This window comes from Enterobacter sp. AG326 (assembly GCF_004362415.1).
Classification (GTDB): Bacteria; Pseudomonadota; Gammaproteobacteria; order Enterobacterales; family Enterobacteriaceae; genus Enterobacter; species Enterobacter asburiae.
In genome coordinates, this window is sequence record NZ_SNXG01000002.1 from 1 (window position 1) to 115343 (window position 115343).

The 115343-nt window shown below is 58.5% G+C and carries 105 protein-coding genes, 1 tRNA gene and 1 pseudogene (1 of these 107 running past the window's edge); 52 read left to right on the forward strand and 55 right to left on the reverse strand.

Features of this window, described 5'->3' with window-relative positions:
• Positions 1 to 163: 163 nt before the first annotated feature.
• A complete protein-coding gene (locus tag DFO52_RS06965; RefSeq protein WP_029741040.1) occupies positions 164 to 1015 on the reverse strand; it encodes a hypothetical protein in 852 nt (283 codons plus the stop codon).
• A gap of 143 nt (positions 1016 to 1158) precedes the next feature.
• On the opposite strand from DFO52_RS06965, the gene fetA reads away from it, so the two are divergent.
• The gene (fetA, locus tag DFO52_RS06970) at positions 1159 to 1830 is read left to right on the forward strand and encodes an iron ABC transporter ATP-binding protein FetA (protein ID WP_133549869.1); all 672 of its coding nucleotides are present in this window, start codon (positions 1159 to 1161) and stop codon (positions 1828 to 1830) included.
• Complete coding sequence (gene fetB / locus DFO52_RS06975) at positions 1823 to 2605, forward strand: iron export ABC transporter permease subunit FetB (RefSeq protein ID WP_023310623.1); 783 nt, start codon at positions 1823 to 1825, stop codon at positions 2603 to 2605. Before fetA ends, fetB begins: the two co-directional genes overlap by 8 nt.
• Positions 2606 to 2654: 49 nt before the next feature.
• Here the strand turns inward: fetB and DFO52_RS06980 are convergent, their stop codons facing one another.
• Genes DFO52_RS06980 through tesA form a run of 3 tightly spaced genes read right to left on the reverse strand, consistent with a single transcriptional unit; the run spans position 2655 to position 4993 of the window.
• Positions 2655 to 3509 carry a co-chaperone YbbN gene (locus tag DFO52_RS06980; protein ID WP_029741043.1) on the reverse strand — a complete coding sequence of 285 codons (855 nt, stop codon included), beginning with the start codon at positions 3507 to 3509 and terminating at the stop codon, positions 2655 to 2657.
• A 58-nt stretch (positions 3510 to 3567) separates the two neighbouring features.
• Positions 3568 to 4338, reverse strand: coding sequence for an SDR family oxidoreductase (locus tag DFO52_RS06985; RefSeq protein ID WP_014882827.1), 771 nt, complete (start codon positions 4336 to 4338; stop codon positions 3568 to 3570).
• Between the two features lie 28 nt (positions 4339 to 4366).
• Complete coding sequence (gene tesA / locus DFO52_RS06990; RefSeq protein ID WP_133549871.1) at positions 4367 to 4993, reverse strand: multifunctional acyl-CoA thioesterase I/protease I/lysophospholipase L1; 627 nt, start codon at positions 4991 to 4993, stop codon at positions 4367 to 4369.
• Here tesA and ybbA point away from each other — a divergent pair.
• From ybbA to DFO52_RS07005, 3 genes are all read left to right on the forward strand, one after another.
• Positions 4961 to 5647: a putative ABC transporter ATP-binding protein YbbA gene (gene ybbA, locus DFO52_RS06995; protein WP_054829843.1), complete on the forward strand. Its 687-nt coding sequence runs from the start codon at positions 4961 to 4963 to the stop codon at positions 5645 to 5647. The genes tesA and ybbA overlap by 33 nt on opposite strands.
• Entirely contained in the window at positions 5644 to 8058 is a 2415-nt protein-coding gene (gene ybbP / locus DFO52_RS07000; RefSeq protein ID WP_133549873.1) for a putative ABC transporter permease subunit YbbP, read from the forward strand. Before ybbA ends, ybbP begins: the two co-directional genes overlap by 4 nt.
• Positions 8059 to 8241: 183 nt before the next feature.
• A complete protein-coding gene (locus tag DFO52_RS07005) occupies positions 8242 to 9387 on the forward strand; it encodes a porin (protein WP_133549875.1) in 1146 nt (381 codons plus the stop codon).
• Between the two features lie 125 nt (positions 9388 to 9512).
• Here DFO52_RS07005 and mnmH read toward each other — a convergent pair whose 3' ends face one another.
• From mnmH to ppiB, 7 genes are all read right to left on the reverse strand, one after another.
• On the reverse strand, positions 9513 to 10583 hold the full coding sequence (gene mnmH / locus DFO52_RS07010; RefSeq protein ID WP_133549877.1) for a tRNA 2-selenouridine(34) synthase MnmH: 1071 nt from the start codon (positions 10581 to 10583) through the stop codon (positions 9513 to 9515).
• Between the two features lie 84 nt (positions 10584 to 10667).
• Positions 10668 to 11735 carry a 5-(carboxyamino)imidazole ribonucleotide synthase gene (gene purK, locus DFO52_RS07015; RefSeq protein ID WP_059346279.1) on the reverse strand — a complete coding sequence of 356 codons (1068 nt, stop codon included), beginning with the start codon at positions 11733 to 11735 and terminating at the stop codon, positions 10668 to 10670.
• Positions 11732 to 12241 carry a 5-(carboxyamino)imidazole ribonucleotide mutase gene (purE, locus tag DFO52_RS07020; RefSeq protein ID WP_014882834.1) on the reverse strand — a complete coding sequence of 170 codons (510 nt, stop codon included), beginning with the start codon at positions 12239 to 12241 and terminating at the stop codon, positions 11732 to 11734. The genes purK and purE overlap by 4 nt, the downstream gene beginning before the upstream one ends.
• A 161-nt stretch (positions 12242 to 12402) precedes the next feature.
• Positions 12403 to 12588, reverse strand: coding sequence for a hypothetical protein (locus DFO52_RS07025; protein WP_133549879.1), 186 nt, complete (start codon positions 12586 to 12588; stop codon positions 12403 to 12405).
• Positions 12589 to 12655: 67 nt separating this feature from the next.
• Positions 12656 to 12865 carry a YdgH/BhsA/McbA-like domain containing protein gene (locus DFO52_RS07030; protein WP_023310633.1) on the reverse strand — a complete coding sequence of 70 codons (210 nt, stop codon included), beginning with the start codon at positions 12863 to 12865 and terminating at the stop codon, positions 12656 to 12658.
• A 137-nt stretch (positions 12866 to 13002) separates the two neighbouring features.
• Positions 13003 to 13725 (reverse strand): UDP-2,3-diacylglucosamine diphosphatase, encoded by a 723-nt coding sequence (gene lpxH / locus DFO52_RS07035; protein WP_133549881.1) that lies wholly within the window; start codon positions 13723 to 13725, stop codon positions 13003 to 13005.
• A 3-nt stretch (positions 13726 to 13728) separates the two neighbouring features.
• Entirely contained in the window at positions 13729 to 14223 is a 495-nt protein-coding gene (gene ppiB, locus DFO52_RS07040; RefSeq protein ID WP_010428247.1) for a peptidylprolyl isomerase B, read from the reverse strand.
• A gap of 174 nt (positions 14224 to 14397) precedes the next feature.
• Between ppiB and cysS the strand changes: the two genes are divergently transcribed.
• Positions 14398 to 15783 carry a cysteine--tRNA ligase gene (gene cysS, locus DFO52_RS07045; RefSeq protein WP_029741052.1) on the forward strand — a complete coding sequence of 462 codons (1386 nt, stop codon included), beginning with the start codon at positions 14398 to 14400 and terminating at the stop codon, positions 15781 to 15783.
• Between the two features lie 92 nt (positions 15784 to 15875).
• On the opposite strand, the gene DFO52_RS07050 is transcribed toward cysS, so the two are convergent.
• The 5 genes from DFO52_RS07050 to folD all read right to left on the reverse strand — a co-directional run bounded on the left by DFO52_RS07050 (position 15876) and on the right by folD (position 20388).
• A complete protein-coding gene (locus DFO52_RS07050; RefSeq protein ID WP_133549883.1) occupies positions 15876 to 16397 on the reverse strand; it encodes a metal-dependent hydrolase in 522 nt (173 codons plus the stop codon).
• Between the two features lie 74 nt (positions 16398 to 16471).
• Entirely contained in the window at positions 16472 to 17488 is a 1017-nt protein-coding gene (gene malI, locus DFO52_RS07055) for a Mal regulon transcriptional regulator MalI (RefSeq protein WP_133549885.1), read from the reverse strand.
• A gap of 86 nt (positions 17489 to 17574) precedes the next feature.
• Positions 17575 to 19074, reverse strand: a complete 1500-nt coding sequence (locus DFO52_RS07060) for a PTS transporter subunit EIIC (protein ID WP_133549887.1) — start codon at positions 19072 to 19074, stop codon at positions 17575 to 17577.
• A 233-nt stretch (positions 19075 to 19307) separates the two neighbouring features.
• Positions 19308 to 19520 carry a ribosome-associated protein YbcJ gene (gene ybcJ, locus DFO52_RS07065; protein ID WP_023334767.1) on the reverse strand — a complete coding sequence of 71 codons (213 nt, stop codon included), beginning with the start codon at positions 19518 to 19520 and terminating at the stop codon, positions 19308 to 19310.
• Between the two features lies 1 nt (position 19521).
• Positions 19522 to 20388 carry a bifunctional methylenetetrahydrofolate dehydrogenase/methenyltetrahydrofolate cyclohydrolase FolD gene (folD, locus tag DFO52_RS07070; protein ID WP_008499332.1) on the reverse strand — a complete coding sequence of 289 codons (867 nt, stop codon included), beginning with the start codon at positions 20386 to 20388 and terminating at the stop codon, positions 19522 to 19524.
• A 310-nt stretch (positions 20389 to 20698) separates the two neighbouring features.
• On the opposite strand from folD, the gene fimA reads away from it, so the two are divergent.
• The 6 genes from fimA (at position 20699) to sfmF (ending at position 26710) form a co-directional block, all read left to right on the forward strand.
• Complete coding sequence (gene fimA / locus DFO52_RS07075) at positions 20699 to 21262, forward strand: type 1 fimbrial major subunit FimA (RefSeq protein ID WP_023310641.1); 564 nt, start codon at positions 20699 to 20701, stop codon at positions 21260 to 21262.
• Between the two features lie 68 nt (positions 21263 to 21330).
• Positions 21331 to 21876, forward strand: a complete 546-nt coding sequence (gene fimI, locus DFO52_RS07080) for a type 1 fimbrial protein subunit FimI (RefSeq protein ID WP_023310642.1) — start codon at positions 21331 to 21333, stop codon at positions 21874 to 21876.
• A gap of 34 nt (positions 21877 to 21910) precedes the next feature.
• Positions 21911 to 22603: a type 1 fimbria chaperone FimC gene (fimC, locus tag DFO52_RS07085; protein ID WP_023310643.1), complete on the forward strand. Its 693-nt coding sequence runs from the start codon at positions 21911 to 21913 to the stop codon at positions 22601 to 22603.
• Positions 22604 to 22617: 14 nt separating this feature from the next.
• Positions 22618 to 25179 (forward strand): fimbrial biogenesis usher protein, encoded by a 2562-nt coding sequence (locus DFO52_RS07090; RefSeq protein WP_133549889.1) that lies wholly within the window; start codon positions 22618 to 22620, stop codon positions 25177 to 25179.
• On the forward strand, positions 25172 to 26179 hold the full coding sequence (gene fimH, locus DFO52_RS07095; protein WP_029741057.1) for a type 1 fimbria D-mannose specific adhesin FimH: 1008 nt from the start codon (positions 25172 to 25174) through the stop codon (positions 26177 to 26179). Before DFO52_RS07090 ends, fimH begins: the two co-directional genes overlap by 8 nt.
• Positions 26180 to 26188: 9 nt before the next feature.
• Entirely contained in the window at positions 26189 to 26710 is a 522-nt protein-coding gene (gene sfmF, locus DFO52_RS07100) for a fimbria assembly protein (protein WP_133549891.1), read from the forward strand.
• A gap of 51 nt (positions 26711 to 26761) precedes the next feature.
• Here sfmF and fimZ read toward each other — a convergent pair whose 3' ends face one another.
• From fimZ to DFO52_RS07120, 3 genes are all read right to left on the reverse strand, one after another.
• Positions 26762 to 27394, reverse strand: a complete 633-nt coding sequence (gene fimZ / locus DFO52_RS07105) for a fimbria biosynthesis transcriptional regulator FimZ (RefSeq protein WP_023310647.1) — start codon at positions 27392 to 27394, stop codon at positions 26762 to 26764.
• An 800-nt stretch (positions 27395 to 28194) separates the two neighbouring features.
• The gene (locus DFO52_RS07115) at positions 28195 to 28923 is read right to left on the reverse strand and encodes a response regulator transcription factor (protein WP_047648506.1); all 729 of its coding nucleotides are present in this window, start codon (positions 28921 to 28923) and stop codon (positions 28195 to 28197) included.
• A 24-nt stretch (positions 28924 to 28947) separates the two neighbouring features.
• Positions 28948 to 29646 carry an EAL domain-containing protein gene (locus DFO52_RS07120; protein WP_133549893.1) on the reverse strand — a complete coding sequence of 233 codons (699 nt, stop codon included), beginning with the start codon at positions 29644 to 29646 and terminating at the stop codon, positions 28948 to 28950.
• 278 nt (positions 29647 to 29924) lie between these two features.
• On the opposite strand from DFO52_RS07120, the gene DFO52_RS07125 reads away from it, so the two are divergent.
• The 8 genes and pseudogenes from DFO52_RS07125 (at position 29925) to pheP (ending at position 39222) form a co-directional block, all read left to right on the forward strand.
• Positions 29925 to 30001: transfer RNA gene (locus DFO52_RS07125), tRNA-Arg, on the forward strand.
• Positions 30002 to 30101: 100 nt separating this feature from the next.
• Positions 30102 to 30932, forward strand: coding sequence for a CPBP family intramembrane glutamic endopeptidase (locus tag DFO52_RS07130; RefSeq protein WP_133549895.1), 831 nt, complete (start codon positions 30102 to 30104; stop codon positions 30930 to 30932).
• 356 nt (positions 30933 to 31288) lie between these two features.
• A complete protein-coding gene (locus DFO52_RS07135) occupies positions 31289 to 32305 on the forward strand; it encodes an iron ABC transporter substrate-binding protein (protein WP_029741061.1) in 1017 nt (338 codons plus the stop codon).
• 24 nt (positions 32306 to 32329) lie between these two features.
• Positions 32330 to 33904, forward strand: coding sequence for an iron ABC transporter permease (locus DFO52_RS07140; protein ID WP_047648503.1), 1575 nt, complete (start codon positions 32330 to 32332; stop codon positions 33902 to 33904).
• Position 33905: 1 nt separating this feature from the next.
• A pseudogene (locus DFO52_RS07145) lies at positions 33906 to 34937 on the forward strand (ABC transporter ATP-binding protein).
• A gap of 149 nt (positions 34938 to 35086) precedes the next feature.
• A complete protein-coding gene (yahO, locus tag DFO52_RS07150; RefSeq protein WP_023310654.1) occupies positions 35087 to 35362 on the forward strand; it encodes a DUF1471 family periplasmic protein YahO in 276 nt (91 codons plus the stop codon).
• 184 nt (positions 35363 to 35546) lie between these two features.
• Entirely contained in the window at positions 35547 to 37730 is a 2184-nt protein-coding gene (locus DFO52_RS07155) for a TonB-dependent siderophore receptor (RefSeq protein WP_133549897.1), read from the forward strand.
• Between the two features lie 103 nt (positions 37731 to 37833).
• On the forward strand, positions 37834 to 39222 hold the full coding sequence (gene pheP, locus DFO52_RS07160) for a phenylalanine transporter (protein WP_029741065.1): 1389 nt from the start codon (positions 37834 to 37836) through the stop codon (positions 39220 to 39222).
• Between the two features lie 104 nt (positions 39223 to 39326).
• On the opposite strand, the gene DFO52_RS07165 is transcribed toward pheP, so the two are convergent.
• Positions 39327 to 40571, reverse strand: a complete 1245-nt coding sequence (locus DFO52_RS07165) for a mechanosensitive ion channel family protein (protein WP_047648498.1) — start codon at positions 40569 to 40571, stop codon at positions 39327 to 39329.
• A gap of 65 nt (positions 40572 to 40636) precedes the next feature.
• Positions 40637 to 42073 carry an MFS transporter gene (locus DFO52_RS07170; protein ID WP_133549899.1) on the reverse strand — a complete coding sequence of 479 codons (1437 nt, stop codon included), beginning with the start codon at positions 42071 to 42073 and terminating at the stop codon, positions 40637 to 40639.
• A gap of 107 nt (positions 42074 to 42180) precedes the next feature.
• Here DFO52_RS07170 and DFO52_RS07175 point away from each other — a divergent pair, with 107 nt between their 5' ends.
• Positions 42181 to 43053: a helix-turn-helix transcriptional regulator gene (locus DFO52_RS07175; RefSeq protein ID WP_047648495.1), complete on the forward strand. Its 873-nt coding sequence runs from the start codon at positions 42181 to 42183 to the stop codon at positions 43051 to 43053.
• A 38-nt stretch (positions 43054 to 43091) separates the two neighbouring features.
• Here DFO52_RS07175 and DFO52_RS07180 read toward each other — a convergent pair whose 3' ends face one another.
• From DFO52_RS07180 to DFO52_RS07200, 5 genes are all read right to left on the reverse strand, one after another.
• The gene (locus DFO52_RS07180) at positions 43092 to 44705 is read right to left on the reverse strand and encodes a ShlB/FhaC/HecB family hemolysin secretion/activation protein (protein WP_243737941.1); all 1614 of its coding nucleotides are present in this window, start codon (positions 44703 to 44705) and stop codon (positions 43092 to 43094) included.
• Between the two features lie 143 nt (positions 44706 to 44848).
• Positions 44849 to 47482, reverse strand: a complete 2634-nt coding sequence (locus DFO52_RS07185) for a filamentous hemagglutinin N-terminal domain-containing protein (protein ID WP_133549903.1) — start codon at positions 47480 to 47482, stop codon at positions 44849 to 44851.
• Between the two features lie 403 nt (positions 47483 to 47885).
• Positions 47886 to 48539: an oxygen-insensitive NAD(P)H nitroreductase gene (gene nfsB, locus DFO52_RS07190; RefSeq protein WP_024906901.1), complete on the reverse strand. Its 654-nt coding sequence runs from the start codon at positions 48537 to 48539 to the stop codon at positions 47886 to 47888.
• Between the two features lie 120 nt (positions 48540 to 48659).
• Positions 48660 to 49028, reverse strand: coding sequence for an MmcQ/YjbR family DNA-binding protein (locus tag DFO52_RS07195; protein ID WP_032662927.1), 369 nt, complete (start codon positions 49026 to 49028; stop codon positions 48660 to 48662).
• Positions 49018 to 49608, reverse strand: coding sequence for a TetR/AcrR family transcriptional regulator (locus tag DFO52_RS07200; RefSeq protein WP_039264021.1), 591 nt, complete (start codon positions 49606 to 49608; stop codon positions 49018 to 49020). The genes DFO52_RS07195 and DFO52_RS07200 overlap by 11 nt, the downstream gene beginning before the upstream one ends.
• A gap of 190 nt (positions 49609 to 49798) precedes the next feature.
• On the opposite strand from DFO52_RS07200, the gene DFO52_RS07205 reads away from it, so the two are divergent.
• Together DFO52_RS07205 and DFO52_RS07210 are read left to right on the forward strand one after the other, a co-directional pair.
• The gene (locus DFO52_RS07205; RefSeq protein ID WP_133549905.1) at positions 49799 to 50902 is read left to right on the forward strand and encodes an MBL fold metallo-hydrolase; all 1104 of its coding nucleotides are present in this window, start codon (positions 49799 to 49801) and stop codon (positions 50900 to 50902) included.
• Positions 50903 to 50934: 32 nt separating this feature from the next.
• Positions 50935 to 51276 (forward strand): RamA family antibiotic efflux transcriptional regulator, encoded by a 342-nt coding sequence (locus DFO52_RS07210; protein WP_133550396.1) that lies wholly within the window; start codon positions 50935 to 50937, stop codon positions 51274 to 51276.
• Between the two features lie 82 nt (positions 51277 to 51358).
• Here DFO52_RS07210 and DFO52_RS07215 read toward each other — a convergent pair whose 3' ends face one another.
• On the reverse strand, positions 51359 to 51607 hold the full coding sequence (locus DFO52_RS07215; RefSeq protein WP_121931011.1) for a DUF1158 domain-containing protein: 249 nt from the start codon (positions 51605 to 51607) through the stop codon (positions 51359 to 51361).
• Between the two features lie 478 nt (positions 51608 to 52085).
• Between DFO52_RS07215 and DFO52_RS07220 the strand changes: the two genes are divergently transcribed.
• From DFO52_RS07220 to DFO52_RS07230, 3 genes are all read left to right on the forward strand, one after another.
• Positions 52086 to 54794, forward strand: coding sequence for a cation-transporting P-type ATPase (locus DFO52_RS07220; RefSeq protein ID WP_059346291.1), 2709 nt, complete (start codon positions 52086 to 52088; stop codon positions 54792 to 54794).
• A gap of 105 nt (positions 54795 to 54899) precedes the next feature.
• A complete protein-coding gene (locus DFO52_RS07225) occupies positions 54900 to 55964 on the forward strand; it encodes an efflux RND transporter periplasmic adaptor subunit (protein ID WP_133549907.1) in 1065 nt (354 codons plus the stop codon).
• A 9-nt stretch (positions 55965 to 55973) separates the two neighbouring features.
• Positions 55974 to 59129 (forward strand): efflux RND transporter permease subunit, encoded by a 3156-nt coding sequence (locus DFO52_RS07230; RefSeq protein ID WP_133549909.1) that lies wholly within the window; start codon positions 55974 to 55976, stop codon positions 59127 to 59129.
• On the opposite strand, the gene DFO52_RS07235 is transcribed toward DFO52_RS07230, so the two are convergent.
• On the reverse strand, positions 59059 to 60180 hold the full coding sequence (locus DFO52_RS07235; RefSeq protein ID WP_029741715.1) for a YbdK family carboxylate-amine ligase: 1122 nt from the start codon (positions 60178 to 60180) through the stop codon (positions 59059 to 59061). The two genes, DFO52_RS07230 and DFO52_RS07235, sit on opposite strands and share 71 nt — an antisense overlap.
• A 105-nt stretch (positions 60181 to 60285) precedes the next feature.
• On the opposite strand from DFO52_RS07235, the gene DFO52_RS07240 reads away from it, so the two are divergent.
• The gene (locus tag DFO52_RS07240) at positions 60286 to 61176 is read left to right on the forward strand and encodes an oxidoreductase (protein WP_133549911.1); all 891 of its coding nucleotides are present in this window, start codon (positions 60286 to 60288) and stop codon (positions 61174 to 61176) included.
• Here DFO52_RS07240 and DFO52_RS07245 read toward each other — a convergent pair.
• Positions 61173 to 61967, reverse strand: a complete 795-nt coding sequence (locus tag DFO52_RS07245) for a helix-turn-helix transcriptional regulator (RefSeq protein WP_133549913.1) — start codon at positions 61965 to 61967, stop codon at positions 61173 to 61175. The genes DFO52_RS07240 and DFO52_RS07245 overlap by 4 nt on opposite strands.
• Before the next feature lie 76 nt (positions 61968 to 62043).
• Between DFO52_RS07245 and DFO52_RS07250 the strand changes: the two genes are divergently transcribed.
• The 4 genes from DFO52_RS07250 to DFO52_RS23095 all read left to right on the forward strand — a co-directional run bounded on the left by DFO52_RS07250 (position 62044) and on the right by DFO52_RS23095 (position 65590).
• A complete protein-coding gene (locus DFO52_RS07250; protein WP_133549915.1) occupies positions 62044 to 64026 on the forward strand; it encodes an FUSC family protein in 1983 nt (660 codons plus the stop codon).
• A complete protein-coding gene (locus DFO52_RS07255) occupies positions 64019 to 64234 on the forward strand; it encodes a DUF1656 domain-containing protein (protein ID WP_133549917.1) in 216 nt (71 codons plus the stop codon). Before DFO52_RS07250 ends, DFO52_RS07255 begins: the two co-directional genes overlap by 8 nt.
• Positions 64231 to 65094 carry an HlyD family secretion protein gene (locus tag DFO52_RS07260; protein ID WP_133549919.1) on the forward strand — a complete coding sequence of 288 codons (864 nt, stop codon included), beginning with the start codon at positions 64231 to 64233 and terminating at the stop codon, positions 65092 to 65094. Before DFO52_RS07255 ends, DFO52_RS07260 begins: the two co-directional genes overlap by 4 nt.
• Positions 65095 to 65206: 112 nt before the next feature.
• Positions 65207 to 65590: an Insecticidal toxin complex protein tccz gene (locus tag DFO52_RS23095; protein ID WP_166642351.1), complete on the forward strand. Its 384-nt coding sequence runs from the start codon at positions 65207 to 65209 to the stop codon at positions 65588 to 65590.
• 167 nt (positions 65591 to 65757) lie between these two features.
• Here the strand turns inward: DFO52_RS23095 and DFO52_RS07270 are convergent, their stop codons facing one another.
• Positions 65758 to 66213 carry a hypothetical protein gene (locus tag DFO52_RS07270; RefSeq protein ID WP_133549921.1) on the reverse strand — a complete coding sequence of 152 codons (456 nt, stop codon included), beginning with the start codon at positions 66211 to 66213 and terminating at the stop codon, positions 65758 to 65760.
• Between the two features lie 640 nt (positions 66214 to 66853).
• Between DFO52_RS07270 and cspA the strand changes: the two genes are divergently transcribed.
• Positions 66854 to 67066 (forward strand): RNA chaperone/antiterminator CspA, encoded by a 213-nt coding sequence (cspA, locus tag DFO52_RS07275; RefSeq protein ID WP_022647355.1) that lies wholly within the window; start codon positions 66854 to 66856, stop codon positions 67064 to 67066.
• Between the two features lie 309 nt (positions 67067 to 67375).
• Here the strand turns inward: cspA and DFO52_RS07280 are convergent, their stop codons facing one another.
• Entirely contained in the window at positions 67376 to 67966 is a 591-nt protein-coding gene (locus tag DFO52_RS07280; RefSeq protein WP_133549923.1) for a hypothetical protein, read from the reverse strand.
• A gap of 205 nt (positions 67967 to 68171) precedes the next feature.
• On the opposite strand from DFO52_RS07280, the gene DFO52_RS07285 reads away from it, so the two are divergent.
• The gene (locus DFO52_RS07285; RefSeq protein WP_166642352.1) at positions 68172 to 68990 is read left to right on the forward strand and encodes an AraC family transcriptional regulator; all 819 of its coding nucleotides are present in this window, start codon (positions 68172 to 68174) and stop codon (positions 68988 to 68990) included.
• A 75-nt stretch (positions 68991 to 69065) separates the two neighbouring features.
• On the forward strand, positions 69066 to 69428 hold the full coding sequence (locus DFO52_RS07290) for a cupin domain-containing protein (protein WP_047648474.1): 363 nt from the start codon (positions 69066 to 69068) through the stop codon (positions 69426 to 69428).
• A gap of 74 nt (positions 69429 to 69502) precedes the next feature.
• On the opposite strand, the gene DFO52_RS07295 is transcribed toward DFO52_RS07290, so the two are convergent.
• Positions 69503 to 70384 carry a LysR family transcriptional regulator gene (locus DFO52_RS07295; RefSeq protein WP_038417608.1) on the reverse strand — a complete coding sequence of 294 codons (882 nt, stop codon included), beginning with the start codon at positions 70382 to 70384 and terminating at the stop codon, positions 69503 to 69505.
• Between the two features lie 105 nt (positions 70385 to 70489).
• Between DFO52_RS07295 and budA the strand changes: the two genes are divergently transcribed.
• The 4 genes from budA (at position 70490) to DFO52_RS07315 (ending at position 74358) form a co-directional block, all read left to right on the forward strand.
• Entirely contained in the window at positions 70490 to 71269 is a 780-nt protein-coding gene (gene budA, locus DFO52_RS07300) for an acetolactate decarboxylase (RefSeq protein ID WP_023310680.1), read from the forward strand.
• 13 nt (positions 71270 to 71282) lie between these two features.
• Complete coding sequence (gene alsS, locus DFO52_RS07305) at positions 71283 to 72962, forward strand: acetolactate synthase AlsS (RefSeq protein WP_029741636.1); 1680 nt, start codon at positions 71283 to 71285, stop codon at positions 72960 to 72962.
• A 20-nt stretch (positions 72963 to 72982) separates the two neighbouring features.
• Positions 72983 to 73753 (forward strand): (S)-acetoin forming diacetyl reductase, encoded by a 771-nt coding sequence (locus DFO52_RS07310; RefSeq protein ID WP_024906954.1) that lies wholly within the window; start codon positions 72983 to 72985, stop codon positions 73751 to 73753.
• A 131-nt stretch (positions 73754 to 73884) separates the two neighbouring features.
• The gene (locus DFO52_RS07315) at positions 73885 to 74358 is read left to right on the forward strand and encodes a cold shock domain-containing protein (protein ID WP_023310683.1); all 474 of its coding nucleotides are present in this window, start codon (positions 73885 to 73887) and stop codon (positions 74356 to 74358) included.
• Between the two features lie 108 nt (positions 74359 to 74466).
• Here the strand turns inward: DFO52_RS07315 and DFO52_RS07320 are convergent, their stop codons facing one another.
• From DFO52_RS07320 to DFO52_RS07340, 5 genes are all read right to left on the reverse strand, one after another.
• On the reverse strand, positions 74467 to 75171 hold the full coding sequence (locus DFO52_RS07320; RefSeq protein WP_133549927.1) for an ABC transporter ATP-binding protein: 705 nt from the start codon (positions 75169 to 75171) through the stop codon (positions 74467 to 74469).
• Positions 75158 to 75994 (reverse strand): ABC transporter ATP-binding protein, encoded by an 837-nt coding sequence (locus DFO52_RS07325; protein ID WP_133549929.1) that lies wholly within the window; start codon positions 75992 to 75994, stop codon positions 75158 to 75160. Before DFO52_RS07325 ends, DFO52_RS07320 begins: the two co-directional genes overlap by 14 nt.
• A complete protein-coding gene (locus tag DFO52_RS07330; RefSeq protein WP_133549931.1) occupies positions 75987 to 76820 on the reverse strand; it encodes an ABC transporter permease in 834 nt (277 codons plus the stop codon). Before DFO52_RS07330 ends, DFO52_RS07325 begins: the two co-directional genes overlap by 8 nt.
• Positions 76820 to 77833 (reverse strand): ABC transporter permease, encoded by a 1014-nt coding sequence (locus DFO52_RS07335; RefSeq protein WP_133549933.1) that lies wholly within the window; start codon positions 77831 to 77833, stop codon positions 76820 to 76822. The genes DFO52_RS07330 and DFO52_RS07335 overlap by 1 nt, the downstream gene beginning before the upstream one ends.
• 65 nt (positions 77834 to 77898) lie before the next feature.
• Positions 77899 to 79467 carry an ABC transporter substrate-binding protein gene (locus tag DFO52_RS07340; RefSeq protein WP_133549935.1) on the reverse strand — a complete coding sequence of 523 codons (1569 nt, stop codon included), beginning with the start codon at positions 79465 to 79467 and terminating at the stop codon, positions 77899 to 77901.
• Between the two features lie 201 nt (positions 79468 to 79668).
• Here DFO52_RS07340 and DFO52_RS07345 point away from each other — a divergent pair, with 201 nt between their 5' ends.
• Positions 79669 to 80367 (forward strand): GNAT family protein, encoded by a 699-nt coding sequence (locus DFO52_RS07345; RefSeq protein ID WP_133549937.1) that lies wholly within the window; start codon positions 79669 to 79671, stop codon positions 80365 to 80367.
• A 33-nt stretch (positions 80368 to 80400) separates the two neighbouring features.
• Here the strand turns inward: DFO52_RS07345 and DFO52_RS07350 are convergent, their stop codons facing one another.
• The 8 genes from DFO52_RS07350 to betI all read right to left on the reverse strand — a co-directional run bounded on the left by DFO52_RS07350 (position 80401) and on the right by betI (position 88898).
• The gene (locus DFO52_RS07350; protein WP_133549939.1) at positions 80401 to 82095 is read right to left on the reverse strand and encodes a thiamine pyrophosphate-binding protein; all 1695 of its coding nucleotides are present in this window, start codon (positions 82093 to 82095) and stop codon (positions 80401 to 80403) included.
• Positions 82096 to 82128: 33 nt separating this feature from the next.
• Complete coding sequence (locus DFO52_RS07355) at positions 82129 to 82869, reverse strand: SDR family oxidoreductase (protein ID WP_047648462.1); 741 nt, start codon at positions 82867 to 82869, stop codon at positions 82129 to 82131.
• A 328-nt stretch (positions 82870 to 83197) separates the two neighbouring features.
• A complete protein-coding gene (locus tag DFO52_RS07360; protein WP_133550397.1) occupies positions 83198 to 83845 on the reverse strand; it encodes an anti-sigma factor in 648 nt (215 codons plus the stop codon).
• Positions 83842 to 84396, reverse strand: coding sequence for a sigma-70 family RNA polymerase sigma factor (locus DFO52_RS07365; protein ID WP_133549941.1), 555 nt, complete (start codon positions 84394 to 84396; stop codon positions 83842 to 83844). The genes DFO52_RS07360 and DFO52_RS07365 overlap by 4 nt, the downstream gene beginning before the upstream one ends.
• A gap of 43 nt (positions 84397 to 84439) precedes the next feature.
• The gene (locus DFO52_RS07370) at positions 84440 to 85003 is read right to left on the reverse strand and encodes a fasciclin domain-containing protein (RefSeq protein ID WP_133549943.1); all 564 of its coding nucleotides are present in this window, start codon (positions 85001 to 85003) and stop codon (positions 84440 to 84442) included.
• A 143-nt stretch (positions 85004 to 85146) separates the two neighbouring features.
• Entirely contained in the window at positions 85147 to 86811 is a 1665-nt protein-coding gene (gene betA, locus DFO52_RS07375) for a choline dehydrogenase (RefSeq protein ID WP_133549945.1), read from the reverse strand.
• A gap of 13 nt (positions 86812 to 86824) precedes the next feature.
• Positions 86825 to 88297 carry a betaine-aldehyde dehydrogenase gene (gene betB, locus DFO52_RS07380; RefSeq protein ID WP_133549947.1) on the reverse strand — a complete coding sequence of 491 codons (1473 nt, stop codon included), beginning with the start codon at positions 88295 to 88297 and terminating at the stop codon, positions 86825 to 86827.
• Between the two features lie 13 nt (positions 88298 to 88310).
• Entirely contained in the window at positions 88311 to 88898 is a 588-nt protein-coding gene (gene betI / locus DFO52_RS07385; protein WP_029741650.1) for a transcriptional regulator BetI, read from the reverse strand.
• Positions 88899 to 89026: 128 nt separating this feature from the next.
• Here betI and betT point away from each other — a divergent pair, with 128 nt between their 5' ends.
• Positions 89027 to 91060, forward strand: coding sequence for a choline BCCT transporter BetT (gene betT / locus DFO52_RS07390; protein WP_023310695.1), 2034 nt, complete (start codon positions 89027 to 89029; stop codon positions 91058 to 91060).
• 114 nt (positions 91061 to 91174) lie between these two features.
• Here the strand turns inward: betT and entD are convergent, their stop codons facing one another.
• Both entD and DFO52_RS07400 read right to left on the reverse strand, forming a co-directional pair.
• The gene (entD, locus tag DFO52_RS07395; RefSeq protein ID WP_133549949.1) at positions 91175 to 91822 is read right to left on the reverse strand and encodes an enterobactin synthase subunit EntD; all 648 of its coding nucleotides are present in this window, start codon (positions 91820 to 91822) and stop codon (positions 91175 to 91177) included.
• Positions 91823 to 91907: 85 nt separating this feature from the next.
• Positions 91908 to 94148, reverse strand: a complete 2241-nt coding sequence (locus DFO52_RS07400; RefSeq protein ID WP_133549951.1) for a TonB-dependent siderophore receptor — start codon at positions 94146 to 94148, stop codon at positions 91908 to 91910.
• A 146-nt stretch (positions 94149 to 94294) separates the two neighbouring features.
• Here DFO52_RS07400 and fes point away from each other — a divergent pair, with 146 nt between their 5' ends.
• Genes fes through entF form a run of 3 tightly spaced genes read left to right on the forward strand, consistent with a single transcriptional unit; the run spans position 94295 to position 99568 of the window.
• Positions 94295 to 95491, forward strand: coding sequence for an enterochelin esterase (gene fes / locus DFO52_RS07405; RefSeq protein WP_133549953.1), 1197 nt, complete (start codon positions 94295 to 94297; stop codon positions 95489 to 95491).
• 10 nt (positions 95492 to 95501) lie between these two features.
• Entirely contained in the window at positions 95502 to 95714 is a 213-nt protein-coding gene (locus DFO52_RS07410) for an MbtH family protein (protein ID WP_032662857.1), read from the forward strand.
• Positions 95711 to 99568, forward strand: coding sequence for an enterobactin non-ribosomal peptide synthetase EntF (gene entF / locus DFO52_RS07415; protein ID WP_133549955.1), 3858 nt, complete (start codon positions 95711 to 95713; stop codon positions 99566 to 99568). Before DFO52_RS07410 ends, entF begins: the two co-directional genes overlap by 4 nt.
• 88 nt (positions 99569 to 99656) lie before the next feature.
• Here entF and fepC read toward each other — a convergent pair whose 3' ends face one another.
• The 3 genes from fepC to fepD are packed head-to-tail and all read right to left on the reverse strand — an operon-like array spanning position 99657 to position 102447.
• A complete protein-coding gene (fepC, locus tag DFO52_RS07420) occupies positions 99657 to 100457 on the reverse strand; it encodes an iron-enterobactin ABC transporter ATP-binding protein (RefSeq protein ID WP_047648449.1) in 801 nt (266 codons plus the stop codon).
• Entirely contained in the window at positions 100454 to 101446 is a 993-nt protein-coding gene (fepG, locus tag DFO52_RS07425) for an iron-enterobactin ABC transporter permease (protein ID WP_133549957.1), read from the reverse strand. The genes fepC and fepG overlap by 4 nt, the downstream gene beginning before the upstream one ends.
• Positions 101443 to 102447 (reverse strand): Fe(3+)-siderophore ABC transporter permease, encoded by a 1005-nt coding sequence (gene fepD, locus DFO52_RS07430; protein WP_133549959.1) that lies wholly within the window; start codon positions 102445 to 102447, stop codon positions 101443 to 101445. Before fepD ends, fepG begins: the two co-directional genes overlap by 4 nt.
• A 108-nt stretch (positions 102448 to 102555) precedes the next feature.
• Between fepD and entS the strand changes: the two genes are divergently transcribed.
• The gene (gene entS / locus DFO52_RS07435; RefSeq protein WP_133549961.1) at positions 102556 to 103803 is read left to right on the forward strand and encodes an enterobactin transporter EntS; all 1248 of its coding nucleotides are present in this window, start codon (positions 102556 to 102558) and stop codon (positions 103801 to 103803) included.
• Positions 103804 to 103849: 46 nt separating this feature from the next.
• Here the strand turns inward: entS and fepB are convergent, their stop codons facing one another.
• Positions 103850 to 104809: a Fe2+-enterobactin ABC transporter substrate-binding protein gene (gene fepB / locus DFO52_RS07440; RefSeq protein WP_133549963.1), complete on the reverse strand. Its 960-nt coding sequence runs from the start codon at positions 104807 to 104809 to the stop codon at positions 103850 to 103852.
• 188 nt (positions 104810 to 104997) lie between these two features.
• On the opposite strand from fepB, the gene entC reads away from it, so the two are divergent.
• From entC to DFO52_RS07475, 7 genes are all read left to right on the forward strand, one after another.
• On the forward strand, positions 104998 to 106173 hold the full coding sequence (gene entC / locus DFO52_RS07445; protein ID WP_133549965.1) for an isochorismate synthase EntC: 1176 nt from the start codon (positions 104998 to 105000) through the stop codon (positions 106171 to 106173).
• A gap of 9 nt (positions 106174 to 106182) precedes the next feature.
• Entirely contained in the window at positions 106183 to 107793 is a 1611-nt protein-coding gene (entE, locus tag DFO52_RS07450; protein ID WP_133549967.1) for a (2,3-dihydroxybenzoyl)adenylate synthase EntE, read from the forward strand.
• A gap of 10 nt (positions 107794 to 107803) precedes the next feature.
• Complete coding sequence (locus DFO52_RS07455) at positions 107804 to 108658, forward strand: isochorismatase (RefSeq protein ID WP_029740109.1); 855 nt, start codon at positions 107804 to 107806, stop codon at positions 108656 to 108658.
• Entirely contained in the window at positions 108655 to 109410 is a 756-nt protein-coding gene (entA, locus tag DFO52_RS07460) for a 2,3-dihydro-2,3-dihydroxybenzoate dehydrogenase EntA (protein ID WP_133549969.1), read from the forward strand. The genes DFO52_RS07455 and entA overlap by 4 nt, the downstream gene beginning before the upstream one ends.
• 1 nt (position 109411) lies before the next feature.
• Positions 109412 to 109825, forward strand: a complete 414-nt coding sequence (gene entH / locus DFO52_RS07465; RefSeq protein ID WP_023310710.1) for a proofreading thioesterase EntH — start codon at positions 109412 to 109414, stop codon at positions 109823 to 109825.
• A gap of 149 nt (positions 109826 to 109974) precedes the next feature.
• Positions 109975 to 112080: a pyruvate/proton symporter CstA gene (cstA, locus tag DFO52_RS07470; RefSeq protein WP_029740112.1), complete on the forward strand. Its 2106-nt coding sequence runs from the start codon at positions 109975 to 109977 to the stop codon at positions 112078 to 112080.
• Between the two features lie 96 nt (positions 112081 to 112176).
• Positions 112177 to 112374, forward strand: a complete 198-nt coding sequence (locus DFO52_RS07475; protein ID WP_006809671.1) for a YbdD/YjiX family protein — start codon at positions 112177 to 112179, stop codon at positions 112372 to 112374.
• On the opposite strand, the gene DFO52_RS07480 is transcribed toward DFO52_RS07475, so the two are convergent.
• From DFO52_RS07480 to DFO52_RS07495, 4 genes are all read right to left on the reverse strand, one after another.
• Positions 112371 to 112775 carry a helix-turn-helix transcriptional regulator gene (locus tag DFO52_RS07480; protein ID WP_029740113.1) on the reverse strand — a complete coding sequence of 135 codons (405 nt, stop codon included), beginning with the start codon at positions 112773 to 112775 and terminating at the stop codon, positions 112371 to 112373. The two genes, DFO52_RS07475 and DFO52_RS07480, sit on opposite strands and share 4 nt — an antisense overlap.
• Complete coding sequence (locus DFO52_RS07485) at positions 112747 to 113052, reverse strand: type II toxin-antitoxin system RelE/ParE family toxin (protein WP_047648437.1); 306 nt, start codon at positions 113050 to 113052, stop codon at positions 112747 to 112749. Before DFO52_RS07485 ends, DFO52_RS07480 begins: the two co-directional genes overlap by 29 nt.
• Positions 113053 to 113235: 183 nt before the next feature.
• A complete protein-coding gene (locus DFO52_RS07490) occupies positions 113236 to 113979 on the reverse strand; it encodes a 3-oxoacyl-ACP reductase family protein (RefSeq protein ID WP_133549971.1) in 744 nt (247 codons plus the stop codon).
• A 57-nt stretch (positions 113980 to 114036) separates the two neighbouring features.
• A complete protein-coding gene (locus DFO52_RS07495; protein WP_133549973.1) occupies positions 114037 to 115125 on the reverse strand; it encodes an oxidoreductase in 1089 nt (362 codons plus the stop codon).
• A 159-nt stretch (positions 115126 to 115284) separates the two neighbouring features.
• Here DFO52_RS07495 and DFO52_RS07500 point away from each other — a divergent pair, with 159 nt between their 5' ends.
• Positions 115285 to 115343, forward strand: the 5' end (the start) of a protein-coding gene (locus DFO52_RS07500; protein WP_133549975.1) for a sugar ABC transporter ATP-binding protein. 1444 nt of this gene lie beyond the right edge of the window; 59 of the gene's 1503 nt are visible here — the first part of the coding sequence; it begins with the start codon at positions 115285 to 115287; the stop codon falls past the right edge of the window.

Here is a 115343-nt window from a genome sequence, read left to right on the forward strand (position 1 = left end):
TTAAACTCTTCAGGATAACGCTTACCGCTCATGGGCACCTCTCTTTAAGTCATCTTAAATGACTCTGAGGTGTCTGTTAAACCCGTGGCGATTCAAAGGACAGGAACAACGATAAGCATAAAAACCTCCTGTTTTGCATGCTGTGATGAGTGAAAGTGTATGTTTATTGCTCGTAAGTATAGGTAAAGTCAGAGATGAATCCATCACCCGCTTCGGCAATGGCTTTGGATAATCCCTGGTAGTACTTCTCCAGCCCCAGCGCTTCGATACGCTGGATCTGTTCGCGGATAGGGGCGCAGAACAGAACGGCATTCCCCGCTTCAACGCGCTTGTTATTAGGGGGAAGGTCGCCCGCGATGGCCTTGAACCACGTTCTGATACCCTGCTTTAAATTATGCGGCGCTTTTGTCAGGTTATCCATGCCCGTCAGAACCTGCAGGGTAGGGAACTCATCGGCCAGCACGGCGGTTTTCATGCGCGCAAAGAACTGGCTGAACAATTCAAACGATCCCAGATCGGTCACGCGCGGTTTGGTGGTTTTACCGTTCTTATTGCCGATTTTACCCGCTTTCGACGCTGCGGCCGGAACCGCATTCACCTTTTCCAGCTCCAGCCCGAATAACAAATTACAGTGCGCGCGGCGCTCTTTCAGCGGGTAGGACATCAGCACGTCAATGAATTGGGTGGCCTTTACATCCGCAAGATCGTGGTTGATAAGCCACTGGGTGCGAGAAAATTCAGCCGGAGAGACGAACCAGTCGGGTACTTCATTGAAACGTTTTGATTTTCCCTTGCCGTCAAATTCCAGGAAGTGTGTCCCGTTATCGAAGGCGAAATAGCAATTTTTGAAACTGCCGATCGTGGTGTTCACGATGAGCGCCTTCTTAACAAAATCCACCACCTCTGCACCGATGACAAAACGCGTGAGTTCCGAAGATTTGATGACTTCCATTAATGTTTCGACATCAGGAACACCAGGCTTCAGGGAAGGAAACTCATAAAAGATATGTGCCATGCTGCTTACTTCCTGTAGTGATGGTGGAGACAAATGACAAACAAAAAGTTTAACACTTGCTTTAGCGTGAGGCTATTCGCTCTGTGCGCACGAAAGGATTATGCTACAGGCGGTTATTACACGAAGCGGTTAACGGAAGCGTAATGAACGATAAAAAAGAACTATTACATCTCAGGGATATTGGATTTCGTGTTGGAGAAAACATTATTCTTCAGCACGTCGGGTTTAGCCTGTCGTCGGGCGAGTTTAAACTCATCACGGGCCCCTCAGGCTGCGGTAAAAGCACGCTGCTGAAAATTGTGGCCTCGCTCCTCAGCCCGACGGAGGGCACCCTTCTGTTTGAAGGACAGGATATCGCGTCGCTTTCCCCGGAAAGCTATCGCCAGCAGGTCTCCTACTGCGTGCAAACCCCCGCGCTTTTTGGCGATACGGTTTATGACAACCTGATTTTCCCGTGGCAAATCCGCAATAAAACGCCGGAGCCGGAAAAGTTTATCAGCGATCTGGCCCGCTTTGGCCTGGCGCAGGAGACGTTAACCAAATCTATCACCGCGCTGTCGGGCGGAGAAAAGCAGCGCGTCTCGCTGATCCGCAACCTGCAGTTTTTACCGAAGGTGCTTTTGCTGGACGAAATTACCAGCGCGCTCGATGACGCCAACAAGCGCAACGTTAACGAGATTATTCATCGCTACGCCCGGGAGCAGAATATTGCCGTGCTGTGGGTGACGCACGATGCTAATGAAATAACCCATGCGGATGACGTCATTACGCTTCAGCCGCACGGCGGGAAAATGCAGGAGGCTAACCGTGGGTGAGCATAACATTACCAATGAATCACTGGCGTTTTCGATGGTGCTGGTGCTGATTGCGATTGTGGTCAGCTACCGGGAAAAGCTGGGGCTGGAAAAAGATATTGTGTGGAGTATCTGCCGCGCGGTGGTTCAGCTCATCATCGTCGGCTATGTGCTGAAGTATATTTTCAACGTCAACCACGCGGTGCTGACGCTGCTGATGGTGCTCTTTATCTGTTTCAACGCGGCGTGGAATGCGAAAAAACGCAGTAAATACATTGATAAGGCGTTTATCTCGTCGTTTATCGCCATTACCACCGGGACGGCGCTCACGCTGGCTGTACTGGTGCTCTCCGGCTCGATTGCCTTTACGCCGATGCAGGTTATCCCCATCTCCGGCATGATTGCGGGGAACGCCATGGTGGCCGTTGGGCTGTGTTATAACAATCTCGGCCAGCGCTTCAGCAGTGAACAGCAGCAGCTACAGGAGAAATTAAGCCTGGGAGCGACGCCTAAAGTGGCCTCGGCGCGGCTGATTCGTGAGAGCATTCGTTCATCGCTGATCCCAACGGTAGATTCAGCCAAAACGGTGGGGCTGGTGAGCCTGCCGGGCATGATGTCGGGGCTGATTTTTGCCGGTATCGATCCGGTAAAAGCGATTAAGTATCAGATCATGGTGACGTTTATGCTGCTTTCCACGGCAAGCCTGTCAACCATCATTGCCTGCTACCTGACCTATCGGAAGTTCTACAACGCGCGCCACCAGCTGGTGGTGACGCAGTTAAAGAAAACGGGTTAAGCCTGTTTTGTAGGCCCGGTAAGCGTTAGCGCCACCGGGCATTTTTTTGTTAGTAGAGCAACGCGTACAGCTGACGACGATACTTCGACGCCAGCGCGTCTCCGGTGCCCAGCGCGGCCAGAATTTCCTGGAACATCTTACGCGCCTGACCGTCTGCGGCGGCCAGATCTTTTTGCAGGTGGCTAAACAGCAGCTCCAGCGCCTCTTCGTTACGCCCCACCTGGTGCAGCTGCAGCGCCAGCTGGCTTGCCAGCGCGGCATCGGCCGGGTTATCGGCGACCTGCTGCTGCAGCTGCTGAATTTCTGGGGTGTCCGCCGCCTGTTTCAGCAGCTCAATTTGTGCGACCAGCCCCTGATAGCGGGTGTCCTGATCCTGCATCGGGATAGTCTTCAGCACGGCTTCCGCGTCTTCTGAACGGTGCAGGGCGATCTGCGTTTCCGCCAGCAGCAGGCCGATCTGGCTGTTCTGATTCGACAGCTGCCACGCCTCTTTGAGCAGCGGCAGCGCCTCGTCGTATTTACCTTCCTGCATCAGCGCCATGCCTTCCTGCGCTTTCAGCTCTTCTTCGCGCGGCAGCACTTTATCCAGCAGGGCGCGAATCGCCTCTTCCGGCTGCGGCCCCTGGAAGCCATCAACGGGCTGGCCGTTCTGGAACAGATAGACGGTTGGGATGGCGCGCAGTCCAAACTGGGACGCCACCATCGGCTCGGCGTCGCAGTCCAGCTTAGCGAGAATGAACTGACCGTTGTACTGGGCAGCAAGGCTTTCCAGCACCGGCGTCAGCTGCAGGCAGTGTTGGCTGCGTTCAGACCAGAAGTAGAACAGGACCGGTTTGGTCATCGACTGTTCAAGGGTCTGTTGCAGGTTAGCTTCTGTAATATTGACGATATTCTGTACGGACATGCGGCTTTCTCTTTTGTCGGTTTGTTCTTTACATGGGGATGAGCGTCGTCGCTTCAACTCAACCGTGTAAAATTTTGTCCATCATCCGGCCCGGCAGCAGGCGTTTTAACCAGCCTACGGCGTGGGTGACCAGCGTCACCGGATAGCGCATTTTGGGATGTTCGCTCTCAAAAGCATGGCGCACTTTGGCCACAACCGCCTCTGGCCCGAGGGTAAAACGTGCGGCAATGCCGGGGTTCTCGACCGGTTTATCCGCCTGGGTCTGGTTCACGTTTTCGGTAAAGCGGGTGCGGATCGGGCCGGGCTCAATCAGGCTGACCTTAATGCCGCTGTGGCGCAGCTCCATGCGCAGGGCGTCGGACCAGGCCTCCAGCGCATATTTGCTGGCGGCGTAGGCGCCGCGGCCCGGGGTGGAAATCAGCCCCATCACTGACGATGTCATCACGATGCGCCCTTCACCGTGCGGCAGCATCGCGGGGAGCAGACGCATGGTGAGCTGATGCACGCCGAAGAAGTTGGTCGAAAACTGTTTCTCCAGCGTTTCGCGGGAGAGCGTATCCAGCGGACCATAAACGCCGTAGCCGGCATTGTTAAAGAGCCCGTAGAGACGATTGTCGGTCAGCGCGATCACTTCATCGGCGGCGCGTTCAACGCTCTCCGGCGAGTCCATATCCAGCAGCACGCCGGTAAAGCCCAGCCCGTTCATGCGTTCGACATCGTCGGGTTTGCGACAGGCCGCCAGCACCCGAAACCCCTGGCGCTTCAGTTCGAGCGCGCTTTCCAGGCCGATTCCACTGGAACATCCTGTAATTAAGACCGATTTTTGCATAACTTTACCTGTCAGGATCTCCGCTTATTCAGGAGTCATGTTTAACTAAAGGAGCCAGCCGCGTTGCCATCCAGTCGGCAATAAACGGCTGCGCATCGCGATTGGGGTGGATCCCGTCGTCTTGCATCCACTGGGGTTTGAGATAGACCTCTTCCATGAAAAATGGCAGCAGCGGAATATCAAACTCTTTGGCAAGCTTAGGGTAGATCGCGCTAAAGGCTTCATTATACCGACGACCGTAGTTGGCGGGCAGGCGAATTTGCATCAGCAGCGGCTGGGCGTTTGCCGCTTTGATATCCTGCAAAATGGTGCGCAGCGTTTGCTCGGTTTGCTGAGGCTGAAAACCGCGCAATCCATCGTTACCGCCAAGCTCCACCAGCACCCAGCGCGGCTGGTGCTGTTTGAGCAGCGCAGGCAGGCGCGACAGGCCCTGCTGCGAGGTATCACCGCTGATGCTGGCGTTGATTACCGGCGTCTTGCTCTGCCATTTGTCGTTGAGCAGAGCGGGCCAGGCCGCGCTGGCCGCCATGCGATAGCCTGCGCTGAGGCTGTCGCCGAGAACCAGTAACGTGTCCGCTGCCGCCGCGCGGAAGGTCATCAGAATCAAAAACAGGAAGGGCAAATGCCAGCGGAAAACAGTGTTGAAGTTCATCATCTTAAGAAGTCCGTCGGTCAGGGGGAACACGAGCTTTCCATCCTTACTGGAGTTGAACTCGTTGTCAAACGCGCTGAAACCATCGCGCTGATTGGCGAATCCGGCTCCGGCAAGTCCACGCTGCTGGCGATTTTGGCCGGTCTGGACGACGGCAGCAGCGGCGAGGTCCACCTTGTCGGGCACCCGCTGCACCAGCTTGATGAAGAGGCGCGGGCCGCGCTGCGCGCGCGTCACGTTGGTTTTGTTTTTCAGTCCTTTATGCTGATTCCCACCCTGAACGCGCTGGAAAACGTCGAACTCCCGGCGCTGTTGCGCGGTGAAAACAGCCGTGAAAGCCGCACGCATGCGAAGGCGCTGCTGGAACAGCTCGGTCTGGGGAAACGTCTCTACCATCTTCCCGCGCAGCTTTCCGGCGGCGAGCAGCAGCGCGTGGCGCTGGCGCGGGCGTTTAATGGCCGTCCCGAAGTCCTGTTTGCCGATGAGCCCACCGGTAACCTTGACCGTAAAACCGGCGACAAAATTGCCGACCTGCTGTTTTCGCTCAACCGCGAGCACGGCACCACGCTGATCCTCGTGACCCACGATCCTCAGCTCGCCGCCCGCTGCGACCGTCGCCTGCGTCTGGTCAACGGTATTCTTCAGGAGGAGGCATGATTACCCGCTGGTTCTGGCGCGAGTGGCGCTCGCCCTCGCTGCTGATCGTCTGGCTGGCGCTAAGCCTGGCGGTGGCCTGCGTGCTGGCGCTCGGCAGCGTCAGCGACCGCATGGAAAAAGGGCTCAGCCAGCAGAGCCGGGAGTTTATGGCGGGGGACAGGACGCTGCAAAGCTCCCGCCCGGTGCCGTCGGGCTGGATTGACGAAGCGCACAAAGAAGGGCTGAAGGTGGGGGAGCAGATAACCTTCCAGACCATGACCTTTGCGGGCGACACGCCGCAGCTCGCCAGCGTGAAGGCCGTCGATGATATCTACCCGATGTACGGCGAATTGCAGACCAGCCCGCCCGGGCTGAAGCCGAAGCCCGGCACGGTACTGCTGGCATCACGTCTGATGGCGCTTCTGAACCTGAAACCCGGCGACAGTATTGACGTCGGCGACGCCACGCTGAAAATCGCCGGGGAAGTGGTGCAGGAGCCCGACTCCGGTTTTAACCCCTTCCAGCTTGCACCACGCCTGCTGATGAACACCGCGGATGTCGCGGCAACCCATGCCGTTCAGCCGGGCAGCCGCGTCACCTGGCGCTACAAGTTTGGCGGCACGCCTGCGCAGCTTGACGCGTATGAAAAATGGCTTCTGCCGCAGCTCAAGCCGGAGCACCGCTGGTACGGGCTGGAGCAGGACGAAGGGGCGCTCGGCAAATCTCTTGAACGTTCTCAGCAGTTCCTGCTGCTTTCGGCGCTGTTAACCCTGCTGCTGGCCATTGCGGCGGTTGCCGTGGCGATGGGGCACTACTGCCGCAGCCGCTACGACCTGGTGGCGATCCTCAAAACTCTGGGGGCGGGCAGGGCGCAGCTGCGCAAGCTGATTGTCGGCCAGTGGCTGATGCTGCTGATTCTGTCCGCGCTGACCGGCGGAGTAATGGGGCTGCTGTTTGAAAAACTGCTGATGGTGATGCTTAAACCGGTGCTCCCGGCCGCCTTGCCGCCGGCCAGCCTCTGGCCGTGGCTGTGGGCGATGGGCGCAATGACGGTGATTTCGCTGCTGGTGGGGCTACGCCCCTACCGCCTGCTGCTCGCGACGCAGCCGCTGCGCGTGCTTCGCAATGACGTGGTGGCGAACGTCTGGCCGCTGAAGTTCTACCTTCCGGTGATTATTGCGGTGGCGGTGGGGCTGCTGGCGTGGCTGATGGGGGGCAGCACGCTGCTGTGGGCGGTACTGGCCGGGGCGGTTGTGCTGGCGCTGCTGTGCGGCGTGCTGGGCTGGATACTGCTCAACGTCCTGATGAGGCTGACGGTAAAATCCCTGCCCGTGCGCCTGGCTGTCAACCGCCTGCTGCATCAGCCGTGGTCAACGCTCAGCCAGCTGTCGGCGTTTTCGCTGTCATTTATGCTGCTGGCGCTGCTTTTAGTGCTGCGCGGCGATCTGCTCGATCGCTGGCAGCAGCAGCTTCCCCCGGAAAGCCCGAACTATTTCCTGATCAACATTGCCCCTGAGCAGGTCACGCCGCTGAAGGGCTTCCTGTCGGAGCATCACATTATTCCTGAGTCGTTCTATCCCATCGTTCGCGCGCGTCTGACGCAGATCAACGGGCAGCCAACGGACGGAAACAAGGACGAGTCGCTGAACCGCGAGCTGAACCTGACCTGGCAGGAGAAACGCCCTGACCACAACCCGATAACCGCCGGCACCTGGCCGCCAAAAGCGGGGGAAGTGTCGATGGAGGAGGGGCTGGCGACGCGGCTGAACGTGAAGCTCGGGGACAGCGTGACCTTTACCGGCGATACCCAGGATTTCAGCGCGAAAGTCACCAGCCTGCGTAAAGTGGACTGGGAAAGCCTGCGGCCCAACTTCTTCTTTATCTTCCCGCCGGGCGCGCTGGACGGTCAGCCGCAGAGCTGGCTGACCAGCTTCCGCTGGGAAAACGGCAACGGCATGCTGACCCAGCTCAACCGGGAGTTTCCGACGGTCAGCCTGCTGGATATTGGCGCGATCCTGAAGCAGGTGGGGCAGGTGCTGGAGCAGGTGAGCCGCGCTCTGGAGGTTATGGTGGTGCTGGTGACGATCTGCGGCGTGCTGTTGCTGCTTGCCCAGGTGCAGGTGGGCATGCGCCAGCGCCATCAGGAGCTGGTGGTCTACCGCACGCTGGGTGCCGGAAAGCGGCTGCTGCGGATGACGCTCTGGAGCGAGTTTGCGCTGCTGGGGCTGGTGGCGGGTCTGGTGGCGGCCATTGGCGCAGAGACGGCGCTGGCGGTGCTGCAGAGAAAGGTCTTCGACTTCCCGTGGGAGCCTGACTGGCGCCTCTGGGTGATCCTGCCTCTCAGCGGCGCGGTGCTGCTTTCTCTTTGCGGAGGCTGGCTCGGCACGCGGCTGTTAAAGGGGAAAGCCCTGTTCCGTCAGTTTGCAAGTTGATTTAGCACGGTGATAGTTGCGCACCGGGTTTTAATGCCGGTGCGCAGTGTTTAAATAGCACAAAGTGATAATACCCACTCATTTAGTAGCACAAAACATTAAAAACCCGACCACACAGCCCGATTATTTCCAGTTAATATTCACCCGCTAAATATTTAGCAGCGTGTCTATTAAGGAAAAATAATGACTATAAAAAAATCAGCGCTGGCGGTAACGATCGGCGCGGCAGTGGCATTGACTACCTTCGCTTCTCAGGCGGAAATCACCGTTCTTAAGCAGGATCCTCAGGCGGGTAACCCGCTGAGCCGACTGAATTTTACCGTTGGCGGCAGTATTCGTCCTCAGTTCCAGAACATGACCGGCGACGACGGTAAAAACAGCTACAAGCGTAACGGCTTTGACGGCGGCACCCGTTTCCGTTTCGCGGCTGATTACTACCTGTTTGATGACATCAGCTGGATCAGCTACTACGAGCTGGGTGTCAATATTCCTGCGCAGTTTAACTGGGATCACCACTACGCCGACGGCGCACACGACACCACGCGTCGTATGCTCTACACCGGTCTGAAGAGCGATACCTGGGGTACGCTGACCTTCGGTCAACAGAACAGCGTTTACTATGATGTGGTGGGCGCGAAAACCGATATCTGGGACTACGACATGATCGGTCAGGCTCCGGGTAACGGGATCAACGGTGATTACGACGGTTCTTACCGTTCACGCCAGATGCTGAAATATAAGAAAACCGTGGGCGATGCCGACATCTACGCATCTTACCTGTTTGAAGACAGCGAATACCTGCCGGGCAACGGCCTGCGCTACAAGCGTAAAGGCGGCGGTTCACTGGGTCTGGATTACCACCTGACTACCGATCTGACCTGGGGCGCCGCGTGGAACTACACCCGCGCGGACATGCGTAACCCGGACAACGGCGACAGCAAAACCTACGACCAGAACATTCTCGGTACCGCGCTGAGCTGGACCCCGGACAACTGGACCTTCTCCGCAGGCGGCGGCTGGTACCAGAACTTCCTGACCACCAAAAAAGTGTCTGTTAACGACTACTTCGCCGGTGATGCATGGGGTATTGAATACTTTGCGGGCTACAAGTTCCCAATCGGCCAGTACGCGGTTAAATCCATCCAGCCTTACTTCATGGGTGACCGTATTGAGTACGTGAACGGCCGTAACTACCAGCGCATCGACAACGGCGTGGGTATCAGCTTCCAGCTGGATTACGGTTTCCGCGTGGATTACGAACACGTGTTCACGTCCAGCACCGACAACCTGGGCGACATGAACCTGGTGCGTCTGCGTTACGACTTCTAAGTCGTCTTGTAGGGTGCGGCCTGATGCCCTCACCCTGACCCTCTCCCACGGGGAGAGGGAACAAACATTAAAAACGGCAACCCTGGTTGCCGTTTTGCTTTTACCTCGCCACCCGGCTTTATTTTTTAGCGATCAAGCCACTCAGCAATCTCTTCGTACGTCCCGCGATACACAATCTTCTCCGCCTTTTTCTCCAGCTGATAGCCGTACATCGGGTCGTAATAGTCCTTCAGCAGCGGCGTAAGCCAGCTGAAGTGCACGTCAGTGTTGCCAGAGCGTTGCTGTTCCAGCAGCGCGGAATCTAACAGCGCGGTGAATTCTGCATACCGCTGCAGCCCCAGACGGCGGCGAATGGCGAACAGGCCGTGATGCAGATACTCGCTGTACTCTTTCCAGCCCGCTTCCTCGCCGTAGGCAGCAGAAAAATCCGCCCACATGTGGTCGAAATACTCTTCGCGCAGGCGCTCAAGGCGGACGTCAAACGGGTCTTCGACGACAACGATAGGGGCTTCAACCATGCGGTCGCGCAGGCACTCCGGCAGGTGGTTGGAGCCAATCATCCGCCCCTCGTCTTCCAGCACCCAGCGCGCGGCGTCTTTTTTCAGGAGCTCAGCCGCAAGGTGGTTTTCAAAGCTGGCCTGGGAAAGCTGCGGCGTGAGCGTGCGGCCAAACGACGAACCGCGATGGTGCGCCAGCCCTTCCAGATCGATACCCTGCGCGTGCTGCTTCACCAGCAGGGTTTTACCGTTTCCGGTGCAGCCGCCAATAAGCACCATCGGCTTTTGTGACTGCTCGATGGTCACCTGAATTGCCGTCTGACGCAGGGCCTTATAGCCGCCGCGGATCAGCGGGTAGTCGACGCCCGCCTCTTTCAGCCAGGCCTGCGAGATATGCGAGCGCTGGCCGCCTCGCGCGCAGCAGAGAAAGCCCTCAGGATGGGTAAGGCTGGCTTCCCGCCAGGCGTTGATGCGTGCTTCACGCGTCTCGCCGCTCACCAGGCTGTGGCCGAGCGCCAGCGCGGCGTCGGGCCCCTGGCGTTTATAGCAGGTACCGACGGCGGCGCGCTCGTCGTCGTTCATTAAGGGCAGGTTGACCGCCGCAGGCATCGCGCCCTGGGCAAATTCGATCGGCGCGCGAACGTCGATTAAAGGGGTATCAGACGCGAGGATCGCGCGATAGTCCGTTCCATCGTTCATGGTTATTCCAGAAGAAAACTCAGCAGCAATGGGCGGGGATTGTACGCCGGGGAAGGGGAAGGTCAACTCCCCGGCGCAGATGTCTTACTTGAGCTTTGACTGTGCCCAGACAATGCCGCTCGCATATTCCGGCGGCAGGAGAGGGATCATTGCTTCCAGGGTGGCGCTCAGGCGGCCCGTGTCGCTGTCGTTCAGGTTCAGGTGACCGACCTTACGACCCGCGCGAACCTCTTTGTCATACCAGTGCAGATGCACGAGCGGCAGCTTCAGCCAGTCGTAGTTCAGATCGGTGCCGATCAGGTTGATCATCACCGACGGGCTGTTCACCACCGGCTGCGGCAGCGGCAGGTCGGCGATCGCGCGCAGGTGCAGCTCGAACTGGCTGATGGACGCGCCGTTTTGCGTCCAGTGGCCGCTGTTGTGCACGCGCGGCGCAAGTTCGTTGATCAGCAGACCGGACGGGGTGATAAAGCACTCCATCGCCATGACGCCCACATACCCGAGTTCGTGCATGATGGCAGAGAGCATATCTTCCGCCTGCGCCTGCTGGTCAGCATTGGCGTGCGGGAAGGCGACGCTGGTGCGCAGAATGCCGTCCTGATGCAGGTTATGCGTCAGCGGATAAAAGACGGTATGCCCGTCGTGCCCGCGCGCGCCAACCAGCGACACTTCGCCGCTGAAGTTGATGCCTTGCTCAACGATGCACTCGCCGTAGCAGTCGTCCGGCAGTTCTGCCGTTTCATCTGCACGCAGGCGCCACTGGCCGCGGCCGTCGTAACCGCCCACGCGGCGCTTCACGATTGCCAGCTCGCCCAGCATCGCGAAAACGTCATTCCACTCGCTTTTATCGGACAGGAGCTGCCATGGCGCGGTCGGCAGACCGAGCTTGTCGAACAGCTGCTTTTGCGTCAGACGGTCGGCGATGATCGGGAACACGTCGCGGTTAACGAAGGCGTTATGACGCGCCAGCTCGCGGGTCAGAGCCGTTTCCGGCCAGCGTTCGATCTCGGCGGTGATCACGCTCTGGTGGAACGGTACGGCTTCCGGTTCGGCGTCCAGCCCGACGGGCCAGACGGTAATACCCAGCGGCTCACCGGCCTGACGCAGCATGCGGCCTAGCTGGCCGTTACCGAGGACGCAAACCTGCTTCATGCCGCACCCCGCGGGTCCGGATTGTCCAGCACCTCGTCGGTCTGGGCTTTACGCCACTCCGCCAGACGCTGGTGTAATGCTTTATCGTGCGTCGCAAGAATTTGCGCCGCCAGCAGGGCGGCATTCGCAGCACCCGCTTTACCAATCGCCAGCGTGCCGACAGGAATACCGCGCGGCATCTGGACGATGGAGTAGAGGCTATCCACACCGCTTAACGCGGCGCTTTGGACCGGAACGCCCAGTACCGGCACCAGGGTTTTAGCGGCAATCATGCCTGGCAGATGTGCTGCGCCGCCCGCACCGGCAATGATCACCTCATAACCGTTCTCTTCGGCACTTTCGGCGAAGCTGAACAGTTTGTCCGGTGTACGGTGCGCGGAGACCACTTCAACGTGGTGCGGAACATTCAGGATTTCAAAGATTTCGGCGGCGAACTGCATGGTAGCCCAGTCGCTTTTGGACCCCATCACGATGGCGACACGCGCCGGATTATTGCGGGAAGACATGCGTCTTAAAACTCCTGTGGTGCGAAACACACTGCTTTCGAGGGCACAGAGAATAGCATGTTATACGGGCAAGGAAAACGGTTGCGCGGTTAAAAGGCGAGCAGTTATGGCGAGAAAGAGATAACAAAAAAGACCGCACGATGGCGGTCTTTTATGTGATGTTACTGAAGATCCCCTGCGGACAGGTTCTCGTTGTCAAACGCGCGGCTGACATCGATATGATTCACCATGCTGGTGTCGGCATTCGAGCCTGATTTTGGCACGGAGAAGCGATTCTCCGCGGCCTGTGCGCCAGTGGACATCACGACTGCCAGCAGCAGGGTACTTACGATGCTGATGTTTTTCATTCTCTGTTCCTTCCTCATCGTATTGTCGCTGTCGCACGTCTTAGCTGGCGGCACGGCAATCAGGGTTTTATTTAGTCAGTTCTGCTGTCATGTACACGCGGTTGTTGACCTTCGCGCTCGTAATTTTATAAGAGGCATTCTGCTCGGCAGCCTGCGCGGCAATTTTCGCTTCTGCGCGGTCAAGTGTAGAGGCGGTTGCGCTCACGCTTTGAGCGAAAGAACCGAAAGAAACCAGGGAAAGAGCGGCAACTGCAACGAAAGTTTTGATAGATTTCATGGTCGTATTCCTTAAGTGTTTTATCTGGGATAGGGCGTGTTGCCCTGATGTGATAAATAATAGGCCGACCACGGGCTGATTAAAATCGAAACAATTTGCCGATATTGTTCAAAAAAATAGAATGATAGTGTGAAGGGTTAGAACGGAAACGCGATCAGCTCCACGCCCTCTGGCGAGACTTTGACCATGGAGCCTTCGGTGTGCCAGGCACCCAACACCACGCGATGGGCCGGTTCGCCGTTGGCGATAAGGGAATGGACGTCAGGACGGTGCGTATGACCGTGGATCAACCACTGAACACCATGCTTTTCCATCACGCTCGCCACGGCCTGCGGGTTCACGTCCATGATGGTCATGGATTTGCTGCTGTTGGCGGCTTTACTGCCCGCGCGCATTCTGGCGGCGATGCGGTTGCGGATAAACAGCGGCAGAGCAAGAAATGCCTTTTGGATCCACGGGGTGTGGACCTTGCCGCGAAACGCCAGGTAGCCGGTATCGTCGGTGCAGAGCGTGTCGCCGTGCATGATCAGGACCTTGCGGCCATAGAGGTCCAGCACCTGCTCTTCCGGCAGCAGCGTCATGCCGCTTTCGCGGGCGTAGCGCTTGCCGATCAGAAAATCACGGTTGCCGTGAATGAAGTAGCAGGGAACGCCGAAATCCACGAGGGCGTGAATGGCGGCGGCCATTTCACGGTGCAGCGGGTTAGGGTCATCGTCGCCAATCCAGGCTTCAAACAGGTCGCCCAGGATGTACAGCGCATCGGCGCTTTTCGCTTCACCGCGTAAAAAACGCAGAAAACCGGCGGTTATCGCCGGTTCTTCTGTTTGCAGATGCAGATCCGCAATAAAGAGTGTCGCCACGAATTACTCGCTGACGGTCACGCTTGTAATCACAACGTCTTCTTTAGGAACGTCCTGGTGCATACCGCTGCGGCCAGTAGAGACGGCTTTGATCTTGTCAACCACGTCCATGCCTTCAACCACTTCTGCGAATACGCAGTAGCCCCAACCCTGCAGGCTCTCGCCGGAGAAGTTCAGGAAGTCGTTGTCAGCCACGTTGATGAAGAACTGCGCGGTGGCAGAGTGCGGAGCCTGAGTACGGGCCATTGCCAGCGTACCGCGGGTGTTTTTCAGACCGTTGTTCGCTTCGTTTTTGATCGCTTCTTTGGTCTCTTTCTGGTTCATGCCAGGTTCGAAACCGCCGCCCTGGATCATAAAGCCGTTGATCACGCGGTGGAAAATGGTGTTGTTGTAGAAACCTTCGCGGCAGTAGTCCAGGAAGTTTTTAACTGTTTCAGGCGCTTTGTCATCAAAGGTTTTGATTACGATATCGCCATGATTAGTGTGGAAAGTAACCATTTTTGCATCCTGTTCCGTTATTGTGGTACGTCGACCCGCGTTCGGGTCATCTATAGGGGCTTGTTATAGCATAACCACAGGATGCGATCACCTTGCATTGTGTGCTGCTTCGGGTTTGAATTACGGGTAGAATAGCCGGTTTTCAACCACACACGTGTTTACATGGAATCTTCGATGTTAAAAATCTTTAATACAATGACGCGCCAGAAAGAGGAATTTAAACCTATCCATGCCGGGGAAGTCGGCATGTACGTGTGTGGTATTACGGTTTACGATCTCTGTCACATTGGCCATGGCCGTACTTTTGTCGCCTTCGACGTGGTGTCACGCTACCTGCGTTTTCTGGGCTACACCCTGAAATACGTGCGTAATATCACCGACATCGACGACAAAATCATCAAGCGCGCTAATGAAAACGGCGAAAGCTTTGTTGCGCTGGTCGATCGCATGATCGTCGAGATGCACAAAGATTTCGACGCCCTGAATATTCAGCGCCCGGACAGCGAGCCGCGCGCGACCCACCATATTCACGAAATCATCGAGATCACCGAAAAGCTGATCGCTCGCGGTCATGCCTACGTTGCCGACAACGGTGACGTGATGTTCTCGGTGCCGACGGATCCAACCTACGGTTCGCTTTCCCGTCAGGATCTGGATCAGCTCCAGGCCGGCGCGCGCGTTGACGTGGTTGACGTGAAGCGTAACCCGATGGACTTCGTGCTGTGGAAAATGTCCAAAGAGGGCGAGCCAAGCTGGCCATCACCGTGGGGCGAAGGCCGCCCGGGCTGGCACATTGAATGTTCCGCGATGAACTGCAAGCAGCTGGGCAAGCACTTCGACATTCACGGCGGCGGTTCGGACCTGATGTTCCCGCACCACGAAAACGAAATCGCGCAGTCCACCTGCGCCCACGGTGGCGAGTACGTTAACTACTGGATGCACTCCGGGATGGTAATGGTTGACCGCGAGAAGATGTCTAAATCGCTGGGTAACTTCTTCACCGTGCGCGACGTGCTGAAGTATTACGACGCGGAAACCGTGCGCTACTTCCTGATGTCCGGCCACTATCGCAGCCAGCTGAACTACAGCGAAGAGAACCTGAAGCAGGCGCGCTCGGCGCTGGAGCGTCTGTACACCGCGCTGCGCGGGACCGACAGGTCTGTTCCTGCTGCAGGTGGCGAAGCGTTCGAAGCTCGCTTTGTTGAGGTGATGAACGACGACTTCAACACCCCTGAAGCGTACTCCGTGCTGTTCGACATGGCGCGCGAAGTGAACCGCCTGAAGTCAGAAGATATGGCCGCGGCGAATGCGCTGGCATCCCATCTGCGTAAGCTCTCCTCCGTGCTCGGCCTGCTGGAGCAGGATCCGGACGCGTTCCTGCAGAGCGGTGCGCAGGCGGACGACGGTGAAGTGGCGGAAATTGAAGCGTTGATTAAAGCGCGTCTGGAAGCGCGTCAGGCCAAAGACTGGGCGGCGGCAGATGCGGCGCGTAACCGTCTGACCGAGATGGGCATCATTCTGGAAGATGGCCCGCAGGGCACCACCTGGCGCCGTAAGTAAGTCCGGTGCGCGCTGATGCCCTCACCCCAGCCCTCTCCCACAGGGAGAGGGTGCAAACACTAAAAACGGCAACTTGAGTTGCCGTTTTGCTTTTACCTCCGTCTCCACCACAGCAACCCCATCAGCACGACTCCCGGCAGCCACACCCACAGCAGTTCTGAAACGATCACCTTGTGCCCGTACGGCGTGGTATAGCGCGACAGCGCAAACGGCGCGACCTTAATGACCTGCCATGGCGCAAAGAAGCGTTCATCTGACCACGGCCACAGCCAGCCGACGCCTTTCCCGCCCGTGGTAATCGAATCCAGCAGGCTGTGCGACAGCAATGACACGGTTAAAAACAGCCAGCACCGCGTCAGGCTGGCCCGGAACCATCGTCGGCCGATCAGCACGCAGAGTATCGGCACTACAAACGCGAACAGCAGGGAGTGGGTAAAGCCGCGATGGCCGAAAACATTGCCGTACGCGACGCCGAACTTGAACGCCAGCACGTCGGCATCCGGCAGCATGGCGAGGACAATCCCGGCAAACAGCAGGCGGGGAGGAATCACTTTGGTTCCGAGGCCTAAGCCCAGACAAAGCGGAACAGCGGCGTGCGTAATAACGGTAGGCATTGCGATTATCCATGGCAAATCATGGAAATATAGCAGCAATCCCGCGCCGGCAGACCCGCGTCAAATTCTTATTTTTACGCCGACTCGCGTGCGATAAGCTGCCCGGAAAGCGTAATGCGCTGGGTTTGCAGCGTCGGCTCCTTCAGCGTGCGAATAATCAGCCCGGCAGCCTGACGCCCGGTCTCTTCGCTGGCGGACGACACGTAGGTGAATGACGGCGAGGTGAGGTTAACGTGGAGCATATCTTCGAAACCGACCAGCGCGACCTGCTGTGTTAAAAACACATCTTTGCCCACCGTTCGTCCGACCTGATGAATACCGGAGATGGAGCCGATCATGGCATCCGGCGAGTGGCAGAGCAGGGCGGTGATGGTGTTGTTTTTTTCCAGCAGCTGGCGGGTGGCGAAACCCGCGGCCAGGGTGTCATCGCTGCAGGCCGGAGAGTATTCGTCCCGCCAGACCAGCCCGTTTTGCGTCATCGCGCTGCGAAAACCGAGCAGGCGCTGCTCGCGGATAAGGCAGCCTTCACGTCCGCCAATGTAGGCGATATTGCGATGGCCGCGCTCGATAAGATAACGCACCGCCAGATTTGCCGCCTGACGGTTATCGCGCATCACCAGATTGCATTTTTCATCCAGCAGCGACTGAGAGACCACCACCAGCGGCAGCGGGCAGCGGCGAATCTGTTCCGGCAGGGTGGATGTGCGGGTATCCGAGGCCAGATAGATAACCCCGGCGACGCCCTGCTGCTTAAACGACAGCAGGCAGCGCTCAAGATGGTCATGGTCGTTCAGGGGTTGGCCGAGAAAAACCATATACCCCTGTTTTTCAAGATCCTGGACGATACTCGCCATCACCTTGATGGAGAAACTGTCGCTAAAGTCACGGAGGATCAGGCCAATCAGATTGGACGTATTGGCGCGGAGGTTGGCAGCGGCAACGTTATGAACATAGCCCAGCGTATTGATGGCAGCGTTGACCTTCTCGATCGTTGCCTCTGAGATTTTCCCTTTCTGGCGCAAAACCAGCGAGACGGTTGAGACCGATACGCCCGCGTGCTTTGCGACATCAATAATGCTGACTTTCTTCAAAACCGCTCCCTGAAATTCACCGATTATCAGTCAGATACGACAATGCGTCTCCCAGACTACAGGAGACGCGTCGTTCAGGCATCTTATTATTTGCCGATCATGGTGGACATGGTCTGGGCGATAAACTGTGCTCTGGCACCGAAAATCACCTGAATACCGTTGTCGCCGACGAAGACCACGCCGCGCGCGCCGAGTCCGTTCAGGCCGTCCTTATCGACCACCTCGCTTTTTGCCACTTCCAGGCGAAGGCGGGTGATACAGGCGCCGACGGAGTCGATGTTGTGCGCCCCGCCCAGCAGGGAGATGATCTCGGTCGCGAGTTCTGAATCAGACTTATCATCCGCGTTGGCGGTCACTTCAGTGCGGCCCGGCGTTTTCACGTCGAAACGACGGATCACAAAGCGGAACGTGAAGTAATAAATCAGGCCCATTGGAATGCCGATGATAATCGCATTCAGGAAGTTGGTCTTGTAGCCGTTAAAGGACGGCAGGATCCCGAATGACAGATAGTCGATAAAGCCCGCGGAGAACGACTTGGCGATATGCGCATGCAGCAGATACATGGTCATGTAGGCCAGGCCCGCCATGATGGCGTTAAAGACGTACAGAATCGGCGCCACGAAGATAAAGGTAAACTCGACCGGTTCGGTAATCCCCGTCAGGAAGCAGGTCAGCGCCGCAGAGAACAGAATACCGGCCGCGATTTTCTTATTCTTCGTATGGGCTTCGTGATACATCGCCAGGCACGCGGCGGGCAGCGCGAACAGCATCAGCGGGAATTCGCCCTGCATGAATTTACCGGCATTCTGGTAGGTGTCGCTGCTGAAGGACTTCACACCTTCTTCCAGCATCTTGAACCAGATGGTCTGGTCGCCGTGGATCACCTGTCCTGCCTGGGTGGTGTAATCCCCGAACGAATACCAGAAGGACGGATACCAGATGTGGTGCAGGCCGAGCGGGATCAGCGCGCGCTCTACCAGACCGAAGATAAAGGTCGACGCCGCCTGATTATCGCCGTTAACCACCACGGAGAGCGCGTCGATACCGGCCTGGATATGCTGCCACACGTACGGCAGCAGCAGCCCCATCAGGAACGACAGAAACGCCGTTGCAATGGCCACGAAGCGCTTGCCGGAGAAGAAGCCCAGGAACTCCGGCAGCTGCATGGTGTGGAAGCGGTTATAGCACCAGGCCGCGAGAATACCGCAGATTAGGCCACCGAAGACGCCCATCTGCAGCGTTGGGATGCCGACCACCATGGCGTATTTCCCGCCCTGGGAGGCCATTTCCGGCGTGATGCTCAGCACGGTGCTGATGGTGATATTCGTGACAAACACCGACACCGCCGCAGAAAGCGCCGCGATGCCGGATTCTGACGCCAGACCCACGGCGGAGCCAATGGCAAACAGCATCGGCAGGTTATCAAAAATAACCCCGCCCGCGTTCATCATCAGCGGCAGATGGAACTTATCGCCGAAGGCCAGCAGCAGGCCCGCAGCGGGAAGCAGTGAAATTGGCAGCATTAAGGCGCGACCAATCATCGATAACTTAGACAGCGATTTAACAAACCCTGATATCAGACTCATGCTGATTTCCCCCGAGTAGCGCTTTTTTGGCGCTGTTATTGTAAGTAGAACGTTTTAGTAGAACGTTCTACTTATCGTGGGCAAAGAGTGAAAAACGCGCAACTGAATTTTCACGTTTCAACAGATGAAGAAGTGATTATTTGAAGTTGATCGATAAATAACCGCGATGGGTGTGAGGGGATTTTTTATCCCTCTCCCTGTGGGAGAGGGTTAGGGTGAGGGCATCAGACGGCTCAGGCCGTAACGGTTACGCTCTGTCCTTCAAAGCTCACGGTCTGACCCGCGACAATCTTGCAGCGCTTGCGCGTTTCTACCACGCCGTCGACTTTTACCAGCCCGTCGGCGATAACGATTTTCGCCTGCGCGCCGCTTTCGCTCCAGCCTTCCAGCTTAAGCAGATCGCACAGCTCAACGTGCGGGTGTTTACCTAATGAAAAAGTCGCCATCTTACGCGTCCTCTACGTCGTGATATTCTTCGCACGCCTGCAGCGTATTCTGAATCAGCGTTGCTACGGTCATCGGGCCTACGCCGCCCGGTACGGGGGTAATGTAAGACGCGCGCGCGGCGGCATCTTCGTACACCACGTCGCCGACCACTTTGCCGTTTTCCAGACGGTTAATCCCGACGTCCACGACAATCGCGCCCTCTTTGATCCACTCGCCCGGAATAAAGCCCGGCTTGCCGACCGCGACGATCAGCAGATCGGCGTTCTCGACGTGGTGACGCAGGTTTTTGGTGAAGCGGTGGGTCACGGTGGTGGTGCAGCCGGCCAGCAGCAGCTCCATGCTCATCGGGCGGCCCACGATGTTGGACGCACCGATAACCACGGCGTTCAGACCGTAGGTGTCGATGTTATAGCGCTCCAGCAGCGTCACAATGCCGCGCGGCGTACACGGGCGCAGACGCGGCGCGCGCTGGCACAGGCGGCCAACGTTGTACGGATGGAAACCATCCACGTCTTTATCCGGTGCAATACGCTCCAGCACCTTCACGTTGTCGATACCCGCCGGCAGCGGCAGCTGAACCAGAATACCGTCGATCTCTTTATCGGCATTCAGGGTGTCAATAAGTTCCAGCAGCTCTGCTTCGCTGGTGGTTTCCGGCAAATCGTAAGAGCGGGAGACGAAGCCCACCTCTTCACACGCTTTGCGCTTGCTGCCGACATAAATCTGCGATGCCGGGTTGCTGCCAACCAGCACAACGGCCAGCCCGGGGGCGCGTTTTCCGGCAGCTTTACGCGCCTTCACTTTTTCCGCGACCTCAGAGCGCACCTGCTGCGCAATCGTTTTACCGTCAATAATCTTTGCTGCCATCAGAGAGAAGATTCCGTCTGTAACGTTTGAAAGGGGGGATGGCGTGTATTTTGTCAGAAGCGAGCGTCGCTGTCAGTCACCCTTTACGCGTTTTTATCAGTGAGACGCAAAAACCCTTCTTAGGGGATGGTCAATTTCTTAGGCGGTATTAGGATGTGACCTGGCGAAATGGCAGCGTTTTGACATATTTAAAAAACGCGTCCTGAGCTACTTTGTCTCCTCCGAAATAAGCTTTCAATTAATCAATTGAACGTATTTCTTATTCCCGATTATTCGCGGGAAGGGTTATTTACATTTTAAAGGAATAGACATGAAACTCAGCAACATTGCTTCTACTGTTATTGCTACTTTGGCCCTGGTTGCAGGTGCCGCAAATGCAGCAGATCCTGCTGCGCCGGTTTCCGTTAATGGCGGTACCGTACATTTTAAAGGTGAGCTGGTTAATGCGGCTTGTTCAGTAAATACTGATTCTTCCGAGCAGACCGTTAATCTGGGCCAGTATCGTACCGCGAAATTTACCAAAGTGGGCGACACCACCTCTAATATTCCATTCAATATTGAACTGAATGATTGCGATCCGCTGGTTGCCAAAACTGCTGCTGTTGCGTTCACCGGTCAGATCGACCCAACCGACAAAACCCTGCTGGCCGTGACCTCCGGTAACAACGACAACACCGCGAAAGGCGTGGGTATTGAGATCCTCGACAGCAAATCCAGCGTTCTGACCCCAGACGGTGCGACCTTCTCTGCTGCGCAGACGCTGATCGAAGGGACCAACACCCTGAAGTTCACCGCACGTTACAAATCAACGGCTGCCACCACTGAGCCAGGCCAGGCGAACGCTGACGCCACCTTCGTAATGAAATACGAGTAATTCCTCCGCACAGGGATGTTCAGGCCTCACGGACGAGGCCCGTCATACGCAAATGCCAGGAACGAAGGATGACAAGGACTGGAACACTACTGCTGTTAACCCTTGCGATGGCTTGTCCGGCATCGGCGCATACCGTGGTGATCGAAGGTGGCAAGGTTCATCTCCGGGGTGAACTGGTGAACGGCGGCTGCGCCGTGGCGCCCGACAGCCAGAATATGCGCATCGACATGGGGCAGTACCGAACCAATTCATTTTCCGGTGTGGGCAGTTTTTCCACGGTTAACGTGCCTTTTACCGTGCGGCTGCTGGACTGCAGCGTTGATGTTTCGCGCACCGTGGGCATCCAGTTTCAGGGCGTGACGCCCGCAGAAGATCCGCAGGTCTTTCTGGCGACATCGCGGCCGGGTGAAACACCTGTCAGCAGCGGCGTGGGGCTGGCGCTCTTTGACGAACAGCAGCGTCAGATTATCCCAAACGCCACGGCCGTCAGCTGGCTGCCGATCGATACCCGCGAGCTCGCGTTCCATTTTAGCGCCCGCTATCGGGCTATTTCCGAACACCTCGAGCCAGGCAAAATTCAGTCGGATGTCTGGTTTACGTTGATTTATCCATAACACCTGCGAACTCATTATTAAAGGTACGGTTGTGATGAATACCCTAATTAAACCAGGACTTTTTTTATCGTTTATTTTGATGATGGTTTCTGCCTGCGCAAATGCTTCCGGCGGTATTGCGCTGGGGGCCACGCGCGTTATTTATCCCGCAGAGGCAAAGCAAACGTCGCTGGCGATCACCAACAGCAACAAACAGGAACGCTATTTAATTAACGCGTGGATCGAAAATGCGAGCGGGCAAAAAGAAAAAACCTTTGCTGTCACTCCGCCCCTGTTTGTCAGCGAGCCGAACAGTGAAAACACGCTGCGTATTATTTACGCCGGGCCGGCGCTGCCAGCCGATCGCGAATCGCTCTTTTACATGAACGTGAAGGCGATCCCATCGGTGAACAAAGCGAAAACGGAAAACAATAACGTGCTGCAGCTGGCGATCCTCTCACGCATCAAGCTGTTTGTGCGCCCGAACAACCTGGCGATGCAGCCGGAAGAGGCGCTTTCCCAGCTGCGGTTTGAGCGCGCGGGCAGCCATCTCAAAGTCAGCAACGCTTCCCCGTATTACATCACCCTCGTCAATCTGAAGATGGGCGGGCAGACGCTGGAAAACCTGATGGTTGCGCCGAAAAGCTCGGCACAGCAGGTGCTGCCAGCCGGTGCCAGCGGCACGCTTTCCTGGCAGAGCGTGAATGACTACGGTGCTATCACCCCGGCGCGTAGCGTTAACCTGTGAGCAGAGTCAGGGCGATGAAAAACCACCAGGGACGTTACTGCCCGGTTGCACTGGCGCTGATGGCTGCGCTCTGGCCGCAGGCTGGCTGGAGCGAAAGTTATTTCAACCCGGCCTTTTTGTCCGACGACGCCGCCAGCGTGGCGGATTTGTCGCGTTTTGAACAAGGACACCAGCAGGCACCCGGCGTTTATCGCGTGGATATCTGGCGTAACGATGAGTTTATCGGTACCCAGGACGTGCGTTTCGAGCAGGCCGAGAACACGCCGCCGGTAGCGGGCGGTTTATCGGCCTGTATTACGCGCGCGATGCTCGATCGCTTTGGCGTCAACGTCGCGGCGTTTCCCGAGCTGGCTAAGGTGCAGGGCGACACCTGCGTTCCGTTGACCACGGCCATACCCGGCAGCGAAACGGCTTTCAACTTTGCCTCACAGCGTCTGGACGTCAGCCTGCCTCAGGTGGCGTTGCAAAACAGCGCCCGGGGCTACATTCCGCCCGAACAGTGGGATGAAGGCATTCCCGCCGCGCTGGTGAACTACAGCTTCACCGGTAACCGGGGAAGCGAAGACGACAGCTATTACCTCAACCTGCAAAGCGGGTTGAACTATGGCGCCTGGCGTTTACGTAACAACGGCGCATGGCGGTACACGCAGAATAACGGGCAGCGGCACAGCGAGTGGCAGAATATTGGCACCTGGGCGCAGCGCACCGTCATCCCGCTTAAAAGCGAACTGGTGCTGGGCGACAGCAATACCGGGAATGACGTCTTCGACAGCATGGGTTTTCGCGGCGGACGGCTTTTCTCGTCTGACAGCATGTACCCGGACAGCCTGCAGGGCTACGCGCCGACCGTGCGCGGGATCGCCCGTACGCCCGCCAAAGTGGTGGTTCGCCAGAACGGATACGTTATCTATCAAAGCTACGTCCAGCCTGGCGCATTTGCCATTACCGATCTTAACCCGACCTCCTCAAGCGGTGACCTGGAAGTCACGGTCGAAGAGAAAGACGGCACCCAGCAGCGCTATATCGTGCCGTACTCCACCGTCCCGCTCCTGCAGCGCGAAGGTCGCTGGAAGTACGACCTCGTCGCGGGGGATTACCGCAGCGGGAACAGCGATCAGGACACACCGTTCTTCACCCAGGGCACCCTGGTTACCGGTCTTGCCAACGGTTACACGCTCTACGGCGGTACGCAGCTGGCGTCACGCTATACCGCGGTGGCCGTCGGGGCCGGGAAAAACCTGGGCGACTGGGGCGCGGTCTCGCTCGATATCACCCACGCCCGCAGCCAGCTCGCGGACGACAGCAAGCATGAAGGGCAGTCTCTGCGCTTCCTCTACGCGAAATCCCTTAACGGCTTCGGCACCAACTTCCAGCTGCTGGGCTATCGCTACTCCACAAAAGGGTTTTACACCCTCGACGATGTCGCCTGGCGCTCAATGGAGGGCTATCAGTATGCGGATAGCCAGAACGATAACGATGTGCCGGACGTGCAGAGCTATCACAACCTGACGTGGAATAAAAAAGGCCGCTTCCAGCTCAACGTTTCTCAGTCGCTGGGGGACTACGGCTCGGTCTATATCTCCGGCAGCGAGCAGACCTACTGGGGAACAGACGAGACGAACCTCTGGTACCAGCTGGGCTACGCGGGCGGCGTGAAGGGGATCAACTACTCCGTCTCGTGGTCGTGGAACAAATCCGTTGGGATAGACGGCACCGATCGGATCGCGTCGTTTAACGTCTCCGTGCCGTTCAGCCTCTTTACCCGTCAGGGCTATCGCCGGGACAGCGCGATTGACCGCGCCTACGCTACGGCATCCGCCAGTCGAAACAGCGATGGCGACACAAGCTGGCAAACCGGCGTCAGCGGAACGCTGTTGGAGGACCGCAACCTGAACTACAGCGTGACCCAGGGACACGCCAGCACCAACGGCTCAAGCGGAAGCGCCAGCGCCAACTGGCAGGCGACCTACGGCACGCTGGGCGTGGGCTACAACTATTCCCGCGATCAGCACGATCTCAACTGGCAGCTCTCCGGCGGGGTGGTCGGCCACGCCGACGGCGTGACCTTCAGCCAGCCGCTGGGCGACACCAACGTGCTGATCAAAGCGCCGGGGGCATCGGGCGTCAGTATTGAAAACCAGACCGGGGTGAAAACCGACTGGCGAGGCTACGCGGTCATGCCGTATGCCACCGTCTATCGCTACAACCGCGTGGCGCTGGATACCAACACCATGAGCAACAACACCGATATCGAAAACAACGTGAGCAGCGTGGTGCCGACCAAAGGCGCGCTGGTACGCGCCAGCTTTGATACCCGCATTGGCGTGCGCGCCCTGCTGACGGTGATGCGCGGCAACCAGCCGGTGCCGTTCGGCGCGGTGGTGCGTGAGACCAAAAGCGGCGTCACCAGCATGGTGGGGGATGACGGACAAATATACCTGAGTGGGCTGCCGCTGGAAGGCGAACTGCTGATCCAGTGGGGCGACGGGGCGCAGTCCCAGTGTCGCGCACCTTACAGCTTGTCTGAACAGAGCCTGCAACAGGCAATCACACTTAAGGGGATCAGCTGTGATTAAAACTCAACTCTTTGCCTTGTCGCTGCTGGCGCTACTGCCCGCGACAAACGCATTAGCGACCGTGTGCGTCAATGAAAAAGGCGTGCCGACGGAAGTGCATTACGACCTGACGGATAAATTCAACAGCTCGAATAACCAGATTGGGCAGGTCGTGACGCTCAGCGAGAAATCGCAGTGGGTAGGGGTGAATGCCGTCTGCCCTAAGGGCACGACCGGGAATACCACCAAGCGCAGCTATGTGACCGATTATCCGGTAACGGGGACCAGCGATGGCTACCAGTATCTGAAGCTTAATGACTATCTGGACGGGGCGATGAAAATTACGGACAGCTTTGCTGGCGTATTTTATCCGCCAAAAAGCTATATCCAGATGGGGAGCCATCCTAACGTCTCCAAAAACAAACCGTTTGGCGTTCAGGACTCCAGCCTGGTCTTCCGTCTTAAGGTGACCCGGCGTTTTATCAACATGGTGGTGATCCCGCGTGCCACCATGTTCCGCGTTTACGTCACCACCACCTCCTCCGATCCGCTCACCACGCCGGTCTATACCATTAGCTACAGCGGAACCATTCAGGTGCCGCAAAGCTGCGCCATCAATGCCGGTAACGTGGTGGAGTTTGATTTCGGCGACATTGGCGCCTCCTTGTTCAGCAAGGCGGGCGTGGGTAACAAGCCGGAGGGGGTCTCATCGCAAAGCAAAACCATCGCCATCAAATGCACCAACGTGGAGGCGAACGCCATGCTGACTATGCGCGTCGAGGCGGAAAAGGTCTCTGATAATGTGCTGGTATCGGATAACCCGGATGTGGGGTTCATCATTGCCAACGAGAGCGGGGCGCCGCTGACGCCCAACAACCTGACAAGCAAAATTCCGTTCCGTCTCGACGACAGCGCGCAGGCGCAGGTGGGGATCCGGGTCTGGCCGGTGAGCGTGACGGGCAATAAGCCGGCGGAAGGGCGCTTCACCTCGCGCGGGTATTTGCGCGTGGATTACGACTAAGGAGCCGATATGCGAAACGGGATCCGTTTTCTCACCGTAGCGCTCTTTGCGCTTTGCACCCAGGCTCAGGCGGACACCGCGTTGGGCGAGATTAACATTCGGCTCTACGGCAATATCGTCGATTTTACCTGCGTTGCCGAGGGCAGCGACAGTGACAAGGCCGTCCCGCTGGGCACCTGGCCCACGAAACAGCTCAGCACCACCGGAAGCCGCACGCAGCCTATGCCGTTTACGCTGAAGCTGACCGGCTGCCCGCCGGGCGCGGCGTCCATTACGTTTTCGGGTAAAGCTGATGGGAGCAATAGCGGCTTGCTGGCGCTGAATGACGCCAGTACTGCAAGCCATGTCGCCGTTGAGATCAGGGATGCGGATAAAACGCGCCTGGCGCTTCAGCAGGCCAGCCAGCCGGTCTCGGTTGACGCACAGGGAAATGCGACGCTGTCGTTTTATGCCAATTATATTGCCACTGCCGATAACCCTCAGCCCGGACGGGCTGATGCGGATGCCACATTCATGATTAATTATAATTAGCACTGACCGCACTCCCTGCAGCTCAGATAAGCTGCAGGGAGTGAATTCAGGTTATAGCAGCTCGTGAGCTTTGGCGTAATCAATTAATTCCACGATGCTTTGCACACCCAGCTTGGAATAAATATTGGATTTATGCGCGCTAATGGTCTTGTTGCTTAATAGTAGCTGTTCAGCTATTTCCTTGTTGGATAATCCATTCGCCAGATACCGTAATACCGTGACCTCGCGATTCGATAATGGCATATCTACTGCCATCCCTTTCCCGGAACCCAAATGGTTTATAAAGTTCAACGTCTCCGACGGGAAAAAGGAATAGCCCATCAGAATCATTTCTACGGCGTTGTAGATCTCACCCAAATCTTTTCGTTTACTGACGAAGCCATTTGCCCCGGCGCGAATGGCGCGACCTGCGTAAAACAACTCTGATTTAGACGAGAGGAACAGAACCTTAATGTTTTTGTTTAAGTTCCTGATTCTCTTTAGTAAAGAGAAGGCATCCGTGCCCGTGAGTTCAATGTCAAGGATCACCAGATCGATAGGGTGATTGCGGATACAGTCAAGGACTTCATGGCTATCGCCAGACTTGAGCTTGACTGCGATATTCTTATTTTTCTGTAGCAGGACTTCTATCGACATTCTGACGATAGGATGTTCGTCCATAATGATAACGGATGCCGGTTTCATTTTTAATGCCTCAGATTGTTAAAAGCGTTATACAGAGTTTGGTAAAACTCTCGAAATGCCGGAAGGATATAATGTGCAGATCCCTGTACCGTAGTATTTCCCTGGGAAGAGCGAAAGCATCCTTGTTTACGTAATGAAAAGAACTATGCCTCAGCGCGGTCATCTCATTAGGCTGGTGTTGGCAAAAAGGTTTTTCTTATTCAGATTTGATACGCATCTTATTATACAGGGTAAGTTTTTTCCGAAAACCCTGTAAATTAATATGAGGGTATTGGTTTGTATTATCTTCTGGATATGAATCGCTATTTTTTTAAAAATAGCGGAAATATCCTGTTATCCCATTTACTGCATATTTTCATCTTTATGTAATAACAAAAAATAACAGATATCGCTGTATGTTGATTAATTGTTAACAAAAATACGCCTGTTTTTAAGTTGCGAACCCGCAAAGATGAGGTTAAAAATTGCCCTCGCAGGCCGTCAGACCTTCATCCGAAAGTGCTTACGTTGACCAGGACAACGGCGTCTGATGCACAGGAGAACATGCTACCCGCTTCGCTTTTTACTCCTGGCTGTTGTCGCTAAGCTGCTTGTTTTTACATCATTATCATCTTGTTAACGCCTTCTGCATTCACTTAACGGATGGAGGAAAGTGCTGCCGTTCCGTTAATCTGTGGCATTTCACAAGGTTCACGCCCATAAATTAGGAATAGTTATAATTTCGAGTTTATTGTTAAAAATTAACATTTTTGCAACGCAAGTGGTAAGTAATTTCCTAAACCGCTTTAGGAAATAAGGGGTTAGGAGGTGAGTGAAAACGTGCAGTCTGAGAGGTTATTAAGAAGATGGAGCAATTCCTGGCGATGGCTTAGACCCAGCTTTAGGAGAATGCAGCTGAGACGATAGATAATGCGGCTATAGGGGCGATTCTGCATAAGGGCAATCTGACGCAATGTCTTGCCCCGGGAAAGCTCCTGCAGGATGGGCCATTCGTTTCGCGAGAACCAGTCTTTCTCGGTACCCAGCGGAGGTAGGGTATCCAACAGGCTGTGCTGGAGCGCAGCGGCGTTCAGCTGACGTTCGAGCACATGAAAGGGACCCGCCGCTTTGCAGAAGAGGCGGGTGTCGTAATTATCGGCCCGGACCAACAGCCAGGGCGTCAGGAACGGAGGAAACAGGCTATGCCGTCTCAACTGATCCAGTTTCTCCAGAAGGCCCGTGGATCGGCTTTCAATATCCACGACCAGACGGGCTGAAGGCCACTGGGTCTGAGCGATAAGGGCGTCGTCCAGCGTGGCGTAGTCGCAGCAGCTGCTCAGGGGAAACTGCCCGTTGAGAAAACCGGTGCGCAGGTAGTGATCCTCCGTCACCAGAAGGATAAACGGGGCGTCGGTTTTGCGGGGCTGGCTGATAGACTGGCTCAAAAATTCGAGCCGGTCGAAAAAGGGGGGAGCAAAAGGTGAGCGCGTAAATCCCAGTGCATCACTTCCTGTACGCCGCCGCCGGTAACGGCGCACTGTCATTCGCATGGTCTCCCTCCTGGAAATGGCTTTTTAATCCTCCGGCCATGTCCAGGACGGCCAGTAATATCCCTGGCCGAGGTCTGCGCCTGCCTGCAGTGCCCAGGTACGATCGCGTTCAGTCTCAATACCTTCAATAAGCACTTTCCCGGCAAGCTGAAAGCAAAGGGAAACCAGTTGCCTCAGCGCAGGGGTGTCGCGTAAACGCCAGAATGCTTCCTTATCTATTTTGATGCCGCTTAACGGGAGTCGGCAGGATAAAAACGACTGCACTGTGACGTCATCCACGTCATCAAGCCAGATTGCATGTCCCTGTCTGCTAAGTTGCCGCAAATTTTGAACGACATGCTGCTTCTCAACGAGGGGCAGCGCTAAAAAGGACGCGAGATCGACAATCTCAATATTGAGCGACACGTCTGGCAACCGGATAAGTCGCTGAAAAGAGGCTGTCTCTGTCAGGACGGTTATCGGCAGATTAATAAAAAGATTATGACCGTGCGGCGCATTTTTTAACGCGGCAAGCTGCGCTTCAAGCAGCGCTATCGACCAGTCTGCGGACCGTTCGCAAAAAAAGTCTTCGCTGTGCCGCGTGTCGGACAGAACGCTTAGTACCTCCACGCCAACCTGGCGCAAGGAGGAAAGGGCGACGATGGGCTCAAGCTTAATGCCGACGATGTCCTGCGAAATGTACTGTAACCGGGGGGGCGTATCGATCAGGTTTTGCGCTGTCACTCCATTGTCCTGTTGTCTGCCAGCCTCCAGGCGGCCGGGATACCTGACTCTAGTGTGACGAGCTGACGTTCAGGAAAACAGCAGGCGTTACTTAAATGCAACTAAGCCTTTTCGCAGCGCCAAATTTTACGGTGAAACAGGGCGAAATGTTGAGAAAATAGCCGTATTTACAATCGGCTAGCGGTAATTGCCGTGGAAAACGGAAAAGGCATTGACTCACCTGCCATTGACCGTATAATTCTTCGCGTTTCACCACCGCGAAGTACACGCATATCAGTGCGCCCTTAGCTCAGTTGGATAGAGCAACGGCCTTCTAAGCCGTAGGTCGTAGGTTCGAATCCTACAGGGCGTGCCATTTCATTTCATAGAGTACGCCTCCTTCACATCCTCTGATTTCCGTTGTGGGACATATTTGGGACATCGCCCCTAACATTTACCGGTCAAGAAGGACATTTATGTGGTATCTACTCGCAACTTCGCTTGCCGCACTTTCCCTTAATAAAAGCCTCGCTTATCTGATGCTGGGATTAACGGCATTTCTCGGCTGGAAACAGGGCATTCTTGACGCCCCGGCGCTGCTGGTTATTGCATCAATTGTTGTTGGCTGGTCTGCTGTTGAATGGCTACGTAATAAAAATAATAAATATACATATCTGGTCGAAGGCCTGTGCGTGGTCATCGCCGTTGCCCTGGTTTTGCATGTGATCCCGGGCTTCCATAACCCCAAAGTGCTGGATGCTGTCGTCGTTGGTCCGCAAAGCATACCGTTCAGTATGTACTTTAATATGGACAAGGCAGTGGTGCCTTTCTTTTTAATTACGTGCATGCCAACGTTATTCGTAGCAAAGCCCCTCTATCAAGCTGGCAAGGTCGGCTGGGGAATATTGGTTCTTGCGATACCCGCGCTGTTACTTCTGGCTGTTGCGTTGGGCGGACTTAGAATTGAGCCGCATGCGCCAGAATGGTTCGCTCAATTTGCCCTTGCGAATATTTTCTTCGTCTCTTTGGCCGAGGAAGCCTTGTTCAGAGGCTACCTGCAGCAACGCTTGTCCCGGATTATTCATCCTGTTGTCGCGCTGTTGATTGCCTCAGTCATCTTTGGGCTGATGCATTATAGCGGCGGTTTATTACTGATCATTTTTGCCAGCCTCTCCGGCATTATTTACGGCCTGGCGTGGATGTGGAGCGGTAAGCTCTGGGTTGCAACGTTATTCCATTTTGGCCTGAACTGCGTGCATTTATTGCTCTTCACCTATCCGATGTATGCCCCCCACGCTGCGATGTGATGCGTTTTTAAATAGTCGCCTAATAATTTGGCTACCTCTGAATAAACATAAAAAGCCCCAAAATATCGGGGCTTTTTTATATATGCCGGGCGCGTAAATAACAAATTTCACTTCGCGGGAGAATGAATAGAAGGCTAATGAATTTCATTGCTGGCAGACTTAAGGTTTTCTTAATATAAATATTTTCTCGGATTAAAATCTGGTTTTTTATTTTTACAAACTCCGCAATAAAGAATTTTTACACTTTAACGTTTAAACTCGATTGATACTAATTATCATTAGCGTTGTTGTATGCTTTAATCCTGTCCCACAAAGCTATGAGTCGTTAATCCCGTTGGTCTATTAAGGATATGTTCATGAATTCTCGCCTGCTGTCCTGCTTCTCGCTTGCCTTGTTGTCTTCATCACTTTTCCTTTCTACACAATCGGTTGCGGCCGATAACAACGAAGGCATCGTTGTTTATAACGCGCAGCACGAAAACCTGGTGAAGTCGTGGGTTGACGGTTTTACTAAAGAAACCGGCATTAAGGTCACTCTGCGTAATGGTGATGACAGCGAGCTGGGTAACCAGCTGGTTCAGGAAGGCAGCGCGTCACCGGCAGACGTGTTCCTGACGGAGAACTCGCCGTCAATGGTGCTGGTGGATAACGCCAACCTGTTTGCGCCGCTGGATGCAGACACCCTGAAGCAGGTACCGGCAGAATATCGTCCGGCGCACGGTCGCTGGATCGGCATCGCGGCCCGCAGCACGGTATTTGTGTATAACCCGGAAAAACTGAACGAACAGCAGCTGCCTAAATCGCTGATGGATCTGGCTAAGCCCGAGTGGAAAGGCCGCTGGGCGGCATCTCCGTCAGGCGCGGATTTCCAGGCCATCGTGAGCGCCATGCTGGCGCTGAAAGGCGAGAAGGCCACCCTGGAATGGCTCAAGGCGATGAAAGCCAATTTCGTTGCCTATAAAGGCAACAGCACCGTGATGAAAGCGGTCAATGCCGGTCAGATTGATGGCGGCGTGATTTATCACTACTACCGTTTTGTCGATCAGTCCAAAACCGGTGAAAACAGCAAAAACACCCAGCTCTACTACTTCAAACATCAGGATCCGGGCGCGTTTGTGAGCCTCTCTGGCGGCGGCGTGCTGGCATCCAGCAAGCACAAAGCGCAGGCGCAGGCCTTCATCAAATACATTACCGGTAAAGAAGGCCAGGAAAGCCTGCGTACCAACAACGCCTTTGAATATGCAGTGGGCGTGAACGCGGCCTCAAACCCGAAACTGGTCCCGCTGAAAGATCTTGATGCACCGAAAGTTGAACCTTCAACGCTTAACAGTAAAAAAGTTATCGAGCTGATGACGCAAGCCGGCCTGCTGTGATCCTGAGAGTAAAGTAAACGTCTTATGTCTGGTCTGAGTCTCGACATCGGAAAAAACAGAGTGCAGGAGCCTGCCCGCAGGCGTCCTGCACTGCCGATGGTTGCGTTAGCTGTGTTGTTTTCATTAATGGCGCTTCTGCCTTTGGGTTTTATCATTGCCATTGGCATTGAGACCGGCTGGGAAACCATTAAGGCGCTGGTGTTTCGCCCGCGTGTTGCTGAGCTGCTCAGCAACACGCTGTGGCTGACGGCTTTAGCGGTTCCTCTGTGTATCGTGACGGGCGTGGCAATCGCCTGGCTCACGGAGCGCACGCAGCTTGCCGGGCGAGGGATCTGGTCTGCACTGGCGGTCGCCCCGCTGGCGATCCCCGCGTTTGTGCAAAGCTATGCCTGGGTGAGCGTTGTCCCGTCCATGCACGGGCTCTCCGCGGGCGTGTTCCTCTCGGTTCTTGCCTACTATCCGTTTATCTATATGCCGGTTGCGGCGGTGCTGCGTCGCCTTGACCCGACGCTTGAAGATGTCGCCGCTTCGCTGGGTACGCCGCCGTGGCGGGTCTTTTTCCGCGTGGTGCTGCCCCAGCTCAAGCTGGCTATCTGCGGCGGCGCGCTGCTGGTGGCGCTGCACCTGCTGGCGGAATATGGCCTGTACGTGATGATCCGCTTTGATACCTTCACCACGGCAATTTATGACCAGTTCCAGTCTACCTTCAGCGGCCCGGCGGCGAACATGCTGGCGGGCGTGCTGGCCCTGTGCTGTCTGGCTATATTAATACTGGAAGGCGTGACGCGCGGAAAAGCACGCTACGCGCGCATTGGCGCCGGGGCCGCGCGCGAGCAGAAACGCTGGCCGCTGAAGCCTGCGGCCGCCGCGCTGGGCCAGCTGTTTTTCATCGTGCTGATCGTGCTGGCGCTGGGCGTGCCGTTAATTGTTCTGTGTCGCTGGATTTGGCTCGGCGGCGTGCAAAACTGGATGAGCGCCGATCTCTGGCATTCGCTGCGCCAGACGCTGATGCTCGGCGTGGGCGGTGCGCTTCTGACGACCGCGTGCGTGATCCCCATCGCGTGGCTGGGAATTCGCTATCCGCACCGCATCTTCCGGATGCTGGAAGGGTGCATCTATATCACCAGTTCGCTGCCGGGCATCGTCACGGCGCTGGCGCTGGTCACCGTCACCATTCATTACGCCCGTCCCATTTACCAGACGGAAATTACCCTGTTCCTGGCCTACCTGCTGATGTTTATGCCCCGCGCGCTCATCAACCTGCGGGCGGGGATTGCGCAGGCGCCGGTTGAGCTGGAAAACGTGGCGCGCAGCCTGGGCAGCACGCCCGCGAAGGCGCTCTGGAGCGTCACGATGCGGCTGGCCGCGCCGGGTGCGGCGGCAGGGGCCGCGCTGGTTTTCCTCGGCGTCAGCAACGAGTTAACCGCCACGCTGCTGCTCTCTCCGCTGGGCACGCGCACGCTCTCCACCGGATTCTGGGCGCTGACCAGTGAAATTGACTATGTTGCCGCCGCGCCTTACGCGATGCTGATGATCCTGATTTCACTCCCGCTGACCGCCATTCTCTATATGCAGTCGAAAAAAATTGCAGGGCTATGACATGCTTGAATTAACCGCCATTTCTAAATCGTTTTCTGATGTGCAGGTGCTCGACAGCTTAAACCTGAGCGTGGCGCCGGGGAGCAGGACGGCGATTGTCGGGCCGTCCGGGTCGGGGAAAACCACGCTGCTGCGTATTCTTGCCGGGTTCGAAACGCCTGACACCGGGCGCATTGTCATGCAGGGGAGAACGCTGTTCGATGAAAACAGTTTTGTTCCCGCCCACCTGCGCCGGATCGGTTTTGTGCCTCAGGAGGGCGCGCTGTTCCCGCACCTCAACGTGGCAGACAACATTGCCTGGGGGCTGGACGGCACCCGCCACGAGAAGCGCCAGCGCGTTGAGGCGCTGATGGAGATGGTTTCTCTGGACAGGCAGCTCGCAACGCACTGGCCCCACGAGATTTCCGGCGGACAGCAGCAGCGCGTGGCGCTTGCCCGTGCGCTGGCCCAGCGACCTTCACTGATGCTGCTGGATGAACCGTTCTCGGCTCTGGATACCGGCCTTCGCGCCATGACGCGTAAGGCAACGGCCGATCTGCTGGCCGAAGCGGGCGTGGCCTCGATTCTGGTCACCCACGATCAGAACGAAGCGTTGTCCTTTGCCACGCAGGTTGCCGTGATGCGCTCCGGACGCTTCACGTAGGTCGGCACGCCTTATGACGTCTACACCCGTCCGGTTGACGAAGAGACGGCGCTGTTTCTTGGCGATGCCGTGATCCTGCCTGCTCGGCTCGCTGCCGGGTATGCGGTGTGCGCGCTGGGCGAAGTGCCGACGGACAACGCGCATGCGACAGGAGAGGGCAGGGTAATGATGCGCCCTGAACAATTACGCGTGACGGCATGTGCAGCGCATGAAAGCCCGATCTCGATTCTTGATGTGGACTTCACCGGACAGCTGTCGACGCTCACCCTGGGATTAGCCGGGCAGCAGCAGCCTGTGATTCTGAAGACCGTAAGCCAGCCAGGATGGAACCCGGGCACGGCGGTACACATTGATATTGCTGGCACCGCGCGGGTATTCGAATATTCTTAATACTCGTTAGTAATTTCATGCAACGGGTTGTTATAAAAGAATTTTCCTGAACGTATGGCATTTCCTGAGATTCTCTACCATGCTCATAAAACCTCACCACAATGCGTGAGGTTTTTCGTAGTTGCTGATTAATCTCAAGGAAAAAGGTTATGAAAAAGACGACTGCTATTTTGTTGGGAACGGCGTTACTGTTTACAACCAATGCTTTTGCTGCACAGCTGCTCACTAAAAGCGAGTTCAAGAAAGTTGCATCTCAATATAAAAAAATCGGTACGGTAAACACCTCGAATGAAGTATCGGTTGATGATGCAAAAAAAGAACTGATTGAGAAAGCCGATAAGAAAGGCGCGGATGTCCTGGTGCTCACGTCAGGGAACACCAACAATAAAATTCACGGTACGGCCAATATCTACAAGAAAAAATAATAGCTTTGCAGCCACCCCCGATACGGGGTGGTTGTTCCCCTCTTTTCTCGCCAAACCTCCTCCTGAACGCGGTTACGCTTGCCAACGCATAGATAATGCGTATAGTTCTCATTTGCATTGCACCCAATACATTCTAAGGCCCGACAACGGGTCATTTTTGCGCGCACTTTAAAATGAGTTAACGATGAACAACACCATCATGCACAAGACGCTGCTGGCGCTCGCCGTTGGCGCGGCGACACATTCCGCCTTCGCGGCGGACGATCAAAAAGAGGACACCCTCGTTGTCCAGGCTGCACCAGCCAGCGATTTCAAACCCGGCGGCGACCAGCTGGTACCTGCCTTTCTTGACGGACAGGTGGCGAACGGCGGGCGCATGGGGATGCTGGGCCAGCAAAACGCCATGGACGTGCCGTTCAACATCATCAGCTACACCTTGAAGCTGGTGGAAGATCAGCAGGCGAAAACCATTGCCGATGTCGTCGCGAACGACGCGGGCGTGCAGTTCGTTCAGGGGTACGGCAACAGCGCGGAGACCTACCGCATCCGTGGCCTGAAGTTCGACGGCGACGACATGACATTTGGCGGCCTGTCCGGCGTGCTGCCGCGCCAGGTGGTGGATACCCAGATGGTTGACCGCATCGAGATCTTCAAAGGGGCCAACTCGCTGATGAACGGCGCGGCAAGCTCCGGCGTGGGCGGGATGATCAACCTTGAGCCAAAACATGCGGGCGAACTCCCGCAGGCGAAAGTCGGCGTGGATTACACCTCGGATTCCCAGTTTGGTACCACGCTGGATGCGGGCCGTCGCTACGGCGACAGCGACCAGTTCGGCGCGCGGGTGAACCTGGTCCATCGCGAAGGGGAAACCGGCATACCGAATGACCGCCGCCGCACCACTCTGCTCTCTACCGGCCTGGATTACGCGGGCGACCGCTTCCGCACCTCGCTGGATCTCGGCTATCAGAAGAAAACCTTCCACGGCAGCCCGACCAGCGTCAATATTTCCGCGGTGGACTTCGTGCCCGAGCCGCCGAAAAACGATCGCAACTTCTCGCAGAAGTGGGCCTACAGCAACATCGAAAACGAATTTGGGATGTGGCGCAGCGAGTACGACATCACCGACGGCTGGACGGCCTATACCGGTCTTGGCGCGCAGCACGCGCACGAGGAAGGCATCTACAGCGCGCCGAAGCTGGTGGATAAAAGCGGCAAGGCAACGGTCAGCCGTCTGGATACCAACCGCATCAGCGATTCCGTCAGCGGCATGGCGGGCGTTCGCGGGAACTTCACTACGGGCTTCGTCTCGCACAAGGTCAACGTTGGCTATTCGGCGATGACCAAAAACGAAAAAATCGCGTGGAAAATGTCGGCGGCGAAGGATAACCCGACCACCAACATCTATCACAATACCGGCGTCGATATGCCGGACAGCACCAACTTCAACGGCTCTGGCGGGAAGTACAGCGATCCGCTGACCAGCGGGCGCACCCGTACGCAGGGCTGGCTGCTGAGCGATACGCTGGGCGTGCTGGACGACAAGCTGCTGTTCACCGCAGGCGCGCGCCATCAGAAGGTGGTCATTCGCGGGTATAACAAAGTCACCGGTGCGGAAAACGCGGCGGACGGTTTCGACGGCAGCCGCTGGATGCCCACCTACGGCGTGGTCTACAAGCCGTGGGAGGCGATCTCCCTCTATGCTAACCACACCGAAGCGCTGCAGCCGGGCAAAACTGCGCCTAACACCGCCACCAACTACGGCCAGAGCACCGGAATCGTTCACTCTAAGCAGAACGAAGTGGGCGTGAAGGCGGACTTTGGCCGCGTGGGCGGATCGCTTGCGCTGTTCGAAATCAAAATGCCGTCGGCGATCCTCGACGACAGCGGCCACTACGGCCTTGACGCTGAACAGCGTAACCGTGGCGTGGAGCTGAACGTCTTCGGCGAGCCAATGCTGGGGATGCGTCTGAACGCCAGCGCCACCTGGCTGCAGGCCGAGCTGACCAAAACCAAAAATGGTGTGAATCAGGGCAACGATGCGATCGGTATTCCGAACTTTTACACCGTGCTGGGCGCGGAGTACGATATCAAGCCGATTGACGGCCTGACCGCCACCGCCCGCGTGAACCACTCCGGCGCGCAGTACGCTGACCTGGCAAACACCAAAAAGCTGGACAGCTACACCACGCTGGATCTGGGGATGCGCTATCGCTTCGCGGTGAACCACAATGAAAACCAGATGACGGTTCGCGCGGGCATCGACAACGTGACCAATGAAAACTACTGGGCCAGCGTGGACGACTCCGGTACCTATATTACGCAGGGCGAACCGCGCACCTTTAAGGTCTCGGTTGGCTACGCGTTTTAAGCGTTCCATCTCGTTATCCGGGGCAGGGATGCCCCAATCCCTTGCTACCTCCAGCATGAAGTGTTAAAACGTGCCCCTTCTAAAAAAGAGACAGGGGTAGGACGTGAAAGACGCGTCATCCGCTTCAGGCCATGGTAGCGCTGAAGCCTCGTCGGATCAGAATCCGACGCTGCAACGTGGTTTGCAAAATCGACATATTCAGTTAATTGCCCTTGGCGGCGCGATCGGTACCGGGCTGTTTCTCGGCATCGGCCCCGCTATTCAGATGGCTGGCCCGGCGGTTCTGCTGGGTTACGGTATCGCCGGGATTATTGCCTTCCTGATCATGCGCCAGCTTGGCGAGATGGTCGTTGAAGAGCCGGTTTCAGGCTCCTTCGCGCACTTTGCTTATAAATACTGGGGCCCGTTTGCAGGCTTCCTGTCCGGCTGGAACTACTGGGTCATGTTCGTGCTGGTGGGGATGGCGGAGCTGACCGCCGCAGGCATTTACATGCAGTACTGGCTGCCGGATGTGCCGACGTGGATCTGGGCGGCGGCCTTCTTCATCATTATTAACGCCGTTAACCTCGTCAACGTGCGCCTGTATGGCGAAACCGAGTTCTGGTTTGCGCTGATCAAGGTGCTGGCGATTATCGGGATGATCGGCTTTGGCCTGTGGCTGCTGTTCTCCGGCCACGGCGGCGAGCGCGCCACGATCGACAACCTGTGGCAGCACGGCGGCTTCCTGGCGACCGGCTGGAAAGGGCTGATTCTCTCCCTGGCAGTGATCATGTTCTCCTTCGGTGGACTCGAGCTGATTGGCATTACCGCTGCGGAAGCGCGCGACCCGCATAAAAGCATTCCAAAAGCGGTCAACCAGGTGGTGTACCGGATTCTGCTGTTCTACATCGGCTCGCTGGTGGTGCTGCTGGCGCTCTATCCGTGGGTGGAAGTGAAGTCCGACAGCAGTCCGTTCGTGATGATTTTCCACGATATGAACAGCAACCTGGTGGCCTCGGCGCTGAACTTCGTCATTCTGGTGGCGTCTCTGTCGGTCTATAACAGCGGCGTTTACTCCAACAGCCGCATGCTGTTTGGCCTCTCCGTGCAGGGCAACGCGCCGAAGTTCCTCACCCGCGTCAGCCGTCGCGGCGTGCCGGTGAATTCCTTGTTCCTTTCCGGCGCTATCACCTCGCTGGTGGTGCTGATTAACTATCTGCTGCCGAAAGAGGCCTTTGGCCTGCTGATGGCGCTGGTTGTCGCCACGCTGCTGCTGAACTGGATCATGATTTGCCTGGCGCACCTGCGCTTTCGCGCCGCGATGCGCCGCAAGGGACGCGAGACGCAGTTCAAAGCGCTGCTTTATCCGGCGGGGAACTACATCTGTATCGCGTTCCTGGGGCTGATTCTGGTGCTGATGTGCACCATGGATGAGATGCGCCTTTCGGCGATGCTGCTGCCGGTATGGGTTATCTTCCTGTTTGTGGCGTTTAAGCTTTCCCGCAAAAAGTAACGCGGTTTTCTCCCTCTCCCTGCGGGAGAGGGCCGGGGTGAGGGCACCAGACCGCACCTGCCTTCACGCCCGGTGGCGCTTCGCTTACCGGGCCTACAAACGAATTATCTGGCGATAACGCCCGCCAGGGATCGAATATCGTTCCCGGTCGGGGACTGGTGAATACGCAGCCCAAATTCATCCACCACCGCGAAAATATGGTCGAAGATGTCGGCCTGAATCTCTTCATATTCTGCCCAGACCACCGTATTGGTGAAGGCATATATTTCAATTGGCAAACCATTCGCATCAGGCGCTAGCTGGCGCACCATCAGCGTCATATCTTTGCGAATACGCGGATGGTTGCGCAGATATTCATTCAGGTAGGCGCGGAAGGTACCAATATTGGTCATCTTACGCAGGTTTAATACTGACTCCCCTTCACCGTTCTTCTGATTCCACAGGTTAATTTCCTCATGTCGCGCGGCCAGATAGGGCTTCAGCAGCTTCGCCTGAATAAGTTTTTGCTGCTCCTGCTCGTCGAGAAAATGAATGCTGGTGGTATCAATATTCAGGCTGCGCTTAATGCGTCGCCCGCCGGAGGCAGACATGCCGCTCCAGTTGATAAAGGCGTCAGAGACCAGGGCCCACGTCGGAATGGTCGTAATCGTATTATCGAAGTTGCGTACTTTCACGGTGGTCAGGCCGATGTCCGTCACCGTGCCGTTGGCACCGTATTTCGGCATCTCCAGCCAGTCGCCGAGCTTGAGCATGTCGTTGGCGGAGAGCTGAATCCCCGCCACCAGTCCGAGTATCGGGTCTTTAAACACCAGCATCAGCACGGCGGCCATGGCGCCGAGACCGCTTATCAGAATCGCCGGGGACTGGCCGATCAGCAGGGAGATAATCAATATTCCCACCAGGATGGCGCTCACCAGCTTGATGCCCTGGAAGATCCCCTTCAGCGGCAGCTGTGATGCGGTGGCCATTTTCTGCGACAGATTAAAAATCACGTCCAGCAGTGAGAAGAAGGAGAGCAGGGCATACACCATGACCCACAGCTTTGCGCATGTCGTGAGAATTTCCGCCGCTTCGCTGCCTTTTTGCAGCCACAGTACCGCCTGGACGTTGACGATTATCCCCTGAAGGGTGAAGGCCAGACGGTGAAATAATTTATTCTGGGTGATGATCTGCAGCCACAAATGGCTGCTGGCCTGCGCGCGTTTTTCGAAAGCGCGAAGCACCACTTTGTGCAGAATAAAATGAACGATGATGGCGGTAAGAAAAATAATACCAAAGATAATCACTAAAGAGGTGGTGTGATTAATTTCAATGCCTAACTCTTCAACCTGAGCAATTAATTCCTGCATAACGTCTCCTGTATTGATGCAGCCCCATAATGGCGGCTGCGGATCTATTATGCAAATTCACGGGCTTATTTGGTGGCCTGGCAGACCTTTACCATCGGCAGGCACAGGCGATGGCGGATGCGCAGCGTCGCCAGGGCAAGCACCACCATCATCGCCGTTTCCACCATCAGGAAGACGTTCACCGCCTGGGTGTAATCCCCGTGATGGTTCTGCAGCGCGTGGAGCAAAATCGCGCCAAAAATGGCCGGGCCAAGCCCCAGCGCGGCCTGCTGCAGCGTGCTGAGAATGGCGCTCGCGGCCCCCGCGTCGTCAGGCTGAATATCGCGCATCCCGATGCGGTAGAAGCTGTTCACGATCAGCGCCTGCCCGTAGCCGACCAGCCCGGTCGCGGGTGCCAGCGTCAGGGCGGTATTCTCCATTCCCCAGACGCGGAACGTGGCGATCAGCGCCAGCAGGCCGACAATCTGGATCGCCAGACCGGTCAGCAGAATGGTACTGGTGCTGTAGCGAGCAATCAGCCGCGGCGCGAACCACGCCGAAATAAAGTAAGTTACGCCCAGCGCGATAAAACTGTTTCCGGACTGCCACGGTGCCATCCCCAGACCGGTTTGCATGGTCAGCGCCATACAGAACATAAACCCGGACCAGACGCTGAAAAAGAGCATCGCAATCAGAATGCCAAAGCGAACGCTGCGAAGCTGCAGCAGGCGCGGCGGGATCAGCGGGTGGGCGTTCTCACGCTCCTTTTTGCGCGCATTCAGCGCCGTCAGCCAGCTCAGCGGAATAATCGCGAGAAGCATAACCTTCAGCGGCCACGACCAGTGCCACTGGGGGCCGAGCGCCATCGGGAACAGCAGGCAGCAAAGAATGATCGCCAGCAGCACGGTTCCGGTCCAGTCGATGCGTGACGGCGTCTCGCGACGGGTTTCGGGTACGAAATGGCGACTCAGCGCCAGCACCACCAGACAGATCGGCACGTTGATGAAGAAGGCGTTACGCCAGCCCAGCCCGGCGATATCCGCCGATACCAGCCAGCCGCCGCCCATCTGGCCGACGATAAACGCAATCCCACCGATGCCGCCAAACAGGCTGATGGCCTTAGCGTGCGCCGTACCTTTCAGCGTCACGTGCAGGGTGGCAAGAATTTGCGGCACGATCAGTGCGGCTCCCGCCCCCTGAACGATGCGCGCGGCCAGCAGCTGTTCAATGTTCCCCGCCATCCCGCAGAGCAGCGAGGCCAGGCCAAAACTCGCGACGCCCCACATGAACAGACGCCGACGGCCAAAGTTATCCCCCAGCTTGCTGCCGAGCGCGAGGCAGACGGCGAAGGCCACGCCGTAGAGGGCGACTATCAGCTCCAGCTCGGTGGCGGTGGCGTTCAGCGAATGGGTGATGGCGTCCAGCGCCACGTTGGTGATTGAGGTATCAATCATCGGCAGCATCTGGCCGGTTAGCAGCAATATCAGGCCAGCGCGGCCCGGTGAAACAACTGACGTATTCATGGTAACTCCATTGCGTCATTCATCAGATGGTCGTAGCATCAACCATCTGATAAACGGGTACCAGTTCTTGCTTATACTGGTACTGGCACTACCATGCAGGGGGATTTATGGCCTTGATGTCTGAACCCGTCGTCTCACTTCAGGATGACACCCGAAAACAGCTGGGGGCATTTTTACGCGCACGACGTGAAAGCCTCGATCCGCAGCGTCTCGGCCTGCCGCGCAGCGGTCGCCGCCGCACGCCGGGCCTGCGCCGGGAAGAGGTGGCGATGCTCGCTGATGTGGGCGTTACCTGGTATACCTGGCTGGAGCAGGGCAGGGACGTCAATCCGTCGAGCGCGGTGATGGCCGCTGTTGCAAAAGCGCTACAGTGCACCCCGACCGAGGCCCGACACCTGTTTGTGTTAGCCGGGTTGCCGCCGGGTGAAGCGCCGCAGGCGGTCTGCTGCGAGGGCATCAGCGAGGGCACGCGGCGCCTGCTGGATACGCTTATGCCTAAACCCGCCAGCATTCAGAAACCGAATTTCGACATCGTGGCGTGGAACGACAGCTTCGGGCACCTGATGGGCGTCGATTTCAATGAAATCCCGCCGGAAGACCGCAACTGTATTTACCTGTTCCTTACCCACCCGGCGTGGCGCGCGCGTCTCGGCAGACGTGACGATGTGCTGCCCATATTTGTCTCCTATTTCCGGGCTGCGATGGCCGAACACCGGGGTGACCCGCAGTGGGAGGCCAAGCTGGCGCGCTTCTTTGCGGTGTCGGAAGAGTTCAAAACCCTGTGGCACCAGCGCAACGACGTGCGCGGCGTGGAGAACCAGCTCAAGCTGTTTACCCATCCCGAGCTGGGGGATTTTACGCTGCAGCAGATGTACTGGTACTCCGCGCCGCGAAACGGGTCGCGGCTTCTGGTGTATCTGCCGGTGGATGAGGCGGGGGAACGGGCGATGGAATGGCTGGCAGAAAAAAGCCGATCGTAATACTCATCGCCCGAAAGTGTTAATTTTTCACTCTGCCCTCAGTACTGCCATTGCACCGAAAATCCAAGCGTGACGGGACTGGTATGCATCTCATCCGGTTTTGCCAGAGGCACACCCGCAAAAAGGTCATAACCCAGATGGCCTTTTACCCCACGTACGCCTGCGACCGCACCGGCAATGTGCTCCCCGCTCCAGTAATCATTTTCTGAGCCGCTGACTTCGCCATAGTCTGCGCCAATATACGGCTGCATTCCCCATACCGGCAGATTCAGATTGATATCATTACGCAGATACCAGCCTTTGTCGGCATACAATGAGGACTCTCCGTCAAAGCCGCGCACCGTCCAGCGGTTGCCGATGGTGAACTTATCGGGCTGGGTCAGCCTGTCCGGAGTGGTCTGTTGCTTGAAATGCGGCTCATAGCTGAGGGCGAACTTGCCCAGTTTGAACGGGAAAGTACCGTCTGCACTCAGCGTAATGATGCGCGCCTGCGCGTCGGCGCTGCCCACCATCTCTTCGGCATCGGCTTCTTCACCAAACCAGGGTGCGGCATGTTGATAACCGAGGCTTGCCGTAAGCTGGCCGAATGGAAGATAGGCTAAATGCTCCAGGCTAAGCTGCCAGCTGCTGGTGTCCCGGTGCTGAACCTCCACTTCCACGTCGTTAAGATCGTAGCGGGAATCACGCTTAATCCCTTTAAAGCCCAGCGTGGTTTTCTGGCTCGCGCTGCGGTAAACCACACGGTTAAGCGCGGCGGTCATTAACTTTTCATCGCTACTGTACCGGTAGTGAAAATCACCGCTATGGATAGTCTGCGTCGTTCTGTACTGGCTGGCATAAAGTTCCAGCGCCCAGTATCCCCAGGGAACGGAGTAAAACGCCGAGGTATTATCGTTACGCTTGCCGTTTTCATTTTTGAAACCACCGCCATACGCTGCATAAAACATATCGTTGAGCGAGGTGGGGTTATCCAGATATAGCGCCAGGCCCCCCTGATACCGTCCGGTGTATTTACTACCGGAATCATCAAACCAGCTGCCCAGTCGCCAGGCTTTACGCTGGTCGCGCTTGATCTCTACGCGGGTATCGCCAGGATTTTCCCCCGGCATCAGACGAATACTCGCCTGCGAACCGGGAATACGCTGCAGGTTTTCCAGCCCCTGTTCCAGACCGCGTAAATCGAGGAGATCGCCCGGCGCTTGCGGGACGTTATTCCAGCGATGAACGGGGAGCCCGCTTTGATCCTGAATAATGACATCACTGACGCGTCCAGGCAGGATTTGCAGGGTTAGCGTTCCCTTGTGCAAATTTTGCTCCGGTATTAATACGCGGGTGGTAATAAATCCGTGGGATATTAATCGATCCTGCACGGCCGTATGTATGGCTTTAATTCCCTTCACGCCGATACAGTTATTCTCAGCCTGACGAATGACATCGCGGAAGATGAGCCAGTGTGGAAGCGACTGCGTATTGTCGATTCTCACATGGCGAATGTCATAGCAAACAGACTCTTTCGGAAGAACAAGCGCGTCGCCATTAGACGTGCTTTCAGCCGTAAGCAGCGGCTTACCCTGAGGCGCGAGCTGTTCGTGTCGGGCTTGATCCTGCTGCTGTATCGTTGCTGGTTCGGCATGAAGAAGAGAGGATTGCATTAAGCATAAGGACAAAAAAAGGAAACTGAGGCCCGCTTGATAATTGTTCATTATAATTTACAACGTCCTGGAGATACTCATCGCAGAAACATAGTTAGGGAATAAAGCCTCACGAAGGTGTGAGGCTTTTTATTTAAAAAGAATTACGCTGCGGTAGCGATGACATAGCCGCCAGGGTAATAAATAATGTCCTGAACAACATAGCCGTAATAGATATCACCCGGGTGGTAAACGACGCCGTTTTCCCAAACGCCATTACCTTCAGGTGTGCCGTTTGGCTTAACTGTGGTATTTCCACTATTATCCGCCGTGGAATCCGAATCTGTGTTGGTATTGCTGTCGTCAGGGGTCGTTGCACCGTTATCCGGGGTCGTTGCACCGTTATCCGTGGTCGCAGCACCGGTCTCGTTAATAATACCCATATTATTAACGTAGCCTGTGGTGTACACGCTATCGCCGGTAATTTTACCGCTGGCTTCGTTGTTAATACCGCTAGCCGTGTTCAGCGTAATATCGCCTGCACTGGTGATGTTACCGCTGTTGGTCAGGTAATTGCTGACCAGGGTAATACCGTTATCAGCGGACAGCGTGCCGCCGTTGATGAGAGTTACGCGGTCCATCTGTGCGTTCAGTCTATTACCCGCAGTCATCGTTCCGTAGTTATACGCGGTACTCTGAGACCAGCCGTAGCTGCCCATTACGGTGAGATTAATGTCATGTGCCGCACGGATATCACCGCTGTTGTCCAGGTTGTTCATCACGAACAGCGTGGCATCAGAACCGGCGTTGATCTTGCTACCTGCATCCGTCATCAGATAAGAGGTGGTGACGTTGATGTTATGGTCGGCGCTAATCGTGCCGTGTCCCCGGTTCTCCAGGCTAGTGGTGTTCAGGTTGATATCGTTCTTGCTGACGATCGAGCCGCTGTTGGACAGGTCGGCCAGCTGAAGATCCAGCTGATTAGCGGTAATGTCGCCGCTGTTGTCGAACTGACTGCTGTTCATCTGCAGCGCCAGGCGACCGCCAGCCGCGATGGAACCGCTGTTATGCGCCGGGCCGCCATAGTTATTCCAGCCATTAGAACCGATGTTTAACATCATATCCTGACCCGCCTTAAGGGTTCCGGCGTTCTGGAACGTACCGGTCACGGTCATGTCGATGTTGCCGCCTGCCTCCATCTTACTGGCAAGGTCAGAATAGTAGGACGTGCCGTACATAAAGAGGTCTTTACCGGCTGCAATGGTGCCGGACATATTATCCAGCGCGCCATTGATTGAAACAGAGCCGTCGCTGTGGATTGAACCATTGCGGTTAGAGAGCATGTTGTTGCCGCTCACCTGAAGCTGGCTGTCAGATCCCAGAGACTGAATCACACCGTTATCGTTATTCAACATGGAGGCGTTGATCATGTTCCAGCCGTTCCCGGCGGAAATAAGACCGTTGTCGTTCGTCAGCGTGTCGACATTGACGGCCATCGCTCCGTTGGTTTCTACGCGGCCAGCGGAGTTGTTCAGGCTGGCAGCGTCAACGTTGAGGGCACCCTTAGCATCAATGCGGCCATGGGTATTATTCACGCCCTGCGCGTTGTAATTCCAGGAGGCGCGGCCGATCGTCAAATCGCCATTGCTGAGAATTTCACCGTCGCTGTTGTCCAGTGAGTCAGCGGTAATAAAGGTATTCTGGCTGCCCTGGATGGAACCGTGGCTGTTAACGGTATTTTTGCCGGAAAGATTAACCATCGCAGCTTTAATGACGCCGTTAGTGTTGTCCAGCGTGTTGTCTGCGGCAACGGAGACCATACCCTCAGAGGTAATCTGACCGTTATGGTTCAGGACATCACTACCCATCACGGTAGCTGCATTTTTACCGCTGATATGTCCCCCGTTGTTTTCGACCACACCATCAACATTGATTGACAACGTGTCGGATGCCGTCAGGTCAGCACGATCGATATGCACGCCAACGCCGGCGTCAGTACCTTCCATATAGATTTTATTCGCGTACATGGAGCCCAGCGCAGACACATCCAGCGCTACGTCCGGGGCATTGCTGCTGTCATACTTCTTCTGCACATGACCATATTTATCGATGTGGTTGTTACCCGTTACGATATTCAGTTCGTTAGCCTGAACTTTCGCATTGACCTTCACTGAGCGGGCAATAATGTCGGTGTACTGCGTAGAGCGGGTATCCATCCCTTTACCGGTGATGGTCACCTGGCCTTTACTCACATCCAGACCGGTAACATTACCCTTGTTATCGTATGTGGCTGTACCGGTGGTCAGCGTAGCGTGGTTGGTATTGATAAAGCCGCAACCGTCACAGGTGATGCCTGATGGGTTGGCGATAATCACCTGTGCGGACTGGCCTGCCACTTCGACCATGCCGTTCAGCTGGCTCGGATCGGATGAACGTACTTCGTTCAGGATCACCTTAGCGCTGCCGCCAGCCATATTAGCGTTGCCATCGATCTGGCCTGCTAATTGGGTGTTGGTTGCTGTGCCGCTGTTATTCAGGATCACGCCGTTGCTGTCGACGTTAAATTCGGAATAAACGTTATGGGAAACTCCACCTGCGCTCGCCTTGTTGATATCAACGATGGTTGCGCCACTTGCATCCGTATGAATGGCCGGTTTATCGGTATTACCTGCCACGATGGCGGCCTGAGCAGGCATGATCATGCCCAGCGCAAGCATGGTCGCAAAACAGGTCGGCGCCAGTTTAGCGTGTAATACTTTTGTATTAGACCGAGTGCTCACTGCACTTTTATTTTTCATATATCTATCCTTGTAATTCCTTGAAAAAGTGTTCCCATTTCTTTTTATGCGAAATGGAGGCATATAAAAACATGCATAATCTCGATTGCAAAAATAGACATGTAACAATTCATACAAAGTTAGCGTTAATAAATGATGTACCAGCGTGGAATAATTAATTTGGGCGCGGGGAAAATAAGGGGATATATTTTTGAGGGTTATTGATTTGGATGGTGCGAGGCTATAACTGGTTGATATCACATAGAAGAACGTAATTATTAATTATAAAATCGTATGCGAAATTTCCGATATAAGTATTTCTGTGCTGTTACAAATAATTTGCCTGCTAACGAATGCATCTATACACAACGGGAGTATACGGTAGTGAAAACAGGCACGCCGGAACCCAGCGTGCCACAAAGGATCAGCACTCAGTTACAATCGTGCTCAGCGGCAGGCGAGACTTCGGCAGCGTGGCGTTGAAATCTTCCACGCTGTGGTGCCCAACCGGTACCACCACCAGGCTGGTAAAGCCTTTCTCTTTCAGGCCAAATTCTTCGTCGAGAATGGCGGCGTCGAAACCTTCAATCGGTACCGCGTCCAGGCCCATCGCGCCCACGCCCAGCAGGAAGTTACCGACGTTCAGGTAAACCTGCTTCGCCATCCACTGGTCGTCATCTTTCAGATCCACGCGGTGCATGTCGGCGAAATAGGTGCGACCCTTATGGTTTGCGGCTTTGGCTTCCGGCGTGTTGAAACGGCCATCGGCCTCTTCCTGATCCACGACGCGCTCCAGCCAGGCGTCATCCATCGCGGTTTTCGCGCAGAACACCACCACGTGGGAAGCATCCAGCATTTTGCGTTCGTTGAACACATAGGTGCCCGCGGCGGATTTCGCCACGCGCGCTTTTCCTTCCTCGGTGCTGGCTACAATGAAGTGCCACGGCTGGGAGTTGGTGCTGGACGGGCTGTACTGCAGCAGGGTTTTGATTTTTTCCGCTTCTTCCGCGGTCAGTTTTTTGCTTGCGTCGAACGCCTTGGTAGAGTGGCGTTTCAGGGCGACAGAAATGATATCCATAACAACTCCTGGTGATGAAATTCGCCCGCTCGCGGGCGCGAAAGGAATGCAGATTACAGCGGGACGCGGAAAAAGATAAGTGCAATTCGAGCGCTTAATCTGTTCGTCTCAGACGAACAATCAGACCGGCCGGATCCACTTCTGGTCTTTTTTCGGCAGCTTATCCACCACCAGATTCCACGAATCATTTATGAGGTCGGTAACCAGTTCCGGCGTCACGTCGTCAGTGCCGTAAAGGGAAATCCAGTGCTTTTTACTCAGATGGTAACCCGGCTCTATCCCGCGATAGATCTGCTGATTTAACAGTGATTTCTCCGGGTCTGACTTCAGGCTGACGTGCGGTCGCCCGTGCGCGACCGCGACGATCATGAAAATCTTTCCGCCCACTTTAAACACATCAAACTCCGGCCCAAACGGCCAGCAGTGTTCGGTGAAGGGCAACTCAAGGGCCACGCGCATAGCGTGCTCCTGCAAGGATTTACTGTCCATCGCTCTCTTCCTGGGCCAGCCCGCGCCACATCACTTCAAAACCGAGCGCTTTAAAATCAACGGCGCGGGAAGGGTCGCGAGTGGCAAATTCCATCGTGGATTCGGCCAACGATAAGAAAAGCGCATCGCCAAACGTTTTAAATTCATCTGACATAAACACCTGACGCACCGAGCGGCGGCACAGTTCATGGAGTTCCGGAAACATCTCTTTCACCGCCTGTTCCGTTTCGGCGCTCAGCTTTTCACTGACGCCGATCTGGCGGATAGCCGCATGAGAAACGGGGTTACGAATACCCCAGTCCACGTAGCTGTTCCAGATATTGCGGGTATGTTCTTTGGGCAGCGTGATGGTGCGATCGAGGTTTGCCAGCATGGCCTGGCAGAGATCCTGCTTCAGGTGCAGATAGAGGGCATTCAGCAGATCGTCTTTAGTGGGAAAGTAGCGAAACAGGGTCCCTTCGGCGACGCCCGCGTTACGGGCGATTAACGACGTTGAGGCGGCAATACCTGACTGTGCAAATGCCACCGTTGCGGCTTCCAGTAAGGCCTGTTTTTTATCTTCACTCTTCGGACGTGCCACTAAATTTTTCCCCCTGTCAATTATAAAAAACCTGATTGAAACACGTGCTTTGACACGCTGCAACGCGGAATGTCAAAGATCGAAAACGTCTTGACGACTTTATCATCATATCTATAATGAGTGCTTACTCACTCATAATCAAGTTTACCCCGCGCAAACTATCGGATGGGGCGCGTTTTCGGGTCTGGATATGAAAAAACCTCTCTTCATCTGCGTGGTGTTAATCATGATTATTGCTTCAGCTGCGAGTTTACCGTTTGTACTGAATGCCGGATTTGGTCAGCCACCGCAGGGTGAGCAGCTCACCGAAGTGGAGGCCTCCCCCCAGTATCGCGAGGGGAAATTCCACAATACGCTGCCGACGCCGGGTTATAACGGCGACAAAAACATGCTGGTCGCGACGTGGGATTTTCTGACCAAAAAAACCGAAAACGCGCGCCCGGCCCAGCCGCTGCCGCTGGTGAAAACCGATCTTGCGAGCCTGCCGCTGGAGCAGGACACCCTGGTGTGGCTCGGTCACTCCTCGTGGTACCTGCAGCTCGCGGGCAAACGCATCCTGATTGACCCGGTGCTCAGCAACTATGCCGCGCCGTTCTCGTTTCTGAATAAAGCCTTTGCCGGGGAGTACCCGTGGCGCGCTGAAAGCATGCCGGAAATCGACCTGCTGATAATCTCGCACGATCACTACGATCATCTGGATTACGCCACCATCAGGGCGCTACTGCCGAAGGTGAAGCGCGTGGTGACGCCGCTGGGCGTGGGATCCCATCTGCGCTACTGGGGTATGAAGCCTGAGATTATTGACGAGCGCGACTGGAACCAGTCGGTACGCATCAGCGATGAACTGACGGTGCATGTTCTGCCGGCGCGCCACTTCTCCGGGCGCGGCATCAAGCGCGATCGGACCCTGTGGGGCAGCTTTATGTTCGTCACGCCAGAGCAGAAGGTTTATTACAGCGGGGACTCCGGCTACGGCCCGCACTTTCAGGCCATCGGCGAGCAGTTTGATGGCGTGGATGTCGCCATCATGGAAAACGGCCAGTACGACCAGGACTGGAAGTACATCCACATGCTGCCGGAGGAAACGGCGCAGGCCTCTGTGGATCTGAACGCGAAAGCCGTAGTGCCCGGGCATAACGGACGCTTCGTGCTGGCGAAACATACGTGGAACGATCCGCTGATCCAGCTGGCTAAAGCCAGCAAGGATAAAAACTATCGGCTACTGACACCGGCGCTGGGCGAGCCCGTCCGGGTGAATGACGCCACGCAAACCTTTCGCGCGTGGTGGGAATAATGTTTAAGCGAGAAGCAGAGGGGGACAGCAGCATGACCATTTCCGCTCAAGTCATCGACACTATCGTCGAATGGATCGACGACAATCTGCACCAGCCATTACGTATAGAAGAGATTGCCCGCCACGCGGGCTACTCGAAGTGGCACCTGCAGCGGTTGTTTATGCAGTACAAAGGGGAGAGCCTGGGGCGTTACATCCGTGAGCGCAAGCTGCTGCTGGCGGCGCGCGATCTGCGTGAATCCGACGCTCGGGTCTACGACATCTGCCTGCGTTACGGGTTTGACTCGCAGCAGACGTTTACCCGTATCTTCACCCGGACGTTCAACCAGCCACCTGGTGCGTACCGCAAGGAGAACCACACTCAGGCGCACTGAGCTGTTTTCCGCCCTGGCGGGTCTGAAAAATTGCCATCACAGGCCGGGTAAGGCGAAGTCGCCACCCGGCTTTTTTATTGGCTTACGAGGCCATTGAAAACCAGCGGCGCCAGACGAAACGCAGGACGAAGAATTCGATGGCACCCAGCAGTAAAAACCACACGCAGAAGAGAATGGTGTAAAGCTGGTTCAGATCGACCATGTGAAAGGTCTGAACCAGCTTCTGAGCCAGCACCAGACCCAGCGACGGCGCGGGTAACAGCAGGCAGGAGAGCAGGGCCAGCAATAAAATGCCGCCTGCCGTAAGCAGCGATTCTAACGGGTGTTTCATCGTAATGTTAATCGTCAGTTAAAAATGTCATTGTCCGGCATCCTGTAACGTAAAGCAATATCAGCGATTCAGACGTTATTGAATAAAACGAGGATATTATTTAGCGGATAAATAACAAAATACGACCCGGCATTTATATTAATATCGCGTTATGTAAATAAACGTCTTTATCAGGAAAATAATTTTACAAATGTATAGGTGCTATAACCAATTAACGTGGCAATAACAATGGCTGCGACAATGTATAACGCCAGGCGTCGTCCGCGATAAATACCAAACATGGTTCCCCCTCGTTTAATGTTGGTTTAGAAATATTTTGTAAAAATCAGGTCATCGAAATAGTTTTAATCAGTTTTGAATAACCGAGAAGTCATTATATTGCGTTAGATCAATTTTACCCGCAAGACTTAAAAATGAATTTATTTAAGCCAGAAAGGAATTCAGGCTTCTGTTCACCGGATATTGAAGGAAAAATACGATGACCGAAAAAAAATTGTCCCCAAACGTGCCGCCTTCCGGCGGGCTGGCATACCAGCAGACCGTAGAGCAGGTGCTTACCCACACGCAGAGCCAGGCCAGCGGTCTGGATCGTGCAGAGGCGCAGGCGCGTCTGCAAAAATCAGGTCCGAACGCGCTGCCGGAGAAAAAAGGCAAACCCGCCTGGCTGCGTTTTCTGGCCCATTTTAATGATGTGCTGATTTATGTCCTGCTGGCCGCCGCCGTATTAACGGCAATAATGGGCCACTGGGTTGATACGCTGGTTATTCTGGGCGTGGCGGTAATCAATGCCTTAATTGGCCATATTCAGGAAAGCAACGCGGAAAAATCCCTGAAGAGTATTCGCAATATGCTCTCCAGCGAGGCGCGCGTTATTCGTAACGGCACTCACGAAACGATACCCACAACTGAAATAGTCCCGGGCGATATTATTGTATTACGCGCGGGAGATCGTATTCCGGCGGATATGCGTTTAATCGAAGCGCATAATTTACGCGTGGAAGAGGCGATTCTGACCGGTGAATCCACCGTGGTGGATAAACACATTAATCCGCTGAACGGCGAACTGCCGCTGGGCGATCGCACCAATATGGTCTTTTCCGGGACGACCGTAAGCGCGGGCGGCGGCGTAGGCGTGGTCACCGCGACCGGTAAGGATACGGAGCTTGGCCACATCAACCAGATGATGGCGGGCATCGAAAAGCACCGCACGCCGCTGCTGGTGCAGATGGACAAGCTGGGTAAAGCGATCTTCGCCATTATCCTGGCGATGATGGCCGCGCTGTTCGTCTTCAGCCTGGTGTTCCGCGAGATCCCGATGGGCGAGCTGCTGCTCTCCCTGATTAGCCTGGCGGTGGCCTCCGTGCCGGAAGGCCTGCCGGCGATTATCTCCATCATCCTCTCGCTGGGCGTACAGGCGATGGCGCGCAAGCGGGCAATTATCCGCAAGCTGCCGACGGTTGAAACCCTGGGCGCGATGACCGTGGTCTGCTCGGATAAAACCGGCACCCTGACCATGAACGAGATGACGGTCAAAGCCATTATCACCGCTGACGCCTGCTACCGCGTGGACGGCAACAGCTACGAGCCGGTCGGTAACATCTACCTGGAAGGCAGCGATGAGCCGGTCCACATCCAGCCGGGCACCGTGCTGGAGCAGTACCTGCGCACCATCGACCTGTGTAACGACAGCCAGCTGATTCAGGACGAGCGAGGCCTGTGGGGAATCACCGGTGGCCCAACCGAGGGCGCGCTGAAGGTGCTGGCGGCGAAGGCCAGCCTTGAGCCGGTCATGACCACGCTGGTTAACAAGATCCCGTTCGACTCGCAGTACAAGTACATGAGCACCCACTACCAGATTGGCGGTGAGGAGCAGATCCTGATCACCGGCGCGCCGGACGTGATTTTCGCCCTGTGCGCCGAGCAGCAGACCCGCAACGGTGCGGAAGTCTTCAACCGCGCGTACTGGGAAAGCGAGATGGAGCGCTATGCGCGTCAGGGGCTGCGCATGGTGGCCGCGGCATTTAAGCCAGCGAACGGCGAGCAGGCGCTGACCCACGACGACCTGAGCAACGGCCTGATCTTCCTCGGTATCGCCGGGATGATGGATCCACCGCGTCCGGAAGCCATTGATGCGATTAACGCCTGCCAGCAGGCGGGGATCCGCGTGAAGATGATCACCGGGGATCACCCGCAGACGGCGATGAGCATTGGCCAGATGCTGGGGATCACCAACAGCGAGCAGGCGGTCACCGGCTACGAGCTGGAGAAAATGGACGACGCCGCGCTGGCGGAAGCGGCGGTGAAGTATGACATCTTCGCCCGCACCAGCCCGGAGCATAAGCTGCGCCTGGTGAAAGCGCTGCAGGACAAAGGCGAAATCGTCGGCATGACCGGTGACGGCGTGAACGATGCCCCGGCGCTGCGTCAGGCTGACGTCGGCATCGCGATGGGCATCAAGGGCACGGAAGTGACCAAAGAGGCGGCGGACATGGTCCTGACGGACGATAACTTCGCCACCATCGCCAGCGCGGTGAAAGAGGGGCGTCGCGTTTACGACAACCTGAAGAAGACGATTCTGTTCATCATGCCGACCAACCTCGCGCAGGGGCTGCTGATTGTGATTGCGCTGCTGGCGGGAAACATCATTCCGCTGACGCCGGTGCTGATCCTGTGGATGAACATGGCCACCTCCGCCACGCTCTCCTTCGGCCTGGCCTTTGAGGCCGCCGAGCGCAACATCATGCGCCGTCCGCCGCGTCAGACCGGGCAGCACGTGATGGACGCCTACGCCGTATGGCGCGTGGCCTTCGTTGGCACCATGATTGCCATCGCCGCCTTTGCGCTGGAAGCCTGGCTGGCCCCGCGCGGCCACAGCGCGGAGTTCATCCGCACCGTGCTGCTGCAGATGCTGGTCTGCGCCCAGTGGGTGTACATGATTAACTGCCGCAACACCGAAGGGTTCTCCCTGAACCGCGGCCTGCTGGCGAACAAAGGGATCTGGCTGGTGACGGGCGTGCTGTTCCTGCTCCAGGCGGCGATTATCTACCTGCCGTTGATGCAGATGCTGTTCGGCACCGAAGCCCTGCCGCTGCGCTACTGGTTTGTGACCCTGGCTGTGGCGGGCGTGATGTTCTTCGTCGTCGAAATCGAGAAGCGACTGACCCGCAGGTTCCGTAAGGCTGCATAACCTTTTGCCCTCACCCTAACCCTCTCCCACAGGGAGAGGGGACTCTGACCTCCCTCTCCCTGTGGGAGAGGGCCGGGGTGAGGGGAACACATCTGAGGTACTCCCATGAAACTCCCACTCCTGTTCGCACTTCTCGCCTGCACCCTGCAACCCGTATTCGCTGCCGCCATCCCCGTTCGCGTCGCCACCGTGGAGCAGACCGCCCACGCCGCCGAGCGCCAGATCCCGGGCCGCATCGAGGCTATCCACACCGTTGAGCTGCGCGCCCGTACGGAAGGCGCGATCGCCAAAATCCACTTCCGCGACGGGCAGTACGTGAAAAAAGGCGACCTGCTGTTCGAGCTGGACGACGCCGAGTCGCGCGCCGCCCTGCGTCTGGCGCAGGCTGAGGTGAGAAGCGCCGAAGCCACGCTGCGCCAGGCGCAGCAGCAGCTTTCCCGCTTTGAAAGCCTGGGCAGCAGCGACGCCATCAGCCGTCACGACGTGGACAACGCCCGCATGCAGCGCGACGTCGCCAGCGCGGCGCTGGAGCAGGCCAAAGCCCGGCTCGAAACCCGTAATGTCACCCTGAACTACACCCGCATCACCTCGCCGATTGACGGCCGCGTAGGGCACAGCCGGTTCCACGTCGGCAGCCTGGTCAACCCTGCCAGCGGCGTGCTGGTGGAGGTGGTGCAGCTCGACCCCATCCGCATCGCCTTTGCGCTGGAAGAGGGCGCATTTGCCACCAAAGCCGGACAGCATGCGGATATCAGCGCCATGAAGCAGGCCTGGCAGGCGTTCATTGACAGCAACGGCCAGCGCGTCAGCGGCGAGCTGACGTCCGTGGACAACCGCATCGATCCGCGCACCGCCAGCGTGATGCTGCGCGCCGAGTTTGCTAACCCGCGCCATCAGCTGCTGCCCGGCGGCAGCGTGAACGTGACGCTACGCCCGGCCAGCGAGCAGCCGGTTCTGACCCTGCCCGCCGCGGCGGTACAGCAGAACGGCGACGGGTTCTTTGCCTGGGTGGTTAACGCCGACGGCAAAGCCGAAATGCGGCCGCTGAAGGTCGCCGGACAGATCGGCCAGCAGTTCCGGATTACCTCCGGCGTGAAGCCCGGTGAGCGAGCGATTACTGACGGCGCGCAGCGCGTGCAGCCCGGCGCGGCCGTCCAGATACTGAATTAAGGAGCCATCATGCTGACGTTTTTCATCAAACGCCCGCGTTTCGCGATGGTGATTGCGCTTGTCATCACCCTGGTGGGGGCCATCGCGCTGAGGATTATCCCGGTGGAGCAGTACCCGCAGATCGCGCCGCCGGTGGTGAATGTGTCTGCCAGCTGGCCGGGCGCCAGCTCGACTGACGTGGCGGAGGCCATCGCCACGCCGCTGGAGACCCAGCTGAACGGCGTGGATCACATGCTCTATATGGAGTCCACCAGCTCGGACGAAGGCACCTACAGCCTGAACATTACCTTTGCGGCGGGCACCGATCCGGACCTCGCCGCCATCGACGTGCAAAACCGCGTGGCGCAGGCCGTGGCGCAGCTCCCGACCGAGGCGCAGCAAAACGGCGTGCAGGTGCGCAAGCGCGCCACCAACCTGATGATGGGGGTAAGTCTTTACTCACCGAACAACACCCATACGCCGCTGTTCGTCAGCAACTACGCCAGCACCCAGGTGCGCGAGGCGCTCTCTCGCCTGCCGGGCGTCGGGCAGGTGCAGATGTTTGGCGCGCGCGACTACAGCATGCGCATCTGGCTGCGTCCGGACCGCATGAACGCCCTGAACGTCACCACCGACGACGTGGCGCAGGCGCTGCGCGAGCAGAACGTGCAGGGGGCGGCAGGCCAGGTCGGCACGCCGCCGGTGTTTAACGGCCAGCAGCAGACCCTGACCATCAACGGCCTGGGGCGCTTAAGCCAGGCCGAAGACTTTGCCGACATCATCATCCGCGCGGGCGAGATGGGCCAGCTGGTGCGCCTGAAGGACGTCGCCACCATCGAGCTCGGCTCGCGCAGCTACAGCTCCGGCGCGCGGCTGAACGGGCACGACTCCGCCTACCTCGGCATCTACCCGACGCCGTCCGCCAACGCCCTGCGCGTGGCCGACGCGGTGCGTGCGGAGCTGGAGCGCCTCTCGACGCGCTTCCCGGACGACCTGGTCTACGAGGTGAAATTCGACACCACTTCCTTTGTTGCCGCCACCATTAAGGAGATCGGCGTCTCGCTGGCGCTCACCCTGCTGGCGGTGGTGGTCGTGGTGTCCCTGTTCCTGCAAAGCTGGCGCGCGACGCTGATTGTCGCGCTCGCCATTCCGGTGTCGCTGGTGGGCACCTTCGCGGTGCTCTACACGCTCGGCTACTCCGCCAACACCCTTAGCCTGTTCGCCATTATTCTGGCGCTGACCATGGTGGTGGATGACGCCATCGTGGTGGTTGAGAGCGTCGAAACGCTGATGGCGGAAGGGCAGAGCCGCACGGCGGCGACCGCGCTGGCGCTGCGCCAGATCGCCGGGCCGGTCATCGCGACGACGCTGGTGCTGCTGGCGGTGTTTGTGCCGGTAGCGCTCCTGCCGGGGATTGTCGGCGAGCTGTACCGCCAGTTTGCGGTGACGCTCTCGACGGCCGTGACGCTCTCAAGCCTGGTGGCGCTGACCCTGACGCCCGCCCTGTGCGCGATGCTGCTGCGTCCGCGCCCGGAGAAACCTGCGGCAGTCTATCGCGCCTTTAACCGTGGGATGGACGCTACGCGCGGTTTCTACACCCGCATCGTGCATGTCTTAAACCTTCGCCCGTGGCTGGCGCTGCTGGCCACCGCAGGCGCGGCGGCCGTGGTGGCGTTCAGCTTTACGTCGATGCCTAAAAGCTTCCTGCCGCAGGAGGATCAGGGCTACTTCTTTGCCAGCGTTCAGCTGCCGGAGGCGGCCTCGCTGGAGCGCACCGAAGTGGTGATGAACACGGCGCGCGAACTCATCGCTAAAAATCCTGCGGTGGAAGACGTGATTCAGGTCTCCGGATTTAACATTCTCAACGGCACCAGCGCCTCCAACGGCGGGTTTATCTCTATCATGCTCAAAGACTGGAGCGAGCGTCCGCCGCTGGATGAAGTGATGGGTACCCTGCAGCGCCAGCTGCTGGCCCTGCCGGAAGCGACCATCATGACCTTCGCGCCGCCGACGCTGCCGGGGCTGGGCAACGCCTCCGGCTTCGACCTGCGCATACAGGCGCAGGCGGGGCAGAGCCCGGCGGAGCTGGAGCGCGTGACGCGCGAGGTGCTGGCGAAAGCCAACCAGCACCCGCAGCTGAGCCGCGTGTTCACCACCTGGAGCAGCAACGTGCCGCAGCTGACGCTGACCGTTGACCGCGAGCGCGCCGCGCGCCTCGACGTGCCGGTGTCGCGCATCTTCAGCAGCCTGCAAACCGCCTTTGGCGGCACGCGCGCCGGGGATTTCAGCGTCAACAACCGCGTCTACCACGTGGTGATGCAGAACGAGATGCAGTGGCGCGAGCGCGCCGAGCAGATTAGCGAGCTGTTCGTGCGCAGCAACAGCGGCGAGCGGGTGCGCCTGAGCAACCTGGTCACCATTACGCCGAGCGTCGGCGCGCCGTTCCTGCAGCAGTACAACCAGTTCCCGTCCGTGTCGGTGAGCGGCTCGGCGGCGGCTGGGGTGAGCAGCAGCACCGCGATGGCGGCGATGGGCGAGATTCTGGCGGAAAACCTGCCAGCCGGGTACGACTATGCCTGGAGCGGCATGTCGTATCAGGAGCAGCAGACCGGCAATCAGGCGATATGGATCGTGCTGGCGGCGGTGGTGATGGCGTGGCTGTTCCTCGTAGCCCAGTACGAGAGCTGGACGCTCCCGGCGAGCGTGATGTTCTCGGTGCTGTTCGCCATCGGCGGGGCGCTGGTCTGGCTGTGGATGGCGGGCTACGCCAACGACGTGTACGTGCAGATTGGTCTGGTGCTATTGATAGCCCTTGCCGCCAAGAACGCGATCCTGATCGTGGAGTTCGCCCGCGCGCGGCGCATGGACGGAATGGCAATTGTCGATGCCGCGCGGGAAGGGGCCTCGCGCCGCTTCCGCGCGGTGATGATGACCGCCGTGTCGTTCATTATCGGCGTCCTGCCGATGATGCTGGCGACCGGGGCGGGTGCCCAGAGCCGCCGCATCATCGGCACCACGGTGTTCAGCGGCATGCTGGTGGCGACCGTGGTAGGGATCCTGTTTATCCCGGCGCTGTTCGTGCTGTTCCAGCGCCTGCGCGAGTGGGGCCATCGGCTTACGGACTCGTCGCCCACAGCTCGCAGTGCTTCTGAACCAGAGAAATCAGCGAGCCGCCGTCGGCGATAAACTCCCGCATGCGCTGCGCCTCGCTCTTGCCCTGCTTTAACAGCAGGGCAATTTCATTGATTGCGCTCGTCGCGCCGAGCTTCTCGGCCGACGGCGCAACCTGCTCCAGCAGCCAGGCGATATCTTCCGCCACGGTTTTGTGCTCGCCGGTGTGCACGTCCGTCAGGATCCCCTCCAGCCCGTAGCGACAGGCCTGAAAACGGTTAAAGCGGTACAGCAGAAAATCTTTTTCCTGATGCTTATAGGGCCGCGCGGTCAGCAGCCAGTGCGACGTCGCCTGAATAAGCCCGGCGATGTTAATGGCGTGGCCGAGCGTCAGCGGCGTATCCATCACCCGCACCTCGACGGTGCCGAAGTGCGGGCTGGGGCGGATGTCCCAGTGCAGATCCTTAATGCTGTCGATCATGCTGGTGGAACTCAGGCGGCGGAACAGCCCCTCGAACTCCTGCCAGCTGTTGACCCACGGCATCTGGCCGTTATCCGGAAACCCCGAGAAGATGTTGAGCCGCGACGAGGAGAACTTCGTGTCCGTGCCCTGCATATACGGCGAGGCGGCCGCCAGGGCGATAAAGTGCGGCACGAAGCGCGACAGGCCGTGCAGCAGGTAAATCGCGTCGTCCCCGGTCCGGCAGCCGACGTGCACGTGCTGGCCGAATACCGTCGCCTGCAAAATCAGGTAGCCAAAGCGCTCCAGCGTGACGTTATAGCGCTCGTCGTCGCACACCTCCTGCCGCTGCCACTTCTGGAACGGGTGCGTCCCGCCGCCGCAGATCTGGATATGCTGCTCCGCCGCCGCGCGCAGGATGCTCTGCTGCATCACCGAGAACTGCGCCGCCGCCTGGTCGATGTTCTGGCACACGCCGGTGGCGATTTCGAGCATGCTTTCGGTGATGTCGTGTTTGACCTCGCCGCCTTTGATGTCGTCTTTGACGGCGGCGATGAGCGCGGAGGAGTCCTGGCTCAGATCGTAGCCCGGCGGGTTAACCACCTGCAGTTCGAGTTCGATGCCGAGGGTGAAAGGTTCAGAGGACTTAAAATCAGGTAAAGGCATGGCGCACTCCGTTGTCTGTTGTGTGTTGAGTATAGACAACGGGTGTGGCGCGCTCGTCTCAGGGTGGTATAACTGATAGCAGGCTTAGCAAAAGGGGAGTGATTCATGTCTGACTATCCAACCATTGCGCTGATTGGACCGGGTGCGATTGGGACCACCATTGCCGCGGTGCTGCATGACGTTGGCCGCACGCCGCTGCTGTGCGGACGCACCGCGCACCCGGAATTGCGCCTGCGCCACGACGAGGGTGAAACGGTTGTGCCCGGCCCGGTATTGACCGATCCGGCCGTCATCACGCGCCCCGCCGATCTCGTTTTTGTGGCGGTAAAAACGACGCAAAATGCCGACAGCGCCGGATGGCTGCGGGCCCTGTGCGATGAAAACGCCGTGGTCTGCGCGCTGCAAAACGGCGTGGAGCAAAAAGCCCAGCTTGAGCCGTGGGTTAACGGCGCAGCGGTGCTGCCGTCGGTGGTGTGGTTCCCGGCCCAGCGCGAGCCGGATGCTTCCGTCTGGCTGCGGGCGAAGCCGCGCCTGACGCTGCCGGACGTGCCGCAGGCGCAGCGGGTGGTGGAGGCGCTTCGCGATACGCGCTGCGCGGTTGAGCTCTCTACAGATTTCGCCACCGTCGCCTGGCGCAAGCTGCTGCAAAACGCGGTCGCCGGGCTGATGGTGCTGGCCAACCGCCGCGCCGGGATGTTCAGGCGGGAGGATATCAGCGAGCTTTCGCTGGCCTACCTGCGCGAGGGGCTTGCCGTCGCCCGCGCCGAAGGGGCGAAGCTGGACGATGGCGTGGCGCAGGAGATCCTGGCGAACTTCCAGCGTGCACCTGAGGATCTGGGCACCTCGATCCTTGCCGACCGTCAGGCCGATCGCCCGATGGAGTGGGATATTCGCAACGGGGTTATCCAGCGCTACGGCCGCAAACACGGTATTGCGGTGCCCATCAGCGACGTGGTGGTGCCGCTGCTGGCGGCGGGGAGCGAGGGGCCGGGCTAACGGCCGCTGTTTTTCCGTTCGGCAAAGTAGTGGGCGGGCGTGCTGCCCATCGCTTTTCGGAACATGGTGATAAACGCATTCACCGATTCGTACCCGAGCGTTGCCGCCACGTTCTGGACGGGCACGCCGCTTGCCAGCTCCCGCAGGGCAATAATCAAATGCAGCTGCTGGCGCCATCGCCCGAAGCTCAGCCCGGTCTCGCGCTGCATCAGCCGGGCAAACGAGCGCTCGCTGAGGGCGAGCCGTTTCGCCCAGTCCTTAAGGGTGCTTCTGTCCTCAGGGCGGCTAACCAGCGCGTCCGCCATGGCGCGAATTTTCGGATCGGTTGAGACCGGCAGGCTCAGCTTCTGCTGCGGCATGCTGGCGAGCTCGTCCAGCGTGACACGGGTCAGCCTCGCGACGTGGCTGTCGGCGGGATAATCCACGCCTTCGCGCGTCAGACGATCGACCAGCTCCTTAATCAACGGCGAGATCGCCAGGGTGCAGCATCTCTCCGGCAGCGCCGCCGCGCCGGGCTCAATAAATAGATAGTTGAGATGCGCGTTCCAGGTCGCTTTGGCGCTGTGCGGGATCCCGCCGGGGATCCAGACGGCGCAGTCCGGCGGCACGATCCAGATATCATTCTCCGCGTAACAGCTGACCGCACCGTATCGGGCAATAATCAGCTGCCCCTTGCGGTGGGTATGCACCGGCACTTCCGCGGCGTAGTCCACGAAGTCCAGATGACGCGCCACCGCCGGGCTGGCGGTAGAGTCGGGGTCATACAGCGTAGTAGCAGGTTGAGGCTTCACGATTCTGGCAGCATTTAGGTATTTTTTGACAGAATAGAGTATTTAAGCGGGTCTGCAAGCCGGTAATAATCCCGGCATGAAAAACATCTTCTCTCATCCCGTGCGTATTCCCGCCGCGCTGCGAAACGATGCGGGCGCGCTGATCTACTCTGCAAAGAGTTTTGCCGCGGCGATGCTGGCTTATTACCTCGCGCTGTCGATCGGTCTTGAGCGTCCCTCGTGGGCCATTATTACGGTTTACATCGTGTCGCAGACCTCGGTCGGAGCATCGCTGAGCAGAAGCCTCTACCGGCTGGCCGGTACCGTGGCGGGTGCCAGCGCGACCGTTGTGATTGTGCCTGCCTTCGCGAATACGCCAGTCCTGTGCAGCGCGGTGCTGACGGGCTGGATCGTATTCTGTCTGTGGCTCTCCCTGCTGGAACGAACGCCCCGGGCTTACGCGTTTGTGCTGGCAGGCTATACCGCGAGCCTGATTGGTTTTCCCGCGGTGTCCGATCCCGGCGGGATCTTTAACGTCGCCATCGTTCGCGTGCAGGAGATCGCGATTGGGATTTTCTGCGCGGCGCTGATTCACCGCTACGTGCTGCCCGCACGCGTATCAGAGCTGTTCAACGCTAAATTATCTCAGACGTTACAGGCCGCTCGCGGGCGGGTGGCGGATACCTTAGCAGGTAAACCCGACGCGGCTTCCGGCCCCCTGCATCTGGCCCTGGCGCTGCAGTTCCTGCAGGGCATCAGCCACCATATTCCGTATGATTTTGCCCTCTCAGCCCCGGTGCGGCAGGCCAGGAAAGCGATTCACGATCGGCTGGCGCGGCTGGTCATCGTCAACTGTGAACTACACGATCGCCTGCCAGCGATCGGAAACCTGCCCGCCGACGCGCAGGCGTTGATGGAGGACGTTCAGGCCTGGCTTACCGCTGAAGGCGCGGGTGCCAGCAGCACGGCAGAGTCGCTGCGGCTCCGCTGTGCGCTTCTCATCGATTGGTTTGCCGCGCAGGCGCAGTCGTTTGACGACGCGCTGCAGGTCAGTTTTATCCGCTACCTCTCGGAGGCTATCGCGCTTCTGCAGCAGTGCGAGCGTCTTTCCGGGGCCATACTCCACGCCAAACCCGTCTTTGGGGAGATGCAAACCCGCGCGGCGAAAGGCTACGTTTTCCACCGCGATCCTCTTACCGGCGCCCGCACGGCGCTGGGGGCTTTCGCCATCATCCTGAGTGGATGCCTGGTCTGGATCTTCTCAGCGTGGCCGGACGGCGGGACGGCGGTTTCGATACTCGGCGTCTGCTGCACGCTGTTTGGCAGCTTCGACACGCCGGCACCGCACATCGTGAAATACATCATTGGCTCGTTCTGGGGCGTGCTGATAAGCCTGTTCTACAGCTTTGCGCTGCTGCCGCTGGTGAGCGATTTCCCGGTGCTGGTGGCGGTGCTTGCCCCGGCGTATCTGCTGGCCGGGTCGCTTCAGGCGCGCCCGCCCACCACGTTTATGGCAATGGGGATCACCCTGACGCTGCCCATTCTGTGCGAGCTGGGGGCGCACTACAGCGGAGACTTCGCCGTTGCGGTCAACACCGCCATCGCGCTATTTGCCGCGACCGGCTTTGCCGTCATCAGCATGAGCCTGCTGCAAACCGTGCAGGCGGATGGTGCCATCACGCGTCTGCTGAACCTCTGCCAGCGCGACATTCGCCGCAGCGTGAAGGGCACGCTGCGGGTTGATGAAACGCACTGGATCAACCTGATGATGGACCGAACCGCCCTGTTGCTGCCGCGCCTGCCGCGCAGCGAGCGCGCGCCGGAGCAGGCGCTCGATCGGCTGCTGCACGCGCTGCGTCTGGGGCTATCGGTCATGCATTTACGCCGCAGTAACACGCCGCCCGGCAGGGAGGTTGACGCGCTTTTTCATCAGATAAACACCGGGGACCGCAACGCCTTGCGCGAACGCATTGCCGCTATTATCGCGCGCCATCTGCCTGCGGCAGATGAACATACGCGCCAGTTGGTCTTCAGGCTGGTGGATCTGCACTGTGCATTACGGGGGCCAGACAATGGTTAACGATCTCAATATCGGCGGGGTTTTTATTCCGGGGCTGCTGATGGTCGCCCTCGCGGCGCTGGTCTGCACGCTGGGCCTCGTCGCGCTTTTCTCGCTCAGCAGGCTCTACCGGAGCTTGCCGTTTCGCCCGCTGATGGATGTTTCAACCTGGATTGTCACCTTTTTCCTGCTGATGCAGGGCCTGATCGCGTTGGGGTTATTGTCATGAAATCACTGCTCTCTTTACTGGCTCGCTATGCGCTGACCTTAAGCGCGGCCGTGGCGGCCACGCTTCTGGCCTTTATGATGTGGAAACACTACGCACAAACGCCGTGGACCCGCGACGGCCGCGTGCGGGCGGACGTGGTGCAGATTGCGCCGGACGTCTCCGGGCCGGTCATCAGCGTGGCCGTGCGGGACAATCAGTGGGTGAACCGGGGCGATGTGCTCTACACCATCGATCCGCGCTGGCTTAAGCTGGCGGTGGTCAGCGCGCAGGCGGACGTCGAGTCGAAACGCCATGAGATGCTGATGCGCCAGGACGCGGCCCATCGCCGCACCCTGATTAAAAACGCCATCTCGAGCGAGGATTTACAGCAAACCGGCAGCGCGGCGAACGTCGCGGCGGCCAACTATCACGGCGCGCTGGCCACGCTGGATCTGGCAGAGCTGAATCTGGCGCACGCCACCGTGCGCGCGCCGGTTTCGGGGTACGTTACGCACCTGCGGCTTCGCCCCGGAGACTACGCGACGGCGGGGGAGACAAAGGTCGCCATCGTCGATGCGCACAGCTTCTGGGTGGTAGGGTACTTTGAGGAGACCAAGCTGCGCCATATTCGCGTCGGGGATGCCGCGCAGGTTGTGCTGATGGGGTACGAGCCTGTCATCACGGGGCACGTGGAGAGCATCGGGCATGGGATTGGGGACAGCAACGACGAAACGGGCGGGCTGGGCCTGCCCGACGTCGAGCCCACCTTCAGCTGGGTGCGGCTTGCGCAGCGCGTGCCGGTGCGCATTCATATCGACAGGTTACCGGAGGGCGTTGAGCTGGTGGCGGGGCTGTCGGCGAGCGTGGCGGTGGGGGGATAGGGAGGGGGATAAAAGTGAATATGAATGTCTGTGTTGTGCCAGAAGCGGACGTTGATAACGTTGAGATATGTTAATTTATGCGGAGCAGGTCAACAAATAAAAGGAGAAGAAGATGCAAATCAAGTTTGGGGTGTTGTTACTCGTGGTGCTTGTTCCATTGACATCAACTGCAGCAAAAGGGAGTTTTGTTTTTTCGGTCGGTAATGAGAAAACTTCGTTTGACTCTGGATGTGTAAAGTCAATTGATTATGTAGAGAAGGATGAGACAGGTGCAGAGAATTTAGTATTTAGATTTTCCGATGAATGTGGCAAAAGGTTGTCGGACATGACCCGACAGAATATCGGAAAGCATATGACCATCGCCTACGATGATAATAAAATTACTTCCGCTATGATTGCCTCGCGCCTGAGTACCAGTTTCAGAATATCCACAAAAGACATACCAAGAATAATGTTAATGCAAATACTTAATGATTATGATGGTGTTCGTGATTAACCAGAAAAAAGCGGCAAATAATAATTTATTTGGCAATGTAAAAGTCATTCATAAATACAATTTCCGCTCTTCGCTCTTAACGGACATTCAACAAACAACTCTGTACTTTGAGTAAGGCCGAAATCCTGCTTCTAACCTCGAAGAATTCCGGCCTTCAGTCACCCGCCTCAGTGCGCCGTGATATACGGCTCCTTCAAAAACTCAGCCAACAGCCAGACTATATCATGCAGCAGCCCGGTGAGGTCTTTCGCTACGCTCGCAGGCAATGTCCCGCCCATCACCGCCAGCGTTAACGCTACGGCATAGTCCACCTGCAGCGTCGTCTCTTGCCAGCAGTCGGGCACGCAGGAAGCAATCTTTTCCCCCGCAATCAGTTGTTCAACCAGATGCGAAGGCAGCTCGGCATCGCAGCACTCCCGCAGCCGCTTCAGCGCAACCAGCAATCGCGTACAGAGCGTGGCAAACGTCACTGCGTCGTCAGTTTCCACCAGCACGCTTACATACGCAGTGCAGGCGTCGGCCAGCTCGAAAAGATCCGCGGAATCGGAAATTGAAGTGCTGATGAGGTGATGAACTGCGCTTTCCTCAGAGAGCGCGTAAGAAAATCCAGGGGTAGTCGCCATTTAGCATCCTCTTTGTCTAAAAAAACGTCATGTTATGCTAACGGATTCCTACGCCCGGTTACGGATGTGCCGCAACGCAGGTACTTTACGGCGGCGAAAAAGGGAAGGAAAGGGATAACCCTGAGTTACATAAGGTTGCTTGAAAGTTTGCGAGGCGGCTTCCAGAAGGGCATTGCCGGGTGGCGGCTACGCCTTACCCGGCCTGCAAAACCGTCAGCCAACCCGCGACACAACCCGTAGGCCCGCGCAAGCGCAGCGCCGCCGGGCACAGTTTGCACCGCTGTTACTCCTTATGCAGACCTTTTCATTTTGAGTAACCTTTCTACTCACGTCTGTGTCGCCAGGGAAAATGTCCCCCCGCCGAACCGATGTCTGGCACCGCGAGCAGCCATCCGGGCGTTTAAATGGTTAAAATAAATAATAATAATCATTGCGCAATAAATTTCGCTGTGTCTTAATAGCGTCATCGGTTTGGAATACAGACCTTATGAAAGCAGTTTTAGTAAAGCAGTCCTCAGTTCAGGTGTTATCCATAGATACTCCTTCTTCGTGAGCCTCCTCCTAAGTGCCAAATAAGTAACTCTCGAAATACAGGCCATCATCGCCGCGTTTAAGTGGCTCATAAATTAAGGATTTATCTATGTCTAATAAAATGACTGGTTTAGTAAAATGGTTCAACGCAGATAAAGGTTTTGGCTTTATCACCCCTGACGACGGCAGCAAAGATGTATTCGTACACTTCTCTGCTATTCAGAGCGACAACTTCAAAACGCTTGATGAAGGTCAGAAAGTTTCCTTTACCATTGAGAATGGCGCAAAAGGTCCTGCAGCTGGAAATGTTTCTCCACTGTAACCCGCGCTAAATATCAGTGTGGCGTACGATAGCGATGAAGACAATAGTCCGAGCAGTTAAGCTGTACTGATAAAAATTAACCCGCACCTGTGCGGGTTTTTTATTTTTAAAGGGTAATGGTGCCTGAGTTTTATATGGCAGCCTGCCCATATTCCCTTCAAATTAAGCCTCAAAATCCGCTTAACCGTTCGCGAGTGTCCAAAACGCCGTCAGCAGCATTTACAGCAAATGCGCCGAGTATGAGCAAAAGTGTGAAAACTCGTATAGTCATCAAAACCTCCAGTGTTCAGGGCATTTCACAGGAATCCCTCACTTCTGATTTTCAACATGCGACCTGACAGCCTCCAGCGTCCTTTTACGGATCCAGCCGCTCCCTGCCCGTATTGCCAGCCAGTAGGCCGCCATTTTGAGTTGAGTACGTTTGTCCGGACAATAGACGAAGGTCTCTGTACAGAGTTCATGTTGACCTGGCGCCAGTTCCGCTACCTGGTAGCGCAGCAACAGTTTTGCGCTGCCCAGCGCGGAGGGTGCCTGAAAAGCAATCGCGTCGGGCGCGTTTTCCAGACCGAAATCTATCCGCCAGAATTGCCCTCTTAAGCCATAGCAGAGCTCGGATGCTGAGCTTTTCAACAGAGTAAAACTGTGCAGCCCAAAGTTGCCCGTCGAGTTAGCCTGCTGATTGTGCAGAAATTTCTGCGGTAATTTCCGCAAAGACATCAGCCGCCGAATTACGGGGTCTTGCTGGACGTCAAAGCTTGCAATCAACGGCAGAATATTTTCAGGCCTGGAAGTGTGAATGACCGCTCGATGTTTCTCATGGAACTGAAACTGGGGTAAAAAAGCAGGAACATCCCGCCAGAGAGCAAGTGCTTTGCGGGTAACGAATCCGGGGTTTAGCATTTCACTTCCTTGTCATCCTTTGCACTCTGTCAGAGTAACAGATGGGATGCTGCAGACAATTACCAGGAAAACGTAGTACTTAAGCGTGCATCAATAAAACAGCAAAGTCCTGGATCCGACCCCGCGTTGCCTGCAACGACTTTCCAAACCGCACCCGATGCGTTTATGGTGTTGTTTCACCCTTGCAGGGCATCAGGTGTCATATATGTCGAAGGCAAAATCCAACAAAGACTGGGTCAGACTGGCGCAACAACCCGGGAAAATAGAGCGCATAGAGGCGTATTTCAGCGGGCATGGCTATGAACCGCATCGTCACGACACTTACGCCATAGGCCGGACCTTATCCGGGGTGCAGAGTTTTCACTATCGGGGAAGTAAACAACATAGCCTGCCGGGCGGGACAATGGTCCTGCACCCTGACGAAATACATGACGGAGAGGCGGGAACGAACGACGGATTCCAGTATCGGATGCTGTATATCGATCCGGCGCTCATTCAAAAAATCCTGGGCGGAAAGCCTTTGCCGTTTATTCCTGGCGGGATTTCATCCGATCCCCGGCTTTTTGCAGCGACCGAACCGCTGTTAAAAGCACCGGAAGAATCTTTCGATACGCTGGAAGAAGACGATGCGCTCTACGATCTCGCCCACACGCTGGCCGTCGTCGGAGGACAACGTTTTCGCCGAAACCTGGTGGATTATCAATCAGCAGAACGCGCGCGCGAATATATACACACTGAATTCATTCACAACATTAAGCTGGATACCTTATCCGCCGTCAGTGGCAGAGATCGCTGGAGCCTGAGCCGGGATTTCCGTGCGCTTTATGGAACGAGTCCTTATCGCTACGTGACCATGCGTCGACTTGAATACTGTCGACGCCTGATTCAGGCGGGCCTGTCGCTTGCTGAGGCTGCCGCTACTGCGGGGTTTTCAGATCAAAGTCACATGACTCGTCAGTTCATCAAAACGTTGGGTATGTCGCCGGGGCGCTGGCAAAAATTCATCAAAGGTCATCCTGCCTGATTTGCACGATCGTTCAAGACCGGCACTTCGGCCTTATTCTATCCTGGACGCTTCTCAACCATAGGAAGTGTCACAATGTATAGTCCTGTTAATTTAGACAATAAATTCTCTCTCTTCGACGCGCACTGGCAGCCGAAAGTCATCGCCCAGATGAATGACTATCAGTTTAAAATCGTCAAAATATCGGGTGATTTTATATGGCACGCTCACCCTGAAACCGATGAGGCATTCATCGTGGTTGAGGGCGTGTTACGTATTGATTTTCGTGACGGACATGTGCTCGTCAATCCAGGAGAAATGTACGTTGTGCCGAAAGGCGTTGAACATAAAACGTCTGCTGAATCAACGGTAAAAATGATGATGATAGAACCTTGTGGGGTCCTGAATACCGGACACGAAGGCGGGGAGCGCACCGCAGAGAACGACGTCTGGATTTGACGACGGGGGCTATGTTGCCGGGTGGCGTCTGCGCCTTACCCGGCCTACAAAAAACCAAAACCCCTATATTGCCGTCACCCCTCGCTCATCATCATCAAAAACCGCTTCACCGTTCGCGAGCGTTCAAAGCGCCGCCAGCAGAGCGCGATATCGGTATAAAGCTCCGGCGAGCTCAGCGCGTGATAGGTGACATTCGGCGGTGAAATGGCCGCCATGGATTTGGGCACCAGCGCGAACCCGCCGCCCGCGGAAACCATGCTCAGGGAGGAGGAAAGCTGCGACGACTGCAGCGCGTGCTGCACGTCAATCCCGGCCCGCTCGCAGCAGCCGTGAACCCGTTCGTACAGCCCCGGCGCGACCTCCTGCGGGAACAGCACCACCGGCGTATCCCGAAGCTGCTCTAGCGCCAGCGAATCGCACGCCGCCAGCGGATGGTCGCGATGCAGCGCCACCACCATCGGCTCCCGGTCGAGGATTTTTAACTCGAACGCCTTGCTGCTCTCGCACGGCAGGCGCACGAAGGCAATATCCAGCTCACCCTCCGCCAGCATCGTCGTCAGCGACGACATATTGGCTTCCACCTGGTGAACCTGCACCGCCATGTTCTGCACCTGAAACTGGCGAATCAGCGCGAAAATTTTGGGATGAAAAGCGTCGGAGCTGGTGATGCCAATCGACAGGTTGCCGTTCAGCCCGCGCGCGATGCCACGGGCTTTTTCCAGCGCGGCATCGCTCAGCGCCAGAATTTTGCAGGCGTCCTCGTAGAAGGCTTCTCCCGCTTCGGTCAGCTCCACGCCCCGCGTGAGGCGCCTGAACAGCGGCGTGCCCACTTCCTCTTCGAGCCGTTTGATCTGCTGACTCAGAGGAGGCTGTGAAATACCCAGCGCTTCGGCCGCCCTGGTGAAGTGTCGCTCGCGTGCAACCGCGACAAAATACCGCAGATAACGAAGTTCCATATCTAAAACGTCTCAAACCAGCATGGTTTCTATATTGGAACTCTCTGCTGAATCGGGTCAACATTTATTTAACCTTTCTAAATAAAGTTGAAGAGGACGAGCACGATGATGCATTCATCTGCCTGCGACTGTGAGGCCAGCCTGTGCGAGACCCTGCGGGGGTTTTCCGCCCAGCATCCTGACAGCGTGATCTATCAGACATCGCTAATGAGCGCCCTGCTAAGCGGCGTGTACGAAGGAGAGACCACTATCGCCGATCTGCTGGCGCACGGTGATTTTGGTTTGGGCACCTTCAACGAGCTGGATGGTGAAATGATTGCCTTCAGCAGCCAGGTGTACCAGCTGCGCGCCGACGGCAGCGCCCGGGCCGCGAAGCCGGAGCAGAAAACGCCGTTCGCGGTGATGACCTGGTTCCAGCCGCAGTACCGCAAAACCTTCGATGCACCGGTCAGCCGTCAGCAGATCCACGACGTCATCGACCAGCAGATCCCCTCCGATAACCTGTTCTGCGCGCTACGCATCGACGGCAACTTCCGCCACGCCCACACCCGCACCGTACCGCGCCAGAAGCCGCCTTACCGCGCGATGACCGACGTGCTGGACGACCAGCCGGTGTTCCGCTTTAACCAGCGCGAAGGGGTGCTGGTCGGGTTCCGCACGCCGCAGCACATGCAGGGCATTAACGTGGCCGGCTATCACGAGCATTTCATCACCGACGACCGTCAGGGCGGGGGCCATCTGCTCGACTACCAGCTGGAGAGCGGCGTGCTCACCTTCGGTGAAATTCACAAGCTGATGATTGACCTGCCCGCCGACAGCGCGTTCTTACAGGCCAACCTTCACCCCAGCAATCTTGATGCAGCGATCCGTTCCGTCGAAAACTAACAGGAGAACTACCGTGAACAGTGAGAAACAGTCACGTCAGTGGGCGCACGGCGCCGATATGGTTGTCGGCCAGCTGGAAGCGCAGGGCGTGAAGCAGGTGTTCGGGATCCCGGGGGCGAAAATCGACAAGGTCTTTGACTCCCTGCTGGACTCCTCCATTGAGATCATTCCGGTACGTCACGAGGCCAACGCGGCGTTTATGGCGGCGGCGGTAGGGCGGCTGACCGGCAAGGCCGGGGTGGCGCTGGTCACCTCCGGACCGGGCTGTTCCAACCTGATCACCGGCATCGCCACCGCCAACAGCGAAGGCGACCCGGTAGTAGCGCTGGGCGGGGCGGTGAAGCGGGCGGATAAAGCGAAGCTGGTGCACCAGAGCATGGACACCGTCGCCATGTTCAGCCCTGTTACCAAATACGCCGTGGAGGTCAGTTCGCCGGACGCGATTGCCGAGGTGGTATCGAACGCGTTTCGCGCTGCCGAGCACGGCAGGCCGGGGGGCGCATTCGTCAGCCTGCCGCAGGATATTGTCGACCAGCCCGCGACGGGGGCGATTTTACCCGCCAGCGGCCCTGCGCTGATGGGCCCCGCACCGGAATCCGCCATCAACGACGTGGCGAAGCTTATCGAAAAGGCCAAAAACCCGGTCATCTTACTCGGCCTGATGGCCAGCCAGCCCGCGAACAGCGCCGCGCTGCGCAAGCTGCTGGAGAAAAGCCGCATTCCGGTGACCAGCACCTATCAGGCCGCGGGGGCGGTAAACCAGGAGCACTTCACCCGCTTTGCCGGACGCGTCGGCCTGTTCAATAACCAGGCGGGCGACCGGCTGCTGCATCTGGCGGATCTGATTATCTGCATCGGCTACAGCCCGGTGGAGTACGAGCCGTCCATGTGGAACAGCGGCGACGCGACGCTGGTGCACATCGATGTGCTGCCCGCCTATGAAGAGCGTAACTACGTGCCGGATCTGGAGCTGGTGGGGGACATCGCCGAAACGCTGAACCTGCTCGCTAACCGCATCGACCGTAAGCTCGAGCTGAGCCAGCGGGCCTCCGAAATTCTGGTCGATCGCCAGCATCAGCGCGATCTGCTCGACCGCCGCGGCGCCTCGCTCAACCAGTTTGCCCTGCACCCGCTGCGCATCGTGCGCGCCATGCAGGACATTGTGAATAACGACGTGACGCTCACCGTCGACATGGGCAGCTTCCACATCTGGATCGCCCGCTACCTCTACAGCTTCCGGGCGCGTCAGGTGATGATCTCCAACGGTCAGCAGACCATGGGTGTCGCGCTGCCGTGGGCGATTGGCGCGTGGCTGGTGAATCCGGGCCGCAAGGTGGTATCGGTCTCCGGCGACGGCGGCTTCCTGCAGTCGAGCATGGAGCTGGAAACCGCGGTGCGCCTCAACGCCAACGTGCTGCACATCATCTGGGTGGATAACGCCTACAACATGGTGGCGATTCAGGAAGAGAAAAAATACCAGCGCCTTTCCGGCGTCGAGTTCGGCCCGGTCGATTTCAAAGCGTATGCCGACGCCTTCGGCGCGAAGGGCTTTGCCGTGGAGAGCGCCGAGGCGCTTGAGCCGACGCTGCGCGCGGCGATGGATGTGGATGGCCCGGCCGTGGTGGCCATTCCCGTCGACTACAGCGATAACCCGCTGCTGATGGGCCAGCTCCATCTCAGCCAGATTTTGTGACTCACGATAAGGACAGAGAAATGCAAAAAGTTGCTCTCGTAACAGGCTCAGGCCAGGGGATTGGTAAAGCGATCGCGCTTCGCCTGGTGAAAGACGGCTTTGCCGTCGCCATCGCCGACTATAACGTTGAGACGGCAAGAGCCGTCGCCGATGAAATCATCCGTAACGGCGGCAACGCCGTCGCCGTGAAGGTCGATGTCTCTGACCGCGAACAGGTATTTGCTGCGGTGGAGAAAGCGCGCACCGCGCTGGGCGGCTTTAACGTTATCGTGAATAACGCCGGGATTGCGCCGTCTACCCCCATCGAATCCATCACGCCGGACATTGTCGACAAGGTTTACAACATCAATGTGAAAGGGGTGATCTGGGGGATCCAGGCCGCGATTGACGCCTTCCGCAAAGAGGGGCATGGCGGCAAGATCATCAACGCCTGCTCCCAGGCGGGCCACACCGGCAACCCTGAACTGGCGGTCTACAGCTCCAGCAAGTTCGCGGTGCGCGGCTTAACCCAGACCGCGGCACGGGATCTCGCGCCGCTGGGGATCACCGTTAACGCCTACTGCCCGGGCATCGTCAAAACGCCGATGTGGGCGGAAATCGACCGTCAGGTCTCCGAGGCGGCGGGTAAACCGCTTGGCTACGGGACCGAAACCTTTGCCAAACGCATTACGCTTGGCCGTCTGTCCGAGCCGGAAGATGTGGCCGCTTGCGTCTCATACCTGGCAGGCCCGGATTCCGACTACATGACCGGCCAGTCGCTCTTAATTGATGGTGGAATGGTGTTTAATTAAATTCTAATAAGCTCTGACATGAGTTTTCCCCTGCACCCGTGCAGGGGCTTTTTTTTGTCTCCTCCGTCATTGTGCATTACACTGCGCGCTGCAAAACTTTAGTCATTACGATCTGACAGGCGGTAACAGCGATGAACGGTACAATCACAACGTGGTTTAAAGATAAAGGCTTTGGATTTATCAAAGATGAAAACGGCGACAACCGCTATTTTCATGTGATTAAGGTCGCGAACCCCGATCTGATTAAGAAAGATGCCGCGGTGACCTTTGAGCCGACCACCAACAACAAAGGCCTTTCCGCCTATGCGGTGAAGGTGATCCCCGAAAGCAAACATCTCTTTATTGCGGGCGAGCGCGTGAAGCTCTCCTCGATCAAATCCTTCGTGGTGTTTAACGAAGAAGAACCGGCTGATACCAAAATCGACAAAGAGAACGCGGTGCTGTCGGTTGGGCTGCTGATGAACAGCATCAAGCCGAAATCCGAGAAAAAGCCGGGCGAAATGCGCACGGTGAAGAAGCTGGCGATCACCACCTTCCAGAATACGACGCTGATCTTCACCGAAGATGAGATCGACATTGATGCCACGGTGAAGCTGCTGAAGTGATTTTTTGCCGGGTGGCGGCTATGCCTTACCCGGCCTACGAAAAACCATCAACGCGGCACGAAACGTAGGCCCGGTAAGCGCAGCGCCACCGGGCACCGCCGCGCGCGCTTACCCCATCCGGTGCTCGCCCCGCAACATCGCCTCGCGGTCAAACACCCTCTGAATCTCCCCGTGCGCCATAAACGCCGCCCGGTCGGACATATGCGCAATCACGTCCGCATCGTGGCTCACCAGCAGGTAGGTCATGCCGTGCTCGGCCTTCAGGCGGTTGAGCAGGTTCAAAATTTCCGCCTGCACGGACATATCCAGCGCCGAGGTGGGCTCGTCCAGCAGCAGAAGCTGCGGGCGCAGCAGCAGCGCGCGGGCAATCGCCACGCGCTGGCGCTGTCCGCCGGAAAGCTGATGCGGATAACGCTTGCCCGCGTCGGCGGAAAGCCCCACCTGCTGCAGCGCATCCGCCACCTTTTCGGCAATCTGCGTTTCGCCGTGGATGTGTAACGGCTCCGACAGGGTGCGTGAAATCGTGTGGTTCGGGTGCAGCGACGCCCACGGATCCTGAAACACCATCTGTACGTTGCGGCGAAGCTCGCCTTCAAAACGCCGCCCAGGCCGTAGCGCGTCTCCCAGGATCGAAATGCGGCCGTTCCACTCGCGCTGCAGCCCCGCCAGCACGCGCAGAATAGTTGATTTTCCGCAGCCGGATTCACCTATCAGGCTGAAGGTTTCGCCTTTCTCGATGGCAAAGCTGGCGGCGGACACCGCCGTTTTCTCCCCGAAGCTCACCAGGAGATCCTTAACCTCAACGAGCGTCATTATCGGCCTCCTTCCACGGCTGCGTGCGGTCCAGCGTCGGCAGCATCTGGCCGAAGGTGTTGGCATTTGGACGGCAGGTCCACAGGGTGCGCGTATACGGGTGCGTCGCCTGGGGCAGCCGGTTCGCCGCCATCTCATCGACCTTCTCGCCCTGGTACATCACCAGCACGCGATCGCAGTGTTCCGCCACCAGCGGCAGATCGTGGCTGATTAACAGCATCGCCATCTGGCGCTCTTCGCTCTGCTGCACCAGCAGTTCGAGGATCTGGTTGCGCAGGCGGGCGTCCAGCGCGGAGGTGGGTTCGTCGGCAATCAGCACCTGCGGGTTGTTGATCAGCGCAATGGCAATCATCACCCGCTGGCCCATGCCGCCGGAGAGTTCGCCGGGGTAGCGCGTGAGGACATGTTCGTTGAGTCCGACGGCGCGGATAATGTCGTAAATGCGCGCCAGGCGCTCGGCGCGGGGCAGGCGCTGGTGCAGGGTCAGCGCCTCATCAAGCTGAGCGGCGACGTTTTTCGCCGGATTCAGCGCGTAGCGCGGGTCCTGCAGGACCATCGCAATCCCGTTACCGCGCAGCGCCTGCCAGCGGCGGGTGCTCAGTGTCAGCAGGTCGTTGTCGAGCACGCTAAGCCGGTTCGCGCTCACGATGCCGGGTTTGCGCACCAGCCCCATCAGGGCGCGGGCGGACATCGATTTGCCCGAGCCGGATTCCCCCACCAGCGCCAGCCGCTCGTTGCCCAACGTGAAGCTCAGGCTGTTGACCACGCGCGCGGCGGGGTAGTCGATATTCAGCGCATCGACGATGACGCGTTGTTCAGTCATGCTGTGGCTCCAGTACGTCGCGCAGGCCATCGCCCAGCAGGTTAAAGGCCAGGCTGGCAAACAGAATCGCACCGCCCGGAACGGCGGCAATCCACCACTGGTCGAAAATGACCTGCATACCGTCGGCAATCATCGCGCCCCATTCGGCCATCGGCGGACGGGCGCCAAGACCGAGGAAGCCCAGCCCGGCAGCCGCCAGAATAATGCCCGCCAGATCCAGCGCCAGCCGTACAATCGCGGACGGCAGGCACAGGGGCAGAATATGCCCGACCAGCAGGCGCAGCCCGCGAATGCCCATCATTTCGGCGGCGGCGAGATAGTCGCTGTGGCGCAGACGCTGGATCTCACTCCGCGCCTGCCGCGCGTAGGCGGGCCAGGTGGTTAAGGCCAGCGCCAGCGCGCCGTTGACCAGCCCCGGGCCAAGCATCGCCACAAACGCGAAGGCGAGGATCAGGCGCGGCATCGACATCACCACGTCGGTAAAGCGCATCAGGATGCGCTCCATCCAGCCGCCGTAGTAGCCGGACAAAATCCCCACCAGCAGCCCGGCGGGCAGGGTGATTACGGTGACTAACGCCACCAGCCCGAGCGCCGGACGGGTGCCGTAAATCAGGCGTGAAAGCAGGTCGCGCCCGTAGCTGTCGGTGCCCAGCCAGTGCTGGCTGTTCGGTGCCTGCAGGCGCGCGGCGGCGTCCTGCCAGTTCGGGTCAAGCGGCGCTAGCCACGGCGCGAACAGGGCGATAGCTACCAGCAGCGCGATGGCAATCAGCCCGCAAAACGCGGCGGGGGAGCGGCGCAGGCGGCGTAAGAAAAGATAAAACGGCATCAGCGCACCCTGGGATCGGTCGCCCGCACGAGCAGGTCGGTAAGGTTATTGATCAGCACAAAGCAGACGCCAATCAGCAGCGTGCCGCCCATGACGGCGGTGGTATCTCCGGCGAACAGGGCGGTGGTGAGGTAGCGCCCGATCCCCGGCCAGGAGAAGACGGTTTCGGTCAGTACCGCGCCTTCCAGCATGCTGGTGTAGGCGAGGGCGATCACCGTCAGAAGGGTGCCGCGAATGTTCGGCAGCACGTGGCGCAGCAGGATGGCTATCTCCCCGGCGCCCTTGGCGCGGGCAAGCAGGATGTACTCTTTGTTCATTTCGCTCAGGCAGGCGGAGCGCGTCAGGCGGGTGATGCTCGCCAGCGAGTAATAGGCCAGCAGCAGCACCGGCAGCACCAGGTGGCTGAGGGCGTTGCGGAACGCCTCGCGGTCGCCGGAAAGCCAGGTATCCACCAGCGCAAAGCCGGTGCGCGGCTCGACGGTAAACTGCCAGATATCGTCCAGCCTGCCGGGACCCGCGCTCCACTGAAGCTTCGCGTAGAACAGGGCCAGCATCAGCAGGCCGAGCCAGAAAATAGGCACCGAGTTGCCGAGCAGGGTGAGGGTTCTGATGGCGAGATCGAGCGGTGAACCGGCGTAGCGGGCGCACAGCACCCCGGCAATTACGCCGAGCACGGCGCCGATGATTAAGGCCAGCGTCGCCAGCTCCAGCGTGGCGGGGAACGCGTGCAGCAGGTCCTGCAGCACCGGCTGACCGGTGGCGCTGGCCGTGCCTAAATCACCGTGGGCAAGGTTTTGCAGGTAGTGCCAGAACTGCACGGGCAGGGGGCGATCCAGCCCAAGCTGGTGGCGAACCTGATCGTAGGTTGACTGGCTGGCGTGATCGCCCACGATCTGCAGCACGCGATCGACAGGTGAAAACGCCGACAGCGCAAACGTGACGAGCAGCAGCCCGAGGAGCGTGAGCAGCAGGGTCAGCAGACCCTGGAACACGCGGGTGGAAAGATGTGGCATGGGAAAATCGTTATCCTGAAAATATGCACGGACGACCCCCTCTCCCTGTGGGAGAGGGAGAAGGGCTACTTCGTGACGCGATCGTACCAGACCATATCCGCGTTCAGCCCCTGCTGATACCCCTTCACGTTATCGCGCACCACGATCTGGGTTTTACCCTGATCGACGAACACGTACGGCGAACTCTGCTGCAGCTGCTCCTGCATCTTCTTGTACAGATCCAGACGCTTCGCCGGATCCGGCTCGGCTACCGCCGCCAGCGTGGCTTTGTTCAGCTCCGGGATTTTCCAGCCGTTCAGTCCGGCCACGGTGCTGGATTTGCCGTCGTTCCACGCAAAGGCGCTGGCGTTAGAGTGCGCGTCGAAGTAGTCCGGGATCCACAGACGGATCGCCGCCTGATGCTGCTTCGCGCGCACGCGGGCATAGACCTGGCTCCCGGCGGCAGGCAGCAGATCGATCTTCACGCCGCCCTGAGCAAAGCTCGCCTGCATCGACTGGGCGATGGTGATAAACGGCGGCTTGTTCTCCACATCCAGCGTGAAGTGCGCGTCTTTAATGCCCGCTTTGGCGAGAATGGCTTTCGCTTTTGCCGGGTCAAACTTAAACGGGTTGTCTTCCAGCGCGCCCGGCAGCCCGACCGGCAGGAAGCTCTGGTGAACAAAGTACTGGCCTTTCAGCAGGTTTTTGGTGATGCCCTCATAATCGACAAGCCAGCGCGAGGCTTCCCAGAACGCCGGGTTGTTCAGCAGCGGGTTGGCGCTGTTGCCGGTGTTAAACACCAGGTAATTTTGCTCGGCGGACGGAATGCTCAGCACCTTAACGCCCGGCTTGCCGTCCAGGGCGCTTATCTGATCTGCACCGAGATCGCGCGCCACGTCCGCATCACCCTGCTGGATCAGCAGGCGGCGCGAAGCCGGGTCGGGGACGTTTTTAATGATGATGCTTTTGAGCTTCGGCGCACCGCCGGGGGCGGAGTCGTTGGCTTCCAGCACGATAGCCTGATGCGGCTGATAGACGCGCATTTTGAACGCGCCGCTGCCAGCCGAGTGCATTTTCAGCCACGCGTTGCCGAAGTCATTATCCTTCACGTTTGCCGCGACCTGCTTTTCATCGACGATGGAGGCAATCGGCGTGGAGAGAATATTCAGCGCCACCGACGGGCTAACGTCCGCCGTCCAGTGAAGCTGGAGGGTATGGTCGTCCACTTTTTTCAGCTGTCTGGCGATGTTGCTCGCGTCCCAGCCCAGCACGTTCAGGATGAATGCCGGGGATTTGTTCAGCGTCACGGCGCGGGTGTAAGAGAAAATCACGTCTTCCGGGCGCAGCGGGTTGCCGGAGGCGAATCTGGCATCGGGCTTAAGTTTGATCGTCAGCGTTTTTGCTGCCGCGTCCGCTTCCCAGCTTTCTGCCAAAATTGGGGTGATTTTTTCCGGGTTATCGCGGTCCGGCTGTACCAGGCGCTGATACAGGCTAGGCACGGTCTGGATGCTGGAAAGCTCGTTGGCTTCGGCCGGGTCGAGGCTCACGATGTCATCAAGTCCCTGGGCAACAACCAGCGTGTTGGGCGGAGTAGCGGCGTGGACAGCGCCTGAGAGCGCAGCCAGCACCAGTAACGGCAACAGTTTTTTCGTCATAGCGATCCCTGAGAAGAATATATTGTGATTGTTTTATGCTCCGCTACGTTAGGTCGACTCTTAAATTCCGCAAAGTCGAAATTCAGCTTTGCTTATATCTTGCGGGAATATCGCATGCGCTTGGGCTATTAAAATGTGCTGCTTTTCGCCCGCTTTTTAACCTGCTATAACAAACTCCTTACCTTTCAGGGAGTCACCGCCGTGCCCGAAATCAATCAACATGGTCAAACCGTTAACGATATCGTTCCAGACTGGAGAGGCGCGCGCGTATTAACCCGCACGCCGCTGTTCGGCCAGTATTGCCGCCTGGAGCCGCTGGATGCCGATCGCCACGCGGCCGATCTCTATGAGGCCTACGCACTGGGCGACGACAGCGACTGGACGTGGCTTGCCAGCACGCAGCCAGCGAGCGTGGAAGCCACCGCGCACTGGATCGTGGCAAAGGTTATGGACGATGAGCTGGTGCCGTTTGCCGTCATTGATTTACGCACCGAACGCGCGGTGGGGCTGGTGAGCTATATGGCTAACGAGCGGCTGCTGGGGTCGGTGGAAATTGGTCACGTGACCTGGTCGCGCAAGATGAAAGGAACCCGGATGGGCACCGAAACGGTGTGGCTACTGCTGAAAAATGCGTTTGAGCACGGCTACCGGCGCGTCGAGTGGAAGTGCGATTCCATGAACATTGCGTCACGCAATGCGGCGGAGCGGCTGGGGTTTGTCTGGGAAGGACGCCTGCGCCAGAAGCTGGTGCGCAAAGGGCGCAACCGCGACAGCGATATGCTTTCTATTATTGACGGCGAGTGGCCGCAAAGAGACGCCGAGCTGCGCGCCTGGCTGGCAGCAGAGAATTTTGACGGGGAAGGGCGGCAGATTAAGCGGCTTGAGGCGTTTCGGTTATAAGTGTTTTATGTAGGGTACATCTGAAACGGTCGATCAATCTGCGGAAATGGCAATTTCAATCAAATTGGTTTTTCCGGACTGTAGCCCCTGCGTCACCGCCGTGGCGATATCCGCGGCCTGGGTCACCCGGCAGCAGCGGATACCCATCGCGGCGCCCAGCGACTGGAAATCAATTCTCGGATTAATCAGATCCATCCCGATAAAACGACCCAGCTTTGTCGAACTGTAGCCCGGCTGTCCTTTCATGAAGTTTTTCAGGATGTTGTACTCCAGGTTATTCATCACGATAAAGGTGACGGGCAGATTTTCGTGCGCCGCTGTCCAGAGCGCCTGCGGCGAGTACAGGGAGGCGCCGTCGCCAACCAGACACACAACCGGCTCGCGCCCCAGCCCCAGCGAGTGACCGACTGCTGCAGGCATTCCCCAGCCCAGACCGCCGCCGCGCATAAAGTAATAGCGCGGGTGCTGCTGGTCGGAGATAAACCGGCGAACGTGTCTGGCCGTTGCAATCGCTTCGTCGACAATCGTTATGCCAGGTGGAACAGACTTTATCACCTCGTAGGCCGCGACCATCGGCGAAATCGCCGGGCGCAGCCGCTCGGCTGACAGGCGCTCTTCCTGCAGTTGCCACTCTTTTTCACGTTCAGCGCGTGCCGCTTTGAGCAGCCGCTGATGCGTCAATTTGCTTGCTACCCGGCGTTGCTCAAGCTTCGGCAACAGTTCCTTCAGGGAGAGTTTTATATCCCCCATCACCGAGAGGCGGGTGGCGTAGGTGCGTCCCAGCTCGTTCATATCCGCCGAGAGCTGATACACCGCGCAGGTTTCCGGAATGGCCTCGCCCTCGCTATACAAAATGGTAATCAGGCTTCTGCCGCCGATGATAAACACCGCATCGTAGGCATTAACGACGCTGGCGATTTCATTTGCGGTGGTGGGCATATTGCCGCGCCAGAGCGCGTGCTGCGTGGGGAAGGGCAAATTCAACGGCCAGGAGGAGCCGTAAACGTGGGCACCGAGCGCTTCCGCAAGCTGGACAATCTCCTGCGTCGAGCCGCTGGAGTGAACTTCATCCCCCGCCACAATCATGATCCTGCCGGGCGTAACCTGGCTCAACTCTTCGGCCAGTTCGTCCAGCGAGCCCGCCACGGTGTGGTAGTTCACTTTAGAGGCCGTTTGTATCCCGGCGTCGCTCAGCTCTTCCATCACGTTCATTGGCAGGGATAGCAGCACCGGACCCGCGGGAGGGTAGCTGGCGGCGTGAAAGGCGCGGCGCACAAGAACCGGGAGCTGATCGGCGCTGGTGACCTCCTGCGCCCATTTCACCACCGGCGATCCAATGGAGACAATGTCATCGTACAGGAGCGGGTCGCGCACGTAGTGCCGCGTGTCCTGCTGCCCGACGGTGACAACCAGCGGCGTTTTCATGATCCGCGAATTAATGAGATTCCCCATGCCGTGCCCAAGACCGCTGGCGGTATGCAAATTGATAAAACCGGTCTTGCCGGAGGCTTTCGCGTAGCCGTCTGCAATGGCGACCACGCTGCTCTCCTGGAGTGCCAGAATATAATGAATATTTTCATGGCGAAGAAGTGCATCAATGAGCGGAAGTTCGGTGGTACCGGGGTTGCCAAAAATATATTCCACACCTTCACTCTCCAGCACTTCAAGGAGAATATCAGCACCCGATCGCATATTTAAATCTGATATGGACGTTAATGATTTAATCATAATGACACCTCATTCAGCGTTATTTAACTCATGCTAAAATTCTTCCTGCGTAGGACGGACAATTATTTCATTTACATCAACGTCGCCAGGCTGTTCGATAGCAAATAAGACGGCTCTGGCAATCGACTCTGCCGGAATAGCCTGCTTATAAAATTCATGCAGGAACTGTTTGCTCGGGGCATCAGAGCTGCCAAACTGCAGTTCGCTTTCAACGGCGCCGGGGGAAATAAGGGTCGTCCGAACGGTTTTCCCCGCTTCCTGACGTAAGCCTTCACTCAGGGCGCGGACGGCGAATTTCGTGGCGCTGTACACCACGCCGCCGGGGGCAAGGACCTTGATCCCCGCCACGGAGGCCACGTTAATAAAGTGTCCGCTCCCCTGACGCTGGAATACCGGAAATGCCGCTGCGATACCGTACAGCACGCCTTTAATATTGGTATCGATCATCCGGTCCCACTCGTCGGTTTTCAGCTCGCTGAGGGGGGCAATCGCCATAAAGCCCGCGTTGTTGATCAGCACGTCGACGCGCTGGTATGCGGCGACGGCAGCGTCAATCGCGCGCTGAACCTCCTCCTGTCGGGTCACGTCCGCCTTCACGGCAATCGCCCGGCCGCCCTGCTGAATAATGCGATCCACCAGGGCGTTAATTCTCTCCAGACGACGGGCAACCAGCACCAGAGAGAAAGGTTTATTTGCCAGATGAAGGGCAATGGCCTCACCAATACCGCTGCTGGCACCGGTGATAACAACAACTTTGTTTGCACTATTATTCATGATCTTATCTCACTGTTGTGTGATTCAAAAAAATAAAATGCAGAGAAGGATTAAAGAATGATGACGAATTCTTTAACCCTTTTTAAAATATATTGTATATATCAAATTAAATAGCATTCGATTTAAACTTAATGGAGTTGCAGGGAGAGTGTCAATAAAGTTTCAAATAATAAAATTCATTGCGGTGCTAATATTTAATTCTTATATGTAACAGTCAATATTATGTACAGGATTGAGTATTGAAAAATCTCTCTTTTCTTATCACGCGGGCGTAAATCCGGGGAAGGCAGATTAAGAGGCGCGCGGCCCTGCGAACAAGGCCGGGGGATTAAATCTTGCCGCTGTACAGCACGGGGCCGGTGGGTTGACCGGTGGGTGACCCCCCTTCGGGCTCGAGGCTGATGGCTATCATCGCGTCAGGGGTAAGGGTGTTGTTCCTGAGGGCAACATGAGTCGGTATATCACTTTGCAGCAGCCCAAGGGATATCGGGGCCTTCCCGGCAGGAATAAGCCAAAGCTGCAGGCTGTTTTGCGCCGCGACAGCATTCGGTCTGAGAGGGGTGATGCTCAGATACTGGCGGCGGCTGTCCGCACTGACGACCCACTGCCCGTGCTGTTGGGCATCGTTGAGCACCATCAGCGGTGCGAGTTCCGGCGTGCGGGTGGTATACCAGGCTACCGCGCTAACGGCGGCGATGCCGGCCGCGACCATCCAGCCGAGATAGGGCCGGCTTTGGCGCAAAGGCTTTTTCGGCGGCAGATCGAGGGCGATCCTCTTCCACACCGTCTCGGGTGGGTTAACGGGCGCGAGATGGCTGTCGAGCGTGCAGAACGTCTCCTGCCAGTACGCCACGCGGGCGGCCAGACCGGGCTCAGCGGCAAGTCTTTTCTGGAACTGAAGCCGCGCCCCTCCGCGCAGGGTACCGAGGGCATACTCCGCAGCCAGCATGTCATCGCGTTTTTCGCTGTCATTCATAGGCCCACGCACTCCCGAAGATGATCCATCGCGCGGCGGATCCAGCTTTTTACCGAGCCCACGGGCTGCTGGAGCCAGTCGGCAATGTCGCTGTGGGACATGCCCTGATAGTAGGCGAGCGTAATGCTCTGGCGCTGTTCATGACTCAAATGATCCAGACAGTGCCTGAGCCGTGCTGCTTGCGCGTCGTTGTGCCAGTTGTTTTGCTCATCGTTTTCGCTAAGCAGACTCTCTTCGGAATACGACTCCTCGCGGGCGGCAGCCCGGGTTTGCCCGCTGCGCAGCCAGTCAATACAGCGGTTGCGAACAATATGCGTAAGCCAGGTCATCGGAGAGCTCAGGGCGGCGTTATAGGTTTCGGCTTTACTCCAGACGGTGACAAAACAGTCGTGAAGGATCTCTTCTGCCCAGGCGCGATGATGAAGCATGCGCAGCGCGACGGCAAACAGGTGAGGCGATGTGAGTCGGTAAAGTTGTTCAAATGCGCGGCGATCGCCGTTAGCGATCGCCTGCATTAATTTCAACTGCTGTTGAGCCAGCGCGTTATCCATGTTTTTCCCGGAAGGCAACGTCACACTTCCGAAGTATAGACAACTACTTAGGCATCAGGACGGTATCAATCACATCGATCACGCCATTTTTCTGATGGACGTCATAGGTGCTGATGTTCGCCACGTTACCTTTACCATCCTTGAGCTGAATGTTGTGCGGGCCGTTACTCATGATCCACAGCGATTGACCGTTAACGGTTTTCAGCTCCGCGTGGCCGCCGCCCTGTTTAATTTTCTGCTCCAGCGCTTTCATATCGTAATTACCCGCAACCACGTGATAGGTCAGGATACTGGTGAGCAGCGCTTTATTTTCCGGCTTCACCAGATTATCGACCGTACCCGCAGGCAATTTTGCAAATGCCGCATCGGTGGGCGCAAAGACGGTGAATGGCCCTTTGCTCTGCAGCGTATCCACCAGCCCGGCCGCTTTGACCGCCGCCACCAGCGTGGTGTGATCTTTTGAGTTCACGGCGTTTTCAACAATGTTTTTGCTCGGGAACATTTCCGCTCCGCCCACCATCACGGAGCCAGACGTCATGGCCGCTGATGCGCCTGCACAGAAGAGTAAAGCGCTGGATACGAATGCAACACTGAGTAGCTTTTTCATCATTTATCCTCGGATTAAGGAGCAAAGGCGTTGCTCACATACTCACATACGAGGGGAGGGGGGAAACTGGATGCAGGCAAATGAAAATAAATTTTTGGGGGGGAAGTGAGTCCCCTCTCCCCGTTGGGGAGAGGGGAAATGGCTTAGCGTCTTACCGGCGCACCGTTCGCCACATAATACGCCGCGGTGCTCTTCGCCAGCGGCTCGCGCCCGCGGATTGCGTCGGCAATCTTCTCGCCAATCATAATGGTGGTGGCGTTCAGGTTGCCGGTGATGATCTGCGGCATGATCGACGCATCCACCACGCGCAGCCCTTCCAGCCCGTGAACCCGGCCTTCGCCGTCGACCACCGCCATCTCGTCGTAACCCATCTTGCAGGTGCCGCACGGGTGGAAGGCGGTTTCGGCGTGGTTGCGCACGAACTCGTCCAGCTGTTCGTCGGTCTGGCACTCGACGCCCGGGCTGATTTCGCGACCGCGATATTTGTCCAGCGCGGGCTGGTGCATGATCTCGCGGGTGATGCGAATCGCGTCGCGGAACTCCTGCCAGTCCTGCTCGTGTGACATATAGTTGAACAGAATCGCCGGATGCTGGTGCGGGTCGCGGGACTTGATGCGCACGTGGCCGCGACTCGGGGAGCGCATGGAGCCGACGTGGCACTGGAAGCCGTGCTCTTTTACCGCGTTCGAACCGTTGTAGTTAATAGCTACCGGCAGGAAGTGGTACTGAATGTTCGGCCATTCGAACTCTTCGCGGCTGCGGATAAAACCGCCCGCTTCGAAGTGGTTGCTCGCGCCCACGCCGGTGCCGCCAAACAGCCACTCGGCGCCAATCTTCGGCTGGTTCCACCACTGCAGGGCAGGGTAGAGGGAGACCGGCTCTTTGCATTCGTACTGGAGGTACATTTCCAGGTGATCCTGCAGGTTTTCGCCCACGCCGGGCAGGTCGTGCACCAGCGGGATATCGAACTGCTTCAGCAGCTCCGCGTTGCCCACGCCGGAGCGCTGGAGGATCTGCGGGGAGGCAATCGCGCCCGCACACAGCAGCACCTCTTTATTGGCCGTCGCTCTGGACGGGATAGTGCTTTCGCCCTCCAGCCACTCGACGCCCACCGCGCGCTTGCCGTCAAAAATAATATGATCGGTCATGGCGTGAGTGCGGATGGTCAGGTTCGGGCGCTTTTTAGCCTGGTCCAGATAGCCGCGCGCGGTGCTGGCGCGTCGGCCCTGCGGCGTGACCGTGCGGTCCATCGGGCCGAAGCCTTCCTGCTGATAGCCGTTGAGATCCTCGGTGCGCGGGTAGCCCGCCTGCACGCCCGCCTCCACCATCGCTTCAAACAGCGGGTTCACGCCCGGTTTCGAGGTGGTGACGCTCACCGGACCGTCGCCGCCGTGATAGTCGTTCGGCCCCACGTCGCGCGTCTCTGCCTTGCGGTAGTAGGGCAGGCAGTTGAGGTAGCTCCATTGCTCAAGGCCAGATTCTTTCGCCCAGTTGTCGAGATCCATCGCGTTACCGCGGATGTAGCACATGCCGTTGATCAGCGACGAGCCGCCCAGGCCTTTGCCGCGTCCGCACTCCATGCGGCGGTTGTTCATGTAAGGCTCTGGCTCGGTTTCATACGCCCAGTTGTAGCGCTTGCCCTGCAGCGGAAACGCCAGCGCGGCGGGCATCTGGGTGCGGAAGTCAAAGCGGTAGTCCGGCCCGCCCGCCTCAAGCAGCAGGACGGTAGTATTCGGATCTTCAGTCAGTCGCGTTGCCAGCACGTTGCCGGCAGAGCCGGCTCCGATAATGATGTAGTCAAATTGCAAATAAACCTCCCGGTTAAAATATGGACTGGAATTTACCCATCTCAACCTGGATGGACTTCACCTGGGTGTAGCTCTGCAGCGTCATCACGCCGTTCTCGCGGCCAATGCCGGAGTGTTTGTAGCCGCCGACCGGCATCTCTGCGGCGGATTCACCCCAGGTGTTGATCCAGCAGATGCCCGCTTCGAGCTGATGAATGGCGCCGTGCGCGCGGTTCAGGTCGGCAGTCACGATGCCCGCCGCCAGACCGTAGTCGGTGTCGTTGGCGCGGCGAATGGCTTCTTCATCGGATGCATAGGTGAGGATGGACATCACCGGGCCGAAAATCTCTTCGCGCACGATGGTCATCTCGTCGGTGCAGTCGGTGAACACGGTCGGGGCGACCCACGCGCCGTTATCGAAGCCTTCGCCTCTCAGCGCGTCGCCGCCGCACAGCACGCGCGCGCCTTCCTCTTTGCCTTTGGCGATGTAGCGCAGCACGCTGTCGCGGTGCGGGAAGCTGACCATCGGGCCAAAGTTGGTGCGTCCATCGAACAGATCGCCCGCGCGAATACGGCCCACGCGTTCGACAATTTTCTGCTCAAACGCGGCCTTGAATTTCGCGGGCACGAACACGCGGGTGCCGTTGGTGCACACCTGGCCGGAGCTGAAGAAGTTCGCCATCATGGCGATGTCTGCCGCGAGATCGAGATCCGCGTCGTCGAAAATAATCAGCGGAGACTTGCCACCCAGCTCCATCGTCACCTCTTTCAGGGACGAGGCCGCCGAGTTGGCCATCACCTTTTTGCCGCTGGCGACGCCGCCGGTAAAGGAGACTTTGGCAATGCCCGGATGCTCGGTCAGATACTGCCCAGTCTCCGCGCCCACGCCCGGCAGGACGTTAAACACGCCGTCCGGCACGCCCGCTTCGGTGTAGATTTCTGCGAGCTTCAGGGCGGTGAGCGGCGTCACTTCGCTCGGCTTGAAGATCATTGCGTTGCCCGCCGCCAGCGCCGGGGCGGATTTCCACAGGGCGATCTGGATCGGGTAGTTCCACGCCCCGATGCCCGCCACCACGCCCAGCGGCTCGCGGCGGGTGTAGACGAACGAGGTGTCGCGCAGCGGGATCTGGCTGCCTTCCAGCGCCGGGATCAGCCCCGCGTAGTACTCCAGCACGTCCGCGCCGGTAACGATGTCAACGGTTGAGGTTTCAGAATACGCTTTACCGGTGTCGAGGGTTTCCAGCTTCGCCAGCTCATCGTTGCGCTCGCGCAGGATATCAACGGCGCGGCGCAAAACGCGCGAGCGCTCCATGGCGGTCATCGCCGCCCATATTTTTTGCCCGCGTTTTGCGCTTTCGACGGCGCGGTCCACGTCTTCGCGTCCGGCGGCCTGTACGCTCGCCAGGACTTCACCGTTGGCCGGGTTGATGGTCTCGAAGGTGCGACCGCTGGTGGCGGAGGTATAACCACCATTGATATAAAGCTGCTGTTCTGCCATTCGGGACATAATTTCTCCTCGGTTATTCGGTCGGTAAATGCTGGCTGATGAAGTGGCTGGTGAGCGACTGCGCCAGGGTTTTATCCAGCGGCTTGCCGCTCAGCGCGGCGCGCAGCCACAGCCCGTCGATCAGCGCCGCCAGGCCGTAGCCCGCCTCTTCGGCCTGTTCGCGCGGCAGCTCACGGCGGAACTCGTACACCAGGTTCGACAGCAGACGGCGGCTGCTCACCTGCTGCAGGCGGTAGAGCATCGGCTGGTGCATGCTGCTCGCCCAGAAGGCCAGCCAGGCCTTCATCGCCGCGCCGCTGGTCTGGGTTTCATCAAAGTTGCCGCCGACAATGGCCTGCAGGCGCTGCTCCGCGCTGGCGTTCGGCAGGGCGCGTAAGCGGCTCAAAACCGCGTCGCGCAGCTGGCCGGTGATGTCGCGCATGGTCGCTTCCAGCAGACCGTTTTTGTCTTTGAAGTAGTGACTGATGATCCCCGTGGAAACGCCCGCCCGACGGGCGATCTGCGCGATCGTCGCGTCGTGCATTCCCACTTCATTTATTGCTTCCAGCGTGGCGTCGATAAGCTGCCTGCGCCGGATCGGCTGCATCCCCACTTTGGGCATTTTTGCCACTCCATTCATCAGCGTTGGTAATACATTAAAGCGGTTTTTGATTGGACGTTCAATATAAAATGTGTCTTAATTGTTGCGGATTTGGATTTTAATAGTTACAAAAACAGTGGGGATACTGGATGACAGACCTTTCACAAGACAGAGAAAAAGACAAAATCAACCCGGTCGTTTTTTATACGTCCGCCGGGCTGATTTTGTTGTTTTCCCTGACGACCATCTTCTTTCGTGATTTTTCTGCCGAGTGGATTGGGCGCACCCTGAACTGGGTGTCGAAGACCTTCGGCTGGTACTATCTGCTGGCCGCGACGCTCTATATCGTCTTCGTGGTCTGCATCGCCTGCTCGCGCTTCGGGTCGGTGAAGCTCGGGCCTGAGCAGTCCAAGCCCGAGTTCAGCCTGCTGAGCTGGGCCGCGATGTTGTTTGCTGCGGGCATCGGCATTGACCTGATGTTCTTCTCCGTGGCGGAACCGGTCACGCAGTATATGCAGCCGCCGGAAGGGGCAGGGCAGACGATGGAGGCCGCGCGCCAGGCGATGGTCTGGACGCTGTTCCACTACGGCCTGACGGGCTGGTCGATGTACGCCCTGATGGGCATGGCGCTCGGATACTTTAGCTATCGTTATAATTTGCCCCTCACCATCCGCTCCGCGCTGTATCCGATTTTCGGTAAAAAAATTAACGGCCCGATTGGCCACAGCGTCGATATCGCGGCGGTGATCGGCACCATTTTTGGTATCGCGACGACGCTCGGGATTGGCGTGGTGCAGCTCAACTACGGGCTGAGCGTGCTGTTTGATATTCCGGATTCGATGGCGGCCAAAGCGGCGCTGATTGCGCTCTCCGTCATTATCGCCACCATCTCGGTGACGTCGGGTGTGGATAAAGGTATCCGCGTGCTGTCCGAGCTGAACGTGGCGCTGGCGCTGGGCCTGATCCTGTTCGTGCTGTTTATGGGCGACACCTCGTTCCTGCTCAATGCCTTAGTGCTCAACGTAGGCGACTACGTCAACCGCTTTATGGGCATGACGCTGAACAGTTTTGCCTTCGACCGCCCTGTAGAGTGGATGAACAACTGGACGCTGTTCTTCTGGGCGTGGTGGGTGGCGTGGTCGCCGTTTGTCGGCCTGTTCCTGGCGCGTATTTCGCGTGGCCGCACCATCCGCCAGTTTGTGATGGGCACGCTGATTATCCCGTTCACCTTTACCCTGCTGTGGCTGTCGATTTTCGGCAACAGCGCGCTGCATGAGATCATCCACGGCAATGCAACCTTCGCGCAGGAAGCGATGGCGCACCCGGAGCGCGGCTTCTACAGCCTGCTGGCGCAGTACCCGGCGTTCACCTTTAGCGCCTCCGTGGCGACCATCACCGGCCTGCTGTTTTACGTCACCTCGGCGGATTCCGGCGCGCTGGTGCTGGGCAACTTCACCTCGAAGCTGAAGGACATCAACAGCGACGCGCCGAACTGGCTGCGCATCTTCTGGTCCATCGCCATCGGCCTGCTGACGCTCGGCATGCTGATGACCAACGGCATCTCGGCGCTGCAGAACACCACGGTGATCATGGGCCTGCCGTTCAGCTTCGTTATCTTCTTTGTGATGGCCGGGCTGTATAAATCGCTCAAGGTGGAAGACTACCGCCGCGTCAGCGCCAGCCGCGACACCGCGCCGCGGCCGATGGGCGCGCAGGACAGGCTGAGCTGGAAGAAACGCCTCTCGCGCCTGATGAACTACCCGGGCACGCGCTACACCAAACAGATGATGGAGACGGTCTGCTTCCCGGCGATGGAAGAGGTGGCGCAGGAGCTGAAGCTGCGAGGCGCGTACGTGGAGCTGAAAAATCTGCCGCCGGAGGAGGGCGAGACCCTGGGGCACCTGGACCTGCTGGTGCACATGGGCGACGAGCAGAACTTTGTCTATCAGATCTGGCCGCAGCAGTATTCAGTACCCGGGTTTACCTACCGTGCGCGCAGCGGGAAATCAACCTACTACCGGCTCGAAACCTTCCTGCTCGAAGGCAGCCAGGGGAATGATTTAATGGACTACAGCAAGGAGCAGGTGATTACGGACATTCTGGACCAGTATGAACGGCACCTGAACTTTATCCATCTGCACAGGGAAGCGCCGGGGAATAGCGTGATGTTCCCGGATGTTTGAGAGTTGAGCTGAATAACCTATAAAGGCATCGCCGTCGCCCTCAAGCCGGGTGGCGGCGATGCCTTACCCGGCCTACAAAACCGGTTTACCGCAGGCCTGATAAGCGCAGCGCCATCAGGCATTTAGCAGCGTCCACACGTTCCCGTTATCATGCTGCCAGACGAGGGTGAAGCATTTACCCTCAGGATATTGTCCAGCCGGGCGCGAAAGCGCCAGCGTGATTGTTTTTTCCGTTACCTCTGTGACTCTCGCACACTCAAAACTCATGTAAATCTTCACCTGCGGGAAGAGGGCTTTAAACAAACTCTCTTTTGCGCTAAAAGCGAGCGTCAATGCCAGCGCAAAAGGGTAGCCCGAGTGCGTCAGGCACATCGCTTCCTGCGCATCAACGATGCCGTCCTGGATTTCGCGGGCTTCGTGGTCTGGAAGAATGGCTTCGCAATCAATACCTACGAGCGCATCTTGATGACGGACGACAACCGCCATCGCCTGCGTGCCGCTGTGGGTAATGCTGCCCGAAACCCCTTCCGCCCAGAGCGGTTCGCCGCTGGGGCCGATGCCTGGAACGATGCGATCGGGTAAGGCATGCGCGGTGGCGATGCGTCCGGCAAGATGCTCGGCCTTACGTTTGCGTCCGGCGTTTGAAAGCTCAGCGTGGTGAGGGAGCCAGAGGAGATCGGCGTCGGTGAAGGTGGTGGGATCGAAGGTGACGTGGTGGACAGTGTGGCCGGCAAGAGAAAATGTGCTGTGGATGGTGTGCATGGTTTTCCTCTATCAGCAAATAGTGCGGCCTGATGTCCTCACCCCGGCCCTCTCCCACAGGGAGAGGGGGGAGTTGCTGCCTGTATCAGAAACGCGTATTCACGCTCATGTACCAGGTGCGGCCCGGCTCATTATACGTATACGCACCCGCACCGTACATATACGCACCGGTGGTGGCATTTCCGGTTGTCTGGGCATTACCCGCGCGCCACTGGCGTTTGTCGAAGACGTTGTCCACGCCGCCGGTCAGGCTGACGTTTTTGGTCATGTCCCACGTCGCGCTCAGGCCAACGATGCTGTACGGGCTGACTTCATCTTTCTCAGACCCGGTCACAGGCTGACCTTTGTAGTTGTACTTCTTCGGCTGCTGCTTGCCGTACCAGGTAAAGGTCGACTGGAGCGACACGTCCTGATAAACCTGCCAGCTCAGGGTTGAGTTCAGCGTGTACTCCGGAATGATCGACAGACGGTCGCCGGTCTCCTTGTTCTTGCTCTGCAACATCCAGGTTATGTTGTTGGTCCAGTTAATCGTGTCGCTGACCGGCACGTTCAGGGAGCCTTCCAGCCCTTCGACCACCGCCTTCGGCACGTTTTCCCACTGGTAAATATCGGTAGTGACTTTACCGGTGGACGTTTGGCCAATCGGCGCGTAGCCCGCTTCGATCTTGTTGCGATAGTCGTTGCGGAACCAGGTCACGCCCGCCAGCCAGCCGTCATGTTTCCACTCGAGGCCAATCTCTTTGTTGATGCTGGTTTCGGCCTTCAGGTCGTCGTTGCCCATCATATAGCAGCCCACGCCGTCTGAGCTGGCGTAGCAGCCCTGGCCTTTGCTGTAGAGCAGGTAGTTCGGGTTGGTCTGGTACAGGCTCGGCGCTTTGTAGGCGCGCGCGATCCCCATCTTCAGCGTAAAGTCATCGCCCAGACCCTGCGACAGGTTGAGCGACGGGCTCCAGTTGTTGCCGACGATGGTGTGATGGTCGAAGCGCAGCGCCGGGGTAAGCATGGTGCTGTCGGTCAGCTCCATGTTGTTTTCCGCGAACAGGGAGAAAATCTCCGCCGAGGTGTACGGGCTTCGATCGTCGCTCATGCCCGGAATGGTGCCGCCCTGCTGGGTTTGCGTAAAGGAGGTCGAGTCCTTCATGCGCTGCTGGTTCCACTCGGTGCCCAGCGTAAGGTTCTGGTTGACGAGGAAATCAATCGGCAGGTTGATTTCACTGTGCAGCATCACGTCGGCCAGGTCGGTGTCGGTGAATTTATTGCTGTTGAATAACCCTTCCGTCCCGCCCGCCAGCCCTTCGCCCAGGCGGGAGTTGCGGGTGTGTTCGTACTGCGCCCAGTTGCTGGTGGTGATGCCGTTGTCCCAGCCGCCGTTCCAGGTCACCGCGAAGTTCTGGCGGTAGATACGGTTAGTCTCTTTGCCGTAATTCTTCTTCACCAGCGCGCTGTCGTTGTTGGTGTTCTGCGTGTCGCCCGCGTAGAGGTTGTTCTGGCGGCTGTAGCCCGCTTCGAACTCCAGGGACTGCATGGGCGCGAAGTCCCAGCGCACCACGCCGTTGATGTCTTTGTTTTCCACGCCCTCGCGGCCAGCCGGCAGGGTGTTGGCGTAGGCACCGGTACGATCGGACTGGTGACCCTGGTTGATGTCCCACGCGTCGGCCTGGGTTTTATCGAGGTTACCGAACATGCGGAAGCTGAAGTCGCCGCCCAGCGGGCCGCTCAGGCTGAAGTTGGTGCGCTTGGTGGATCCTTCATCTTTATGTTCAGGCGCGTTCAGGTAGGTGTTCCAGGAGCCGTGCCACTGGTCGTCGAATTTTTTGGTGATGATGTTCACCACGCCGCCTGCCGCACCGTTGCCGTAGCGCGCGGCGGCCGGACCGCGGATCACTTCGATGCGCTCGATCATCTCCGGCGGCACCCAGCCGGTATCGCCGCGGGTGTCGCGCTCGCCGCGCCAGCCCAGACGAATAGAGTTGCGGCTGGTGACCGGCTTGCCGTCGATCAGGATCAGGGTGTTTTCCGGCCCCATGCCGCGAATGTCAATCTGACGGTTGTTCCCGCGCTGGCCGCTGGTGGAGTTTCCGGTGAGGTTAACGCCCGGCATGGTGCGGATGATTTCCGCCACGTCGCGCGCGGGCGGATTTTTGCGGATCTCGTCGGCGGTGATGGTCGACACGCCCGGCGCCTGTAAATTCTGCTCGGCGGCGGTGATCACCATCGTATCTTCGTGCTGCGCAGAGGCGGTGTTGTCGTCTGCCACAGCGGGCAGCGCGACACCATAAATCCCTAAATTGACCAGCAAGGCCAGAGAGTGAATCTTCTTATTCATTGTACGTCCCGCTTTTATGGTTATTTAATGAGCGCGCTTCCCACAGCGCGGGCATTACGCTATTGCAAATGCAAATAGTTATCAATAATATTATCAATAAAATTTGTCCTGAAACAAAAAAGTCTGTTAAACATGGGGTTATAAGGGTGACGACGTTAACAACCGGAAGTGAAGCGTGGTGGCAGTCGAAAAACGGACCTGAATGGGAACGTCTGAAGGAGAACTGTCGCGTCACCTTCTGGTGGCGGGATCCGGCAGGCACGCAGAAAACCTCATCGGTCAAACGCGTCTGGCTCTACGTTACCGGCGTGACCGATCACCATCAAAATGCCCGCCCGCAGTCCCTCGAACGCATCCCGGATACCGACGTCTGGCAGTGGCAGGGCGAATTCAGCCCCGAGTGGCGCGGGAGCTACTGTTTTATCCCTTCTGTGAATGAAAATGATTTTGCCGATACCGTGTTTGAAGGCGCGCAGCCGGACCGCATGGCGCTGCGCGAAGGCTGGCGCAAGCTGCTGCCGCACGCGGTTTCCGACCCGCTGAATCCGCAGAGCTGGCGCGGCGGGCGTGGTCATGCCGTCTCGGCGCTTGAGATGCCGGACGCGCCCGTTCAGCCCGGCTGGGATCGTCCCAATACGCCGTATCAGCCGCCGGTCTGCATTGAGTGGAACAGCGAGCGTCTCAACAACCGTCGGCGCGTGTGGATTTTTACCACCGGGGATGACGGCCCCGAGCGCCCGCTGGCGGTGCTGCTCGACGGGCAGTTCTGGGCCGAAAGCATGCCCGTATGGCCTGCGCTGGCGTCGCTCACTACCGAGCGCAAACTGCCCTCTGCGGTCTATGTATTGATCGATGCGATCGACATAGAACATCGCAGCCGCGAATTGCCCTGTAATCCCGATTTCTGGCTGGCGGTACAGGAAGAACTTCTCCCTCTTGTAAAACATCTCGCACCCTTCAGCGACCGCGCCGAGCGTACCGTGGTGGCGGGCCAGAGCTTTGGCGGCCTCTCTTCGCTTTATGCTGGCCTCAACTGGCCGCAGCGGTTTGGCTGCGTGCTGAGCCAGTCCGGCTCTTACTGGTGGCCGCACCGTGGCGGGCAGCAGGAAGGGCGCCTCATCGAACAGCTCAGAGCCGGTGAGCTGGCCGCGAGCGGGCTGCGTATCGTCCTTGAGGCCGGGCGCAACGAGCCGCTGATTTTCAATGCCAATCAGGCGATGTATGCCGAACTACACGCGCAGCAGGTTACCTGGCGTCAGGTTGACGGCGGACACGATGCGCTTTGCTGGCGCGGTGGGCTGACGCAGGGGCTGATGACCCTCTGGCAGCCGCTCATTCAATAACGGAGTCTGTATGGAATTCAGCAATCCTTTCGATAATCCGCAGGGACAGTTCGCCATTTTGCAAAACGACCAGGGGCAGTACAGCCTGTGGCCGCAGCAGTGCGAACTGCCGGCGGGGTGGCGCGTGGTGTGCGAAGCGCAGTCTCAGGAGGCGTGCCAGCAGTGGCTCGCCGGGCACTGGCGCACGCTTGAACCGTCCCATTTTGCGGAGGGGAGCGCATGAACCGTCTTCCTCTCGTCGCCGCCCAGCCGGGTATCTGGATGGCGGAACAGCTTTCTTCCCTGCCAAACGCCTGGAGCGTGGCGCACTACACCGAACTGAAAGGCGATATCGACGCGCCGCTGCTGGCAAAAGCCATCGCTGAAGGCATGACGCAGGCCGATACCCTGCGGATGCGTTTTGCCGAGGATAACGGCGAGGTGTGGCAGTGGGTGGATGACACCCTCATTCTGCCGGAGCCGTCCATCGTTCGCGTTACCTCTCACGACGCCGCCGTGGCGCTGATGGAGGCCGATCTCAACCAAAACCTGCGCGTCGACAGCGGTCAGCCGCTGGCGTTTCACCAGCTGATTCAGGTGGGAGAAAGCCACTGGTACTGGTATCAGCGCTATCACCATCTGGTGGTGGATGGCTTCAGCTTTCCGGCAATAACCCGCCAGATCGCCGCGATTTATGCCGCGTGGAAAAAGGGTGAACCGACGCCCGCATCCCCGTTTACGCCGTTTGCCGAGGTGGTGGACGAGTATCAGCGCTATCGCGACAGCGAGGCGTACGCACGCGACGGTGCGTTCTGGGCGGAGCAGCGCAGGCAGCTTCCTTCTCCGGTCTCGCTCTCTTCCGCGCCGCTGCCGGGACGCGCCGCTACTACCGATATCCTTCGCCTGAAAATTGCCGCCGACGGTCGCGCCTTCAGCCAGCTTGCACAGGCGGCAGGGCAAGCGCAGCGCACCGATCTGGCGCTTGCGCTGGTGGCGCTGTGGCTGGGCCGCCTCACCGGACGGCTGGACTACGCCGCCGGGTTTATCTTTATGCGCCGCATGGGCTCCGCCGCGCTGACCGCGACCGGGCCGGTGCTCAACGTCCTGCCGCTCGGGGTGAATATCAACCCGCAGGAGAGCCTTCCGGAGCTGGCGCTGCGCCTGGCCAATCAGCTGAAAAAAATGCGCCGCCATCAGCGCTACGACGCCGAGCAGATCGTGCGCGACAGCGGGCGTGCCGCAGGCGATGAAGCCCTGTTTGGCCCGGTGCTGAACGTCAAGGTGTTCGACTATCAGCTGGATATCGACGGCGTGGAGGCCATCACCCACACGCTGGCAACCGGCCCGGTGAACGACCTTGAGCTGGCGCTGTTCCCGGACGAGCAGGGCGGGCTGAGCATTGAGATCCTCGCCAGTAAGCAGCGTTACGACGAAGCGACGCTTTCCCGTCACGTCGCGCGTCTGAACGCGATGCTGATGCAGTTTGCGGCTAACCCGGACCTGCGCTGTGGCGAAGTGGAAACCGTTTCAGAGCAGGAATATCAGCAGCTGGCGCGCATCAACGATACCGGGCTGGCGCTGCCGTCCACCACGCTGGCGGATCTGGTGGCGGAGCAGGCGAGCAAAACGCCGGACGCCCCCGCGCTGGCAGATGCAAACGTCGAATTGAACTATCGGCAGATGCGCGAGCAGGTGGTCGCGCTGGCAAACCTGCTGCGCGCGCGCGGCGTGAAGCCGGGCGACAGCGTGGCGGTGGCACTGCCGCGATCGGTGTTCCTGACGCTGGCGCTGCACGGCATCGTCGAGGCCGGTGCCGCGTGGCTGCCGCTGGATACCGGCTACCCGGACGACCGCCTGCGGATGATGCTCGAAGACGCGAAGCCGTCCCTGCTCATTACCACCGACGAGCAGCTCCCGCGCTTTAGCGATCTGTCGATTACGGCGTTTAGTTACAACACACTTTTACCGGCTGCGGGTGCTGAACTGCTGCGGCTGGCGAAGCCGGAGCAGACCGCGTACATCATCTTTACCTCCGGTTCGACGGGGCGCCCGAAAGGGGTCATGGTCGGCCATACCGCCATCGTTAACCGCCTGAAGTGGATGCAGGACCATTACCCGCTGGACGCGACGGACGTGGTGGCGCAGAAAACGCCGTGCAGCTTTGACGTGTCGGTGTGGGAGTTCTGGTGGCCGTTTATCGCCGGGGCGAAGCTGGTGATGGCCGAGCCGGACGCGCACCGCGATCCGCAGGCGATGCAGAGCTTCTTCGCACGGTACGGCGTGACCACTACCCACTTCGTGCCGTCGATGCTGGCGGCCTTTGTCGCCTCGCTGACGCCTGAAAACGCGGCGTGCTGCAAAACCCTAAAGCAGGTGTTCTGCAGCGGCGAAGCGCTGCCGACCGAGCTGTGCCGCGAGTGGGAACAGCTGACTCAGGCGCCGCTGCACAACCTCTATGGCCCAACCGAAGCGGCGGTGGACGTGAGCTGGTATCCGGCGTTTGGCCCCGAGCTGGCGGCGGTGGAAGGCAACAGCGTGCCGATTGGCTTCCCGGTGTGGAACACGGGGCTGCGCATTCTGGACGCGATGATGCGCCCGGTGCCGTTCGGCGTGGCGGGCGATCTGTATCTCACCGGCATTCAGCTGGCGCAGGGGTATCTGGGCCGTCCGGACCTCACCGCCAGCCGCTTTATTGCCGATCCTTTTGCCCCCGGCGAGCGGATGTACCGCACCGGTGACGTTGCCCGCTGGCTGGACAACGGCGCGGTGGAATATCTCGGTCGCAGCGACGATCAGCTAAAAATTCGCGGCCAGCGCATCGAGCTTGGCGAGATCGACCGGGCGATGCTGTCGCTGCCGGACGTGGCCCAGGCCGTGGCGCACGCCTGCGTATTCAACCAGGCGGCGGCAACCGGCGGCGATGCCCGCCAGCTGGTGGGGTATGTGGTTTCCGAATCCGGCTTACCGCTGGACCGCGACGCGCTGCTGGAATCGCTCAAAGCCCAGCTGCCGCCGCACATGGTGCCGGTGGTGCTGCTGCAAATTAGCGCGCTGCCGCTCAGCGCGAACGGCAAGCTCGACCGCAAGGCGCTGCCGCTGCCGGAGCTGACCAGCAAAACCTCCGGCCGCGCGCCGGAGACGGAAACCGAAGCCGCCGTCGCGCAGGCGTTTGCCGCGCTGCTGGGCTGCGAGGTCAACGACATTGAGGCCGACTTCTTTGCCCTCGGCGGACACTCGCTGCTGGCGATGCGCCTGGCGGCACAGCTTAGCCGCGCGTTCGAGCGCAGGGTTACGCCGGGGCAGATTATGGTCGCCTCCACGGTGAGTAAGCTCAGCGCGCTGCTGGACTCGCAGATGAGCGACGAGCAGGCGCAGCGACTGGGGTATGAAACTCTCCTCCCGCTGCGCGAAAGCGACGGCCCTACGCTGTTCTGCTTCCATCCGGCGTCCGGCTTTGCCTGGCAGTTTAGCGTGCTGGCGCGCTACCTCAGCCCGCGCTGGTCTATCGTCGGCATTCAGTCGCCGCGCCCGGACGGGCCGATGCAGCAGCGTGCGGATCTGGATGGGGTGATTGAGCATCATCTGGCTACGCTGCGTAAGCAGCAGCCGCAGGGGCCGTATTATCTGTTCGGCTATTCCCTCGGCGGCACGCTGGCGCAGGGCATTGCCGCCCGTCTGCGCGAGCAGGGTGAAGCGGTGGCGTTCCTCGGCCTGCTGGACACCTGGCCGCCGGAAACCCAGAACTGGGCGGAGAAAGAGGCCAACGGCCTCGACCCGGAGGTGCTGGCGGAAATCGAACGCGAGCGTCAGGCGTTTATCGCCGCCCAGCAGGGGCAGGGCTCCAGCGAGCTGTTTAACGCTATCGAGGGCAACTACGCCGACGCGGTGCGGCTGCTCACCACGGCGCACAGCGCGCGCTTTGACAGCAAAGCGACGCTGTTTGTCGCCGAGCGCACGCGAACGATGGATCCGCAGGTTGCGTGGGCGCCGTGGGTGGCGGAGCTTGAGGTGTACAGCCAGGACTGCGCCCACGTGGATATCATTTCACCGCAGGCGTTTGAGAAGATTGGACCGGTGTTGAGGGAGATATTGGGGTAGTGATTTCCCCTCACCCTAACCCTCTCCCCAACGGGGCGAGGGGATGGTTTGCTCCCTCTCCCTGTGGGAGAGGGCCGGGGTGAGGGCATCAGACCGCACGCTTGCCCAACGGCACAACCAGCGGCGTGCCCGCCACCGGATCGTCAATAATCATGCAGCGCATGCCGTAGATCCGCTCGATCAGCTCCGGCGTCACAATCTCTTTCGGCGCGCCCTGCGCCACGATCTCACCGTCGCGAAGCGCAATCAGATGCGTGGCGTAGCGGCACGCCTGGTTTAAGTCGTGCAGCACCGCCGCCAGGGTGTATCCCTGCGTGCGGTTCAGCTCGCTCAGCAGCTCCAGCAGGTCAATCTGATGGCTGATATCAAGCCAGGTCGTCGGCTCGTCCAGCAGCATGATCGACGTTTCCTGTGCCAGCACCATCGCGATCCACGCGCGCTGACGCTGCCCGCCGGAAAGGGTGTCCACGCTCTGCTGGGCCAGATCGGTAATCCCCGTCGCCCGCATCGCGCGGTTCACCGCCTCGTCGTCCTCTTTACGCCAGCGGGTAAACAGCGGCTGGTGCGGATAGCGCCCGCGCGAGACCAGCTCCTGCACCGTGATGTCCCCCGGCGTGGTGGCGTTTTGCGCCAGCAGACCGATGCGCCTGGCCACCTCCTTGCTGGCGAAACGCTGGATCTGCTCTCCGTCAAGGAACACGCTGCCTTCAGACGGCGTCATCAGGCGGCTCAGCGTGCGCAGCAGGGTCGATTTGCCGCAGCCGTTCGGCCCGATAATTGCCGTGAAGTGGCCGTCCGGAATGGCAACGGATAAGCCACGGGCAATGATTTTTTTGCCGTAGCCGAGGGTGAGGTTTTCGCCGCGCAAGCGGGTGGTTGTGTCTGTCATTTCTTGCGTGACTCCTGAACGAGCAAGACGATGAGGTAAATCCCGCCGAGGCTGACGGTCACCACGCCCACCGGCAGTTGATAAGGCATAAACAGCCGCTGGGCGCAGAGATCGGCGGCCAGCAGCAGCAGCGCGCCGCACAGCGCCGCCTGAGTTAATCCCCAGCGCGCCGTGCCGCTAAGACGGCGAGCGATGTGCGGTGCCACGAGGGCGATAAACGAGATGGGCCCGGCAATCGCGGTAGAGGCGGCGGTCAGCAGCACGGCGACCAGCATCAGCATCAGGCGCGAGCGTTCGACGCCCACGCCCAGCGCGCAGGCGCTATCGTCGCCCATCTCCAGCAGACGCATACGACGCACCAGCAGCAGCGCGCCGATAAACATCAGCACAATCAGCGGCGCGGCGGGCCAGGTTTTGCCCCACGTCAGGCCGTTGAGCGAACCGGCGTACCACAGCCCGGCGGAGAGCGCGGTTTCCAGCGAGGCCTGCAGTAAAAGCCAGGTGTTAAAGGCCATCAGCATGGCGCGGATGCCGATCCCGATGATGATTAGGCGGAAGGTGTCGATGCCGTTGCGCCAGGCCAGCGCCCAGATCAGTAAGGACGTCAGAATGCCGCCCGCCATCGCCGTAAAGGTAATCGCCGTCAGGTGCTGACCAAACAGCACCATCGCCACCAGCACGCCGCTCCAGGCCCCGGTGTTGAGGCCCATCACGTCCGGGCTGCCGAGCGGGTTGCGCATCAGCGACTGGAATATCGCACCGCTCACGCCGAGCGCCGCGCCGACCAGAATCGCCATCGCCACGCGCGGTAGTCGCCACTCCGTCACTACCATGGTGACGTTCCGCGGCGCGCTGCCGAGCAGGGCGTTAAACACCTGAGAAAAATCGAGCGTCACCGCGCCGCTGCGCAGGCTCCAGACCGCCAGCAGAAGAATGACGATAGTCAACAGGGAGACGCTGGTGACTAAACGACGGGACGGGGCCATCATGCGCCACCTCCGCGTTTACGGCGTACCAGGAAAATCAGCACCGGCGCGCCGATAAAGGCGCTGACCACCGAGACGCGCAGCTCGCCGGGCACCAGCAGGCGGCCCAGCACGTCGGCAAACAGCAGCAGGGCAGGGGTCGCCAGCAGCGTCACCGGCAGCGACCAGCGGTGATCCGCCCCCACCAGCCAGCGCGCCATGTGCGGCATCATCAGGCCAATAAAGGCGATAGGGCCGACCACGGCGGTCGCGCTGCCGCACAGTACGGTGATGGCGAGCAGACCAATCAGCTGCGTGCGCGCCACGCGGTTGCCGAGGGCGGTCGCGGTGTCGCTGCCGAGGCTCAGGTTGTTGAGCGACCGGCTTAAAAACAGCGCCACGGCGGCGGCGAGGATGACCGGGATCGCCACCACTTTTAGGGTTTCAAGGGTGCGGATATCCAGCGAGCCGGCCTGCCAGAAGCGCAGCTGGTCGTAAACGTCCGGGTTGAGCAGGGCGATGCCGTTGGACAAGCCCTCCAGCACCGCCGCGAGCGCTACGCCCGCCAGCGTCAGGCGGACCGGACTTAGCTGGCCGCCGCCCTGGCTGCCGGTAAACGCGACCACCAGCGAGGCGGCCAGCGCGCCGCAGAAGGCCATCGCCAGCTGCTCGGAAGGAGAGGTCAACCCGAACAGCGCCGCGCCGAGCACGATGGCAAAGCTGGCGCCGGAGTTAACGCCGAGAATGCCGGGGTCCGCCAGCGGGTTACGGGTGAGGGTTTGCATCAGCGCACCGGCAAGGCCGAGCGCGCCACCGGCCAGCAGTCCGGCAAGCGTGCGGGGCAGTCGTGCGTCGAGCACGATGACGCAGTCAGCGCTCTGGCAGGTGCCGGAGAGCGCATCAACGATAACGGACGCGGGCAGCGGCTTCGCGCCGACCAGCAGGCTGAGTGCAACCGCAAGGATCAACAGCAGCAGTAAAACGGGCACGGCAACGGCGCGCACCGCAGAAGAGGAAAACGACATAGCAACATCCATGATTTGATAATGATAGTGATTATCGTTATCTATCTTATTTGGCTATGTTAGCATGTGCGCCCATGGAATGGGTAGAAATAGACTCAAGGCTTTGTCATGAATCAAAAATCCTGGCTGCTCAACCTCAGCCTGCTGAAAACGCACCCGGCGTATCGCGCCGTTTTTATCGCTCGCTTTATCTCCATTTTGTCCCTCGGGCTGCTTGGCGTGGCCGTGCCGGTACAGATCCAGACCCTGACGCACTCCAGCTGGCTGGTGGGGTTATCCGTCACCTTAACCGGCGGGGCGATGTTCATCGGCCTGATGGTCGGCGGCGTGCTGGCGGACCGCTTTGAGCGTAAAAAGCTGATCCTGCTGGCGCGCGGCACCTGCGGCGTGGGCTTTATCGGGCTGTGCCTGAACGCGATGCTGCCGGAGCCGTCGCTGATCGCGATTTATGCCCTGGGGCTGTGGGACGGTTTCTTCGCCTCGCTGGGCGTGACGGCGCTGCTGGCGGCGACGCCCGCGCTGGTCGGGCGCGAGAACCTGATGCAGGCGGGAGCGATCACCATGCTCACCGTGCGCCTCGGCTCGGTGATTTCGCCGATGGTGGGCGGCCTGCTGCTGGCGACCGGCAACGTGGCGTGGAACTACGGGCTGGCGGCGGCGGGGACCTTCATCACCACGCTGACGCTGCTGCGCCTGCCGCTGCTGCCACCTCCGCCGCAGCCGCGCGAGCATCCGCTGAAATCGCTGATGGCCGCGATTCGTTTTCTGTTCAGCAACCCGCTGATTGGCGGGATTGCGCTGCTCGGCGGCCTGCTGACCATGGCGAGCGCCGTGCGCGTGCTCTACCCGGCGCTGGCGGGGGAGTGGCAGATGAGCGCCTCGGAGATTGGCATTCTCTACGCCGCCATTCCGCTCGGCGCGGCGTGCGGGGCGCTGACCAGCGGCAACCTGGCGCAGGGCGCGCGTCCGGGGCTGATTATGCTGCTTGCCACGCTGGCCTCGTTTATCGCCATCGGCTTCTTCAGCCTGATGCCGGTGTGGGCGCTCGGGGTGCTGTGTCTGGTGATTTTCGGCTGGCTGAGCGCCATCAGCTCGCTTTTGCAGTACACGCTGATCCAGACCCAGACGCCGGAAGGGATGCTCGGGCGCATTAACGGTCTGTGGACGGCGCAGAACGTGACGGGGGATGCGATTGGCGCGGCGATCCTCGGCGGGCTGGGGGCGATAATGACCCCGGCGGCCTCGGCGAGCTGCGGCGGGTTTGCGTTAGCGATGGTGGGCGTGATTTTGTTAGTGGCGTTGGTGGAGTTGCGGCGGTTCAGGCAGGAGAGTGTGTTGAACGACGGTGCGGCCTGATGCCCTCACCCCGACCCTCTCCCACAGGGAGAGGGAGGGAAAATGCCTACTTAAACAACGCATTAAATCTGTTTAATACTAACATTGCGCTGTAATAATCCAGGCGGAACGTCTCCGTTCCCAATGCCCAGACCCGTTTGTTTTTCACCGACGGCAGATGCGCCAGCAGCGGGTTGGCGTAAATCGCATCCACGTCTTTCTGGTCGCCGGCAAACACAAACAGCCCTTCGCCGTTCAGCCCCGTCGCCAGGTTTTCCCCTCCCAGCTGAATAATGTCGTGGCGTTTGCCCTGGCTTTTGGAGGTCTGCAGCCCGGCGGGCAGCTCCGCCAGCGTAAAGCCCAGCTGGTGCAGCAGCTTGCCCTGCGCGGATTCCGCGGTCCACAGATTGGCGCTGTGCGCGGCGGCGGTGTAGACGATGGCGTTCACCGGCTGCGGCGGCAGCTTCATCTGCTCTTTCACCTGCGCGAGCTGTTTATCAAACTCGGCAATGCGCTCTGCGGCCTGTTTTTCCTGTCCGGTGATGCTGCCCAGCTGGGTCAGCAGTTCCTGCCAGCTTTTATCGTCGTAGTTAATGATAAGCGTTGGGGCGATGGCGGAGAGCTGATCGTACAGCGCCAGCGCGGAATCCCCGCCGGTAGCGCCGATCAAAATCAGATCCGGCATTTGCGCGGCGACCGCTTCGGCGCTCGGCTCGCCGATGTACAGCCGCGCAACCTTGCGCTGTTTCGCAATATCACCCCACTGGCGCAAAAAGCCCTGCGCATCCGCCACGCGGTTGTTCGGCGTGGTGGCGCCGCTGGCGACGACCGGTGCGTCAATCGCCAGCAGGGAGCCGGTTAAGGTCACGCTGGTGGAGACAATGCGCGTCGGTTTGCTCTCAAGCGTGTGAACGCCTCGGCTGTCGGTCACCTGACGCGGCCAGTCAGCGGCAGCGGATGAGGCAAGTCCTAAAACAAAAAGTCCAGATAAAAGCAGGGTATTACGGAATAGGGCAGGGAATCTCACAGCGCGACATCCTGTTTTTGTTGAAGATAATGCTTCTCATTTTCATGATTACCGCGAAGGGATGCAAGCTTTTGTCGCATAAGTTATTTGTCCGACGGTTGACAGCGAAGCGATGTGGGATTAGGTTAGCCGACGAAAATATAAATGATAATCATTATTGCTTCTTTTATCATTTTGAGGAGGATGATATGGACACGTCCCTGGCTGAGGAAGTTCAGCACACCGCGACCACGCTGCAATCAGACAGTTTTTTCTTTATGTCGCCTTACCGCAGTTTTACTACCTCAGGCTGTTTTGCCCGCTTCTCTGAACCCGCCGTCGGCGGCGACGATCCGGCGGGGCACTTCCAGCAAAAATTAGCCCAGGCTTTCCGGAATGCGAAAGCTAACGGTATCGCTCATCCGGTGATGGTAGGGGCTATTCCGTTCGATACCCGCAAGCCATCTTCGCTGTTTATTCCCGAACGCTGGCAGACCTTTTCCCGCCCGGCACGTCAGCAGTCCGCACGCTATTTTTCCGGTTCGCAGGCGCTGAAGGTGGAACAACGCACCGAGATCCCGCCGCAGCCCGTGTTCGAAGAGATGGTCGCTCGCGCCGCGTCGCTTACCGCCACGCCGCAGGTGAACAAGGTGGTGCTGTCGCGCCTGATTGATATCGCGACCGACAAAAACATGGACAGCGGCGCGCTGATGGAGCGGCTGATCGCCCAGAACCCGGCGAGCTTTAATTTCCACGTGCCGCTGGAAGACGGCGGCGTGCTGCTCGGCGCCAGCCCCGAACTGCTGCTGCGCAAAGAGGGCGCGCACTTTAGCTCGCTGCCGCTGGCAGGCTCGGCGCGTCGTCAGCCGGACGACGTATTGGATCGCGAAGCGGGTAATAAGCTTCTGGCCTCCGAAAAGGACCGTCACGAGCACGACCTGGTGACTCAGGCAATGAAGGCCATTCTGGCACCGCGCAGCCACCACCTGAGCATGCCGTCTTCGCCGCAGCTCATCACCACGCCGACGCTGTGGCATCTGGCGACGCCGGTTGAAGGTGACGCGCGTGAAAATGAAAACGCCCTGACGCTGGCCTGCCTGCTGCACCCGACGCCGGCGCTGAGCGGCTTCCCACATGAGGCGGCGAAAGAGCTGATTGCCGAGCTGGAGCCGTTCGACCGCGAGCTGTTCGGCGGTATCGTCGGCTGGTGCGACGGCGAGGGCAACGGCGAGTGGGTGGTGACCATCCGCTGCGCGCGTCTGCAAAAAAATACCGTTCGCCTGTTTGCCGGCGCGGGCATTGTGCCTGCCTCTTCGCCGGTGGGCGAGTGGCGCGAAACGGGCGTGAAGCTCTCCACCATGCTCAACGTGTTTGGTTTGCACTAAGGAAGACTCATGACCATCCCTTTTACCCGCTGGCCTGAGGAATTCGCCCGCCGCTACCGCGAAAAAGGCTACTGGCAGGATCTGCCGCTGACCCACATCCTGACGGATCGCGCGGACAGCGATGCCGTGGCGATTATCGACGGCGAGCGGCACATCACCTACCGCGCGTTTAACCAGGCGGTGAACAACCTGGCGTCTGCCCTTCAGGCGCAGGGGCTGCACCGCGGCGAGACGGCGCTGGTGCAGCTCGGCAACGTGGCCGAGTTCTACATCACCTTCTTCGCGCTGCTGCAAATCGGCGTCGCGCCGGTGAACGCGCTCTTTAGCCATCAGCGCAGCGAGCTGAACGCCTACGCCCTGCAAATCAAACCCGCCGCGCTGATTGCCGATCGCGACCACGCGCTGTTTGCGGGCGATGATTTTCTTAACACCTTCGTGGATGCGCACCGCTCGGTTCGCGTCGTGCTGCTGCGCGGCGATAAGGACGAACACGCCCTGGAAGCGGCGATTGCGCGTCCGGCGGACAACTTCATCCCGAACCCGACGCCCGCCGACGAAGTGGCGTTTTTCCAGCTTTCCGGCGGCAGCACCGGCACGCCGAAGCTGATCCCGCGCACGCACAACGATTATGACTACAGCATTCGCCGCAGCAACGAGATTTGCGGCATCACCGCCGAAACGCGCTACCTGAACGCGCTGCCCGCGGCGCATAACTACGCCATGAGCTCGCCGGGATCGTTAGGCGTCTTCACCGCGGGCGGGTGCGTAGTGCTGGCGAACGATCCAAGCGCCACGCTCTGCTTCCCGCTGATTGAACGGCATCAGATTAACGTCACCTCGCTGGTTCCTCCGGCGGTGAGCCTCTGGCTGCAGGCGATTGCCGACGGCGCGGGGAACGCGCAGCTTAAATCCCTCAGGCTGCTGCAGGTGGGGGGCGCACGCCTCTCCGCCACGCTCGCGGCGCGCATTCCGGCGGAAATCGGCTGCCAGCTTCAGCAGGTGTTCGGCATGGCGGAAGGGCTGGTGAACTACACCGCGCTCGACGACTTGCCGGAGCGCATCATCAACACTCAGGGCCGCCCGATGTGCCCGGACGACGAAGTGTGGGTGGCGGACGAGCACGGTAACCCGCTGCCGCGCGGTGAGGTCGGGCGTCTGATGACGCGCGGGCCGTATACCTTCCGCGGCTATTTCAACAGCCCGGAACACAACGCCAGCGCCTTTGACGCCGACGGCTTTTACTGCTCCGGCGATCTGATCGCCATCGACGAGCAGGGCTACATCACCGTGCAGGGGCGAGAGAAAGATCAGATCAACCGCGGCGGCGAGAAGATCGCCGCTGAAGAGATTGAAAACCTGCTGCTGCGCCATGAGGCGGTGATCCACGCCGCGCTGGTGAGCATGGAGGACAGCCTGCTGGGCGAAAAAAGCTGCGCGTATCTGGTGGTGAAACAGCCCCTGCGCGCGGTCGAGGTGCGCCGCTTCCTGCGCGAGCAGGGCGTTGCCGAATTCAAGCTGCCGGACCGCGTGGAGAGCGTGGATGCGCTCCCGCTGACGCCGGTCGGCAAAGTCGATAAGAAACAGTTGCGCCTGTGGCTTTCTGAACGCGCCCGGGGCTGAGGAACAGAGTATGGCCATTCCAAAATTAACCGCTTACGCGCTGCCGACCGCCGCAGAGCTGCCGACCAGTAAAGTGAACTGGGCGTTTGAGCCGGAGCGCGCCGCGCTGTTGATCCACGATATGCAGGAGTATTTCCTGAACTTCTGGGGCGAAAACAGCGCGATGATGCAGCAGGTGGTGGCGAATATCGCCAGACTGCGCGCTTACTGCAAAGCGCACAATATTCCCGTCTACTACACCGCCCAGCCGAAAGAGCAGAGCGACGAAGACCGCGCCCTGCTGAACGACATGTGGGGACCTGGCCTGACCCGCTCGCCGGAGCAGCAGCGTATCGTCGCTGAACTGACGCCGGACGAAGCGGACACGGTGCTGGTGAAGTGGCGCTACAGCGCGTTTCACCGCTCGCCGCTGGAGCAGATGCTGAAAGAAACGGGCCGCAACCAGCTGCTGATTACCGGCGTGTACGCCCACATCGGCTGTATGACCACCGCCACCGATGCCTTTATGCGCGACATCAAGCCGTTCTTTATTGCCGACGCGCTGGCGGATTTCACCCGCGACGAGCACCTGATGTCGCTGAACTACGTGGCCGGACGCTCGGGCCGCGTGGTAATGACCGACGAGCTGCTGCCGTCCGTTCCGGCGACCAAAGCCGCGCTGCGTGAGCTGATCCTGCCGCTGCTGGACGAGTCCGACGAGCCGATGGATGACGAAAACCTGATCGACTACGGCCTGGACTCGGTGCGCATGATGGCGCTGGCCGCCCGCTGGCGCAAAGTCCACGGCGATATCGACTTCGTGATGCTGGCAAAAAATCCCACAATCGACGCCTGGTGGGCGCTGCTTTCCCGCGAGGTGAAGTGATGGCTCTGGATTTCACCGGTAAAACCGTCTGGGTAACGGGCGCGGGTAAGGGGATTGGCTACGCGACGGCGCTGGCGTTTGTGGAGGCGGGCGCGCAGGTGACCGGCTTCGATCTGGCGTTTCCGCTGGGTGATTATCCGTTCGCCACTGAAACCCTGGACGTGGCGAACGCCGCGCAGGTGCATGAAGTGTGCGGGCGCGCGCTGGCGTCGCTTGAACGGCTGGACGTGCTGGTCAACGCTGCGGGCGTTCTGCGCATGGGGGCGACGGACCAGCTTTCGCAGGAGGACTGGCAGCAGACCTTCGCGGTCAACGTCGGCGGCGCGTTCAACCTGTTCCAGCAGACGATGGGCCAGTTCCGCCGTCAGCAGGACGGGGCGATAGTCACCGTGGCGTCCGACGCGGCGCACACGCCGCGCATCGGCATGAGCGCCTATGGCGCCTCGAAGGCGGCGCTGAAAAGCCTGGCCCTGACCGTCGGGCTGGAGCTGGCGGGCAGCGGCGTGCGCTGTAACCTGGTGTCGCCGGGCTCAACGGATACCGATATGCAGCGCACCCTGTGGAAAAGCGACGACGCGGAGCAGCAGCGTATTCGCGGCTTTGGCGAGCAGTTTAAGCTCGGCATTCCGCTGGGCAAAATCGCTCGTCCGCAGGAGATAGCCAGCACGGTGCTGTTCCTTGCATCCGATGCCGCCAGCCATATCACCCTGCAGGATATCGTAGTGGACGGCGGCTCCACGCTGGGAGCGTAAGATGATCTGGAAACGTCATTTACCGCTCGAGGAGCTGAACGCGACCAGCCTGAATACGCTGGTCGCGCATCTCGGTATCGTCTATACCCGCCTCGGCGACGACACGCTGGAAGCGGAGATGCCGGTGGATGCGCGTACCCATCAGCCGTTTGGCCTGCTGCACGGCGGCGCTTCGGCGGCGCTGGCGGAAACGCTGGGATCGATGGCCGGTTTTCTGATGACCCGCGACGGGCAGAGCGTGGTGGGGACGGAGCTTAACGCCACGCACCATCGTGCGGTCTCTCACGGCAAAGTGCGTGGGGTATGTCAGCCGCTGCATCTGGGGCGTTCGAGCCAGAGCTGGGAGATTGTGGTATTCGACGAGCAGGGGCGGCGGTGCTGTACCTGTCGGTTGAGTACGATGGTGTTGGGCTAAGCCAGGCAGATCAAAGTGATCGGCTTAACACTGTGGTGTAAATCTCTGGTTTGACCACGCATTATTGCGTTTCAAAGTTGTTAAATTTTTCCGGTTGTTCTAGAAACAAAATGTAACATCTCACTGTTTCACAACAACGGACAACAACTATGAACAACTCAGGGAAATACCTTATATGGGCAGGGCTCTCCGTTGTGGGAGCCTTTGCCCTGGGCTATATCGCCCTCAACCGGGGGGAACAGATCAATGCGCTCTGGATCGTCGTCGCCTCCGTCTGCATTTATCTGATCGCGTACCGTTTTTATGGCCGCTATATCGCGAAGAACGTTCTGGGCGTTGACGCTACGCGCATGACGCCTGCCGTCCGCCATAACGACGGGCTGGACTACGTGCCGACCGACAAAAAAGTGCTGTTCGGTCACCATTTTGCGGCAATTGCCGGAGCGGGTCCGCTGGTGGGGCCGGTGCTGGCGGCGCAGATGGGCTACCTGCCGGGGATGATCTGGATCCTCGCGGGCGTGGTGCTGGCGGGCGCGGTGCAGGACTTTATGGTGCTGTTCGTCTCGACCCGCCGCGACGGGCGTTCGCTGGGTGAGCTGGTGAAAGAGGAGATGGGGGCAACCGCCGGGGTGATTGCGCTGGTGGCGACCTTTATGATCATGGTGATCATCCTCGCGGTGCTGGCGATGATCGTGGTGAAAGCGCTGACCCACAGCCCGTGGGGGACCTATACCGTTGCCTTCACCATTCCGCTGGCGCTGTTTATGGGGATCTATATTCGCTACCTGCGCCCCGGCCGCATTGGTGAGGTGTCGGTAATTGGCCTGGTATTCCTGGTGTTCGCCATTATCTCCGGCGGCTGGGTGGCGGAAAGCCCGACCTGGGCGCCGTTCTTCGACTTTACCGGCGTGCAGCTGACCTGGATGCTGGTGGGCTACGGCTTTGTGGCGGCGGTGCTGCCGGTGTGGCTGCTGCTGGCCCCGCGTGACTACCTCTCAACATTCCTGAAAATCGGCACCATCGTCGGGCTGGCGATCGGCATTCTGATTATGCGCCCGACCCTGACCATGCCTGCGTTAACCAAGTTCATCGACGGCACCGGCCCGGTCTGGACCGGTAACCTGTTCCCGTTCCTGTTTATCACCATTGCCTGCGGCGCGGTGTCGGGCTTCCACGCGCTGATCGCTTCCGGGACCACGCCGAAGATGCTGGCGAACGAAAATCAGGCCTGCCTGATCGGCTACGGCGGCATGCTGATGGAGTCTTTCGTGGCCATCATGGCGCTGGTCTCGGCCTGTATCATCGACCCGGGCGTGTATTTCGCGATGAACAGCCCTATGGCGGTACTGGCACCGGCTGGCACCGTTGACGTGGTGGCGTCCGCCGCGCAGGTGGTGAGCGGTTGGGGCTTTGCAATTACCCCTGATACGTTGACGAGCATCGCCAGTGAAGTGGGCGAGCAGTCGATTATCTCCCGTGCGGGCGGGGCGCCGACGCTGGCGGTCGGCATGGCGTATATTCTTCACGGCGCGCTGGGCGGGCTGATGGACGTGTCGTTCTGGTATCACTTCGCCATCCTGTTCGAGGCGCTGTTTATCCTGACGGCGGTGGATGCGGGAACCCGTGCGGCGCGCTTTATGCTGCAGGACCTGCTGGGGGTGATCTCTCCTAACCTGAAGCGCACCGACTCGCTCCCGGCGAACCTGCTGGCAACGGCGCTGTGCGTGCTGGCGTGGGGCTACTTCCTGCACCAGGGCGTGGTCGATCCGCTGGGCGGGATTAACACCCTGTGGCCGCTGTTTGGTATCGCCAACCAGATGCTGGCAGGTATGGCGCTGATGCTCTGCGCGGTGGTGCTGTTCAAGATGAAGCGCCAGCGTTACGCGTGGGTGGCACTGGTGCCAACCGCGTGGCTGCTGATCTGTACCCTGACGGCGGGCTGGCAGAAGGCCTTCAGCCCGGACAACAAGGTGGGCTTCCTGGCGATCGCCAACAAGTTCCAGGCGATGATCGACAGCGGTAAGATCCCGGCGCAGTACACGGAGTCCCAGCTGTCGCAGCTGGTGTTTAACAACCGTCTGGACGCCGGGCTGACTATCTTCTTTATGGTGGTGGTCGTGGTGCTGGCGTTGTATTCTCTCAAGACCGCGCTGGCTGCGTTGAAAAACGATAAGCCAACGGCGAAAGAGACGCCGTACGAGCCGATGCCTGAAAACCTGGAAGAGATTGTGACCCAGGCGAAAGGGGCGCACTAACCTGTGTGCCGGGTGGCGGCTTCGCCTTACCCGGCACACATTTCTTCTCCGGCCTTTCCCTTCGGGAGAGAGCCGGAAACAAACGAGAAACTGATTATGTTCGACACCCTTTCCAAAGCAGGTAAGTACCTGGGCCAGGCCGCCAAAATGATGATTGGCGTGCCGGACTACGACAATTACGTCGAGCATATGCGCGTCAACCATCCGGACCAGACGCCCATGACCTACGAAGAATTTTTCCGCGACCGCCAGGACGCCCGCTACGGCGGCAAGGGCGGGGCGAAGTGCTGTTAACCCTCTTTCGGTAAATAGAGGCTGATCTGTTCCTGCTTGCAGCCGTAGATAGCAGCCAGCTTTTCACGGGTGCGCTTTTGCGGACGGGAGTCCAGCGCTTCCAGTTGTGACACGGCGGACTGGGTGATGCCGAGTTTCTCAGCTACCTCCTGCTGGGACATGCCGCGCAGGATACGCCACGCGGCCTGCAGGCTGACGTTCTGCCAGGTCATGATGCTACATACTTCTCCCGGCAATTCCACGTCATCCAGACTATCGTGTTCGACCTCAATATCCTCCAGATCGTCATCGGTTTCGTCGTCAATTTCTGCCATCTGTAAGAGCATACGAAAATATTCGTGATAGGGAATAACGACGTACTGCGTTTTCCCATTATCGTCCTTGATTAGCTGTACAGCCATAGTTGGCACTCTCCTCATGCAGGTAAGTCGTTGAAGTTCTGCGCTTGACGGCCAAAACATAACAATGGTCATCGGGATCGTCCCGAAGCGTATAGACGATGCGGTAATCGCCTACGCGAAGCCGGAAATGATTTTCTGTCGTCGATATTTTTTTGATATCGGGCCGGGGAGCCGAGCGGTCATCCAGCCCGGAGAGCTTTACCTCAATTCGACGCTGATACCGCTCGTCAATTCTGGAAAATGCCTTTTTTGCACCATTGGACCAGACAATCTTCATCCGTACCTCCACTGTACGCCCACACAAAATATAAGGAAATAATAAGGCTATTAGATAAATTCCGAATTTCTAATGGGGTACTGTAGAGCGGAGCGAAAACCGGAGAAAGCGGCAAAACGCGAACCGTCGAGGGCGCTCGGAAACGCCTCTGCCGGACGACAGAGGCTTGCAGTGAGATTGCGATCAGGCGTTCAAACCGCCGTCCACGTCCAGGCCGGTACCGGAGATCTGTCCGGCCGCCGGGCTGGCAAGAAACGTGACCGCCGCCGCGATGTCTTCCGGCTGACCGTAGTGACCGACCGCAATCATCTGGCGCTGGGCTTCCGCCTGTTCCCCGTCTTCCGGGTTCATATCGCTGTTGGTAGGGCCGGGGTGCACCAGGTTAACGGTAATGCCGCGCGGCCCTAAATCACGGGCCAGGCCGCGGGTGAGGGAGTTCAGCGCCGATTTGGTCATCGAGTAAACTGCAATGCCCGGCATAGCCACGCGGTTTGCCAGACAGCTGCCGATGTTGATAATGCGTCCGCCGTCGGACATGTGCACCAGCGCTTCCTGAATGGCGATCACCACGCCGCGAATGTTGATGTTGATAAGGGCGTCAATATCCGCCAGCGTCATAGACTCCAGCGGGCCGCCGCGCGCGATCCCGGCGTTGTTGACCAGAATGTCCAGCCCGCCAAGAGAACGCGCCGCATGGGTGACGGCATCCTGAATCGCCTGCGCGCTGGCGCTGTCGGCCTGCACGGCTTCGCTGTGTCGTCCCAGCGCCTTAATCTCATCGGCGACCGCCTGGGCTTTATCGGCAGATTTTTCATACGTAATAATCACATCCGCACCGGCGCGCGCCAGCGACAGGGCAATCGCACGACCCAACCCGCGGCTGGCACCGGTAACCAGCGCCTTTTTACCTGTTAAATCGATCTGCATGATGACCTCGTTACGAGAGTGGTAAGAATCATCATTAGGTATAGCCTGTCGGGGCGATTAACGGCTGAAGGATTCCACTTTCTCAAACGCGGCGCGCAGAACGTCAGGCGTTAACGCAACCGGTAAATAGTGAATCGACTCCACCGGGCGCAGGGTGTGGGCAATGACCTTATCCAGCTCGTCGCGGTTATTGATGTCGACGTCCAGCTCGCGAAGCGTGGTCGGCAGGTTAAAACGCTGGTAAGCCGTCACCAGCTGCGCCAGCACGTCGTCCTGGCCGAGCAGGGCGCTTTGCACCAGAATGCCGAAGGCCACCTTGGTGCCGTGCAGGTATTTTTCCGTCTGCGGCAGCACGGTTAAGCCGTTGTGTACCGCATGCGCCGCCGCCACGCGGGTATAGCGCTCGCCCAGGCCGCCGACCATCCCGCCACCGGCGATAATCGCATCCACCACGTCCCGGAAGGCCTGCGTCTGTTCGCCGCGCTGCTGGTCGGCCAGCGCCTCTTCGCTGCGCGCCAGCAGCACGTCGCGGATCGCCAGCGCGCCGTTGATGCCCAGCCGCACGGTCAGCGGCAGGTTCTTCGGCTCAGGTGCCAATACCACCGCTTCGTACCACTTCGCCAGCGTATCGCCGATGCCCGCCAGCAGATATTCCGCCGGAGCGTTAAGGACGATCTGCGGCTCCACCAGCACCAGGAAGTTGGCGTCGTCGAAGATCTCAAAATGCAGCGCCTGACCGGCATCGTTGTACCAGACGGAGAGCGGGGTCCACGCCGCACAGGTGGCGGCAATGGTGGGGATGCCCACAAACGGCACCCCTAAGCGGCGCGCCACGGCCTTGACGGTATCCATCACCGCGCCGCCGCCGACGCCAATCACCACGCTGGCGTCGCTGCCGGATTCATTCACCAGATGGGTGACGTCGCGCTCGCTGCAGTGGCCTTTAAACAGCAGGCGTTTCGCCCCCGGCGCGTTAAAGCTCGCCGGCAGGAAAGGGCGCGCGCCTTCGATAGCGCGCTCGCCGTAGATCCACACCGCGCGGGAAAGCTGTTCCGGGGTAAAGAAGTTATCCAGATGCGCAAGGCTCCCTGGATGAGAGAAGTAGTTCGCCGGGCCAGGCACGACGCGGATATCGGTGTTGCTCATGATGGTGTCCTTTTTTAGCAAGCGCTAACCCGATGTTATGTCTGGACATCCGGATGGCTAATAATATTTCGCTTTAACTTATGCCTTTTCCGTCGTTGTCAGTCAACCAGAGCTGTGAAAAATTCGATAAATCAGAAGAGTAATGAAGGATTTACGCGGATGGTTTCCAGTCGCCTTGAGATGCGCGGTATCAGCCTGGCCTTTTCCGGCTTTCAGGC

Coding starts and splice junctions, on each gene's coding strand:
- DFO52_RS06965 (WP_029741040.1), bottom strand. CDS start 1,015: ATGGCACATATCTTTTATGAGTTTCCTTCCCTGAAGCCTGGTGTTCCT.
- fetA (WP_133549869.1), top strand. CDS start 1,159: ATGAACGATAAAAAAGAACTATTACATCTCAGGGATATTGGATTTCGT.
- DFO52_RS06980 (WP_029741043.1), bottom strand. CDS start 3,509: ATGTCCGTACAGAATATCGTCAATATTACAGAAGCTAACCTGCAACAG.
- DFO52_RS06985 (WP_014882827.1), bottom strand. CDS start 4,338: ATGCAAAAATCGGTCTTAATTACAGGATGTTCCAGTGGAATCGGCCTG.
- ybbA (WP_054829843.1), top strand. CDS start 4,961: ATGCCAGCGGAAAACAGTGTTGAAGTTCATCATCTTAAGAAGTCCGTC.
- tesA (WP_133549871.1), bottom strand. CDS start 4,993: ATGATGAACTTCAACACTGTTTTCCGCTGGCATTTGCCCTTCCTGTTT.
- ybbP (WP_133549873.1), top strand. CDS start 5,644: ATGATTACCCGCTGGTTCTGGCGCGAGTGGCGCTCGCCCTCGCTGCTG.
- DFO52_RS07005 (WP_133549875.1), top strand. CDS start 8,242: ATGACTATAAAAAAATCAGCGCTGGCGGTAACGATCGGCGCGGCAGTG.
- mnmH (WP_133549877.1), bottom strand. CDS start 10,583: ATGAACGATGGAACGGACTATCGCGCGATCCTCGCGTCTGATACCCCT.
- purK (WP_059346279.1), bottom strand. CDS start 11,735: ATGAAGCAGGTTTGCGTCCTCGGTAACGGCCAGCTAGGCCGCATGCTG.
- purE (WP_014882834.1), bottom strand. CDS start 12,241: ATGTCTTCCCGCAATAATCCGGCGCGTGTCGCCATCGTGATGGGGTCC.
- DFO52_RS07025 (WP_133549879.1), bottom strand. CDS start 12,588: ATGAAAAACATCAGCATCGTAAGTACCCTGCTGCTGGCAGTCGTGATG.
- DFO52_RS07030 (WP_023310633.1), bottom strand. CDS start 12,865: ATGAAATCTATCAAAACTTTCGTTGCAGTTGCCGCTCTTTCCCTGGTT.
- ppiB (WP_010428247.1), bottom strand. CDS start 14,223: ATGGTTACTTTCCACACTAATCATGGCGATATCGTAATCAAAACCTTT.
- cysS (WP_029741052.1), top strand. CDS start 14,398: ATGTTAAAAATCTTTAATACAATGACGCGCCAGAAAGAGGAATTTAAA.
- DFO52_RS07050 (WP_133549883.1), bottom strand. CDS start 16,397: ATGCCTACCGTTATTACGCACGCCGCTGTTCCGCTTTGTCTGGGCTTA.
- DFO52_RS07060 (WP_133549887.1), bottom strand. CDS start 19,074: ATGAGTCTGATATCAGGGTTTGTTAAATCGCTGTCTAAGTTATCGATG.
- ybcJ (WP_023334767.1), bottom strand. CDS start 19,520: ATGGCGACTTTTTCATTAGGTAAACACCCGCACGTTGAGCTGTGCGAT.
- folD (WP_008499332.1), bottom strand. CDS start 20,388: ATGGCAGCAAAGATTATTGACGGTAAAACGATTGCGCAGCAGGTGCGC.
- fimA (WP_023310641.1), top strand. CDS start 20,699: ATGAAACTCAGCAACATTGCTTCTACTGTTATTGCTACTTTGGCCCTG.
- fimI (WP_023310642.1), top strand. CDS start 21,331: ATGACAAGGACTGGAACACTACTGCTGTTAACCCTTGCGATGGCTTGT.
- fimC (WP_023310643.1), top strand. CDS start 21,911: ATGAATACCCTAATTAAACCAGGACTTTTTTTATCGTTTATTTTGATG.
- DFO52_RS07090 (WP_133549889.1), top strand. CDS start 22,618: ATGAAAAACCACCAGGGACGTTACTGCCCGGTTGCACTGGCGCTGATG.
- sfmF (WP_133549891.1), top strand. CDS start 26,189: ATGCGAAACGGGATCCGTTTTCTCACCGTAGCGCTCTTTGCGCTTTGC.
- fimZ (WP_023310647.1), bottom strand. CDS start 27,394: ATGAAACCGGCATCCGTTATCATTATGGACGAACATCCTATCGTCAGA.
- DFO52_RS07115 (WP_047648506.1), bottom strand. CDS start 28,923: ATGCGAATGACAGTGCGCCGTTACCGGCGGCGGCGTACAGGAAGTGAT.
- DFO52_RS07130 (WP_133549895.1), top strand. CDS start 30,102: ATGTGGTATCTACTCGCAACTTCGCTTGCCGCACTTTCCCTTAATAAA.
- DFO52_RS07135 (WP_029741061.1), top strand. CDS start 31,289: ATGAATTCTCGCCTGCTGTCCTGCTTCTCGCTTGCCTTGTTGTCTTCA.
- DFO52_RS07140 (WP_047648503.1), top strand. CDS start 32,330: ATGTCTGGTCTGAGTCTCGACATCGGAAAAAACAGAGTGCAGGAGCCT.
- yahO (WP_023310654.1), top strand. CDS start 35,087: ATGAAAAAGACGACTGCTATTTTGTTGGGAACGGCGTTACTGTTTACA.
- DFO52_RS07155 (WP_133549897.1), top strand. CDS start 35,547: ATGAACAACACCATCATGCACAAGACGCTGCTGGCGCTCGCCGTTGGC.
- DFO52_RS07165 (WP_047648498.1), bottom strand. CDS start 40,571: ATGCAGGAATTAATTGCTCAGGTTGAAGAGTTAGGCATTGAAATTAAT.
- DFO52_RS07170 (WP_133549899.1), bottom strand. CDS start 42,073: ATGAATACGTCAGTTGTTTCACCGGGCCGCGCTGGCCTGATATTGCTG.
- DFO52_RS07175 (WP_047648495.1), top strand. CDS start 42,181: ATGGCCTTGATGTCTGAACCCGTCGTCTCACTTCAGGATGACACCCGA.
- DFO52_RS07180 (WP_243737941.1), bottom strand. CDS start 44,705: ATGCAATCCTCTCTTCTTCATGCCGAACCAGCAACGATACAGCAGCAG.
- DFO52_RS07185 (WP_133549903.1), bottom strand. CDS start 47,482: ATGAAAAATAAAAGTGCAGTGAGCACTCGGTCTAATACAAAAGTATTA.
- nfsB (WP_024906901.1), bottom strand. CDS start 48,539: ATGGATATCATTTCTGTCGCCCTGAAACGCCACTCTACCAAGGCGTTC.
- DFO52_RS07195 (WP_032662927.1), bottom strand. CDS start 49,028: ATGGACAGTAAATCCTTGCAGGAGCACGCTATGCGCGTGGCCCTTGAG.
- DFO52_RS07205 (WP_133549905.1), top strand. CDS start 49,799: ATGAAAAAACCTCTCTTCATCTGCGTGGTGTTAATCATGATTATTGCT.
- DFO52_RS07210 (WP_133550396.1), top strand. CDS start 50,935: ATGACCATTTCCGCTCAAGTCATCGACACTATCGTCGAATGGATCGAC.
- DFO52_RS07215 (WP_121931011.1), bottom strand. CDS start 51,607: ATGAAACACCCGTTAGAATCGCTGCTTACGGCAGGCGGCATTTTATTG.
- DFO52_RS07220 (WP_059346291.1), top strand. CDS start 52,086: ATGACCGAAAAAAAATTGTCCCCAAACGTGCCGCCTTCCGGCGGGCTG.
- DFO52_RS07225 (WP_133549907.1), top strand. CDS start 54,900: ATGAAACTCCCACTCCTGTTCGCACTTCTCGCCTGCACCCTGCAACCC.
- DFO52_RS07230 (WP_133549909.1), top strand. CDS start 55,974: ATGCTGACGTTTTTCATCAAACGCCCGCGTTTCGCGATGGTGATTGCG.
- DFO52_RS07235 (WP_029741715.1), bottom strand. CDS start 60,180: ATGCCTTTACCTGATTTTAAGTCCTCTGAACCTTTCACCCTCGGCATC.
- DFO52_RS07240 (WP_133549911.1), top strand. CDS start 60,286: ATGTCTGACTATCCAACCATTGCGCTGATTGGACCGGGTGCGATTGGG.
- DFO52_RS07250 (WP_133549915.1), top strand. CDS start 62,044: ATGAAAAACATCTTCTCTCATCCCGTGCGTATTCCCGCCGCGCTGCGA.
- DFO52_RS07255 (WP_133549917.1), top strand. CDS start 64,019: ATGGTTAACGATCTCAATATCGGCGGGGTTTTTATTCCGGGGCTGCTG.
- DFO52_RS07260 (WP_133549919.1), top strand. CDS start 64,231: ATGAAATCACTGCTCTCTTTACTGGCTCGCTATGCGCTGACCTTAAGC.
- DFO52_RS23095 (WP_166642351.1), top strand. CDS start 65,207: ATGCAAATCAAGTTTGGGGTGTTGTTACTCGTGGTGCTTGTTCCATTG.
- DFO52_RS07270 (WP_133549921.1), bottom strand. CDS start 66,213: ATGGCGACTACCCCTGGATTTTCTTACGCGCTCTCTGAGGAAAGCGCA.
- cspA (WP_022647355.1), top strand. CDS start 66,854: ATGTCTAATAAAATGACTGGTTTAGTAAAATGGTTCAACGCAGATAAA.
- DFO52_RS07280 (WP_133549923.1), bottom strand. CDS start 67,966: ATGCTAAACCCCGGATTCGTTACCCGCAAAGCACTTGCTCTCTGGCGG.
- DFO52_RS07285 (WP_166642352.1), top strand. CDS start 68,172: ATGTCGAAGGCAAAATCCAACAAAGACTGGGTCAGACTGGCGCAACAA.
- DFO52_RS07290 (WP_047648474.1), top strand. CDS start 69,066: ATGTATAGTCCTGTTAATTTAGACAATAAATTCTCTCTCTTCGACGCG.
- DFO52_RS07295 (WP_038417608.1), bottom strand. CDS start 70,384: ATGGAACTTCGTTATCTGCGGTATTTTGTCGCGGTTGCACGCGAGCGA.
- budA (WP_023310680.1), top strand. CDS start 70,490: ATGATGCATTCATCTGCCTGCGACTGTGAGGCCAGCCTGTGCGAGACC.
- DFO52_RS07310 (WP_024906954.1), top strand. CDS start 72,983: ATGCAAAAAGTTGCTCTCGTAACAGGCTCAGGCCAGGGGATTGGTAAA.
- DFO52_RS07315 (WP_023310683.1), top strand. CDS start 73,885: ATGAACGGTACAATCACAACGTGGTTTAAAGATAAAGGCTTTGGATTT.
- DFO52_RS07320 (WP_133549927.1), bottom strand. CDS start 75,171: ATGACGCTCGTTGAGGTTAAGGATCTCCTGGTGAGCTTCGGGGAGAAA.
- DFO52_RS07325 (WP_133549929.1), bottom strand. CDS start 75,994: ATGACTGAACAACGCGTCATCGTCGATGCGCTGAATATCGACTACCCC.
- DFO52_RS07330 (WP_133549931.1), bottom strand. CDS start 76,820: ATGCCGTTTTATCTTTTCTTACGCCGCCTGCGCCGCTCCCCCGCCGCG.
- DFO52_RS07335 (WP_133549933.1), bottom strand. CDS start 77,833: ATGCCACATCTTTCCACCCGCGTGTTCCAGGGTCTGCTGACCCTGCTG.
- DFO52_RS07340 (WP_133549935.1), bottom strand. CDS start 79,467: ATGACGAAAAAACTGTTGCCGTTACTGGTGCTGGCTGCGCTCTCAGGC.
- DFO52_RS07350 (WP_133549939.1), bottom strand. CDS start 82,095: ATGATTAAATCATTAACGTCCATATCAGATTTAAATATGCGATCGGGT.
- DFO52_RS07355 (WP_047648462.1), bottom strand. CDS start 82,869: ATGAATAATAGTGCAAACAAAGTTGTTGTTATCACCGGTGCCAGCAGC.
- DFO52_RS07360 (WP_133550397.1), bottom strand. CDS start 83,845: ATGAATGACAGCGAAAAACGCGATGACATGCTGGCTGCGGAGTATGCC.
- DFO52_RS07365 (WP_133549941.1), bottom strand. CDS start 84,396: ATGGATAACGCGCTGGCTCAACAGCAGTTGAAATTAATGCAGGCGATC.
- DFO52_RS07370 (WP_133549943.1), bottom strand. CDS start 85,003: ATGAAAAAGCTACTCAGTGTTGCATTCGTATCCAGCGCTTTACTCTTC.
- betB (WP_133549947.1), bottom strand. CDS start 88,297: ATGTCCCGAATGGCAGAACAGCAGCTTTATATCAATGGTGGTTATACC.
- betI (WP_029741650.1), bottom strand. CDS start 88,898: ATGCCCAAAGTGGGGATGCAGCCGATCCGGCGCAGGCAGCTTATCGAC.
- betT (WP_023310695.1), top strand. CDS start 89,027: ATGACAGACCTTTCACAAGACAGAGAAAAAGACAAAATCAACCCGGTC.
- entD (WP_133549949.1), bottom strand. CDS start 91,822: ATGCACACCATCCACAGCACATTTTCTCTTGCCGGCCACACTGTCCAC.
- DFO52_RS07400 (WP_133549951.1), bottom strand. CDS start 94,148: ATGAATAAGAAGATTCACTCTCTGGCCTTGCTGGTCAATTTAGGGATT.
- DFO52_RS07410 (WP_032662857.1), top strand. CDS start 95,502: ATGGAATTCAGCAATCCTTTCGATAATCCGCAGGGACAGTTCGCCATT.
- entF (WP_133549955.1), top strand. CDS start 95,711: ATGAACCGTCTTCCTCTCGTCGCCGCCCAGCCGGGTATCTGGATGGCG.
- fepC (WP_047648449.1), bottom strand. CDS start 100,457: ATGACAGACACAACCACCCGCTTGCGCGGCGAAAACCTCACCCTCGGC.
- fepG (WP_133549957.1), bottom strand. CDS start 101,446: ATGATGGCCCCGTCCCGTCGTTTAGTCACCAGCGTCTCCCTGTTGACT.
- fepD (WP_133549959.1), bottom strand. CDS start 102,447: ATGTCGTTTTCCTCTTCTGCGGTGCGCGCCGTTGCCGTGCCCGTTTTA.
- entS (WP_133549961.1), top strand. CDS start 102,556: ATGAATCAAAAATCCTGGCTGCTCAACCTCAGCCTGCTGAAAACGCAC.
- entC (WP_133549965.1), top strand. CDS start 104,998: ATGGACACGTCCCTGGCTGAGGAAGTTCAGCACACCGCGACCACGCTG.
- entE (WP_133549967.1), top strand. CDS start 106,183: ATGACCATCCCTTTTACCCGCTGGCCTGAGGAATTCGCCCGCCGCTAC.
- DFO52_RS07455 (WP_029740109.1), top strand. CDS start 107,804: ATGGCCATTCCAAAATTAACCGCTTACGCGCTGCCGACCGCCGCAGAG.
- entH (WP_023310710.1), top strand. CDS start 109,412: ATGATCTGGAAACGTCATTTACCGCTCGAGGAGCTGAACGCGACCAGC.
- cstA (WP_029740112.1), top strand. CDS start 109,975: ATGAACAACTCAGGGAAATACCTTATATGGGCAGGGCTCTCCGTTGTG.
- DFO52_RS07475 (WP_006809671.1), top strand. CDS start 112,177: ATGTTCGACACCCTTTCCAAAGCAGGTAAGTACCTGGGCCAGGCCGCC.
- DFO52_RS07480 (WP_029740113.1), bottom strand. CDS start 112,775: ATGGCTGTACAGCTAATCAAGGACGATAATGGGAAAACGCAGTACGTC.
- DFO52_RS07485 (WP_047648437.1), bottom strand. CDS start 113,052: ATGAAGATTGTCTGGTCCAATGGTGCAAAAAAGGCATTTTCCAGAATT.
- DFO52_RS07490 (WP_133549971.1), bottom strand. CDS start 113,979: ATGCAGATCGATTTAACAGGTAAAAAGGCGCTGGTTACCGGTGCCAGC.
- DFO52_RS07495 (WP_133549973.1), bottom strand. CDS start 115,125: ATGAGCAACACCGATATCCGCGTCGTGCCTGGCCCGGCGAACTACTTC.